Annotated in this window: 128 protein-coding genes and 2 pseudogenes (2 of these 130 cut by a window edge); 54 read left to right on the forward strand and 76 right to left on the reverse strand. The window is 58.6% G+C overall.

Translation table 11 applies throughout. The features are described from left to right. The 4 genes from F6A13_RS10950 to F6A13_RS10965 form a co-directional block, all read right to left on the reverse strand. On the reverse strand, positions 1–915 hold the 5' portion of the coding sequence (locus F6A13_RS10950) for a porin (protein WP_012537208.1). It extends 276 nt beyond the left edge of the window; the window shows 915 of its 1,191 coding nt (coding positions 1–915); it begins with the start codon at positions 913–915; its stop codon lies off the left edge, out of view. 79 nt (positions 916–994) lie between these two features. Further along, a complete protein-coding gene (gene proB, locus F6A13_RS10955; RefSeq protein ID WP_009566656.1) occupies positions 995–1,993 on the reverse strand; it encodes a glutamate 5-kinase in 999 nt (332 codons plus the stop codon). A 153-nt stretch (positions 1,994–2,146) separates the two neighbouring features. Next, entirely contained in the window at positions 2,147–3,703 is a 1,557-nt protein-coding gene (locus tag F6A13_RS10960) for a RimK family alpha-L-glutamate ligase (protein WP_012537209.1), read from the reverse strand. Between the two features lie 33 nt (positions 3,704–3,736). Then, a complete protein-coding gene (locus tag F6A13_RS10965; protein ID WP_012607436.1) occupies positions 3,737–4,066 on the reverse strand; it encodes a GNAT family N-acetyltransferase in 330 nt (109 codons plus the stop codon). Between the two features lie 50 nt (positions 4,067–4,116). Between F6A13_RS10965 and tnpA the strand changes: the two genes are divergently transcribed. From tnpA to F6A13_RS10980, 3 genes are read left to right on the forward strand one after another with little or no spacing between them, the layout of a single operon-like run. Further along, positions 4,117–4,449, forward strand: coding sequence for an IS66 family insertion sequence element accessory protein TnpA (gene tnpA, locus F6A13_RS10970; RefSeq protein WP_151528247.1), 333 nt, complete (start codon positions 4,117–4,119; stop codon positions 4,447–4,449). Continuing rightward, a complete protein-coding gene (tnpB, locus tag F6A13_RS10975; protein ID WP_012536650.1) occupies positions 4,440–4,787 on the forward strand; it encodes an IS66 family insertion sequence element accessory protein TnpB in 348 nt (115 codons plus the stop codon). The genes tnpA and tnpB overlap by 10 nt, the downstream gene beginning before the upstream one ends. 49 nt (positions 4,788–4,836) lie before the next feature. Continuing rightward, positions 4,837–6,474 carry an IS66-like element ISAfe4 family transposase gene (locus tag F6A13_RS10980; protein WP_012535935.1) on the forward strand — a complete coding sequence of 546 codons (1,638 nt, stop codon included), beginning with the start codon at positions 4,837–4,839 and terminating at the stop codon, positions 6,472–6,474. Positions 6,475–6,986: 512 nt separating this feature from the next. Here the strand turns inward: F6A13_RS10980 and F6A13_RS10985 are convergent. The 8 genes from F6A13_RS10985 to kdpA (F6A13_RS11020) form a co-directional block, all read right to left on the reverse strand. Continuing rightward, positions 6,987–7,268: an HU family DNA-binding protein gene (locus F6A13_RS10985; protein WP_012537211.1), complete on the reverse strand. Its 282-nt coding sequence runs from the start codon at positions 7,266–7,268 to the stop codon at positions 6,987–6,989. Further along, complete coding sequence (locus tag F6A13_RS10990; RefSeq protein ID WP_012537212.1) at positions 7,214–7,438, reverse strand: hypothetical protein; 225 nt, start codon at positions 7,436–7,438, stop codon at positions 7,214–7,216. The genes F6A13_RS10985 and F6A13_RS10990 overlap by 55 nt, the downstream gene beginning before the upstream one ends. Before the next feature lie 141 nt (positions 7,439–7,579). After that, positions 7,580–7,804 carry a hypothetical protein gene (locus F6A13_RS10995; RefSeq protein WP_009569773.1) on the reverse strand — a complete coding sequence of 75 codons (225 nt, stop codon included), beginning with the start codon at positions 7,802–7,804 and terminating at the stop codon, positions 7,580–7,582. A gap of 250 nt (positions 7,805–8,054) precedes the next feature. Beyond that, positions 8,055–8,678, reverse strand: a complete 624-nt coding sequence (gene kdpC / locus F6A13_RS11000; RefSeq protein ID WP_012537214.1) for a potassium-transporting ATPase subunit KdpC — start codon at positions 8,676–8,678, stop codon at positions 8,055–8,057. Between the two features lie 12 nt (positions 8,679–8,690). Then, complete coding sequence (gene kdpB, locus F6A13_RS11005) at positions 8,691–10,760, reverse strand: potassium-transporting ATPase subunit KdpB (RefSeq protein WP_012537215.1); 2,070 nt, start codon at positions 10,758–10,760, stop codon at positions 8,691–8,693. A 13-nt stretch (positions 10,761–10,773) separates the two neighbouring features. Further along, positions 10,774–12,525, reverse strand: a complete 1,752-nt coding sequence (gene kdpA / locus F6A13_RS11010) for a potassium-transporting ATPase subunit KdpA (protein ID WP_012537216.1) — start codon at positions 12,523–12,525, stop codon at positions 10,774–10,776. Beyond that, a complete protein-coding gene (gene kdpF / locus F6A13_RS15920) occupies positions 12,522–12,614 on the reverse strand; it encodes a K(+)-transporting ATPase subunit F (RefSeq protein WP_009569372.1) in 93 nt (30 codons plus the stop codon). The genes kdpA (F6A13_RS11010) and kdpF overlap by 4 nt, the downstream gene beginning before the upstream one ends. 296 nt (positions 12,615–12,910) lie before the next feature. After that, positions 12,911–14,662: a potassium-transporting ATPase subunit KdpA gene (gene kdpA, locus F6A13_RS11020; RefSeq protein WP_012537217.1), complete on the reverse strand. Its 1,752-nt coding sequence runs from the start codon at positions 14,660–14,662 to the stop codon at positions 12,911–12,913. A gap of 442 nt (positions 14,663–15,104) precedes the next feature. On the opposite strand from kdpA (F6A13_RS11020), the gene F6A13_RS11030 reads away from it, so the two are divergent. The 7 genes and pseudogenes from F6A13_RS11030 to F6A13_RS11070 all read left to right on the forward strand — a co-directional run bounded on the left by F6A13_RS11030 (position 15,105) and on the right by F6A13_RS11070 (position 20,766). Beyond that, complete coding sequence (locus F6A13_RS11030; protein ID WP_074874174.1) at positions 15,105–15,290, forward strand: hypothetical protein; 186 nt, start codon at positions 15,105–15,107, stop codon at positions 15,288–15,290. 96 nt (positions 15,291–15,386) lie between these two features. Further along, the gene (merC, locus tag F6A13_RS11035) at positions 15,387–15,821 is read left to right on the forward strand and encodes an organomercurial transporter MerC (RefSeq protein WP_009567170.1); all 435 of its coding nucleotides are present in this window, start codon (positions 15,387–15,389) and stop codon (positions 15,819–15,821) included. A 25-nt stretch (positions 15,822–15,846) separates the two neighbouring features. Next, the gene (merA, locus tag F6A13_RS11040) at positions 15,847–17,490 is read left to right on the forward strand and encodes a mercury(II) reductase (RefSeq protein ID WP_012607441.1); all 1,644 of its coding nucleotides are present in this window, start codon (positions 15,847–15,849) and stop codon (positions 17,488–17,490) included. A 56-nt stretch (positions 17,491–17,546) separates the two neighbouring features. After that, on the forward strand, positions 17,547–19,592 hold the full coding sequence (locus F6A13_RS11045; protein WP_012607442.1) for a glycoside hydrolase family 15 protein: 2,046 nt from the start codon (positions 17,547–17,549) through the stop codon (positions 19,590–19,592). Positions 19,593–19,594: 2 nt separating this feature from the next. After that, positions 19,595–19,956, forward strand: a pseudogene (gene merD, locus F6A13_RS11050) (mercury resistance co-regulator MerD). Further along, positions 19,953–20,037 (forward strand): annotated as a pseudogene (locus tag F6A13_RS11055) (mercury resistance protein); the annotation flags it as partial. The pseudogenes merD and F6A13_RS11055, both read left to right, overlap by 4 nt. Before the next feature lie 564 nt (positions 20,038–20,601). Then, positions 20,602–20,766 (forward strand): DUF3330 domain-containing protein, encoded by a 165-nt coding sequence (locus tag F6A13_RS11070; RefSeq protein ID WP_306670511.1) that lies wholly within the window; start codon positions 20,602–20,604, stop codon positions 20,764–20,766. 187 nt (positions 20,767–20,953) lie between these two features. Here F6A13_RS11070 and F6A13_RS11075 read toward each other — a convergent pair whose 3' ends face one another. From F6A13_RS11075 to F6A13_RS11085, 3 genes are read right to left on the reverse strand one after another with little or no spacing between them, the layout of a single operon-like run. Continuing rightward, entirely contained in the window at positions 20,954–21,385 is a 432-nt protein-coding gene (locus F6A13_RS11075; protein ID WP_009568517.1) for a hypothetical protein, read from the reverse strand. Position 21,386: 1 nt separating this feature from the next. Next, on the reverse strand, positions 21,387–21,713 hold the full coding sequence (locus tag F6A13_RS11080; protein WP_012537222.1) for a hypothetical protein: 327 nt from the start codon (positions 21,711–21,713) through the stop codon (positions 21,387–21,389). Continuing rightward, positions 21,713–21,901, reverse strand: a complete 189-nt coding sequence (locus F6A13_RS11085) for a hypothetical protein (RefSeq protein ID WP_012537223.1) — start codon at positions 21,899–21,901, stop codon at positions 21,713–21,715. The genes F6A13_RS11080 and F6A13_RS11085 overlap by 1 nt, the downstream gene beginning before the upstream one ends. Positions 21,902–22,231: 330 nt before the next feature. On the opposite strand from F6A13_RS11085, the gene F6A13_RS15850 reads away from it, so the two are divergent. The 3 genes from F6A13_RS15850 (at position 22,232) to F6A13_RS11095 (ending at position 24,136) form a co-directional block, all read left to right on the forward strand. Beyond that, entirely contained in the window at positions 22,232–22,354 is a 123-nt protein-coding gene (locus F6A13_RS15850; RefSeq protein WP_257246328.1) for a hypothetical protein, read from the forward strand. Between the two features lie 241 nt (positions 22,355–22,595). Next, positions 22,596–22,787, forward strand: coding sequence for a hypothetical protein (locus F6A13_RS11090; protein WP_009562702.1), 192 nt, complete (start codon positions 22,596–22,598; stop codon positions 22,785–22,787). Positions 22,788–23,293: 506 nt separating this feature from the next. Continuing rightward, positions 23,294–24,136 (forward strand): DUF2459 domain-containing protein, encoded by an 843-nt coding sequence (locus tag F6A13_RS11095; RefSeq protein ID WP_041647457.1) that lies wholly within the window; start codon positions 23,294–23,296, stop codon positions 24,134–24,136. A 420-nt stretch (positions 24,137–24,556) separates the two neighbouring features. Here F6A13_RS11095 and F6A13_RS11100 read toward each other — a convergent pair whose 3' ends face one another. The 8 genes from F6A13_RS11100 to F6A13_RS11135 form a co-directional block, all read right to left on the reverse strand. After that, complete coding sequence (locus F6A13_RS11100) at positions 24,557–24,859, reverse strand: hypothetical protein (RefSeq protein ID WP_009562706.1); 303 nt, start codon at positions 24,857–24,859, stop codon at positions 24,557–24,559. Further along, a complete protein-coding gene (locus tag F6A13_RS11105) occupies positions 24,852–25,061 on the reverse strand; it encodes a hypothetical protein (protein ID WP_009562708.1) in 210 nt (69 codons plus the stop codon). The genes F6A13_RS11100 and F6A13_RS11105 overlap by 8 nt, the downstream gene beginning before the upstream one ends. A gap of 61 nt (positions 25,062–25,122) precedes the next feature. Next, on the reverse strand, positions 25,123–25,482 hold the full coding sequence (locus tag F6A13_RS11110) for a DUF3579 domain-containing protein (RefSeq protein ID WP_009562710.1): 360 nt from the start codon (positions 25,480–25,482) through the stop codon (positions 25,123–25,125). Between the two features lie 71 nt (positions 25,483–25,553). Further along, positions 25,554–25,820 (reverse strand): hypothetical protein, encoded by a 267-nt coding sequence (locus F6A13_RS11115; RefSeq protein ID WP_009562712.1) that lies wholly within the window; start codon positions 25,818–25,820, stop codon positions 25,554–25,556. Between the two features lie 87 nt (positions 25,821–25,907). Further along, entirely contained in the window at positions 25,908–26,285 is a 378-nt protein-coding gene (locus F6A13_RS11120) for a hypothetical protein (protein WP_009562714.1), read from the reverse strand. 421 nt (positions 26,286–26,706) lie between these two features. Continuing rightward, positions 26,707–27,324 carry a hypothetical protein gene (locus tag F6A13_RS11130; RefSeq protein WP_009563470.1) on the reverse strand — a complete coding sequence of 206 codons (618 nt, stop codon included), beginning with the start codon at positions 27,322–27,324 and terminating at the stop codon, positions 26,707–26,709. 253 nt (positions 27,325–27,577) lie between these two features. Then, entirely contained in the window at positions 27,578–27,730 is a 153-nt protein-coding gene (locus F6A13_RS15440; protein WP_012607450.1) for a hypothetical protein, read from the reverse strand. Between the two features lie 287 nt (positions 27,731–28,017). Continuing rightward, entirely contained in the window at positions 28,018–28,269 is a 252-nt protein-coding gene (locus F6A13_RS11135; protein ID WP_009563471.1) for a hypothetical protein, read from the reverse strand. A 120-nt stretch (positions 28,270–28,389) separates the two neighbouring features. Between F6A13_RS11135 and F6A13_RS11140 the strand changes: the two genes are divergently transcribed. Beyond that, a complete protein-coding gene (locus F6A13_RS11140; protein WP_012537226.1) occupies positions 28,390–28,629 on the forward strand; it encodes a hypothetical protein in 240 nt (79 codons plus the stop codon). Positions 28,630–29,142: 513 nt separating this feature from the next. Here the strand turns inward: F6A13_RS11140 and F6A13_RS11145 are convergent. The 5 genes from F6A13_RS11145 to F6A13_RS11165 form a co-directional block, all read right to left on the reverse strand. Further along, positions 29,143–29,991: a hypothetical protein gene (locus tag F6A13_RS11145; protein WP_148208626.1), complete on the reverse strand. Its 849-nt coding sequence runs from the start codon at positions 29,989–29,991 to the stop codon at positions 29,143–29,145. 596 nt (positions 29,992–30,587) lie between these two features. Beyond that, positions 30,588–31,664 (reverse strand): TniQ family protein, encoded by a 1,077-nt coding sequence (locus F6A13_RS11150; protein WP_111122573.1) that lies wholly within the window; start codon positions 31,662–31,664, stop codon positions 30,588–30,590. A 14-nt stretch (positions 31,665–31,678) separates the two neighbouring features. After that, the gene (locus F6A13_RS11155) at positions 31,679–32,566 is read right to left on the reverse strand and encodes a TniB family NTP-binding protein (protein WP_041646474.1); all 888 of its coding nucleotides are present in this window, start codon (positions 32,564–32,566) and stop codon (positions 31,679–31,681) included. Then, complete coding sequence (locus F6A13_RS11160) at positions 32,563–34,443, reverse strand: Mu transposase C-terminal domain-containing protein (RefSeq protein WP_012607455.1); 1,881 nt, start codon at positions 34,441–34,443, stop codon at positions 32,563–32,565. Before F6A13_RS11160 ends, F6A13_RS11155 begins: the two co-directional genes overlap by 4 nt. Then, complete coding sequence (locus tag F6A13_RS11165) at positions 34,436–35,125, reverse strand: heteromeric transposase endonuclease subunit TnsA (RefSeq protein ID WP_012537231.1); 690 nt, start codon at positions 35,123–35,125, stop codon at positions 34,436–34,438. Before F6A13_RS11165 ends, F6A13_RS11160 begins: the two co-directional genes overlap by 8 nt. Before the next feature lie 77 nt (positions 35,126–35,202). Between F6A13_RS11165 and F6A13_RS11170 the strand changes: the two genes are divergently transcribed. After that, positions 35,203–35,904, forward strand: coding sequence for an ATP-binding protein (locus tag F6A13_RS11170; RefSeq protein ID WP_225981806.1), 702 nt, complete (start codon positions 35,203–35,205; stop codon positions 35,902–35,904). A 46-nt stretch (positions 35,905–35,950) separates the two neighbouring features. On the opposite strand, the gene F6A13_RS11175 is transcribed toward F6A13_RS11170, so the two are convergent. Genes F6A13_RS11175 through F6A13_RS11195 form a run of 5 tightly spaced genes read right to left on the reverse strand, consistent with a single transcriptional unit; the run spans position 35,951 to position 41,104 of the window. Further along, the gene (locus F6A13_RS11175) at positions 35,951–36,394 is read right to left on the reverse strand and encodes a tetratricopeptide repeat protein (protein ID WP_151528248.1); all 444 of its coding nucleotides are present in this window, start codon (positions 36,392–36,394) and stop codon (positions 35,951–35,953) included. 27 nt (positions 36,395–36,421) lie between these two features. Continuing rightward, positions 36,422–38,041 (reverse strand): peptide chain release factor 3, encoded by a 1,620-nt coding sequence (locus F6A13_RS11180; RefSeq protein WP_113526514.1) that lies wholly within the window; start codon positions 38,039–38,041, stop codon positions 36,422–36,424. Between the two features lie 6 nt (positions 38,042–38,047). Beyond that, positions 38,048–38,518, reverse strand: a complete 471-nt coding sequence (gene rimI / locus F6A13_RS11185) for a ribosomal protein S18-alanine N-acetyltransferase (RefSeq protein WP_126604306.1) — start codon at positions 38,516–38,518, stop codon at positions 38,048–38,050. Position 38,519: 1 nt separating this feature from the next. Beyond that, positions 38,520–39,188 (reverse strand): tRNA (adenosine(37)-N6)-threonylcarbamoyltransferase complex dimerization subunit type 1 TsaB, encoded by a 669-nt coding sequence (tsaB, locus tag F6A13_RS11190; RefSeq protein WP_113526512.1) that lies wholly within the window; start codon positions 39,186–39,188, stop codon positions 38,520–38,522. Continuing rightward, positions 39,188–41,104, reverse strand: a complete 1,917-nt coding sequence (locus F6A13_RS11195; protein ID WP_225981807.1) for an ATP-dependent DNA helicase — start codon at positions 41,102–41,104, stop codon at positions 39,188–39,190. Before F6A13_RS11195 ends, tsaB begins: the two co-directional genes overlap by 1 nt. Before the next feature lie 78 nt (positions 41,105–41,182). On the opposite strand from F6A13_RS11195, the gene F6A13_RS11200 reads away from it, so the two are divergent. Together F6A13_RS11200 and F6A13_RS11205 are read left to right on the forward strand one after the other, a co-directional pair. Further along, positions 41,183–41,518, forward strand: coding sequence for a hypothetical protein (locus F6A13_RS11200; RefSeq protein ID WP_113526510.1), 336 nt, complete (start codon positions 41,183–41,185; stop codon positions 41,516–41,518). A gap of 11 nt (positions 41,519–41,529) precedes the next feature. Beyond that, positions 41,530–41,751, forward strand: coding sequence for a hypothetical protein (locus tag F6A13_RS11205; RefSeq protein WP_126604307.1), 222 nt, complete (start codon positions 41,530–41,532; stop codon positions 41,749–41,751). Between the two features lie 101 nt (positions 41,752–41,852). Here the strand turns inward: F6A13_RS11205 and F6A13_RS11210 are convergent, their stop codons facing one another. Next, positions 41,853–42,914 carry a C40 family peptidase gene (locus tag F6A13_RS11210; protein WP_126604308.1) on the reverse strand — a complete coding sequence of 354 codons (1,062 nt, stop codon included), beginning with the start codon at positions 42,912–42,914 and terminating at the stop codon, positions 41,853–41,855. 510 nt (positions 42,915–43,424) lie between these two features. On the opposite strand from F6A13_RS11210, the gene F6A13_RS11215 reads away from it, so the two are divergent. From F6A13_RS11215 to F6A13_RS11240, 6 genes are all read left to right on the forward strand, one after another. Continuing rightward, positions 43,425–44,681, forward strand: a complete 1,257-nt coding sequence (locus F6A13_RS11215) for a carbohydrate porin (RefSeq protein WP_113526507.1) — start codon at positions 43,425–43,427, stop codon at positions 44,679–44,681. Between the two features lie 32 nt (positions 44,682–44,713). After that, positions 44,714–45,001, forward strand: coding sequence for a FeoA family protein (locus F6A13_RS11220; protein WP_113526616.1), 288 nt, complete (start codon positions 44,714–44,716; stop codon positions 44,999–45,001). Next, positions 44,998–47,346, forward strand: coding sequence for a Fe(2+) transporter permease subunit FeoB (gene feoB / locus F6A13_RS11225; RefSeq protein WP_126604309.1), 2,349 nt, complete (start codon positions 44,998–45,000; stop codon positions 47,344–47,346). Before F6A13_RS11220 ends, feoB begins: the two co-directional genes overlap by 4 nt. After that, on the forward strand, positions 47,343–47,657 hold the full coding sequence (locus F6A13_RS11230; protein WP_113526505.1) for a FeoC-like transcriptional regulator: 315 nt from the start codon (positions 47,343–47,345) through the stop codon (positions 47,655–47,657). Before feoB ends, F6A13_RS11230 begins: the two co-directional genes overlap by 4 nt. A 105-nt stretch (positions 47,658–47,762) precedes the next feature. Further along, entirely contained in the window at positions 47,763–48,635 is an 873-nt protein-coding gene (aguB, locus tag F6A13_RS11235; protein ID WP_126604310.1) for an N-carbamoylputrescine amidase, read from the forward strand. Next, on the forward strand, positions 48,628–49,383 hold the full coding sequence (locus tag F6A13_RS11240; RefSeq protein WP_126604311.1) for a gamma-glutamyl-gamma-aminobutyrate hydrolase family protein: 756 nt from the start codon (positions 48,628–48,630) through the stop codon (positions 49,381–49,383). The genes aguB and F6A13_RS11240 overlap by 8 nt, the downstream gene beginning before the upstream one ends. On the opposite strand, the gene F6A13_RS11245 is transcribed toward F6A13_RS11240, so the two are convergent. From F6A13_RS11245 to F6A13_RS11260, 4 genes are read right to left on the reverse strand one after another with little or no spacing between them, the layout of a single operon-like run. Further along, entirely contained in the window at positions 49,380–50,027 is a 648-nt protein-coding gene (locus F6A13_RS11245; RefSeq protein ID WP_113526502.1) for a VTT domain-containing protein, read from the reverse strand. The two genes, F6A13_RS11240 and F6A13_RS11245, sit on opposite strands and share 4 nt — an antisense overlap. A gap of 28 nt (positions 50,028–50,055) precedes the next feature. Next, positions 50,056–50,412 (reverse strand): hypothetical protein, encoded by a 357-nt coding sequence (locus F6A13_RS11250; RefSeq protein WP_126604312.1) that lies wholly within the window; start codon positions 50,410–50,412, stop codon positions 50,056–50,058. Further along, complete coding sequence (locus F6A13_RS11255; protein ID WP_113526500.1) at positions 50,409–51,161, reverse strand: type 1 glutamine amidotransferase; 753 nt, start codon at positions 51,159–51,161, stop codon at positions 50,409–50,411. The genes F6A13_RS11250 and F6A13_RS11255 overlap by 4 nt, the downstream gene beginning before the upstream one ends. 1 nt (position 51,162) lies before the next feature. Further along, positions 51,163–52,089 (reverse strand): LysR family transcriptional regulator, encoded by a 927-nt coding sequence (locus F6A13_RS11260; protein ID WP_113526499.1) that lies wholly within the window; start codon positions 52,087–52,089, stop codon positions 51,163–51,165. An 84-nt stretch (positions 52,090–52,173) separates the two neighbouring features. Between F6A13_RS11260 and F6A13_RS11265 the strand changes: the two genes are divergently transcribed. After that, positions 52,174–52,776 (forward strand): TM2 domain-containing protein, encoded by a 603-nt coding sequence (locus tag F6A13_RS11265; protein ID WP_113526498.1) that lies wholly within the window; start codon positions 52,174–52,176, stop codon positions 52,774–52,776. A gap of 20 nt (positions 52,777–52,796) precedes the next feature. Here the strand turns inward: F6A13_RS11265 and F6A13_RS11270 are convergent, their stop codons facing one another. The 5 genes from F6A13_RS11270 to F6A13_RS11290 are packed head-to-tail and all read right to left on the reverse strand — an operon-like array spanning position 52,797 to position 58,886. After that, positions 52,797–53,942, reverse strand: coding sequence for an aldo/keto reductase (locus F6A13_RS11270; RefSeq protein ID WP_126604313.1), 1,146 nt, complete (start codon positions 53,940–53,942; stop codon positions 52,797–52,799). After that, on the reverse strand, positions 53,939–55,105 hold the full coding sequence (locus F6A13_RS11275; protein WP_113526615.1) for an acetoin utilization protein AcuC: 1,167 nt from the start codon (positions 55,103–55,105) through the stop codon (positions 53,939–53,941). Before F6A13_RS11275 ends, F6A13_RS11270 begins: the two co-directional genes overlap by 4 nt. A 44-nt stretch (positions 55,106–55,149) precedes the next feature. Next, a complete protein-coding gene (locus F6A13_RS11280; RefSeq protein WP_113526496.1) occupies positions 55,150–57,645 on the reverse strand; it encodes a nitric oxide reductase activation protein NorD in 2,496 nt (831 codons plus the stop codon). 9 nt (positions 57,646–57,654) lie between these two features. Continuing rightward, positions 57,655–58,485: a CbbQ/NirQ/NorQ/GpvN family protein gene (locus tag F6A13_RS11285; RefSeq protein ID WP_126604314.1), complete on the reverse strand. Its 831-nt coding sequence runs from the start codon at positions 58,483–58,485 to the stop codon at positions 57,655–57,657. Next, positions 58,482–58,886, reverse strand: a complete 405-nt coding sequence (locus F6A13_RS11290) for a hypothetical protein (protein ID WP_225981810.1) — start codon at positions 58,884–58,886, stop codon at positions 58,482–58,484. Before F6A13_RS11290 ends, F6A13_RS11285 begins: the two co-directional genes overlap by 4 nt. Positions 58,887–59,009: 123 nt before the next feature. On the opposite strand from F6A13_RS11290, the gene F6A13_RS11295 reads away from it, so the two are divergent. Next, positions 59,010–59,333: a hypothetical protein gene (locus tag F6A13_RS11295; RefSeq protein WP_113526493.1), complete on the forward strand. Its 324-nt coding sequence runs from the start codon at positions 59,010–59,012 to the stop codon at positions 59,331–59,333. Between the two features lie 58 nt (positions 59,334–59,391). Here F6A13_RS11295 and F6A13_RS11300 read toward each other — a convergent pair whose 3' ends face one another. The 21 genes from F6A13_RS11300 to moaA form a co-directional block, all read right to left on the reverse strand. Beyond that, positions 59,392–59,769, reverse strand: a complete 378-nt coding sequence (locus F6A13_RS11300; protein ID WP_113526614.1) for a hypothetical protein — start codon at positions 59,767–59,769, stop codon at positions 59,392–59,394. Between the two features lie 52 nt (positions 59,770–59,821). Continuing rightward, positions 59,822–60,829 carry a biotin/lipoate A/B protein ligase family protein gene (locus F6A13_RS11305; protein ID WP_172959319.1) on the reverse strand — a complete coding sequence of 336 codons (1,008 nt, stop codon included), beginning with the start codon at positions 60,827–60,829 and terminating at the stop codon, positions 59,822–59,824. Positions 60,830–60,833: 4 nt separating this feature from the next. Further along, positions 60,834–61,247 carry a hypothetical protein gene (locus F6A13_RS11310; protein WP_113526492.1) on the reverse strand — a complete coding sequence of 138 codons (414 nt, stop codon included), beginning with the start codon at positions 61,245–61,247 and terminating at the stop codon, positions 60,834–60,836. Between the two features lie 127 nt (positions 61,248–61,374). Continuing rightward, the gene (locus F6A13_RS11315) at positions 61,375–62,664 is read right to left on the reverse strand and encodes an OmpP1/FadL family transporter (protein WP_113526491.1); all 1,290 of its coding nucleotides are present in this window, start codon (positions 62,662–62,664) and stop codon (positions 61,375–61,377) included. A 214-nt stretch (positions 62,665–62,878) separates the two neighbouring features. After that, on the reverse strand, positions 62,879–64,015 hold the full coding sequence (locus F6A13_RS11320; protein ID WP_113526490.1) for a radical SAM protein: 1,137 nt from the start codon (positions 64,013–64,015) through the stop codon (positions 62,879–62,881). A 24-nt stretch (positions 64,016–64,039) separates the two neighbouring features. After that, the gene (locus tag F6A13_RS11325; protein ID WP_113526489.1) at positions 64,040–65,101 is read right to left on the reverse strand and encodes an NAD(P)/FAD-dependent oxidoreductase; all 1,062 of its coding nucleotides are present in this window, start codon (positions 65,099–65,101) and stop codon (positions 64,040–64,042) included. Next, positions 65,098–66,168, reverse strand: a complete 1,071-nt coding sequence (locus F6A13_RS11330) for a biotin/lipoate A/B protein ligase family protein (RefSeq protein WP_113526488.1) — start codon at positions 66,166–66,168, stop codon at positions 65,098–65,100. Before F6A13_RS11330 ends, F6A13_RS11325 begins: the two co-directional genes overlap by 4 nt. 48 nt (positions 66,169–66,216) lie before the next feature. Further along, a complete protein-coding gene (locus tag F6A13_RS11335) occupies positions 66,217–67,338 on the reverse strand; it encodes a radical SAM protein (RefSeq protein WP_113526487.1) in 1,122 nt (373 codons plus the stop codon). An 84-nt stretch (positions 67,339–67,422) separates the two neighbouring features. Beyond that, positions 67,423–67,863, reverse strand: coding sequence for a glycine cleavage system protein H (locus F6A13_RS11340; RefSeq protein WP_225981811.1), 441 nt, complete (start codon positions 67,861–67,863; stop codon positions 67,423–67,425). A gap of 53 nt (positions 67,864–67,916) precedes the next feature. Beyond that, positions 67,917–68,315: a DsrE family protein gene (locus F6A13_RS11345; RefSeq protein WP_113526486.1), complete on the reverse strand. Its 399-nt coding sequence runs from the start codon at positions 68,313–68,315 to the stop codon at positions 67,917–67,919. Further along, positions 68,312–68,758 carry a glycine cleavage system protein H gene (locus tag F6A13_RS11350; RefSeq protein ID WP_113526485.1) on the reverse strand — a complete coding sequence of 149 codons (447 nt, stop codon included), beginning with the start codon at positions 68,756–68,758 and terminating at the stop codon, positions 68,312–68,314. Before F6A13_RS11350 ends, F6A13_RS11345 begins: the two co-directional genes overlap by 4 nt. A 68-nt stretch (positions 68,759–68,826) precedes the next feature. Then, positions 68,827–69,738: a CoB--CoM heterodisulfide reductase iron-sulfur subunit B family protein gene (locus tag F6A13_RS11355; protein WP_012537254.1), complete on the reverse strand. Its 912-nt coding sequence runs from the start codon at positions 69,736–69,738 to the stop codon at positions 68,827–68,829. After that, positions 69,731–70,450, reverse strand: a complete 720-nt coding sequence (locus tag F6A13_RS11360; protein ID WP_113526484.1) for a 4Fe-4S dicluster domain-containing protein — start codon at positions 70,448–70,450, stop codon at positions 69,731–69,733. Before F6A13_RS11360 ends, F6A13_RS11355 begins: the two co-directional genes overlap by 8 nt. 23 nt (positions 70,451–70,473) lie before the next feature. Then, positions 70,474–71,292, reverse strand: a complete 819-nt coding sequence (locus F6A13_RS11365) for a hypothetical protein (RefSeq protein WP_113526483.1) — start codon at positions 71,290–71,292, stop codon at positions 70,474–70,476. Further along, entirely contained in the window at positions 71,282–72,337 is a 1,056-nt protein-coding gene (locus F6A13_RS11370) for a CoB--CoM heterodisulfide reductase iron-sulfur subunit A family protein (RefSeq protein WP_113526482.1), read from the reverse strand. The genes F6A13_RS11365 and F6A13_RS11370 overlap by 11 nt, the downstream gene beginning before the upstream one ends. 12 nt (positions 72,338–72,349) lie before the next feature. After that, on the reverse strand, positions 72,350–73,693 hold the full coding sequence (locus F6A13_RS11375; protein WP_113526481.1) for a heterodisulfide reductase-related iron-sulfur binding cluster: 1,344 nt from the start codon (positions 73,691–73,693) through the stop codon (positions 72,350–72,352). Between the two features lie 10 nt (positions 73,694–73,703). Next, the gene (locus F6A13_RS11380; protein ID WP_197722472.1) at positions 73,704–74,390 is read right to left on the reverse strand and encodes a 4Fe-4S dicluster domain-containing protein; all 687 of its coding nucleotides are present in this window, start codon (positions 74,388–74,390) and stop codon (positions 73,704–73,706) included. Between the two features lie 65 nt (positions 74,391–74,455). After that, positions 74,456–74,926, reverse strand: coding sequence for a sulfur carrier protein DsrE2 (dsrE2, locus tag F6A13_RS11385; RefSeq protein WP_009562304.1), 471 nt, complete (start codon positions 74,924–74,926; stop codon positions 74,456–74,458). A 43-nt stretch (positions 74,927–74,969) separates the two neighbouring features. Beyond that, a complete protein-coding gene (locus tag F6A13_RS11390; protein WP_113526480.1) occupies positions 74,970–75,200 on the reverse strand; it encodes a sulfurtransferase TusA family protein in 231 nt (76 codons plus the stop codon). A 123-nt stretch (positions 75,201–75,323) separates the two neighbouring features. Further along, positions 75,324–75,653, reverse strand: a complete 330-nt coding sequence (locus F6A13_RS11395; protein WP_113526479.1) for a rhodanese-like domain-containing protein — start codon at positions 75,651–75,653, stop codon at positions 75,324–75,326. 60 nt (positions 75,654–75,713) lie between these two features. After that, positions 75,714–76,700: a GTP 3',8-cyclase MoaA gene (moaA, locus tag F6A13_RS11400; protein ID WP_225981812.1), complete on the reverse strand. Its 987-nt coding sequence runs from the start codon at positions 76,698–76,700 to the stop codon at positions 75,714–75,716. Positions 76,701–77,006: 306 nt separating this feature from the next. On the opposite strand from moaA, the gene F6A13_RS11405 reads away from it, so the two are divergent. Further along, positions 77,007–77,312, forward strand: coding sequence for a hypothetical protein (locus F6A13_RS11405; protein WP_113526477.1), 306 nt, complete (start codon positions 77,007–77,009; stop codon positions 77,310–77,312). Positions 77,313–77,315: 3 nt separating this feature from the next. On the opposite strand, the gene moaC is transcribed toward F6A13_RS11405, so the two are convergent. After that, entirely contained in the window at positions 77,316–77,825 is a 510-nt protein-coding gene (moaC, locus tag F6A13_RS11410) for a cyclic pyranopterin monophosphate synthase MoaC (RefSeq protein WP_126604316.1), read from the reverse strand. Positions 77,826–78,086: 261 nt separating this feature from the next. On the opposite strand from moaC, the gene F6A13_RS11415 reads away from it, so the two are divergent. From F6A13_RS11415 to F6A13_RS11460, 10 genes are all read left to right on the forward strand, one after another. Next, positions 78,087–79,127, forward strand: a complete 1,041-nt coding sequence (locus F6A13_RS11415) for a rod shape-determining protein (RefSeq protein WP_181710113.1) — start codon at positions 78,087–78,089, stop codon at positions 79,125–79,127. Between the two features lie 23 nt (positions 79,128–79,150). After that, on the forward strand, positions 79,151–79,990 hold the full coding sequence (mreC, locus tag F6A13_RS11420; RefSeq protein ID WP_126604317.1) for a rod shape-determining protein MreC: 840 nt from the start codon (positions 79,151–79,153) through the stop codon (positions 79,988–79,990). Further along, positions 79,987–80,463: a rod shape-determining protein MreD gene (mreD, locus tag F6A13_RS11425; RefSeq protein WP_113526473.1), complete on the forward strand. Its 477-nt coding sequence runs from the start codon at positions 79,987–79,989 to the stop codon at positions 80,461–80,463. The genes mreC and mreD overlap by 4 nt, the downstream gene beginning before the upstream one ends. Beyond that, positions 80,460–82,268, forward strand: a complete 1,809-nt coding sequence (gene mrdA, locus F6A13_RS11430; RefSeq protein WP_126604318.1) for a penicillin-binding protein 2 — start codon at positions 80,460–80,462, stop codon at positions 82,266–82,268. Before mreD ends, mrdA begins: the two co-directional genes overlap by 4 nt. Beyond that, entirely contained in the window at positions 82,265–83,359 is a 1,095-nt protein-coding gene (rodA, locus tag F6A13_RS11435) for a rod shape-determining protein RodA (RefSeq protein WP_113526471.1), read from the forward strand. The genes mrdA and rodA overlap by 4 nt, the downstream gene beginning before the upstream one ends. A gap of 142 nt (positions 83,360–83,501) precedes the next feature. Further along, a complete protein-coding gene (locus F6A13_RS11440; RefSeq protein ID WP_113526470.1) occupies positions 83,502–84,668 on the forward strand; it encodes a D-alanyl-D-alanine carboxypeptidase family protein in 1,167 nt (388 codons plus the stop codon). Positions 84,669–84,961: 293 nt separating this feature from the next. Then, positions 84,962–85,228: a YbeD family protein gene (locus F6A13_RS11445; protein WP_113526469.1), complete on the forward strand. Its 267-nt coding sequence runs from the start codon at positions 84,962–84,964 to the stop codon at positions 85,226–85,228. Further along, positions 85,225–85,863 (forward strand): lipoyl(octanoyl) transferase LipB, encoded by a 639-nt coding sequence (lipB, locus tag F6A13_RS11450; protein WP_113526468.1) that lies wholly within the window; start codon positions 85,225–85,227, stop codon positions 85,861–85,863. Before F6A13_RS11445 ends, lipB begins: the two co-directional genes overlap by 4 nt. A gap of 2 nt (positions 85,864–85,865) precedes the next feature. Further along, positions 85,866–86,819, forward strand: a complete 954-nt coding sequence (gene lipA / locus F6A13_RS11455; protein ID WP_113526611.1) for a lipoyl synthase — start codon at positions 85,866–85,868, stop codon at positions 86,817–86,819. 14 nt (positions 86,820–86,833) lie between these two features. After that, on the forward strand, positions 86,834–87,634 hold the full coding sequence (locus F6A13_RS11460) for a YdcF family protein (RefSeq protein WP_126604319.1): 801 nt from the start codon (positions 86,834–86,836) through the stop codon (positions 87,632–87,634). A gap of 30 nt (positions 87,635–87,664) precedes the next feature. On the opposite strand, the gene F6A13_RS11465 is transcribed toward F6A13_RS11460, so the two are convergent. Further along, positions 87,665–88,750, reverse strand: coding sequence for a L,D-transpeptidase family protein (locus F6A13_RS11465; RefSeq protein WP_113526466.1), 1,086 nt, complete (start codon positions 88,748–88,750; stop codon positions 87,665–87,667). 113 nt (positions 88,751–88,863) lie between these two features. On the opposite strand from F6A13_RS11465, the gene F6A13_RS11470 reads away from it, so the two are divergent. From F6A13_RS11470 to F6A13_RS11515, 10 genes are all read left to right on the forward strand, one after another. Then, a complete protein-coding gene (locus tag F6A13_RS11470; protein ID WP_113526465.1) occupies positions 88,864–89,295 on the forward strand; it encodes a hypothetical protein in 432 nt (143 codons plus the stop codon). Positions 89,296–89,377: 82 nt separating this feature from the next. Beyond that, entirely contained in the window at positions 89,378–90,850 is a 1,473-nt protein-coding gene (locus F6A13_RS11475) for a hypothetical protein (RefSeq protein WP_113526464.1), read from the forward strand. 9 nt (positions 90,851–90,859) lie between these two features. Further along, positions 90,860–92,029 (forward strand): response regulator, encoded by a 1,170-nt coding sequence (locus F6A13_RS11480; RefSeq protein WP_113526463.1) that lies wholly within the window; start codon positions 90,860–90,862, stop codon positions 92,027–92,029. Between the two features lie 56 nt (positions 92,030–92,085). Next, positions 92,086–92,649 carry a GTP-binding protein gene (locus F6A13_RS11485; protein WP_197722473.1) on the forward strand — a complete coding sequence of 188 codons (564 nt, stop codon included), beginning with the start codon at positions 92,086–92,088 and terminating at the stop codon, positions 92,647–92,649. Between the two features lie 2 nt (positions 92,650–92,651). Continuing rightward, positions 92,652–93,290 (forward strand): roadblock/LC7 domain-containing protein, encoded by a 639-nt coding sequence (locus F6A13_RS11490; protein ID WP_113526461.1) that lies wholly within the window; start codon positions 92,652–92,654, stop codon positions 93,288–93,290. A gap of 47 nt (positions 93,291–93,337) precedes the next feature. Next, the gene (locus F6A13_RS11495) at positions 93,338–93,700 is read left to right on the forward strand and encodes a roadblock/LC7 domain-containing protein (RefSeq protein WP_113526460.1); all 363 of its coding nucleotides are present in this window, start codon (positions 93,338–93,340) and stop codon (positions 93,698–93,700) included. Positions 93,701–93,789: 89 nt separating this feature from the next. Continuing rightward, positions 93,790–94,674: a glycine--tRNA ligase subunit alpha gene (glyQ, locus tag F6A13_RS11500; RefSeq protein WP_113526459.1), complete on the forward strand. Its 885-nt coding sequence runs from the start codon at positions 93,790–93,792 to the stop codon at positions 94,672–94,674. After that, positions 94,661–96,745 (forward strand): glycine--tRNA ligase subunit beta, encoded by a 2,085-nt coding sequence (gene glyS / locus F6A13_RS11505; RefSeq protein WP_126604320.1) that lies wholly within the window; start codon positions 94,661–94,663, stop codon positions 96,743–96,745. The genes glyQ and glyS overlap by 14 nt, the downstream gene beginning before the upstream one ends. Beyond that, positions 96,745–97,284 carry a D-glycero-beta-D-manno-heptose 1,7-bisphosphate 7-phosphatase gene (gene gmhB / locus F6A13_RS11510; RefSeq protein WP_113526457.1) on the forward strand — a complete coding sequence of 180 codons (540 nt, stop codon included), beginning with the start codon at positions 96,745–96,747 and terminating at the stop codon, positions 97,282–97,284. The genes glyS and gmhB overlap by 1 nt, the downstream gene beginning before the upstream one ends. After that, positions 97,281–98,009, forward strand: a complete 729-nt coding sequence (locus F6A13_RS11515) for a lysophospholipid acyltransferase family protein (protein ID WP_113526456.1) — start codon at positions 97,281–97,283, stop codon at positions 98,007–98,009. The genes gmhB and F6A13_RS11515 overlap by 4 nt, the downstream gene beginning before the upstream one ends. On the opposite strand, the gene F6A13_RS11520 is transcribed toward F6A13_RS11515, so the two are convergent. Together F6A13_RS11520 and F6A13_RS11525 are read right to left on the reverse strand one after the other, a co-directional pair. Continuing rightward, complete coding sequence (locus tag F6A13_RS11520) at positions 97,957–98,865, reverse strand: ATP-grasp domain-containing protein (protein WP_126604321.1); 909 nt, start codon at positions 98,863–98,865, stop codon at positions 97,957–97,959. The two genes, F6A13_RS11515 and F6A13_RS11520, sit on opposite strands and share 53 nt — an antisense overlap. 2 nt (positions 98,866–98,867) lie before the next feature. After that, positions 98,868–99,188, reverse strand: a complete 321-nt coding sequence (locus F6A13_RS11525) for a hypothetical protein (RefSeq protein WP_113526454.1) — start codon at positions 99,186–99,188, stop codon at positions 98,868–98,870. A gap of 174 nt (positions 99,189–99,362) precedes the next feature. Between F6A13_RS11525 and F6A13_RS11530 the strand changes: the two genes are divergently transcribed. The 3 genes from F6A13_RS11530 (at position 99,363) to F6A13_RS11540 (ending at position 102,143) form a co-directional block, all read left to right on the forward strand. Further along, positions 99,363–100,715 carry a heterodisulfide reductase-related iron-sulfur binding cluster gene (locus tag F6A13_RS11530; RefSeq protein WP_113526453.1) on the forward strand — a complete coding sequence of 451 codons (1,353 nt, stop codon included), beginning with the start codon at positions 99,363–99,365 and terminating at the stop codon, positions 100,713–100,715. 177 nt (positions 100,716–100,892) lie between these two features. Continuing rightward, a complete protein-coding gene (locus F6A13_RS11535; RefSeq protein ID WP_225981813.1) occupies positions 100,893–101,195 on the forward strand; it encodes a hypothetical protein in 303 nt (100 codons plus the stop codon). 246 nt (positions 101,196–101,441) lie between these two features. Beyond that, positions 101,442–102,143: an epoxyqueuosine reductase QueH gene (locus tag F6A13_RS11540; RefSeq protein ID WP_126604322.1), complete on the forward strand. Its 702-nt coding sequence runs from the start codon at positions 101,442–101,444 to the stop codon at positions 102,141–102,143. Here F6A13_RS11540 and F6A13_RS11545 read toward each other — a convergent pair. The 6 genes from F6A13_RS11545 to gstA form a co-directional block, all read right to left on the reverse strand. After that, the gene (locus F6A13_RS11545; RefSeq protein ID WP_113526450.1) at positions 102,077–102,667 is read right to left on the reverse strand and encodes a hypothetical protein; all 591 of its coding nucleotides are present in this window, start codon (positions 102,665–102,667) and stop codon (positions 102,077–102,079) included. The two genes, F6A13_RS11540 and F6A13_RS11545, sit on opposite strands and share 67 nt — an antisense overlap. Next, positions 102,657–103,211 carry a 1,6-anhydro-N-acetylmuramyl-L-alanine amidase AmpD gene (gene ampD, locus F6A13_RS11550; RefSeq protein ID WP_126604323.1) on the reverse strand — a complete coding sequence of 185 codons (555 nt, stop codon included), beginning with the start codon at positions 103,209–103,211 and terminating at the stop codon, positions 102,657–102,659. The genes F6A13_RS11545 and ampD overlap by 11 nt, the downstream gene beginning before the upstream one ends. Next, positions 103,208–103,543 carry a thioredoxin domain-containing protein gene (locus tag F6A13_RS11555; protein WP_012537279.1) on the reverse strand — a complete coding sequence of 112 codons (336 nt, stop codon included), beginning with the start codon at positions 103,541–103,543 and terminating at the stop codon, positions 103,208–103,210. Before F6A13_RS11555 ends, ampD begins: the two co-directional genes overlap by 4 nt. A 270-nt stretch (positions 103,544–103,813) precedes the next feature. Further along, complete coding sequence (locus F6A13_RS11560; protein WP_113526610.1) at positions 103,814–104,038, reverse strand: hypothetical protein; 225 nt, start codon at positions 104,036–104,038, stop codon at positions 103,814–103,816. 86 nt (positions 104,039–104,124) lie between these two features. Continuing rightward, the gene (locus tag F6A13_RS11565) at positions 104,125–104,373 is read right to left on the reverse strand and encodes a hypothetical protein (protein WP_225981814.1); all 249 of its coding nucleotides are present in this window, start codon (positions 104,371–104,373) and stop codon (positions 104,125–104,127) included. A gap of 61 nt (positions 104,374–104,434) precedes the next feature. After that, complete coding sequence (gstA, locus tag F6A13_RS11570) at positions 104,435–105,049, reverse strand: glutathione transferase GstA (protein ID WP_126604324.1); 615 nt, start codon at positions 105,047–105,049, stop codon at positions 104,435–104,437. Between the two features lie 228 nt (positions 105,050–105,277). Between gstA and F6A13_RS11575 the strand changes: the two genes are divergently transcribed. Beyond that, positions 105,278–105,652: a winged helix-turn-helix transcriptional regulator gene (locus F6A13_RS11575; protein ID WP_126604325.1), complete on the forward strand. Its 375-nt coding sequence runs from the start codon at positions 105,278–105,280 to the stop codon at positions 105,650–105,652. An 84-nt stretch (positions 105,653–105,736) separates the two neighbouring features. On the opposite strand, the gene F6A13_RS11580 is transcribed toward F6A13_RS11575, so the two are convergent. Next, positions 105,737–107,278 carry a 2-isopropylmalate synthase gene (locus F6A13_RS11580; protein ID WP_126604326.1) on the reverse strand — a complete coding sequence of 514 codons (1,542 nt, stop codon included), beginning with the start codon at positions 107,276–107,278 and terminating at the stop codon, positions 105,737–105,739. Positions 107,279–107,353: 75 nt separating this feature from the next. Beyond that, entirely contained in the window at positions 107,354–108,673 is a 1,320-nt protein-coding gene (locus F6A13_RS11585) for a sigma-54 interaction domain-containing protein (RefSeq protein WP_126604327.1), read from the reverse strand. A 398-nt stretch (positions 108,674–109,071) separates the two neighbouring features. On the opposite strand from F6A13_RS11585, the gene F6A13_RS11590 reads away from it, so the two are divergent. The 4 genes in view from F6A13_RS11590 to F6A13_RS11605 are tightly spaced (at most 42 nt apart) and all read left to right on the forward strand, a layout consistent with a single transcriptional unit that may run on beyond the window. Further along, entirely contained in the window at positions 109,072–109,458 is a 387-nt protein-coding gene (locus F6A13_RS11590; RefSeq protein WP_126604328.1) for a DsrE/DsrF/DrsH-like family protein, read from the forward strand. A gap of 13 nt (positions 109,459–109,471) precedes the next feature. After that, complete coding sequence (locus F6A13_RS11595; protein WP_113526101.1) at positions 109,472–109,702, forward strand: sulfurtransferase TusA family protein; 231 nt, start codon at positions 109,472–109,474, stop codon at positions 109,700–109,702. A 42-nt stretch (positions 109,703–109,744) separates the two neighbouring features. Beyond that, positions 109,745–110,884, forward strand: coding sequence for an NAD(P)/FAD-dependent oxidoreductase (locus F6A13_RS11600; protein ID WP_126604329.1), 1,140 nt, complete (start codon positions 109,745–109,747; stop codon positions 110,882–110,884). A 12-nt stretch (positions 110,885–110,896) separates the two neighbouring features. Next, a protein-coding gene (locus F6A13_RS11605) for a hypothetical protein (RefSeq protein ID WP_126604330.1) crosses the window boundary here: on the forward strand, positions 110,897–111,189 show its beginning. 334 nt of this gene lie beyond the right edge of the window; 293 of the gene's 627 nt are visible here — the first part of the coding sequence; its start codon is at positions 110,897–110,899; its stop codon lies off the right edge, out of view.

The following is a 111,189-nucleotide window of genomic DNA, read 5'->3' on the forward strand; positions in this document are numbered from 1 at the left end:
ACTCGCCAGAATGGCCGCGCCTCTGGTCCCCGTGCCGCGTTCCACGCCGATAGCGGGATTGGCCGACACCTGGGTGTACTGGAGGTAGGGCTGAATCATCCATGGGCCCGAGCTATAGGTATAGATCAGGTTGTAGATGTCGCTGTTGTTTTGATAAACCGGGGTGGCGAGTGTGGAATAACCCGTCTGTCCCGCATTGCCCATGCCCACGAAACTCACGGTGTTGGCGGAGTTAATGGTGTAGGACAGGTCGCCGGAAAGCCAGTTGAAGCGATTGGAGTAGAAACCGTCACTCCATGCGAGAGAGGCGCTCAATGGCCCCGCGCTGTAGTTGACTTGCACCCCGCGATTGACGGCGTTTTCCTGGTTCCACAACAAGCCGCGCTCGATGTTCATATTCTCGAAAGTGAAGGTGTATTCCGCGCCGATCAGGGTGGGGAGTTTGCCGATCAGCACCGAGAAGTTTTTGGTGGGAGCGATCTTCAGATAGGCCTGTGGCAAGGCACCATAATAGTCGGCGGTGGTGGCTCCCGTGGAAAGGAAAGGCGTGCCCAGGGCAGGCATATTGTAGGCACCGGCCTGGAGGAAGAACTGGATCAGCCCGTGTGTCTTCTGGATGAAGATCTGGCCATTGCTGATATCGGCGTGGGTGAGCCGATCACCGGGGACTCGGTTGTCCTGCCAGACGCCCATGCCGCTCATCACGCCGGTAATGTCCAGTTTTCCTAGCGGGCCGGCATTAAACTGAAAAGGAGATGGTGACTGCAGCGGTCCGGTCATCGCTGGCATCGGCAGGGGCGCGGCTTGAACAGTGTCCGATACCAGAGCCAGTGTGGATAACACTGCGACAGCAAGGATTGTTAAACTCCTCTTGCTGCTGGTGCGAGGGGCTTTTTTCGTGGTGAAGCGGTTCATCATGTTTCTCCAATTGCGTAAAAGAGGCCTGTACACCAGGTATGACTGGCGCGATCGCGTAGCCAATAAATGTGAAAATTTATTGGCCGTTGAATATTGGTATTGCGGTAAAAGGTGGCGTTTCCGAATAAAAAGCCACCACCTCATCTTTTACCCGGCGCACGGGATGGATCACCCACTGTTGGCCGTGGTGGATCTGAAGACGTGTCCAGGCATCCCGACGCAATTTCCGGTCGAATTTTCCAGAACGCAGAAATGTCCCCAAAAGTGCCCCCTTGTGCAAGCGCAGGAGCACATCCGGAATTCGTCCATCGGCAATGAGCGTGGTCGCACCAGAGCGCGCCGCATGGGTGGCGGCGTGTATTTTGGTGAGCATCCCGCCGGTACCCACGGTGCCACCGCTTCCACCCGCCATATGCTCATACCGTGGGTCACCCGCCATACCTTCCGTGATCATTTCGGCATCAGGCCGTGCGCGCGGGTCCGCTGTAAATAGCCCTGATTGATCAGTCAGCAATACCATCAGGTCGGCATGCCAGACGTTGCTGACCAGGGCGGCCAAATGGTCGTTGTTGCCCAGAGCATTATCCAGATCGACGATCGCATCGTTCTCATTGATAATGGGCAACATCTGCATTCTCAAGAGCATTTCGATGGCGGACCGAGTCTTCTTGAGGCGCTTCCGATCTCTGAAGTTATCGCGCGTCAGCAGTATTTGCCCGCAATGCGTCCCTCCCTCGGCCAGGAGATTCTCATAAGCATGAATCAGGGCGGATTGCTCCACGCTGGCCGCCGCCTGACGCTCTTCGGCGGTGGTCATCTTCTGGGCCCATCCCAGGTGACATTTGCCGGCACTGACGGAACCGGAGGAAACTAATACGACCTCAATATCTTCGGCGCGAAGTCGCAGTATTTGCTGCACAAGTTTCTGCATGGCCGACAAATCCAGTCGTTGGCCGTCTTGAGTCAGCAGACTGCTCCCGATCTTGATAACCCAGCGGCGTGCGCGCTGCTGTAGCGCTGCCCGGTCGGGCACTACGGAATGCATAGTTGCTTTACCGACAATATTCATGGTCATTATAAAGACTCCATTGGTTTAAAAACCCGTTTGGTTATGTCCTCAACGAAGATTGTAGATGGTCCTCATCTATAAATTCCATATAAATGGTATATAATTTGTGTATATTTTTAGGGGCTGTAATCAACCTGGAAGGCTGCAGATCAGGGGTGCTTATAAGATGGTTGTCCGCAGGCATGGCCTTTTTATTTCCATAGCCCCACCATTCGCAGGCCACCCGGTCCCGGGCCGCCCATGCGACGTCTCCATGCGCCGGATCAAGGAGCGCAGCACCGTCTCGTAGAGGACATCCCCCATCACGCCGTCCTCAATGCCGCGATCGATATTCGGATTGTCGTTGACCTCCACGACGAAAACGCCTTCGGACGTTTCCTTGAGATCCACACCATAGAGTCCGTCCCCAATCAGGTTGGCGGCGCGGACGGCAGTCTGCAGAACGAGCGCGGGTGCTTCGTGGAGGGGGATCGTGCGAAACCCGCCCTGCAGGGCGCGCCCGTTGTCCAGGTGACGCACGATCTGCCAATGGTTGGACGACATGAAGTATTGGCAGGCGAACAGGGGTTGCCGGTCCAGCATGCCGATGCGCCAGTCGAACGGCGTATAGCAATAAGGTTGAGCCAGCAGCAGGTCAGAGTCAGCGAACAGTTCGGCGGCCACCTTTCTCAAGGTCTCCGGATCGGTGACTTTCCGGACTCCGCGGGAGAAGGACCCGTCCGGCACCTTGAGCACGAAAGGATAGGACAGCCGTTTCTCCAGGCGTCGAAGATCGGTCTTGCGGATAATGACGGTTTCGAGGATCGGCACCTGATGCGCCCGCAGTATCTCCGTCAGATACACCTTGTTCGTGCAGCGCAGAATGGAATCCGGGTCGTCGATCACCACCAGCCCTTCCTGTTCGGCCTTCCGGGCGAACTCGTAGGTGTGGTGGTCAATACGCGTGGTCTCCCGGATGAACAAAGCGTCGAACTCGGCCAGTCGCCCATAGTCCCGGCGCTGAATCAGTTCGACGTGAATTCCCAGACGCTTTCCTATGCGGACAAAATGCTTCAGCGTTCGAGAACTGGATGGCGGCAATACTTCCCGGGGATCGTGGAGGATGGCCAGATCGTAGCGCATGCGCTCGGCGGGCTTGCAGCCTGCAGGCTTCGACTTGCGCCGGCGGCGAGCGAGATAGTGCTGAAGGGCGGCACGGAGCTCCGCTTTTTCCACGGCGTCCAGGTCTCCGATGGGTAACGCGCAAACCCTTTGGATGCGCCAGACGCCATTGGCCCGAAGCTGCACCTCCAGCGCCGGCATGGGCAGGTGCTCGAAGAGTTCCCGTGCGAGTCCCTGCATGGGGCCATCCGCCGTCCAGCCGAAGAAAATCCGCAACACATAAGTGGATCCCACCTCCTTCTGCAGGTTTTCCGTCGCTTTTTCCAGCAGAGGTTGCAAATCGGCGAGTCCCGGGCGGTACAGGGATTGCCTGCGCACTTCCAGCAGGGTGCGCACTTCCGGCAGAACGTGGTGACCGCGGGCCTCACCCAGCAGCGAGCAATAGTAACCCACACCCCCATACTCCAGGTTCCGGCACAGGTTGATGACCCGGGTGCGTCGATCTTCCGGCTGGTATTTGCGGCGCAGGTAATCTATCGCGGTGATGACGGGGATATCGAAATCATCGGCCGGCCAGTCGCGGCGGGAATCGACAACGATCAGGTTTTTAGGCATGGGAAATTCCGGGATTTGGGTGAACGATACGCATCAGAGCGGTTTTTCCATGCGAATCGCGGCGGTGCGGTCCACCTGTGGCGGTGCGGCCTCGTAGTATGACGCGATGCGGTCGAAAGGCCGGTAACCGACGCTGGTGTACAGGCGAAGAGCCGCAGTATTGTCCTCGCGCACTTCCAATCGTATCCGATTCCGCCCGGACGCCATGGCGACAGACTCGGTACATGCCAGAAGTGTCCGGGCCATGCCTATCTGGCGGTGTTCCGGCGCCACGGCCAGTGAATAGATACGTGCGATGCGTGAATTTCGCCGCATCAGGAGAAGCGCATAGCCGGTAACCGTCCAAGCAACCCACCTTCCCAAATTTTCTGACCTGACCGATCCTGATCTGCATTCAGCGCGGAGGGATGGTGATGAAGAAAGAAGAGAAAGTCGCTTATTGGCGGCAGCAGGTAGAGGGATTTCAGGCGAGCGGACAGTCGGTCAAGAATTATTGTGCGCAGGCGGGGATCGCCGTAGCCACGCTGCATTACTGGCGCAAGCGCTTTGCCGATTCTGTACAAACGCCGTTGCTGTCCGCCGTGCCCGAAGGGTTTTTGCCGGTAACTCTGGCCGCGCCGGTCAGGACGCCTGTTTCACCGGTAGAAATTCACCTGTTATCCGGTCGTAGCCTGAAGCTTGCGGCGGCGGTAGATACCAGCTGGCTCCAGACCTTGGTGCAGATTCTGGAAAGACCATGTGGCTAAATTCGAGCAGCCGGATCTGGCTCGCGGCAGCGCCCGTGGATATGCGCTTGGGCTTTGATGGCCTGGCGGCCAAGGTACAGGGGGTATTGGCTGCCGATCCTTTTTGCGGTCATGCTTTTGTCTTTCGCAACCGCCGAGGGGATCGTCTGAAATTGTTACTGTGGGATGGACTGGGCTTCTGGCTGGTGTATCGCCGTCTGGATCAGGGACGACTCCATTGGCCCCGCGCCGATGCCGGTGCCATAGAACTCTCCGCTGCGCAGTGGGCGATGCTGGTAGAGGGGCGCCCGTGGACGCCGTTACCGAGCCTGGAAAAATGCACACCAACACTGCTGTAACTAGCGGGAATTGCTTGTATAAATAGCCCAGTTCCGATACTATTTTCTGATGATTTCAGCGCCGCAAACGCCTCTTCCCACCAGCCCGGACGCCCTGCGCGATCTGGTGCTGAGCCTGCTGCAACAGCAGGAGGAACAGGAAGCGGAACGCACCCGGATCATCGCCCAACAGCAAGCGGCCATTGCCCTGCGCGATGAAACCATCGCCCGCCTGGAAAGCACCATCGCCAAACTGCAGCGCTGGCGATTCGGACGCCGTTCGGAAAAGCTCTCTCCCGACCAGATCAGTCTTTGGGAAGAATCGCTGGATACCGAAATCGCGGCGATGGAAAGCCTCCTCGAAACCGTTCTGGAAGACAGTGCGGCCGTGACCGCTGGCCGTGCAGAGGGAGCAGCCGCCGACGCGCAGACCGTAACGGTCCCCGCCCGTCCCGTACGCCGGCACCCCGGCCGCATGGCGATCCCCGCCCATCTGCCCCGGGTAGAAGTACGTCACGATCCCAAGACTTGCACTTGCGCGCAATGTGGGGGTCCACTCGAAACTGTCGGGGAAGAGATCAGCGAAAAACTGGATTATATCCCCGGACGCTTCCAGGTGATTCGCCATATCCGCCCCAAACTGGCCTGCCGCCCCTGTGGTACCATCGAAAGTCCGGCATTACCGGCACAGGTGATTGACAAGGGCTTGCCCACGGCGCGCCTGGTGGCCCATGTGATGACGGCGAAACACGTGGATCACCTGCCTTTGTACCGGCAGGGAACCCAGTACCAGCGAGCGGGCGTACCGATCTCTCGCGCCACCCTCTGCAGCTGGCTGGGTCAGGGCGAATACTGGATCAGTCTGCTCGCCGAAGCTTGCAAAATGGCCTTACTGGAAGGAAAGATTCTGCACGCCGACGAGACGCCCTTGCCCGTCCTCAACCCCGGCAGCGGCAAGACGGACAAAGCCTATCTCTGGGTGTATCGCAGCCAGGCGGATGCCCCGCATCCCGTCGTGGTCTTTGATTATGCCCCGGACCGTAAGGGGATCCACGCGCAACACTTCCTGGGCGACTGGCAAGGCATCCTCCAGACCGATGACTATGGGGGGTATGATGCCCTCTACCGCAAGGAACAGATCATCGAAGCCGGATGCTGGGCGCATGTACGCCGCCACTTCTATGACGTGGAACAGCGCGGTCCCAGTCCGGTAGCCCAGAAAGCCCTGGCCTGGATCGTCAAACTCTACGCCATCGAAGCGGAGATCAAGGAATCTCTACCAGATCAGAAAGTCGCCGCCCGGCAGCAGCGTGCCGGTCCCCTGCTGGAAGCCTTCCATGCCTGGCTCACGGAAACCCAGATGCAGGTGGCGCCGAAAAGTGGTATTGCCAAAGCGATGGCCTATGCCCTCAACCGTTGGAAAGCACTGACGCTCTACCTCGAAGAAGGACAACTCAGCATCGATAATAATCCGGTGGAGCGGGCGCTGCGGGGCGTGGCCATTGGTCGCAAGAATTTTTTATTTGTTGGAAATGATGCGGGTGGTGAACGTGCCGCGTCCTTCTACAGCATTATCGAAACGTGCAAACTCAACGGCGTCGAGCCCTTCGCTTACCTCTGCGATGTGCTGGAAAAGCTCCCGACCTGGCCCAACAAGCGGCTCCACGAACTTTTGCCGTGGAACTGGAAAAAAACCGCATTACCCTGATCGGCGCTAACCCGCAAGGGTGGGTTGGCTGAACGTTTACCATAGCCGCAAATGCGAGTGCCATTTTCGACCACGAGAATCCTGGCGCGCGCTTGCAGAGTGCAACCCCCTGCCGGGGTGCAACTCCCATGTGCCAGAAAACGGCGTAGCCCGGAGCGTGAAATACGATCCATGGAAAAGCATTGGTTCTCAATGGCGGTAAGCGCATCCAGATCCCTAAGGCCAGCCTCGCGGATGGTGCCAGCATGGGGCGCTGGTCGCGCCTTCGTTAGGGCTGTGGTGTTCAATCTGGTGCGAAGTCTTTCTGTGAATGGACGAGGGTCGCGGCACCCCCCGCCGGGTTCAGCAGGTCCGCCAGCAGATAATTCCTTTTTTCGATTAAGTACGCGAAGATTCTGTCACTCCTCAATAAAATTCTGCCGCCACACGAGTTTTCCCGAAGGATAACCGGACAGCCATGTACCTCGCGAGTCATCTAAATCTTCCGAAGGCTCTGGGCGTCCGTCGCAACGCTAGGAGTTTACCCTGTCCTGAAACGTCTTCGTGGCCTTGAAGGTCACGACGCGTCGTGCTGGGATCTGGATTTTCTCACCCGTCGCAAGATTCCGGCCTTTCCTCGCTGATCTGTTGGTGAAATGGAGCGTATCGACTTCCGGGATGAGTATCTTTTCCGCCGAGTGCATTTCGGCGCGAATGGTCCTGGCAAAGGCTTCCAGGAACCGCGCCGCATATGACCATATTACGTCTTCGGGGCATAAAGTAGATACCATTTGCGTAACGCCAGCAGGCACCATACAAACTCGACCACACCGAAAGGCCAAGTGCCGGCCAGAAATCCATAAATGGACGTTCCGAGGCACGATACGGAAAATGCCAGAGTCCACCAAAGGGAGCGCGCCTCCAGGGCATAAAAAATCATCATCAATGTAACAGTGATTACGCCGAAGAGCGTTAATGGTGACATGGGTGGTTCCTTGCGGGGTGAGAACTGATGCCTGTTTAAGAGCCTGCGCAGGAGGTAAAAAAGAGCGTCCATCTGTCCTTTCAAAAAACCAGCAAAACACTTTTCCTGGCAGACAGACTCGGCACACCGACCATGATCAGATCACGGCAGCGAGGGATCATCGGAATGGATGGACTGCGGTGTCTTTCCCTCGTGCGCCATTGCCCATCCGCGCTCAAATGCATAAGCCAGCACGCCAGACATATGTTCGGGAAAATAGGCTTCGCAGGCATCCTCGACCTGGTCGGCAGTAGCGTCCAAGTGTTGCAGCGCCCAATGGTAGCCCGCCCACTCGGCCGCGAGGATGCTTTCTTTCAGTGTTTCCATGTGTTTTTCTACCTCCGTAGATACCCTGCCGTTAGTAGAGTAGAGAGAAACGCCCTCCGCCAACGGTAGGGTTTTGTGGTGTCGCATTACCCCTGGGTGCAGGGTGAGCCTACCGAGCGGATCGCTCCGCCCTGAAACGCACTGATTTTGCGGCGAAGGAGTGCCACTTTCCGCATCTCGCAGCGATATATGCCAAGCGTGACTGTGACTGTGAGCAGGATGACCAAAGTCGCACCCGCCCAGGAAGCCATCATGATTTCGCTCCTTTCGTGAGCGGAGATCTTGTTGCTCCATGCGCGGCGGCGTATCGGTCATGCAGCGCGAGGTCGAGTTTCACCACATTGACCACGGGTTCGCCGAGGAAACCCAGCAGGGGTTCTGTGGTGTTCTCCTTGACCAAGTGGCGCAATGTCACGATATCAATACCACCAGCCTGCGCAATGCGCGGGATCTGATAGAGTGCTGCCGCAATACTGATGTCGGGATCCAGACCACTCGCGGAAGAAGTCACGAGGTCCACCGGAACCGGGCCTTTCTCAGCGGGATCCGCGGCCTTGATGGCCTTGATCCGCGCCGCCACGTGCTGTGCCAGAACAGGATTGTTCGGACCCAGATTGGAGGCGCCGGACCCGGCGCCATTGTAAGGCACCGGTGAAGTCGCCGAAGGACGGCTCCAGAAGTACTGCGGTTCACGGAAATACTGGCCGATGAGGCTGGAACCCACGATCCGCCCATGCTGGCGAATGAGAGAGCCGTTGGCCTGATGGGGAAACACGACCTGGCCGATACCCGTCATCGCCAGGGGATAGATCAGACCGGTCATTACGGCCAGAACCAGGAACAGCAACAGCGCGGTTTTGATGTCTTTGATCATGGTGTCATCCTCCTACAGTACAACCAGCAGCATGTCGATCAGCTTGATGAAGATAAATGGCGCAATAATGCCGCCCAATCCGTAGATCCACACGTTGCGGCGCAGGATGTGCTGCGCCGAGTCCGCGCGGAACTTGATCCCCTTGAGGGCCAGTGGAATCAGAAAGGGGATGATGAGCGCGTTAAAGATGACTGCGGCCATGATGGCATGGGTAGGCGAGCTCAAATCCATGATGTTCAGCTCGCCCAATTGGGGATAAGTCGATACAAACGCCGCCGGGATGATGGCGAAGTATTTGGCCACATCGTTCGCCACACTGAAGGTGGTGAGGGCGCCGCGGGTCATCAGCAGTTGCTTGCCGATCTGGACGATCTCCAGCAGTTTGGTGGGATTGGAGTCCAAGTCGACCATGTTGGAGGCTTCGCGCGCCGCCTGGGTACCACTGGCCATGCAGAGACCGACATCCGCCTGGGCCAGGGCTGGGGAATCGTTGGTGCCGTCCCCGGTCATCGCGACCATGTAACCCTCATTCTGGTATTCTCGAATGCGCGCGAGCTTGGTTTCCGGTTTGGCTTCCGCGAGATAATCATCGACCCCCGCTTCAGCGGCAATGGCGGCGGCAGTCAACGGATTGTCGCCGGTCACCATGACGGTGCGGATACCCATCGCCCGCAATTCGGCAAAGCGCGATTTGATGTCGGCTTTGACGATGTCCCGCAACTCGATGGCACCCAATACCGCTGCGCCAGAGCAGACCACCAGGGGTGTTGCGCCACCCCCCGCGATTTCCTGCACTATGCCGTCCAGCTCGTTAGGCCAGGTGCCCCCCAGCGACTGGACCCACGCCTTCATGGCGTCGGGAGATCCCTTACGCAATTGCTGCCCATTCCAGTCCACCCCACTCATGCGGGTTTCGGCAGTAAAAGGGATCAATTGGGCTTCCAGTGGCAAGGCTTCCCGGCTTTGCGGGTAATGTTTGTCGGCAAGGGTCACGATACTTTTGCCCTCCGGCGTCTCATCGGCCAAAGAGGCGCGGCGGGCCGCCTGCGCGAGGATTTCCTGGGTAACCGCTAAAACGGGGTAAAACGCCGCTGCGGATCGGTTGCCGTAGGTAATGGTGCCGGTTTTATCGAGAAGCAGCACATCCACGTCACCCGCCGCCTCGATGGCACGCCCGGAAGTCGCCACCACATTGCTCTGCAGCAAGCGCACGATGCCGGCAATACCGATAGCGGGTAATAGCGCTCCGATGGTGGTGGGAATCAGGCAGACCAGCAAGGCTACCAGCACCGTCAGGCTGATCACCGATCCGGAGTGGCTGGCGTAATGGACGCTATACCAGGAAAACGGATAAATGGTGACGGTGACCACCAGAAAAACGAGCGTCAAAACGACCAACAGTATGCTTAGAGCGATTTCGTTAGGGGTTTTGCGTCGCGATGCCCCCTCCACCATGGCGATCATTTTGTCGAGGAAGGTGTGTCCGGCCTCCTGCGTCACCCGGATGATGAGCCAGTCCGAGATCACCCGGGTACCGCCGGTGACCGCGCTACGATCACCCCCGCTTTCGCGGATGACGGGCGCGCTCTCGCCCGTGATGGCGCTTTCATCGACGGCGGCGACTCCCGCCACCGCCTCGCCGTCGGTGGGGACGAGGTCTCCCGCTTCTATCAGGACAAAGTCGCCGCTGCGCAGGCTGGCGCCGGGAACCTCCTTATAGCTCGCCTCGCGCACCGGTTTCGGCAGTTTTTTGGCCGTAACTTCCTGCCGGCTCTGCCGCAAACTGTTGGCCTGGGCCTCGCCCTGACGCTCGGCCAGCGCTTCGGCAAAATTGGCAAAAATCAGTGTGAGCCAGAGCCAGAGGTCGATCACAGCGGTAAAAGGCGCTTCACTGTTATGCACGATTAGATCGTGAAAAAAGAGGGCCAGCAGCAGCCAGGAGCCGACGTAGACGACGAACATCACCGGATTGCGCAACTGGCGACGCGGGGAGAGCATGCTGAAGCTGTCCCACAGGGCGCCCCGGCCCTGATCTTTCCAGTTGATCGGAGATGCCGCATGTTTATGATGGGTAGATTCCATGAATATGATTCCTCTAATGAGTCAGGGTGCTGATGGGCGCCAGTTGATCTGCAATCGGACCCAGCGCCAGTGCCGGAAAGAAGTTGAGCGCGCCGACCAGAAGAATGACCCCCACCAGTAGGCCGATGAAGATCGGCGTATGCGTCGTCAGGGTACCCGCCCCGGCGGGGATCTTCTTTTTACCCGCAAGTGCGCCCGCCAAGGCCAGCAGCGGCAGATAGGGCCAATAGCGACCGAAGAGTATGGCCATTCCGGTGATGAGGTTGTAAAAGGTCGTGTCACTGCTCAGCCCATCAAAGGCGCTGCCATTATTGTTGGCAGGACTGGTAATGGCATAGAGGATCTCGCTGAAACCATGCGCCCCGGGGTTAAGGGCCCCGGCACGTCCGGCGGTCGTACTCACGGCGACCGCCGTACCGATCAAAACCAGTAATGGCATGATGAGGATGGCCAGTGAGGCCATTTTGATCTCGAACGACTCGATTTTTTTACCGAGAAACTCCGGCGTGCGCCCTACCATGAGACCACCGAGAAAAACGGCAAAGATCATGAAAGCGAGCACCGTCGCCAAACCCGTCCCGACGCCGCCAAACACCGTTTCCCCCATTTGCATGAAGAACAGGTTGATTCCGCCGGACAGGGGCATGAACGAGTCATAGGTGCTGTTAGCCGCACCGGTGGAGGTTGCGGTCGCGATACTGCCGAACAGCGCCGACGCGCCAGCACCGATGCGATCTTCTATCCCTTCCAGATTGCCACCACCGGCGAGGCTGGCCATATTGGCTTGCGTGGCCCCCAGATGGGTCAGCAGCGGGTTACCCAATAGCTCAAAATGTTCACTGACCACGGTTAAAGGAACAAAAAGTACGAGCGTGGCGATCATGATGGCCCAGGCTGTGCGTTTGGCCTTCACCATGTGCCCGAACATGAACACCAGGGCAGAGGGAATCAGGATCATGGCCACCATTTCCAGGAAATTGGTGAAGCCCGTGGGATTTTCGAAAGGGTGCGCATCGTTCATGTCGAAGAACCCGCCCCCATTGTTACCCAGCATCATGATGGCCTCTTGAGAGGCTACCGGTCCCACATGAATCATCTGATGAAGAATAGTCTTGCCGCCGGACACAAATGGAGCGATGAGGTCAGCGCGCACTACCCCTGTCAACGTTTGTACCACGCCCTGTTCCATAAGAATCAGCGCAAAGAGCGCGGACAGGGGGAGCAGTACGTAGAGAACGGTGCGCGTCATGTCGACCCAGAAATTTCCGAGATTCTTGGTTTTATGACGGGCGAGAGCGCGAATGATGGGCAGGACGATAGTGATGCCCGTCGCCGCCGAGAGGAAATTCTGCACGGTCAGGCCCAGCATCTGCGAGAGATAACTCATGGTCGAGCCGCCGGAGTAATCCTGCCAATTGGTATTGGTGATAAAACTGACTGCGGTATTGAATGCGGAAGCACTTGGGACGCCGCCGAAGTGTAAAGGATTCAGGGGCAGCGCGCCTTGCGCCAACAACAAGGCATAGAGAAAAACGCCACCGATCAGGTTAAAGATCAACAGGGCGATGGCGTAGCGCTTCCAATCCATTTCCTCGCTCGCCGAAACGCCGATGACGCGGTACAGTCCCCGCTCCACGGGACTCATCAGGCGTGTCGCCCAAAACCTCTCGCCGGCATAAACGCGATGCATGTAGCGACCCAGAGGCAAGGCCAGCAGAATGGTCAACAACAGAACCGCGGCGGTCAGCATGATGGTGAATATCATAGGAATCGTTCCGGATTAATCAGAAATACCAAAAGATAGATGAAGAGCATTGCCCCCAAACCGAGGCCTATCCATGCAAAAGCGTTCATCTTATGTTCCTCAGACGATCCAACATCTCAACAACCCCTAGGGATGCCAAGAAAAAAACAACTATAATCAATAAGTAAACAAATTCCATGCCAACCTCCTTCGCGAGCGCAGGCCCACACCCCGCACACCATCATAATGTAGCCGTGTGCAACACTAGCAAGCATCCATCTATAAATTCCATATAAAACCTATATAAAACGTATATAAATTCGTGATTGTTCAGCCCAATGCTGGATTCACCGCACCGACGCTCCCCGCTGCGGAGCACACAGCGGGGGTGGATCCATATGATTCCTCAATGAGCCAGCGTGTTGAGGGGTGCCAGTTGTTCTGCAATCGGTCCCAGCGCCAGTGCCGGAAAGAAATTGAGCGCGCCGAGCAGAATGACAACACCTACCAGCAGACCGATGAAGATTGGGGTATGGGTCGTCAAGGTGCCGGCGCCAACGGGGATCGTCTTTTTGCCCGCCAGCGAACCCGCCAGTGCCAGCAGCGCCAGATAGGGCCAATAGCGGCCGAAGAGCATGACGATCCCGGTGATGATGTTGTAAAAGGTCGTATCACTGCTCAATCCACCAAAGGCGCTGCCATTATTGTTGGCGGGACTGGTAATGGCATAGAGGATCTCGCTGAAACCATGCGTCCCCGGATTAAAGGCCCCGGCCCGTCCGGCGCTCGTACTCACGGCGATCGCCGTACCAATCAAAACCAGTAATGGCATGATGAGGATGGCCAGTGAGGCCATTTTAATCTCAAAGGACTCAATCTTTTTACCGAGAAACTCTGGCGTACGTCCCACCAGGAGGCCACCCAGAAATACCGTGAAGATCGCAAAAGCGAGCATGGTTGCTAATCCCGTACCCACACCGCCGATCACGCACTCTCCCAGATCCATAAAGAAGAGATTGACACCACCGGACAGGGGCATAAGCGAATCATAAGCGCAATCCGCAAGACCGGATGACGTGGTGGTGGCGAGGCTTGAAAACAGGTCTGAAGCCGCCACACCAAAGCGATCCTCAACCCCTTCCATATTGCCGCCACCGGCCAGCACAGCGGTATGCGCCTGCGTGACATGGAGTGTATTGAATAGTGGGTTGCCCGCGAGGTCGACATGTTCGCTCAAAAGAGCCAAGGGCACAAAAATCACCAACATGGCGATTAATAGCGCCCAAGCAGTGCCTTTAGCCTTGGCCATGTGACCAAACATAAACACGATAGCAATCGGGATCAGTATCATACCAATCATATACAAAAAATTAGTCAGCGCGGTTGGGTTTTCAAACGGATGGGCGAAACTCGCATCGAAAAACCCTTCACCGTTATTACACAGCACTGCGATGGATGCTTGCGAGGCCACCGGTCCCATCGCGATCATCTGTTGAGTGATTTGTTTCCCCCCGCTTTGGAAGGGTGCAATCAAATGGACCTGCACATAAGGCCCAAAGGTCTGGATAACGCCCTGCTGAATGAAAATTAGCGCCAGTATGATTGACATGGGGATCAGAACGTAGAGGATAATGCGCGTAATATCGACCCAGAAATTACCCAAAAGGTGCGTGTTTTTTCGCACTACGCCACGAATAATGGCCAGAACGATAGCAATACCGCTTGCTCCACCGATAAAATTCAGATCTGTATAGGGCAGCATCTGCGACAGATAACTCAGCGTCGTTTCACCACCATAATCTTGCCAGTTGGTGGTGGTTATCGCAGCAATGGCGGAATTGAAAGCCGTGCCAATGGACGTTCCAGGTAGATGCTGTGGATTCAGCGGCAAGGCGCCTTGTGCTTGAAAAATAAAATACATAAACAAAACGCCGAGAATATTGAAAAGCAATAGGGACAGGGAATAGCGTTTCCATCCCATTTCATCGTCGACAGGTACTCCGGTCAGACGATATATTCTTTTTTCCAGCGGTCCCAGGAAACGGGTGGCCCAGAATCGATGACCTTCAACAACACGATACATATAGTGGCCCAACGGCAATGCCAGAAAAACTGACAATGCCAGAACTGCAACAAGGAGAATGATTGCAGAAGTCATAAGGATTGCTCCGCTTTGGGTGGGAACGACAAGAACGACAGCAAGTAAAAGAACAGGATGACGCGCAATCTCAGACCAACCCAGCCGAAGGCGGTCATTTGTGCCTCCTCATTCGTCCCAGCATCTCGGCGCCTCCATAAAACCAAAAACTACCACAAAAATAAGCTGATAGATCACTGCGTGCTTAAAGGCACTATAACTAATATATCGGATACCATAACTACCCACCACATCTAGTCTGGTATGGTTGGGCGCTAACCGGATAAGCACGGATCACTGTTCATCAGTAAGGATTCTATCTTCCGGTGAATCGTTGCCCGCCACATACACGAAGACTAGCAAGGTTCCATCTATAAATTCCATATAAAATACATATAATTTGTCTATAAATTTGGATCGACAGAGTGCCTGTCCCGCATGAAACGGCCCCGAGCGCCAGTCCATCACCGCCTACCTGTGGGGCGAACTGGCTGTGCTGACCTGCCCCTGCCACCTCTTCATTGCCGTCGTGCTGGCAGGTACGACGCCGGCACGTTCCTCGGTGAGCATTTGGGTTATCGCGGCGCTCGGTTTGACCGACTTGTTCCTTCTGTCGCTGTCGCTGGCGTTGCGGGCATCAGGCCCTTGACTCCGTACCCTGGTACGGCAGTAAGTTGGGCCTACCCAACCCCTATAATAAGCTTATATCGTGATGACATAGCGTGATGACCAGGAGGATCTGTCCATGTCAGCCATAACCCGCATCATCGACAAAATTGGCATAGTCGGTACCATCGTCGGTAGTTTCAGTTGCGCCATGTGTTTCCCCGCAGCAGCGAGCCTCGGCGCTGCAATCGGATTGGGCTTTCTCAGCCAGTGGGAAGGCCTGTTCGTGCAGTGGCTGATTCCGATTTTCGCCAGCGTGGCATTATTGGCGACCTTGGCGGGCTGGTTCTCGCACCGCCAATGGCAACGCACGCTGCTGGGCTCGATCGGTCCGGTGCTAGCGCTTGTCGGGGTGTTTGGGTTAACGCATCACTTTCTGGACAAGGACCTGGCGCGCGTAATTTTTTATACCGGATTGGTGGTGATGTTCCTTGTCTCCATCTGGGACATGGTCAATCCGGCGAACCGCCGCTGCGCGACCGACGGCTGCGAAACGCCCGCCCCGCGTAGCTGAGCACATAGACACTTTGGAGGATATTATGACCGAGAACGCGCCCACCGAACTCGCTATCACTGGCATGACCTGCGACGGTTGCGCCGCGCATGTGCGCAAAGCACTCGAAGGCGTGCCCGGCGTACGCGAGGCGCAGGTGTCCTACCCGGATGCCACGGCCCGGGTCGTGCTGGAGGGCGAGGTGCCGATGCAGCGGCTAATCAAGGCGGTGGTTGCAAGTGGCTATGGTGTGCATCCACGGAGCGACGGTGCCTCCTCCACAAACGATGGACAGGAGCTACACATCGCTGTGATCGGCAGCGGCGGAGCGGCGATGGCGTGCGCATTGAAGGCTGTCGAGCGGGGCGCGCGCGTGACGCTGATCGAACGCAGCACCATCGGCGGCACCTGCGTGAACATCGGTTGCGTGCCGTCCAAGATCATGATCCGCGCCGCCCATATCGCCCACCTGCGCCGGGAAAGCCCATTCGATGGCGGCATCCAGGCGGTCGCGCCGACCATCCAGCGCACAGCGCTGCTGGTCCAACAGCAGGCCCGTGTCGATGAACTGCGTCACGCCAAGTACGAAGGCATCCTGGACGGCAACCCGGCCATCACCGTTCTGCGCGGTGAAGCGCGTTTCAAGGACAGCCGGAGTGTTGTCGTCCATTTGAACGATGGTGGCGAGCGCGTCGTAATGTTCGACCGCTGCCTGGTTGCCACGGGCGCCAGTCCGGCCGTGCCGCCGATTCCCGGCTTGAAAGACACTCCTTATTGGACCTCCACCGAAGCGCTGGTCAGCGAATCGATCCCCGAGCGTCTGGCCGTGATCGGCTCGTCGGTGGTGGCGCTGGAACTGGCGCAAGCCTTCGCCCGGCTCGGCAGCCATGTGACGATCCTGGCGCGCGGCACCTTGTTCCTCCGGGAAGACCCGGCCATCGGTGAGGCCATCACGGCGGCGTTTCGCGCCGAAGGCATCGAGGTGCTGGAGCACACCCAGGCCAGCCAGGTCGCTTATGCGGATGGCGAATTTGTGCTAGCCACCGGGCACGGCGAACTGCGCGCCGATAAGCTGCTGGTCGCCACTGGTCGCGCACCGAACACACGCCGCCTGAATCTGGAAGCGGCGGGCGTGGCCATCAATGCGCAAGGGGCCATCGTCATCGACCAGGGTATGCGCACGAACAGCCCGAACATTTACGCCGCTGGCGACTGCACCGACCAGCCGCAATTCGTCTACGTGGCGGCAGCGGCCGGCACCCGTGCGGCCATCAACATGATGGGCGGTAGTGCAGCCCTGGACTTGACGGCGATGCCAGCCGTGGTGTTCACCGATCCGCAAGTGGCGACTGTGGGTTACAGCGGCGCGGAAGCGCATCGCGACGGCATCGAAACCGACAGCCGCACGCTGACGCTCGACAACGTGCCGCGGGCGCTCGCCAATTTCAATACACGCGGCTTCATCAAGCTGGTAGCCGAAGTGGGCAGTGGTCGCCTAATCGGCGTGCAGGTGGTCGCCCCGGAAGCGGGCGAGCTGATCCAGACTGCCGCGCTGGCGATTCGTAACCGGATGACGGTACAGGAACTGGCTGACCAGTTGTTTCCCTACCTGACGATGGTCGAAGGGCTGAAGCTTGCTGCCCAGACCTTCACCAGGGATGTGAAGCAGTTGTCCTGCTGTGCGGGTTGAGACGGATTGATAAAGGAGTCCCGTTGCGGCATGAACGTCGCAAGACCAAGGAGACCATGAGCGAACTTCCGTTCGGGCAGCCAGGCCTGCCCAGCACTTGGGCCAGTGCCCACAAGCAGGCTGTGGGCACTGCCTTGAGTGAACGTTCCCGCGTCTGGTTCACCGTCGCCGACGGTGTGTTAACCGAGGTTTATCATCCGACGATCGACTGTCCGAATCAACGCGATCTTCAGTTCCTGATCACCGATGGTGGTGAGCTATTTCACGAAGAGCGACGCGATCTGGAACATAGCGTCGAGTGGATCGAAGACGGCATTCCGGCCTTCCAGATTGTCAGCCGAGATCCGCAAGGCCGCTACCGACTGATCAAGACGGTCTGCACGGATCCCGATGCCGACTGCGTGCTTGAGCGAGTCCACTTCGAGCCTTTGGTGGAAGCAGCCCGACATTACCGCCTGTATCTGCTGTGGGCGCCCCATCTCGACAACCAGGGGTCGGATAACCACGGTCGCGTTGAATATGGCGCCAACGAATGCGACTGGCTCATCGCCTGGCGCGGGTCTCGATACGCTGCGGTAACCGCCACGGTACCCTTCTCACGCATGTCAGCCGGCTATGTGGGTCATTCCGACGGCTGGCAGGATATAAACAGACACCGGCACCTAGAATGGAACTTCACGACAGCGGGACCGGGCAATATTGCGCTGACGGCAGAACTGGAGTTGCCGCCAGACGGTCATTTCATGCTTTGTGTCGGGTTCGGCAACAGCGAGCGGACGGCCATCAAGGCTGCAAGCGGCTGCCTGGACCGCAACGGATTCGCGTCGGTTCTCAATCGCTACATGGAAGGGTGGCGCGCTTATCAGCGCGGATTGCTCGATCTGTCGGCCCAGAGCGGCGACGGCGGGCAGCTTTACCGGCGTAGCATCGCGGTGTTGCGTACGCATATCGACAAGATTCATCGCGGCGCGGGCGTGGCCTCGTTGTCCATTCCCTGGGGCGAATCGGCATCGGCGGACCAGCCGATTGGCGGCTATCACTTGGTCTGGCCGCGCGATCTCTACCACCAGGCCATGGGCTTGCTCGCCGCCGGCGACCGGGAGAGGCCAGCGCAGATTCTGCATTATTTGTTCTCTCGACAGCGCGAGGATGGAAGCTTCTTTCAGAATTTCTGGGTGGATGGCAGGCCCTACTGGCAAGGCCTGCAGCTCGACGAAGTCGGCTATTCGGTGCTGTTGGCCAACCACCTGCACCACGAAGGGCTCTTGGACTTCGACCCGTATCCCGTGGTACAGCGTGCCGCCGATTTCCTGGTGAACCATGGGCCGGTCACCCCCCAGGACCGCTGGGAGGAGAACAGAGGTTACAGTCCCCATACCCTGGCGGTAGTGGTTGCCGCGCTGCGCGCTGCGGCAGCGGTGGCCGATGCGACCGGAAAAGGGGCGCAGGCCGTCACTTACCGACAGGTGGCGCAAGACTGGGAACAACGCATCGAGGATTGGACCTTCACCGATTGCGGTCGATTGCTCTTCGGCCATCCCGAGCACTACGAGCGTATCGCCCTGATCCCGTCGGTCGACACCGGTGAGCATCTGCCAGAGTGTCGAGTATTTCTGCCAATTCGCAATCTACCAGCGGAAGCAATGTACAACCAGTCCCAATGTTGCGTGGTAGACGGCGGTTTCCTGGAGTTGGTACGCCTGGGTCTGCGCACCGCCGCCGACCTGCACGTTCTCAAGACCCTGCCGGTATGGGATGCACTGTGCCGACGCGAGACGCCTTGCGGACCGGCGTGGTATCGCTACAACGGGGATGGTTACGGTGAGCACGAGGACGGTTCACCATTCGATGGTACCGGGCGCGGACGCTTGTGGCCGTTGCTCACCGGCGAGCGCGGACACTATGAAGTTGCCGCCGGACGCGACTCCCGGCCCTACATCAAGGCGCTGGAGTGCTTTGCCAACGAAAACGGCATGCTGCCCGAGCAAGTGTGGGATACAGAACCGCGTCTGGGCCATGGCACGGGTTCGGCCACACCTCTGGTGTGGGCTCACGCGGAGTATATCCGGCTGCTGGGCGCTTCGAGTCGTAAAGGAACATGAACATGAATCGGTACACAATTTCCAAGCTGGCTGAGGGCGCGGGTGTCAGCGTGCATATCGTGCGCGACTACTTGCTGCGCGGACTGCTGCGGCCGGTGGCGCGTACCCAAGGCGGCTACGGTCTGTTCGACGAGGCGGCCTTGCAACGGCTGTGCTTGGTGCGGGCTGCCTTCGAAGCGGGCATCGGCCTCGATGCGCTGGCGCGGTTGTGCCGGGCACTCGATACGTCGGACGGCGACCAGGCCGCCGCGCAGCTTACCGCGCTGCGCCAGATCGTCAAACGCCGACGCGAAGCGTTGGCCGATCTGGAAGCGCAGTTGGCCACCCTGCCGAGCGAGCACAGCACGCGGAGAGTTTGCCATGAATAGCCCCGAACGCTGGGCCGACCGAAACACGCAAGCCGTTCACCGGCTATCTGTGGGGCGGGCGGGTCGTGCTCACCTGTCTCTCCTGTTCCTGCCTGTGGCCGAGTCGTCCGAACTGATGCCTGCGGCAATCCGGCACTGTTCGCCACGTTCGATGCCTTGCGTGCCCTCGCCGTGCGCTTTTCTGCCGACGACTTCGACATGGGATACCCCTTACTAATATAACGAGAGACGTAACAGAAGCGCTCCGCTAAATTCAGACGTTATATATCAGAGAATTAATGGAGGTGTGAACATGACAACACTGATTTGCCCCACATGCGGTTGCTCCTTAGTAAGGTTGGGCATTACTAAAGAGAATGCTGTTATACAGGAATATCGAGGAAAGGAATATTCATTCTGTTGCGACGGGTGTGCCGTTACGTTCCAAGAAAATGCCGAAACCCTGCTGGAAGAAACAAATAGTCTCGTTGTGTGCCCAAGTTGTTTGGCTGAAAAACCAATCAATCAAACTGTGGCAATTAGTTTTCGAGATAAGGAACTGTATTTTTGTAGATGCCCGCATTGCATTACTGTTTTTCGGGAAGATCCCGAATATTATCTGAAGCGCTTGTCCGGAGAAATGGAATTTGCTGGCATATTTTCTGGAGGTCGAGGATGCTGTAGTTAATGTACAAATTACGTTATTCACCCCGGAAGGCGCGGAGTACGTCGAGCACTTCTGCGGGCTGGAGTGCTACCTGCGCTTCCATGCGCGGATCAGCATTGCGACCGAACCGAGCGCTTGCGATTCGCCGCCGTCAGGTTGAGGCATACCTCAAGCGGACAGGGGCGTCGTCAGTTGCAGTTAATCTGAGCACACCGTTTTCGATTGCAAGCCGTTACACTTAGGCCATCAAAAACCGATTCTGGGCCATTTCTCGATGCCTTTTCGCGGTTGACAGACGCCGCCCCCACAACAGGCGAGTCCGCACAACAAATGGGGGTGCGTGATGGTCAGTCATCGAGTTTTGGTCGGGTAGACGGGTCATTGCGCAGCCAGCGGCTCCAAAACGCCTCATTGATGCGGGATGATGAAAGGGTATTGGTTGGATTCTCAGGCTGTTGCGATGACTTGGGAGGCTTTTTACGACGTGTTTCCCAGGCGTTTAGCGCGGTCGTGTACGCCTTTCCTTTGGTGCGTTCCCAGGTCATCACGCGCTTGTCGAAAGGCGGCACCTTGCTGACCAACCCGTAATTGCTCGCCAATCTTAAAGCGTTGCCAACCGCTGCAGGCGGAAATCCCGTAGCGGTGGCGAGTTCCCGTGAATCCATGGCTCCTGCTAAGGCAGCAACGACAATCGGGACCAGTTCTTCGGTGGTTTTCTGAGGTTCTTTTGATGGTTTGTGCAGGGTGCTTTTTTCGGTGAAGCCTTGGAAATGGTCCACCTCATGCGGTCCCTGCGAGTAATGGGGGTGTTTCCGAGGATGGTAACGCCCAAACATTGATGGGTGACCCCGATGCATTGATGGTGCAGTGGTGTGCGTGGACCAGCCCCTGTTTTGCCAGGTCCACTATAAGGTGATTGGTGCGCAGGCAGGATAGCTTGAGGGCGTCTGCGACTTCCTTGCAGGTCCTGGGGCCGTTGCGGAGGCAGCGCAGGATACGTTCTTTGTCTTTGTGGTGGGTCTCGTGCATGGCGATGATGCTACTCACGGAGATCGGCGGGTGCAACTGCATCACCTGCTTTTTATTGGCATGTTTTATGCTGCGCATCACCTGAAAAAGGCATCCATATCCTCCATCTCGACACGATGCCGCGCCTTCCGGCTTTGAATGGCCGGGTCAGCGTCACGCTCGGCCTTCCGCTCCTGATAAATCGCCTTGAACTCCTCCCAAGTCAGGTTCAACCCCGTGCGCCTGTTCAACGACTCCACAAAACCCCTGTCTATGTTCGCCATCATCACACACCCCCTTTTTCGTTTCCGCATCCATCGCCTGTAAAAAACCAGGTGAGCGCATGAACGCCCTCCTGGCAACGTGGAGCGGGCTATCACGATCGGAAAACGATCCAGGCTCGGTAGGGCCGAGGGATAGTAGTCCCCATGCGGCCTGAACCGTCCTCCGCTGAATAGCTTAGCGCAATAAACAAGACAAATCTATGCCTGTATACTATTATTCAATCTACAGATCGGCCGCCCCGCAGCCTGGGGCGTTCGTTTGGTGCCATCGGCACTGAACGGGTCTGTGAGAAAGGTGATTTTACAGGCAATCAGCGATGGATGGAGGTTGACATGACATTCGGAGTTGAAGTGGCAAGAATGCTCACCCTTGCAATGGTTGGCGCTGCTGGCGCCGTCACGGTTTCTGTTCTGGTTGGTGCAGTTATTTTGTGGTTCGTCAATTCCATTCCATGAACTGCAGGATAAGGCGATAGGGTGCCCATTCTTACACCGCGATACCGATCATCGGTCAAACAAGCCGTTGATCCGTTTTGGACAACAGTGTGGGAGTATGATCGGCAACGGCAGCAGCCTACGCGCCGCCACAAGGGTTTGGCCGATGAGGTAGCCACGTCCAAACTGGTTAACACGCAAAGAATAGATCCCTACCTGACGACAGGTGAACGAGTACCGCGGGCAATGGAAAGGGGCTGTGATGCGCCGTAACAGCGACGAAAGGCGGATGTATGCCATACGGAGATTGAGCCGGGCGGTGGACCGGCAGATCACCAGTGCCGGGGAAGCAAAGCAGCGGGCGGCGTTCTGGGCAAAAGTCTGGGGCGTTCGTGCCGGGTTCAGTGGCGCATCGTCAAACATCTGCACTGGGAAGAAGGGGCACGGTCATTGAATACGGGTTGATCGCGGTCGCCATCCGGAACGTCTCATCGGTGATGCGCTGCATGGGGTCGATAGAGAAAACGGAAAATATAGCACGGTAGGACGGCTGGAAGCCCTGCCACGCTTCATTTTCTCATTGCTGCATCCGATTGAAGTATACCTCAAGCGGACAGGGGTGCCGTCAGTTGCAATTAATGTGAGCACACCATTTTCGATTGCGAGCACAGGCGGATGATTGCGACCATAGGCGCAAATAATGTGAGCACGAGGACCCGTCAGTCGCAGTTAATGTGAGCTGAAAATGCCCGTTGATTGCGAGCACGCCGTTTTCGATTGCAAGCCGCTACACCTACGGCTGCGGGCGGGTCGGCAGCACTCAGCCATCGCCATAATCCAGTCCTTTTGGCTTGTTCGTGTTAGTGATCTCAGTGAATATAACTTCAGCTGCGTGACATGATTACCCGGTATACTGCGGTGTTATGGAGTATGGAGTACACCATTTCAGAGAGGTGCACCATGTACGGACGTTATGTCATCCACCACAGAACGCTCGAACGCTTGGTGCTATTGCTGGGCGTACGTTCTCCCCATCTGTCGCGGCAGCACAGCGTCGCCCCGAGGGAGCCTGTGCCCCAGCGATGCAGGGGCATACACGGCCCAGGCACATTGCCCAGGCTGTTGTTGGCGGCGCGGGTTGCCATCGCGACCTTGGCAACCGCTATGCTGGCCAGCTGCGCGCCCGGCCTGCCGCCTTCGGTCGCTACTAAGCCGGTCTTGCCGCCGCCGCCGCACTTTCTTACAAACAGCACGGAAGTAACCATCGGGGTGCTGGACGAAGGCTGGCACACCGGTCTGGTCCTGCCTGTCGGAGCTCTCGGTCCGTCCTTGGACCACTTGCGCCATTGGTTCCCGGAAGCGAAGTATCTCGCATACGGATGGGGCAACCGGAACTTTTACATAGCAACCCATCCGGGACCGGGAATGGCGATCGACGCCTTGTTTCCCTCTTCGAGCGTTGTTTTCGTCGAAGGCCTATCAAAGCACCCGAAAAATGCGCTTCCGCCTGATGCTCATCTGCGCTGGATATGCGTGTCCCGCACCGCCGTCTGGAGGCTCGACGCCTATCTTGGAGACTACCTGCGAATGGGGCCAAGCGAGGATCCGGTCAGTCTGGCCCCCGGCCCATTTCCGGGAAGCCGTTTCTTTGCCTCTACAGGCACCTACGATGCTTTCCATACTTGCAATACTTGGACGGCAGCAGCCCTGAAGTTCGCCGACCTGCCTGTTAGCGACGAGGGAGTCTTGTTTGCCGGACAGGTCATGTCGGAGATCCGGCCTCTGCGTTCCTGCCCAGAATGAACGGCAAAATGCATCACGTCATCTGGTGTGATGCCGATCCGGGGACTACCCAAGAATTTCATAATTTTTAGCGGGTACACAGCCATGCTGTCTCCTTCATCATTGGGGAGCGAATTCTTTCGCGACAAAGCCAAGGCTTTAACCGGGGTTTCATGCTCTGTTGCTATGGCCTGCGCGTGTTGCCAAAGCGTGGGTCGCCTCCATTGTCTGGGGTGCAGGTATATCGCGCTGAGCAAGGCGGTGGTGGCTGATTGGGAGTACAGACCTCGCCGGGCAACCCTCGGGATGATTGGCCGGGAGGGCTAATATCCAGGTTGCTCCATGAAATCGCCCTTACACCACAAGCAGTGCCAATGATGGCGCGCACCGCCCTACAGAAAAGTCTTCCGTGCATGACCCTGGCGACACGGGACGATGACTCTATTTGCCCTGCAGCTTGGTGAGATGTGCCTGGAGTTTCCTAATCTGCGATTTTACACGTGCCGCCTTGGCCAGTCGCAGCGTTTCGCTCTTGGACGTCAAAATCGTATCCAGACGTTTCAGCCGCATAATGCGAGCCTGGATATGGGCAATCCGTTTCTGCTTGACGATTTGAGCATGGGTTGCGATTGCCGTTTTAGCGGAAGTTACCGCTGAAGTGGAGGGAATGGTTGTGGACGCGACCGCCAACGGTGTGCCAAGCAAAATACCAATAACAGAAACAACGAACAAGCGATTATTCATCTTGAAAACTCCTTCTTGATTTAGCATATCCCAGGTGCTCGACCGTCTCGGTCTGTAGTGCCCGCTCCACCAGCTGCTTGGTCAGCCCGCCTTTACCTATCCAATCTTCCGGGGTCTTGTAGGAGGAATCTTCGCCCAGATCCATCCCGCCTGCCGCCACGGCCTGGACCAGCCTGTTTTTAGGAATTTCAGCAACCATCATTCATTTTTCCGATTCTCTGCCAGTATCTGGTCTTTCCACGGCGTCCATGCCTGGACCATCTTCATGCCCGGCATTTCTCTTTCGCAGGCAGATGCGGATCGCAGGGTGCGCGTCCTTCGCGGGACGCGCACCCGTCCTGATGCTGAATGGTCCCTTCTTTCATGAAAATATTCAGGTTGTTCTTGGTGGCAAAGTGCAGCAACTCCGCGTAAGCTTCCGGCTGTGACTGTTCCAGGGCTTCGTCGAAAATAATGGACGCATAGCCATCGATGGTTGCCGGTTCCACGTCATCCTCATAGTGAATTTTATGGTTCGGACCAAAGTGTGCCAGGCCTGCTCCCTCAATCAGCATTTCCGCCCAGTCCGATGGCCGGAATTTACGACGATCCGGCAGCACAACGCCTTCAATAACAATGAGCATGTTTTATTCCTGTGCGTGAATGGTCAGGATTCGATCTTGCCGGGCGCAACCCTTGCAGGGTGCGCCCCTTGCTAGATGTGCCCTTCCCGACGGGTGATGCCCACAGCGACGATGCTCGTCAGGCTGACTACTTGCAAAGGGTGATGAACAGCCGTTTGGGCGATCCCTTTAGCCATGGGGTAACTGGTGGTGATGACGCAAATCAGCCCATCCTGGCGATGAATGTCCAGGACGGCATATTTCATGCCGAGATCCAACGCATGCTGTGCCAAGGCAAGAATGCGATCACTGATCCGATGCTGTAATGCTTGCAGCAGGCTGATTTCCGTTTCAACCATGGCATATCCCCTTTTTGTGCCGTATTTCTGAGTGCGTGTGTTTGAGTCTGTTTACGTCGTGAAGTTCATCAAGATGGTATCAGCATGTCATACTCCAAACTGTCGCTGCAGCACGGTATCCACCACTTCGCACATCGGGCCTTTTTCTTCCGCGCACAGGTGCCGGATCACATGAAAGGGGATCCCCGCGTCCCACAGGGAGAACCCACAGGCCATGATGCAGGCACCGGTCCGGCTGCCGACCAGGCCCCATTCCGTGATTCCCGTAAACCCCCGCAAGGCATCCATCGCCGCCTGGTCCAGCCCGTAGCCCGTTTTCTCCAGGACGATTTCATGACCCACGTCAATCACCGCTCCGCCATCCTGGCCGTCGTTCAGGCGGGTTCTGAACAGATTGCCGGGCAGGTTGACGAATCGGGTGCCCACGATGGCGGAATCACTGCCCACGATCGCCGGAATGCGCAATTGAGGTATGGATACCGGAGAACGCCATGAAAAGCTTCACCCGCCACGCCCAGACCGAAGGAATTTCTCCGGGGACCTTGGCAGGGAGACTGTTGGCCGAAGCCGTTCTCGCCCTCCCTCCGCGCCAAGGGCTATCCTCAGGGGAGATCATCACCCTGCACGCCGCAATCGGGCTGGACAAGGGAGACCGCCCCCGCTTCACCGTTACTTTGCTCCGTGCTTATCGGGTTAGCTCCCATAGATACTTATATATGGTGTATCACTGCTTTCATGAGCACTGTTCATGGTATGCGGCATGCCGTTTTAGGCGACAACCCGATAAGCACGCTTTGCTCCACTAAAGATGTCCCCAGACACTTCATCCTTTTGGGTGAAATCCGGCCGTACTCAAGGAATTCAGATCCCTGGATGGGACATCTCCTCATCGCTCGCGCCGTGCGATCACCCGCCGCCGCAACGGATGGGGATGCGCGACGATAATCCGGCGGACCGGACGACGACGCGCCCGGTAAGCGATACGGATGCGGCCGCCGACGGGACGGATAACCGGATGCATACGCCATCGGTAAAAAGGCCGATTCCTGTACACGGGAACCACCCGCGCGCGCCAGATCCGGTAACGCGCCAAATCCACATGATGTCGCAGCCACCAGCCAGGATGATAGACGCGATACCACGGCGCCACCCGCGCCCTCCACCAGATGAAATAGGGCCGAAAGGCGGATACCGGAGGCGGCGGACCGTACAAGAGTGGTGACGGCACGACCATGGTCATGGGCAGCGGCAGCCAGGGGCCGTAGTAATCGCCGCTGTACAGCCAGCCACCCGCCGACCATTCGTAATAGAGCCCATCATCAGAGTAGACAAAATCCGCCATAGCCGGCAGGTAGTAGGCATTGACTCCGTCCCCCACGGAGAAAGCAAACTCTACACCGGCTGTCGCGCGCGGGATAGAAAATACCCACACCCCGCACAACAGGAGGAACGAGATCAACCCAAGGACCGCCCATTTGCCCCAGAAACGACCGTTTTCCCGCATGTTCACCTCCGCCCCGCGTCAGCTTGGGTTTTCCTGAGCGCGAAGACTTACCGTCGCCAACCGCAGTGCCAGCAGGGATGGATGTAATATCCCCCACGCGGAACGACCACACAACCGGACAGCAACGCCAATCCCAGCAGCATGACCAGGATCTTCCAACCGCTTTGATACGATGGCCCACCATGAGAAAACATGATTTTCACCTCCAACGCCCAGCCTAGTCAGCGGCCTGGGCTTGCCGTGAATTTTCCTATTACTCAAATACTTTGGGTACCTGGGGATGTTCCTCCCGTGCGGCCGCCCGCTTCACTGCGGACTGGACGGCGAGAAGCGTCGCCAGTGCTTGCGCACCCTTGATAAAAGTCAAAATAATGGCCGCCAGGAGAGCCAGCAGCGTATCCCACAAACGCGGGGTGATCGGGGGCCATTAGTGCCACCGCCCGTGTGCCAAAACCTGCGTCCCGTCCTCCGCCAGCCATGGCCAGGAACCTGGCGGGCACCCGGGCAGGGCCGATACACCCGGCATTCCGGGCACCGTATCCAACGTTTCCGCGAGCACCGATCTCCGCCGACTGGCGAGGGAGGAACCGTTACGCCCCATGGCGGCCCCGCAGCCAGAAGTCATCGCGCAACCTGCCAGAGCGATCACCATCCCTATCCACACGCCAACCATTTTGCGTTCGCCCACCGCTTTTACTGGCCCTGCAGTTTGCCGAACCGCGTCTGGAGTTTCGCGATCCGCGCATCCACCTTGGCGAGGCGTCGCGTTTTGCCTTTGGACCGCAAAAGGGTTTCCCGATGCTCGAGATGACCGAGGCGGGATTGGATGCGGGCAACCCGTTGCGCCGACGTGAGTGACGCGGCGCTTGCCGCCACCGAAGAGAGCGAAAGGCACCAAACCAGAAGAAGGATGCCGATAGGGACCGATTTGCCGAAAAGGATCATTCATGGAAACCTCCCAATCTGTGGTTTGCCTGAGAACAACCTCGCCCCCCATCCGGATGTCCAATCCCATTGGAAACCTTCGGGAATATTTCATGGAAGAATACGGAGGCAGTATAAATCGTGCCTTTTCACAATACCACGACGAATTTGTTACAGAATGTGAATCCAGAATCGTACCGTCCGCCTTACTGGCAACCTGCGGCATGGGTGGCTGTCACTGACGGGCATAATAACGCCACCGATGAGCAGCGGATGAGGACTGGCCTAGACGGTACCAGTTTCTTTGCCGCGCAAACGGAGTTGAACCTAGTGCCTGACCAGCGGGAGAAGAAACCCTTTCAGATGCACGTGGCCCGTTGAACAGGCTGAACATACGGTGCAGCAAATCGTACGTTTAGGCTTGGTTGGCCGCTTCCTGTGGTGCATGATTCGACAAGAGCAAGCAGTCAAGCTTGGTCGCACTGACATCGAAATCGTCGACGACAGAACCGAGCCGCCCGGGACTATCTACCATCATGCATTGCTTGAGCTCAAGATACTGCGCAGCTTTGGATCCACTGGGACTCCTGTGACTCAGGAGGTCTTGGAGCGACACATCCTTGACGGAGTGAACCAGGCGCATTCATACGGCGACACCCACAACAGTCTGCTCCGAATGCTCTGTTGCTTCGACATGCGAAAAGCCGATATCGGTGATAGTGTGACGTTCGCCCATGTGAGCAATCTGGCCAAGGACCTCAACGTCAGCCTCCGCCGATGGTACCTATATCACTCTTCCAAAGCCCTTCGGGAGGCGAACGCCGACGCAAAAGTTTCGACGGTAGGTGGAGCCCCCTAGCATCCTTACGTCTTCGTACTGATAACGTTGGCACATTATTCAGACAACCCCATCTGACTTATTGAGGGTAACCAGTACGACTTACCTTCAACATTTATAGCCATGCCCTCACCGTCCGTTCTCAACACATCCGCTCCTATCCCCACCTTCCTCGGCAACCCATGAAAATACGCCAACCCCACCGACACCCATCGGCGCAAAAACTCGTCGCCTTCCCCACCCTCACGCATCATCGCCAGCATTTCCTGCTCTAACTTACGCTGACGGACTTTTTGGGCGGCACCCTCTTTGGCTTTAGGCATCGCGACACCCACAGAATGCGCCTCACGCAAATATCGCACAAACCCCGTCAGAGCGGCACGTTGGCCGGGCACCTTAGCCAAATATACATCCACAGCCTTCTGATCTGGCTTCTTTAGGCCCATTTTCTGGGCTTCCAACATCAACGCTTTCGCAGGTGCCATGGCAAGGCGCACGGATCGCAAACTCAGTTTTCCAGCTTTCACCTTCGCCATAAGTGTATCGTGATAGCCTTTCAGTACCCGCAGACCTGGCGGATCGCCTTCCAGCGCCTTCAGCATACCAGCAATTTGCCGCTTCTCGGAATCTCCTGCCTGCACAGCAACATCTTTGACCACTAGCCCAGTTTCCTGCATCCACCGCATGGGAAGCCTCACCCTGCGTAGCCCCTCGGCGCCGAAATGAGCAATCAATCGGTTATAGTCCGGGATAGCCTTCCAAACTTTCTCGATCTCCATAAAGAAGGAAAGATAGCGGTTCACGGTAATGGCGGCCTTGTTATCCCCGACAGTAACGGCCAACCATGCACCAAATCGCTCAAAATGACCAGCCATAACCGGCATAGCAAACGCTGCCAAGTTCATGGCTATCCGCTTGGTCAGGAGGCTTCGCCAATAGCACGGCTCACACTGGGCACCCCTGCCAGCCGGCATAGATTGCCCACATTCCTGGCAGAGGATCATTCCGCCATCGAGGCAGACTTTGCACAAGCGCCGCCCATCGTCGGTCACCACCAAGAGTCTAGGGTGGTGGCATGCCTGGCAGTTTCCGTGATCTGCATGGGCGCATTTTGAGCAAAGCCGTAGATTATGATTAAACCGAGATACCCGCGTTAGCCTTCTCGACAACTCGCCACAAAGCTCACAGGCCTCAGCCTCCCTAAAATATTTCGCACAGGAATTACATACAGGGCCAGAGCGCGTCACCCGTCCCACTCGGAAGTCTGTCTTTCCACACCGGATGCAGGGCTGGTCCAGCGCACAGTGACGACACACAGCAGTTATATCCCTGCGCGGCAACCGTGCGTAATTCCCACACTTCGGACAAAGTCGGCGCTTGAATTCTCGTGCGTAGCATGTGGGACAATACTTATAGCCGTGGTAAACCCGCGTTATTTTTCTGCCTCGCTTGCCACATTCGTCGCAAATCACCTCAGCCGACAGCGTCGCCACCGTATCCATCATCGCTGCGACATCTCCAGCTTGCGCTGTAATCGCCGCCACATGCGCATTACTTCGTGACGCGGCCGGGGCTGACCAGGATCGCGTACTGCCTGCTTTCTGGGTCCTCTGGCGTTATCAGGCAGTTGCGCGAAAGTCTCAGCGAACAAGTCTGGCATCCGTTCTCCCTTGCTCACAAAACCTTGGCGGGTAATACCGGATTCCTGGAGATACTTAGACACGTCGGCCAAGTCGGTTCGCATCAGCTTCCACAGCGCGCCCAGCAACAGGTGACGTTCCGCTGTACCGAGCAGTTCCACCCCCGTGCCGGGATTCAGCGGTAGCTCAGGGACTGCAACCCCCATCCGCTCCAGAAATACGTGCAACGCCTCCGCATCGCTACGATTAGCTCTTCGCAATAATGCGGACAAAAAAGACGCACCGGCAAACCATGCATCGGTCTCCGTCGGGTGCGCCATAAACTGACCACTGCCATGACGAATCGCCTCGTCGCCTGCATCCTGGAACGCCATAGCATCGTCCGAACATGGCGTAATAGCGCCCACATCCCGCAAATCGCCTCTGCAGGTCGCGCAGACCGCCATATGACCATCCTCCGCATGCAGACGGTGCGGCTCCAAGGGCGCCCTACAATGTGGGCAGCGGTCTAGCAGCGAACAATGATGATGCTCGCAACCCACATGCCACGCGAGACGCCATTGCAGGCGATAATAAGGAATACGGTCATCGCGCAAACAATCAGGACAATACTGCAGACCGCTTCGCCGCTTGGTATTCCGCGCTCCCAGCGCCAATATCCATGGCCACACGGCCCTGTCGGGCAGAGGTCCTTTACTGACACGCTCAGCGACACTTTTGAGCGTCGCGGCACGAAAGGAAGACAGCGGAATCCCCGCCGGGGCGGTCAGCTTATTCAACGGTGCGTCATCCAGAAAACGGTCTGCGTCTCTCGTCCATATGCGCCACTTAGGCCACACTTCGCCGGTAAGCACCATGGGATCGCAGCCTTGGGCAAGCGCCGCCCGCACTAGCCACGACGAGATAATCTCATCGGGCAGCAAAGGTACAGAACGCACCTAACGCGGGCGCTCTACACCAGTTCCCGAATGCCATGCGTAGGCCGCAGCCATTGCTTCCCCTCTATGATCGATTTGTCGATTTTCTCCGTACCCGTTTTAATGGCTTCCACCGCACACTCCACCAAAAGCCGATGGAGATTCCCAAGATTTCCTTCGGAAATGGCGAAAAGCAGACTTACCGTCTCGCTTTGATGTAACAAAGAGGGCTTTTTGAGTGGTAATACTCGTTCAAAACTCGCTACCAGTTGCTGAAACTCTGGATTCAATTCCCAAGGCGGCAACGTGACCACATCAAAGCGGCTGGCGTGCTGTGGGTCCGTGTGCAAAACCCGGACGGCCTCTCTGATGCCCACGCCAACGATGGGGATCGCCAATTCGTTGCATAGCAGCTTGATGGCGTTCATGACCTCGCGTTGTTTAGTCACCGTCCCCGTCAGGAGAGAGTGAAATTCGTCGATAACCAGGATACGCACATGGCAGTCTCGCATCAGATGAACCACCTGGTAGCGCAGCTTAGAAGCAGAATCCGTCGCTCGGTACGGTGTCCAGAAACGCTCCAGGATCGCTATATACAACCCCTTTTCGTCCGCGCTGGGCGGCGCTTCGCTTACAATAACCGGTTTGACGGGTTCCGCATCCTCATTAACGTAGCCCTCTCCATGCAACTTCTGAAAACGCCGAATAACCGTTGTCTTGCCATTGTTGGAATCACCAACGATCAACAGATTAGGCATACGTGGGCGCACGGGCTTTTCCATTAAACTGCGCAAGTTATCCAAAAGGCGATTAGCCTGGGCGTAACCTATCCAGCGCGGCTCGTCGAGAAATGCCATGCGGTCCTTATCCGACATGCCCAAAATATGGCGGAATTCCGGATGAATATGAGTAAGGTCCATCATGCAATATCATCCAATGGCTTAACAACGCCTTTCAGCAACATCGAGGCAGGGGCCGCTTTCTCCAATACGCTTCTATTTGAAGTCAGCGGCTGTGATGGAGATACCTTTTTCGCGTGTTCCTTGCGCTTTTGCTGTTGGCGACGCGCCTTTTTCGTCCTTTCCGACGAGCCATCGACCTGTTGCCGCAGATCATTCAAGGCTTGGAGCACCATGGCCTCATCCACAGATTTCATACCCTGCTGACGAGCGCGGCTTACCGCCTGCTGGTACTCCCAGATACTCATGCTCGGTATCGTCTGATCCGCGTATGGGATGCGAAAATACATTTTTAACTCAGGATCATGGAACCAGATCACGCTGATATCACGGGGATCACGGCGGAAAATGAATTGCCGCTTTTTACCGGGGGTGTCCGGGTCATCCGCATTGATCCACTGCCGGATAACGTCCGCATAATAGGTCAGTCCATCTACGGAAACACCATCCGCCTGAATAGTCCGCTTGAACATTGGCAAAAAGTCCAATAACAATACCTCACGATTCGCAGGTAACGCGGGCATTCCACGGCCCGGGGTGTTTTTATCCCCGAAGATACCCAGTTCCCATTTTTTCTCGGGCGTCATACCGATGGAAGAATGAAGTCGCTTGTGGTACACCTTGCAAATAAGGGTAACCAGCCATGTTTCAAATTCCGACTTGGTCATCGTAGCGTGCTTCTCGGAGTCGTATTCGTCCCGTTCCTTTATCGACGAGAACGTAGTTCCGGGTAGATCATGGATCTCTTTCAGCATGGTGCCCAATAAACGTTCGATGTGACCGCCATAGCGGGGCTGCTTTACCGGTCGGTATTCCAGACGAATATTGTACATCATGCAGGAATTGCGGAAGCTTTCCGAGCGGAAATCCGATCCATTATCCACATGAATGGTCGTCATTAGACCAGACACTGGCCATTTTGCATCGACCTTATGCAAGACCAACCAATCATCTTTGGGAAGAATAGCTTGCGCCACGCACATCCCCACAGAGGTTACCGAAGGTGCGTCAAAGGACAGATAGTAGCCAACGACCATGCGACTAAACACATCTATTGCCATAGTAATATAGGGGCGGCCAATGGGTTTGCGATAAATATCGTCAACCAAAATAATATCTGCGGGTGTGTGGTCTATCTGCACAACAGCCAGTGGATAATCCGCGTTGGGGAACTGACCGGGGACAGGAATGAACTTGTTCTTGGCCTTCTCACGATATCCCCGCTTGCGTAGCGTCTCACGTTCACTAATCTCCGCGACCCTGGCACGTACCGTGTTCGGGTGCGGTACCTCAGTGAGTTGCGCTTCAATACACCGTCGGCGCGCCTCCAAAACTACCTTCTGAACGGAGGGCCGCTGCACAGTCAGATACAGCACACTGATAACGTCCTGAATGATCTGTTCCGCATGGACCGATATTTTCTTGGCACCCCTCCTGACACCTCTTTTCTCCGGCATGAGCCCGTCAAGAGTTCCCGCATCCCGATATAGCTTCAGCCAACGGTAAAGCGTGGTGAAATTGATTCCCACTTCTTGAGCTCGAGCCTCTACCTCACGCCGCCCCACGTCAAATCGGTCCAGAAGCGGTTGTATCGCTGCATATCGGGATTGCGCCGTCTTCCAATCTTCGTCGGCAATGGTATCCAGATCACGAACCATTACGGTGCCATCCGCCGCAGGTGCCAAGTCAGCGATACGCAGGGTGCAACTCCGGGCAGACTCCACATCCAACCCAATGACGGTTTCCAAATCCAGCACTTCAGTGATGCGATAAATCTTTCCGGAGGTCATCACCATCTTTCCTGGCGCTGGCAGAAACGTTTGTCGGGCTGGCTTAGCCATGATCCGGCACCCAAAGTTCGCTGGTCTGGGACAATGGCTGTGACCAGTCGCACTCCATCCGTGCAGTCGCCAGCAGGTGCCACAGGTGGCTAATGCCTATGGCGCGGTCCACTTCTCCAAAAAAGTGGCGGGCCAACAGGTGGTCAAACGTCGCTGTCCCCATTTGACGCAGATTCCCGATAATCCATTCAGACTCTTCCGGCACGAACTGCATTTGCCGATATCTCTGCAGAAACATGGCATTCTTCCAGCGTTGGTCGCGGATACGCGGTTCATGCCTCAAATGAAATATGTAGCCCCGCTCCTTGCAATGAGTCATGGCCGCACGGAATTTTGCTTTCCATTCGGGCAAATGCTTATCCAGTTCGCTGGCGGGCTTCACCTCAACAAGAATAGGGGCATGGTAAGGCCCAGGATATGCCCGGTAGGTCACCAGATAGTCCGGTGTATAGGGATAGACTTGCCCGCGAAGGCCAACAAATTCAATAGTCGTGGGTTGCGAAACGACATCTAGTACCCGCCTATCCGTTTCCAGGCGGATCAGAAAGTCGCGTTCCAACGTAGACTCGAAGTCTACTGGACCCACGCCGCGAAACGGATAAAGCCCGGAAACACTACGCCGAGTCGTACCGATCTTGCGCCTGGAGGGGTTATCAACTTTGTTGCAGCTATTGATATTCATATTGAACCTTGTAGCGGCTATTGGTGGTATTGTGTAGCAGCAATTGGTGTAAATCAAGCGGCGTAAGCAGTTGTTTCATGGTTCATAGTGTAGCATTAATTGGTAGAAGTCACAGTGGTTCGCACCCTCGCCCCGGTGAAATCAGTCTGGCACATCACGGCATTCTTTTCCTGGACGAAATGCCCGAGTTCCCTCGCGCGGTGCTGGAAGTCCTACGCGAGCCGTTGGAATCCGGAGAAATCCATATCGCCAGGGCGGCGCGGCGGGCCACTTTTCCGGCCAGGTTTCAATTGGTCGCCGCGATGAATCCCTGTCCTTGCGGCCATCTCGGTGATCCGCAGCAGATTTGCCGCTGTACCCCGGCACAGGTCAGCCAATACCGTAGTCGGCTCTCCGGCCCGCTGCTGGACCGTATCGACATCCAGATGGAAGTGCCCGCCCTGCCGGTAAGCGCCTTACAAGAGGCGGCACAGGGCGAAAGCTCTGCCTACTGGCGCGAACGCATAGCTCAGGCCGTTGATCGCCAGTGGCAGCGCCAGCAGGTGCGCAATGCACAACTTCAGGGCGAACTGCTGGATCAGTTTTGCGCTCTGGATACGGTGGGCACCCGCCTGCTCAGCCGCGCCACCGAGACCCTGCATCTCTCCGCACGCGGTTACCATCGGGTGCTGCGCGTCGCCCGCAGTATCGCGGATCTGGAAGGGAGTGATCCGATCGGTACCCAGCATCTGGCAGAAGCCATCCAGTATCGGCGCCTGGCGCAAACATTGGCCCAATGATCAGTTAAAGAAAATACCGCTGATTTTTATATCGTCGGCCCTTACCCTAGTCCTTATGGATACCCGTGTGGTGCCCAATCGCAAAACTCGCCGAAGGAGGCAATGCCGTCTCTATACGGGCTACGGCCGCCATTCTGGAGAAGTACGCTGCCGCGCGTTGCGGATTTTCCGGAACACCCAGACCCTTCTCATACGCCAGCCCCATATCGAAGTCCGCCCGGGCGCTGCCGAGCCAGGCCGCCCGGCGATACCAGCGCAGGGCCTCTGGCCAGCCTTTGACGACGGTGCTTTCCTGACGGATAATCAGCGGAGAGTAGAGGGTGCCAAGATAAAAGGCCGCATCGGCATTCTGCGATACCGCTGCCTGCCGCAAACGCGCCAGCGCGGCTGGGTTTTGTTCGGCCTGATTACGCAGGGATTCCAGGTCATGCGCCATGGCTGCAAGAGGCAACAGACCAGCTATCAACGAGAGTATCGCACGTAGAAGCACTTCTTCTCCTCCGGCTCATCAAAGGCATTATGATCCCGCATGCTCCCGGGTGGCATGAAACACGATTTGCGGCCAGCGCTCCATGGTGAGGTCCAGGTTCACACGGGAAGGTGCCAGGTAGGCGAGGCGATTCCCCGCATCTTCCGCAAGCTGCTCTTCATGCTTTCGGGTAAATTCGGCGAGCATTTTTGGATCAGCGCACTGAATCCAGCGCGCCGTCTGCACCGTCACCGCCTCAAAAATCGCGTCCACCGCATATTCGGTTTTCAGCCGTTCCGCCACCACATCAAATTGCAGTACCCCCACCGCACCCAGGATCATATCCCCGCCGTGCAGCGGTTTGAAGACCTGGGTTGCGCCTTCTTCCGCCAGTTGCTGCAAGCCTTTTTGCAGTTGCTTGGCCTTGAGCGGGTTCCGCAGGCGCACCCGGCGGAACAGTTCCGGTGCGAAGTAGGGAATCCCGGTGAACTGCAAGGCCTCACCCTGACTGAAACTATCGCCGATCTGAATACTGCCGTGATTATGCAGGCCGATGATGTCACCGGCGAAGGCCTCCTCTACCAGTTCACGCTCCTGAGCCAGGAAAGTAATAGGATTATGCACCTGGATATCCCGACCCAGACGCAACTGTCTGATTTTCATACCCCGTTTGAAATGTCCGGAACAGATCCGGAGAAAGGCCACCCGATCGCGATGCTGAGGATCCATATTCGCCTGAATCTTGAATACAAAACCACTGAAAGCCTCTTCTTCGGGCATCACGGTCCGACCGGTAGTAGGACGGGGGCGCGGCGAAGGTGCCCAGTCGATAAGGGCACCCAGCAATTCCCGCACCCCGAAGTTGTTGATGGCGGAGCCGAAAAATACCGGTGTCTGCTGTCCCTGCAAAAATTCCTCCAGCGAGAAGGGGTGGGAGGCGGCACGCAGCAATTCCACCTGTTCCCGCAACTCGGGCATTTCTTCGGAAAAGCGGCGGTCCAGCTCCGGATTATTGATCCCGGCAATCCGCTCCACCGCCTGCTCCCGGGTCTCCTCCCCCGCAGCGAAGACCAGCACTTCATCGCGTAGCAGGTGATATACCCCGCGGAAACGCTTGCCCATGCCAATGGGCCAGGTGACGGGGGCACACCGAATGCCCAGCACCGATTCCACCTCATCCAGCAATTCCGTCGGGTCACGGCTTTCGCGGTCGAACTTGTTCATAAAGGTGATGATGGGGGTATCGCGCAGACGGCAGACCTCCAGCAACTTGATGGTCTGCGCCTCGACGCCATTGCCGCCGTCGATCACCATCAATGCCGAATCTACGGCTGTCAGCACCCGGTAGGTATCTTCGGAAAAGTCCTGATGACCCGGTGTGTCCAGCAAATTGATGACGTGCTCATCATACTCGAACTGCATGACCGAACTGGCCACCGAAATGCCGCGGCTCTTTTCAATGGCCATCCAGTCGCTGGTGGCGTGACGACTGCTTTTACGCGCTTTGACCGTCCCTGCGAGCTGAATGGCACCCCCGAAGAGCAGGAGCTTTTCGGTAAGCGTCGTCTTACCGGCATCGGGGTGGGAGATGATGGCGAAGGTACGGCGACGCCGAATGGCGTCGGTAAAAGCATTGGCCGGAGCCGCAGCAACAGGGGATAACGACATAAACGATCAACCTTCCTTGAGTTGGTTTGCGGACGGCAGGAGCGACAGGGACAAGACCAGCGCATCCTCCCGACCCTCTCCATTGCGATAATAATTCAGACGCACTCCGATTTCATGAAATCCTTGGGAGCGGTACAGATCCTGCGCACCCGCATTGGACACGCGCACTTCCAGAAAAACCCTTTGCGCACCCAGTTGCCCGGCGCGGCAGAGGAGATGTTGCAGCATCCGCCGCCCGAAACCGCGCCGACGCAGGGCGGTCGCCACGCCGAGATTCAGGATATGTGCCTCGGCCGCGCCCGTGGACAGGACACCAAAGGCTCCCAGCACACCGTCATCGTTTTCCATAATCCAGGCATCATAACCCGCTTGCAGGCATTCGCGGAAAACACCCCGCGTCCATGGCCCCGGGGAGATTTGCGACTCCAGCGCCGCTACCGCGTCCAGATCATCCACCAGCATGGGGCGCAGATTCATTTTACGTTTCCTCTGGCAGGGAGGGGCGGATATAGTGCGGTTCCAACAGCGCCGGGAGAATACCCCGGTCTCCCGACTGACAGCGCGCCTGGGCAAGGCGCAATACGGCTCCGGCCCGGGGAAAACTATCGTCGCTCCAGCCCAGTATCCCCGGACCCTGCCAGCGGGCATGATAAACGTGCCAACCCGTACCGAGCCCCCACCACTGACCCTCCTCTGGCCAATCCACGGCCTCAGGTGCACAGACTTTTTCGGCGCCCCTTAACCGGGGAATCCCTTGCGCGTCCTGAGCGAACACCCCGCTATAGACTTCTCCTTTGCGTGCATCCAGCGCCGCGAGTACCAGTGGTTGGGGTACCGTCGCCGCCAGTGCCTGCAGACTGGAAACGGGATAAACCGGCAGCCCGCGTGCCATTGCCAGTGCCTGGGTCGTACTGACACCGATGCGCACCCCGGTGAAGCCTCCTGGCCCCACCCCGCAAGCGATGGCCCCTATATCGGCGAGGGTCATGCCGACCCGATCCAGCACCCGCTGAATCATGGGGAGCAGCAACTGGCTGTGGGCATTCACCGCCACGACAAACTCTTCGACCACCCCGGACGAGGTGCTGACGGCCACTGAGCAGGCCTCAGTAGCGGTGTCCATGGCCAGAAAACGCGGCAGTCCCATCAGGCTTCTCCCCGCCAGAACGCATGGATCGCGTCGAGGCTGGAAACACGCCGCATAGGCGGCAGACTGTCGAGGAAAATGCGCCCGTACCCCTTGCTGCGCAGGCGCGGATCGCAGAGCATCAGCACACCGCGATCCATCTCCGAGCGAATCAGCCGCCCTACACCCTGGCGCAGGGCAATCACCGCCTGAGGAATCTGTAACTCGCGGAAGGGTTCACCGCCCGCCGCCTGACACTGCTCCGTGCGGGCACGCAGAATCGGATCAGAGGGATTGGCAAAGGGCAATTTGTCGATGATGACACAGGAGAGGGCCTCGCCCTGCACGTCCACCCCCTCCCAAAAGCTGGCCGCACCCAGCAGCACCGCATTACCCAAACTGCGAAAACGGTCCAGGAGACGGGGGCGCGGCATGCTCCCCTGCACCAGAATGGGGAAGGACAAGCGCTGCGGCAGGGATGCTGCCGCCTCCTGCAAAGCGCGGTGACTGGTGAAGAGGAAAAAGGTCCGTCCGCCACTGGCCTCGATGACTGGCGCCGCCGCGTCCAAGCAGGCCCGTGTATAGGAAGGATGACCGGGTTCCGGCATCAGAGGCGGCAGATAGAGCAGGGATTGCCGCGCATAATCAAAGGGCGAGACTGCTGTAAGGGTGCTCACCGCCGTCAGACCCAGAGCACGTTCAGTACTGGCGAAACTGTCACCTACGCGCAAGGTCGCACTGGTGAGAATGACACTTTCCACCGGTTCCAGCAGGTGCCGCTGCAAGGGCGCCGCCACGTCCAGGGGAGTGGCATGGAGCTGCACCGTGCGCGCTTTCTTCTCCTGCCAGAACACCATGTTCGGGGCGTTGTGCGCGGCAAAGAAATCTACCGTCGCCAGCAGCACCACCCCACGCGCCGCACATTGTTCCAGGCCCTTGCCGCGCGCTGCTGCGGCACTCAGTGCCTGGCCCAGTTCCGCCACCGCCTGACGCAAACGGGCGAAGGCAGAGCCTTCCGCACTATCGGGATTCAAAGCCCAGGAGCCACGCTCGTCACCCGGACCGAGAACCGTCCGCCACGCCGTCGTTTGCGTTTCCACCTGTGCGGCTGCTGCAAGCAAACACTCATCATCCCCCGCTTCGGCCAGAGTTTCGGCGCGGCTATCTCGCCCCCAGTCCCAGAGCTGATGGCTACTCAGGTGCTGACCGAAATAACGCCCGGCCAGATCCAGCACTTGATGGGCCTCATCCAACACCATGGCATCGACTCGCGGCAACAGGTCCCCCATACCGTTGGCCTTCAACGCCAAGTCAGAAAAAAGCAGATGATGATTCACCACCAGAATCTCCGCCTCCTGAGCCTGGCGCCGCGCCTCGACGACATGGCAGCGCCCATATTCTGGGCATTCACTGCCAGGACAGTTGTCTCGGGTCGACGTTACCAGAGGCCAGACCGGCGAATCTTCGGGCACCGAGGTCAACTCACTGACGTCGCCCTCCCGCGTTCGCCCCGCCCAGTCGGCCACCCGCGCCAAAGGTGCCACCAAGGCTGGCGCCACGCCCTCGGCACTGAAGCGTTGCAGACGATACCGGCAGAGATAGTTGGATCGCCCCTTGAGGCGACTCACGCGCAAGGGCTTTCCCATCGCCCGCAGCAGAAGCGGAATGTCCTTCTCCAGGATCTGATCCTGCAGCGCCTTGCTACCGGTAGAAACCAGCACCTTGCGCCCGGAAAGCATGGCGGGCAGGAGATAAGCGAAGGTTTTACCGGTGCCCGTCCCCGCCTCGATCAGCGCCACCCCGCCGTCGCGCAGGGTATGGGCCACCTGCGCGGCCATAGCCTGTTGCTGCTCCCGTGCCCTGAATTGCGGCAACGCCCGCGCCAACGCGCCAGCCTCGCCCAACAGCACAGACCAGTCCTGGCCTCCCCCAGTCACGCCCGACACCTCATCGCTGCTCCCGTTTTATCGTCAGTCCTGCTATTTTTACACAAATCATGGGGAAAGAGGGCATTCATGTATAAACGGCGTGTACGTATCCTGTTCTGGCATCCGACCGATCCGGCAAAGGCCCACTATGCCACGACGCTGGCGGAATCCCTGGGCGCCGACTGGCTGGAGGCGAGGTCGGGGGAAACCGACCACGACTGGCCCGATCTACTCATCGCCCTCGACTGCCACGTCGCACCTCCCATTTTCCGCGCCGCGCATACCCAGTGCAAATGCTGGCCCCTGGTGGCCCAGGACATCTGGGAGGACGCCGTGCATAAACGCATCCTCGGTATGATCGGCGGCCTGCATTTGCTCGCCCGTATGGATCGGAGCGGGCCACCACCCCATGTCTTTGACTAAAGGAAGCCGCCATGCAAGTTCGCGAAGAGAAAGAGCAGAGCGTAGAAGTCATTTTGACCGCCCGTGAGGCGGTACAAATCGCCAGCGATATCCTAGCGAACCCAAAAACGGCCGGGCCAGGAGCCGTTGCCTTGGCTGAACTGCTGCAGAAGGAGGGATTCACGGCTGCCCAGACTCAGGCGCCCGACCGTTATGAGTGGAAGACGCCGGATGATATGGAGCAGGACGTCTAGCGCCCAATTGCGTCGCGGCCCGCCTTACAGCATATAGCACCCGCAGGCTGAATCAGGACGCGGGGTTTTGTTGGATGATAAAGCGAATGGTTACTTCGTCGTCAGGAAGCGCTGGACACCGGCAGACGGCGCGCCCCGTCAAAACGTGCGGCCCAATAAGGGTCATTCAAACTCGCTACGCGAACCCCTGTACTCGGGGTCTGGGCGCTGACAAAGTGCTCGTCACCGATATATATCCCGACATGGGAAAAAGGCCGGTGCAGAGTGTCAAAAAACACCAGATCGCCCGGCTTTAGATCATCCCGGGAAACCCTCCGCAACTGGGCGGCCTGGGCATAAGACGTACGCGGTACATGAATATCAAACTTCGCCAGGATGTATTTGACAAAACCGCTGCAGTCGAACCCTGAGACTGGGCTCATCCCGCCCCAGCGATAGGGAGCACCGATGAATTTGAGCGCAGAAACCACCATCCGGCGAGGGGACAGCCAGGAACCTGTGTCAGGATGGCCATCCGAATCCGCATATCTCCCTTCCTGCGCAATAACATCCGCCAGTTGGGCGGCCGCCTGCGGCCCGACAGCGACATTTCCACTGCTTTCTAGAGCCTGCAAAGGGTGGCGGGTCCAGTGATAAGCCTGACTCGCCAGCATCTCCAACGCCAGCCGCAGATGCGATTGCTGCGGCAGCGGGGCCCCAGGCATCGGATCAACTGGAGCAGCCACCGGCCGTTTCGGAAGAACCACTGGCACGTCATCCGTCGCCATCCCGGTCTTGACCAGGCCCAGCGACTGGTCGACAAAAACGGGGCTGGTTACGTTATCGCTATCCACTACCGGGAAGGACTGCATGGGGAAGCCGTAGGTCGGAACGGTCTGCGGAGCCGCACCAACCCCAGCAAATTCAACGGGGGCAAGATGCAGCAACCGTAACGCCGTCGGCGTCAGCGAGGTGTAGTCACCTTTTGCGGCACGTGTCGCCTTGTGGTGGGAGCGCAGGTAAGCATGGTGAACGACCCTATGCAAGGGTGTGTGGGTATGGTGGTGACTGACCCTATGCAAAGGCTTGTGAGCCACCCCGTGCGGGGCCGCCTGACACACACTGATCCCGCCTAAAAACGTCATTACCGCCATGGCAACCCGCCAGCGATGTTTTTTTTGCATTCGTTCGTCTCCCGAATTACCTGGGAATCGCCGCTGCGTAATCTGCCCGTTGGCCGATTATGCAGAGACATTGCCATTTCTCAAAACAAGACAGAGAAACTTCGAGGCTCTCCCTACCTACAATAAAAAAGCCGAACAAGTTCGGCTCGATATACATACTGCACTCCAGATGCGGACACATGGCGACAACCCAGAGCGCCGGCCGGACTACCGGTTACGCGGTCACTCTCTCCCAAACCAAGTCTAATATTAGTCATTAGTAAAATCAATGGTCCATAGCTGTTCTTTGGGACTATAGGTCGTATTCATCCCCAAGGCAAGACCCCATCGCTAGTCATGAAGCGCTATGGCGCACCTCCGGGGCAAGCCCGGACAAGTGCCATCGATACCATGACGGCAACAGGATTCTGAGGCCACGCCTGCTCTGGTCAGGGATGATTGACATGCAGCCTTCTCTATATTTACCATAATAGGAATGAGTCTTATTACATAAATAAAGGAGCGTACCCCATGCCCTGCCTTTTTCGTCTGGCCACTGCCGTGCTCATCCTCTGCGCTGGCACTTTCGGGCCATTTTCTGGTGTCTGGGCGGCGGAGGATCCAGCGGCCTGGAGAAACGGCCCTGTCCCCGATGCAACAGGCCTTTCTCCCAAATATCTGCCCGCTTACCGTCATCTGACAGACGGCATCTCCTGGGCTGGGCATGCCGACAGTGAGCTATTTTCCAACCTCACCGGCGGCATTCGCCGGGGCAGCGAGGGCAACCTTGCCGGCCAGATTGGTGGCGAGTACGACACCGAGAAGGCCGGTCTCTGGAAGGGCGGAAAATTTAGCCTTTCCCTCATGGGCATTTATAGCAGCGGGGTCCAGCAAAATTATAGCGGCGACATCCAGACGGCCAGTAATATCTGGGCACCCGACGCGGTCCGTTTTTATGATGCCGCCTTTCGCCAACGCTGGACGGACTGGATCAACACCCGTGTCGGTTACATGGATGTGAATTATTACTTCGACGTCACTGCCAATGCCTTGCAGCTCATCAACAGCTCCTTTGGCATAACGCCGACCATGACCGTCAACGTCCCGGGTACCGCCACCTATCCTTATTCAGGCCTAGGTTTCCTGGTGGGTATCCATAACGAGCATCTGAGCAGCAAGGTTGCAGTATTTCAGGGCGATCCACAGCACCAGACCTCCGCCTTCGATCGCGGCTACATGGCGTTGTGGGAAGGCGGCCTGCACTGGGGCAAAAAAGAGGACGAGGATCTGGAGAACAATGCCGACGATTACGGCGAGTATGTGCTCAAGATGGGTGCCTGGCATTATCAACAATCCAACCCAGACCGCTACGGGCTTTCCCCGACCACCTCCGGCATCTATGCCGTGGCCGAGGGCAATTGGGATCTATCCGGAGAACGGGAACTGGGCGCCTTTATCCAGATGGGCGGTGCGCCGCAGAACCTCAATCCCGTACCTTGGTATCTGGGCCTCGGCTTGCGCCTGGGTCATCCCTTCCCCAGTCGGCCCGATGACAGCCTGTCCGTGGGCATGGCTATGGCATGGTTACGCTCCGGACCCGTGGCGGAGGCCCTGGGTGTGGAGCCAGCAGATATTCGCGGCGCGGAAACGTCCTATGAATTGACCTACGTGGCGAAACTCACGGAGCATGTCAGTCTGCAGCCGGACCTTCAGTATATTCAGCATCCCAATGGCTATTATCCGGATAGCACCGTTGGCATTCTGCGCGTACATGTTGAATTTTTCTGAAGTCCGACGGATCTGCCATGGACGCTTTCATCATGAATTCATCTATCACTTCCCCATCCGAGTCACTTTTCATCGGTGATCTCCGCCTTGGCGACCATGCCCGGGTGCTGGAAATCACCGGAGGCAAAGTCATGCAGCAGCGCCTGGGCATGCTGGGTATCCGCCGCGACACTCCTGTCCGCGTGGTGCACGGACCCGGCAAACGCGGCGCGGTCTTACAGGTAGGCGGCGCACGCATCGCCCTGGGCTGGGGAGTCATCCAGCGTATCCGCGTAGCCGTCATCCCCACTGAAAGCACCCATACCGGAGAAAAAACATGAGCGACTGTCATGACACACCACAGCGCAGCCCGGTGTCGGCCAGGTTGCCGGTCATCGCCCTGACCGGCAATCCGAACTGCGGTAAAACTACCCTGTTCAACCTACTGACCGGCGCCCACCAGCATGTAGGCAACTGGCCCGGCGTCACTGTGGAACGGCGCAGCGGCACTATGACCATGGGCCGCCGCAAAATCTCCGTGGTAGACCTTCCCGGTGTCTACAGTCTGATGGGGGGTGGCGGAGAAGATCAGCGGGTGGCGCGCGACTTCCTGCTCGATGGCCAGGTCGATCTGATCGTCAACATCGTCGACGCCTCCAATCTGGAGCGGCACATGGCCCTGACCGCCGAGCTTCTGGAAACAGGGCGGCCGATGGTTCTGGTTCTGAACATGGTCGATGAGGCGGAAGCCCACGGTCTGCAGGTACGCAGCCATGAACTCTCAGCAGCCTTGGGTGTTCCGGTCATCCCCATGGTAGCCCGGAAAGCCAGGAACCGCACCAGGCTGATGGAGACCCTGACCCAGGCACTGGATCACCCCGCCCTGGGTAATGTGCTCGATTATGGCCAGCTTATCGATGCGGCACTCACCGCCCTCGGCATCCTGCTGCACGGTGACCCACCGGCACACCGGCGCTTTACCGCCCTGCGCCTGCTGGAAGGGAACACCGACCCGACCGACCCAAAAACGCAGCATGCTCTGCAACAGATCAGCAGCGAACTCGCAGTAACAAGCGATGAAACCCCTGCCGACCTGATCATGGACCGCCGCTTCGCCTGGGCGCAGGAAATGGCCGCCATTGCGGTGCACCGCCAGGGTCCGGCCGGGCTCCGTCAAAAAATCACCGACCGACTGGATCGGGTGGTATTGAACGACTGGCTGGGCGTGCCGGTTTTTCTGGCGGTACTGTATCTGGTTTTCGTCGTCAGCTTCAGTGGCGGCAATATCTTCCTGGACTTTTTCGATCAGGCCTCGGCAGCACTGCTGATCCATGGCGTCGGTCATCTACTGCTGAGCGCCGGGCTGCCCACCTGGCTGATCTCCATCATCGCCGGTGGTATCGGCGGCGGGCTGAATCTGGTGATTTCCTTCATCCCACCCATCGGCCTCACTTTTCTCTTTCTCGCCTTTCTGGATGACTCGGGCTACATGGCCCGCGCCGCCTACGCCATGGACCGCCTGATGCGCCGTATGAGCTTACCCGGCAATGCCCTGGTGCCCATGGTCATCGGCTTCGGCTGCAATGTACCCGCCATCATGGGCTCGCGCATCATCGAAGACCCGCGAGGGCGTATTCTGACCGTGCTGATGCAGCCCTTCATGTCCTGCTCCGCACGCCTGACCATTTACATGGCCTTTGCCGTCGTGTTTTTCCGCAGCAACGGCGGACAGGTGGTCTTTGCCCTCTATGTGCTGGGGATCATCGTTGCCCTACTGACGGCGTGGCTACTTGGCAAAACCGCCCTGCGCGGCGAGGTACTGCCCTTCGTCATGGAACTGCCACCCTATCGCCTGCCCAGTTTCCGCAGCGTGTTTCTCCAGGCCTGGCAGCGCCTGAAGGTGTTTATCTTCCGGGTGGGTCGGGTGATTGCGGTCATCGGCGTCGTGCTCTTTATTCTCCCCGGCATCGGCTGGACGGATCGCGGTCTGCGCAGCACCGACATCGACCATTCCCTGCTCGCCCAGGGCAGCCGCGCGCTGGTCCCGATTTTTGAACCCATGGGCGTTCATCAAGACAACTGGCCCGCCATTTCCGGCCTGATTGCCGGGGCGGCCGCCAAGGAGATCGTGATCGGCACCCTCAACGGCATTTATCAGCGGCAGAATGCAGCCGACCTGATGGCGGACTACCGCGATCCCGATATTGCCGGGCAACTCCTGGGCGCGATCAAAACCATCCCCGCCAACACGGTTACTTTTTTTACCACGCTGGATGATCCGCTCGGCCTCTCGGCCATGGACTCCACGGGTACCGCCGAACAGGCCTCCGGTGCCGAAAGTGCGACCCTGCAAGCCATTGCGGCCGGATTCATCCCCCTTTCCGCCTTTGCTTATCTGGTCTTTGTGCTGCTCTATGTGCCCTGCGCCAGCACCATGGGGGCACTGCGCCGGGAAGTCGGATGGGGATGGATGAGCTTCTCCCTGCTTTATGGCACCGGCCTGGCCTGGAACGCCAGCACGATGATTTACCAGACGGGCACCTTCGCCGAACATCCGGGATCCTCTACGGCATGGATCGCCGGAGTGCTGGCAGCTTTTGCCTTGCTGGTCATCGGGCTGCGGCTTTATGGACAACGCAGCGACGCCCTATCCAAGCCATCTCAGAACCGAAGGGCGTCGGCATGAAACCGTTATTCGCAGTTCGGGAGGTGCTACAGAAACAAGGCATGGCCAGCGCCAGTCAGATAGCTGCGGAATTAAAGCTCTCGGTCGGACTGGTCGAGGACATGCTGATGTACTGGCGGCGGCGCGGCGTGGTAGAGCAAGTATCCGTGGGCACCTGGGGAAGTTGTGGCCGGAGTTGCCATTCCGGCGGCTGCGGCACTTGCAGCAATGCCTCCGCGTCTCCTGTTCATGTCTACCGCTGGTGCGGCGGTGGGGAGAAGGCAGTGACGACAGCCCAGCCCGCCGTTCCACCGACTTGGCATCAACCATGAACTGGCGGGTGGTCACTTCACCTATTGTCTCCATGATGGGGTTCTCTATACTTATCCAACAGGCCGGAAATGATGTTTGATTGGCCATGACGGACGAGGTGACAGGTGCGGGTAACAGTGGCAGCCATTCAGATGGCCGTTGGCGAAGACGAGGCCGAGAATATTGCAAAGGCGCTACAGCAGGTCAGTGTAGCGGCCGATGCCGGAGCGAGGATCATCCTCCTCCAGGAACTCTTCAGCACGCCGTACTTCTGCAAGGATCAGAATCCCGATTTCCTGACCCTGGCGCAGCCCCGCGACAGCCACCCGGCCTTGCTCGCCATGCAAAAGCTGGCGCGGCAACGCGAAATCGTGATCCCGGTCAGTTTTTTTGAGCGCGCCAATAACGCCTTCTTCAACAGTCTGGTGGTTTTTGACGCCGACGGCAGCGATCTCGGGCTCTATCGCAAGGCCCATATCCCGGACGGCCCCGGCTATCAGGAAAAGTTTTATTTCAGCCCCGGCGACACCGGGTTCCGCGTGTTTGACAGCCGCTACGGACGCCTCGGCGTCGCCATCTGCTGGGACCAATGGTTCCCGGAAGCGGCGCGGGTGATGGCCCTGCGGGGTGCCGAAATACTGCTCTACCCCACTGCCATCGGTTCCGAGCCTCAGGCGCCGGAAATCCACAGTCGCGGACACTGGACCCGGGTCATGCAGGGCCATGCCGCCGCCAACCTGATCCCCGTCGTGGCTGCCAACCGGGTGGGACGGGAAATCGGCCGGGAAAGCGAGATCACCTTCTATGGCGGTTCCTTCATCAGCGACGCGACCGGCGCACTCATCGCCCATGCCGGTCAGGAAGAAACCATCCTCTACGCCGATCTGGACCTGCAAGCCCTCGCTGCCCAGCGGCTGGAGTGGGGACTCTTCCGGGATCGCCGCCCGGAACTCTATGCGCCCATCCTGACTTTGGACGGAAATCCGCACCGTGGATGATTCCCATCCCTCCGCACCACCCGTTATCGCCCTGAGTGCCTATGAGCGCAACGGGGAGGCCTTTTCCCTCGCCCCTCAATATGCCGCCGCCGTTTGTCAGGCGGGTGGGTTGCCCGTCCTCTTTCCGCCTCAGTGCCCCGAAGCCCGGGTCATTCTGTCGCGCTGTGATGCGCTCGTGCTTACCGGCGGCGGCGACATCTCTCCCGATTTTTATGGCGCGCCGTGCGGCAACAGCGTCCACGCCGTACACCCGGATCGCGATGCCGCCGAGATCGCTCTGGCGCGGGAAGCCATCGCCCAGGGTATCCCGGTACTCGGCATCTGCCGCGGACTGCAGATCATCAACGTGGCGCTGGGCGGCGACCTGCTCCAGGACCTGCCCACCAGCATCGGCACTCGCATCTGCCATCGCAATGCCGAACATGACCCCGTCCTGCATGAGGTCATCGTCCTGCCGGACACGTTGCTGAGAGGCATCGTCGGGCAGGATACCCTGGAGATATCCTCCTGGCACCACCAGGCCATCGCAAATATGGCCCCCGCGCTACGCATCAACGCCATCGCCGAAGATGGCGTCATTGAAGCCGTGGACATGCCCGACAATCCGGACGTCTTCGCCGTCCAGTGGCACCCGGAGCATACCGCCGCCGGTGACCCGCACCAACAGGCCCTGTTTGCCTGGCTGGTACAGCGCGCCGCTCGGCGCCTGGCGCGCGGGGTGGGGGAATACGGCGCCACGAAAAACTAGCGGGAGGGGGTCCCAGCAGGCTGCAAACGCTGCTGCAGCCATGCCAGCACGGCGGGAATCAGCGAAACCACGATGATGGCGACAATCACCAAACTCAGGTGGCTTTTGACCCAAGGAAAGCGTCCGAGAAAATATCCCGCACCCAGCAAGCCTCCCACCCACAGGATCGCTCCTGTCAGATTGAAGCCCAGGAAGCGGCGATAGGGCATGGCCGCAATACCGGCCACAAAGGGCGCGAAGGTTCGGATAACCGGCAAAAAGCGGGCAATGATCACGGTCTTGCCGCCGTGTCGCGCATAGAAGCGCCGGGTCGTATCCAGGTGCCGGACATTGAGCAGGCGCCCGCCAAAGAGGTGGACACCCCAACGGCGGCCCACCGCGTAATTCACCGCATCACCCAGCACCGCGGCCGTCACCAGCAGACCCAGCAGCCCGGGTGCGCTCATGACGCCCACCCCGGCAAGTGTGCCACAGATAAAAAGCATGGAGTCACCCGGCAAAACCGGCATGATCACCAGCCCCGTTTCCGCAAAGAGGATCAGGAACAACAGGGCATAGACCCACGCCCCGTATTCCTGAAGAAGGATGGTCAGATATTGGTCGAAATGCAGCAGGATCCGCAGGAGGTGATGAATATCCGGCATTGGCGCGATCACCCTCTGTGACGCGGACTCACGCGTCTTCCGGTGCGCCGCAGTAGCGCTGATAGTGACGTTCGAACATCTTCTCCAGTTCCATAATCACAGACTCCGCCGCTTCCCCGCCCACCACATGCCTGGACATCAGATTGGAGGTGTCGTTGAGCATTGCCTTGGCATCCAGCATGGCATAGCTCTCGCGCAGGCGTTTGATGGCGCCGACGACGGTCTCTCCGTCTCTGGCGGGCAGCATCTTCGGTTCCTGGGGTGCCACCGCCGGCTCCGGCTGTTGTCGGCTTTTCAAGAAATCAGCGAAGGCCAGTACCTGCTCCTGCTCCGCACTCCCGAGTTTGCGCAGGACGCGGAGAAAATGACGCTCCCGGCTATTCATACATCCGCTCCGGTATCCACCTTGAGAGAAAACACCCGCGGCTTGCGCTTCTCGGTCATGAGGGACAACTCGCGGACCATGGCGATGATGACCCGGTCCGTGGTTTTCTGCATCTCCGGCCACAACGTCCGCGCCTGTTCCAGAAGTTCCCCGATATTCTCGGGGGTTTCGCGGCCTTCTTCCATGAGGATATCTTCAATCAACCCCGGCTTCATCTCCGGCCGGAACAGCAGTCCCACAACACCGTCCTCCGCGCGGAAGGCAATCCAGCGGCCGTCATCATCCACCACCAGCGGCTTGATGTCTTCCGGCAAGGTCGCCGTCCCCGGAGACCAGACCATGACTCGGGCGCCGTCCACCGCCTGCGCCAACGGGTCGTCCCGGCCTGCCTCCGTAGCATGTGCCGTGGTGAAATAGGCGTTATGGTAAGGCTCCGGGTGCAGTTCCGCCCCTTCGTACTGTGCCAGCAACAACGCGCCCAGACCGAAGCCCACCACCGGTCGCTTCGCCTTGCGAAAAATGGCGATGGTATTGAGCTCCTGGGTCAGCCACGTGTAGCGGTCCGACTCCAGGGGGGACATTGGTCCACCCAACAGGAACAATGCATCAAAGGTCAGGGCATTGCCCGGCAGTTCGCCACTGAGAAAAACCCGGAAGTAACTGAAACCGATGTCGCGTTTCTCCAGTTGACTCTCCACGATGCCCAGGAATTCCGAGTAACTGTGCTGCACGACAGCGAAATGCTTCATGTCAAACCTCCCGACGCACCGGCACCGACAGCATGTCCCTGCTACAGCGATCCTTGGCGAACTCCAGAAATTCATCCATCACCAGACTGCGGAATTTCTGCTTCTGATAGACGAAGGAATAAGGACGGGCCAGCGGCGGATCCAGCGGGCGGGCCAGCAAAGTTCCCAACGCCAACTCCTTGAGGACAGTCGCCTCAGAAACGACCGCCACCCCCAGCCCGCCTTCCACGGCGCCCTTGACGGCTTCGGGGCTGCCCAGCTCCATGGTAATATTGAGATCGTTGGCATCCACGCCGACCTGATTCAGGTACTCCATGGTCACCTCACGGGTGCCCGATCCTTCTTCACGGGACACGAAGGGATAATCCAGCAATTCCTGCGGCGTCACACTTTCGTGAGTGCCCAGGACATGGTCGGGGTGGGCAATCACAATCATGGAGTCCATGCAACACTTGAGGGTGGCGAGGCTCTTGTTGGTTACCAGACCTTCCACCAGCCCCAGATCGATACTGTTATCCTCGATCATGTGGACGATTTTATCCGTATTACCCACATACATACGTACCTGCACATCGGGATACTTCATTTTGAAGTCACCCAGCACCCGGGGCAGCATGTATTCGGCAATGGTCGTGCTGGCACCGATGAACAGATGCCCGCGCAGATCGCCCGTCATTTCCCCCACCCGGTTGGACATTTCGCCATAAAGCGAGATGATGCGCTCAGCGTAATCATAAACCACCATACCGGCCTCGGTGAGGCTGATGCGATTATGGGTGCGATCAAACAAGCGCGTGTTGAACTGTTCTTCCAGCTGCTTGACCTGGAAGGTCACCGCCGGCTGGGTCATATGCAGCGTATCCGCGGCCTTGGTAAAGCTGAGCAGCCTTGCCACCGTATGAAAAACCTGTAAACGCCTGTCTGCCATGGAAATCCTCAAGTCGCCCGCGACTTTTCGCCAGTTTAGGGGTAATATCTGAGCGCTTCAATACAGTATTACGGAGGATACCCCATGCCCAAGGCTTGGGAAAAGCTCGATCTGCAAGGCGCTGGGGTACAGAGTCTACAAATTCGTCTGCAAAAACTCCAGAAAAAATCTCTATGGGGTTATCTGTACTGGTGTTGTTTCCCGGTCGGCGCCCATCGCTTCTACCTGGAACAGCCGTGGGCATGGGCCTTTCCGCTGGTCAGCGTGGCGATTGTCGTACTGGCTTTTTTGGGTCTGACCTGGGAGGCAGTCGGTTTCGCCGTCGCACTCTGCGTCGCTGCGCTTTGGGATCTCCGCCGTATTGGTCTGTGGATCAGCGCTTACAACAAGGATCTGCGCAAGGCGAGCTGGTTTGCCAAACAAACGCCGGCCGCTCCCGCCGATTACCAAGGGCGCGCGGACGCCGGGGAACACCTTATGCAGTGGCAGCGCGAGCTACAGGACTATACCCAAACTAAGGAGAGCGAGCGCGCCGGCCATCCTGCCGCCAATGCGCCCGGCAGGAAAGGCTTTGCACCGGGCCAGCGCCGACTTTCTTTCGCGGAACAGGAGCGACTGCTTGCGGAGATGGCGAAATCCGCCAAAAGCACAGCGGCGAAAAATCCACCCGATTCCGCCGAAAAGTAAGCGGAAGCCGTTCCCCCGGCCTATTGCTCCTTTTCAAACATGGCCAGATAACGTTCTTTGGAAAGCGGAAGCTGTCTGGCTACCGCCAGGACATCAGGGAGATGCAGCGGGGTGCTGAGCCCCACCAGAGTGACGCCTATGCCGGGCGTGGAGCGCACAAACTGAATGGCGCGCTGCGCGGCATCGGCCAATTCCGGCATGGCTTCCTGCAGGGACGGCACCTCTTCCCGCGCCAGCAGACCCTTGCCAAGGGGATGGCTGGCCATGATGGTCAGCTTGAGCTGAAAAGCCGCCTGGATGGTGGAGCCGATGTTGCCCTGCCCCGTGACCTGACTGAAACGGGTGTAGGCCTCCGGCATCAGCGCGTTGAAAGGCAACTGCACTACTCGTAGATGATGGCGATTCCCCTGCCCCGCCGCCTTCTCCGCCAGGCCGATAAGGCTGGTCAGGGACTGGAACAGGGTATTATCCGTCTCCACCCGGCAGGCATTGAAGGTGGAAATGCCGTAGTAGCGAATCTTGTTGGCCTGCACCGCCGCTTCGAGCATGGTGAACACATCCACCAGTTTGCGATACATCTGTTCTTTGTCAATCAAAGGGATATGCACCTCCGGCTGATCCACCAGAAACACATCCAGGGTTCCCAGACCAGTTTGCGCGCGCAACATATCCAGTTGCCAGGCAATATATTCGGGGCTCAGGCAGTGAACCCCCTGAACCAGGTCCTCCTCTTTGCCCAGCCCCTTGGCCGCCACCTCCTCACGGAAGAATGTCAGCGGATCTTCTGGCCGTCCGCCAGGGAAGGTCAGAAAGCCCCCCTTGCCAACCACGAAAAACTCCTCACGCTGAATACCTGCCGCCATCGCCTTCGCGATACCTACACCTACCGCTCGCCCGGCCCGGCCGAGGCGGTAGTTGGCACCCGTGTCGACGACGTTGATGCCCGCCTGCAAGGCCCGCGCCACAATGGCCGCCACCGCGACATCCGTCACATCGTCCACGCCACCGGGGAAGGTACCGACACCCAGGGAGGATAGCTTGATGCGGGTGTTCAAAAAGTCACTGAAGTGTTCGTCAGCGAGGGTCCCGGCGAAGCGCGCCACATAGGCCTTGGTACCCGCACTGTTGGCGGCCCCCGGAATCAGTCCATTTTCCGCAGCATTCACGCAGCGTTACTCCTGTTGGCAAAGAGGGGATGGTGGTGCAGCAAAAAGTCCAGGCGTTCACGCAGCTCGGCACGCACCGGGCCGGGCCGGGCCGCATCTTCCAGACTCAGGAACTGTTGACGATAGTCTGGCGCATCCTCATCGTCCAGTTCCCATTCGACCGCCTGGAGCAACGCTTGCCCGGATGCGGGCAATTCCGCGGCTAACGAGCGACCGCTGAGAATCGCCCAGAGACCGGTCCAACAGCGCGCCAAAGCAACGGGATGATAACCACCCCCGCCCAGGATCAGCAGACGCGGACTTTCCGCCACGATCTGGCGCACGACTTGCCAGAATAAGCCGTTGGACACCCGAAACCTACTCAAAGGATCCGGTGCGAGGATATCGGTGCCCGCCTGCAGAACGACGACGTCCGGGCTAAAGCGCTGCAAGACGCGAGGCCATAACTCGGCAAAAGCCAGTGTATATTCGCTGTCATTCACTTCTTTGGGCAAAGGCAGATTAACCGCCAGCCCCGGCCAGTCGGTAAGCTTGCCGCCCAGAAAGGGATAGGCGTAGTCCGTATCCATGTGCAGCGACGCCGTCAGCGTGTCCGGATCCTCCACAAAGGCCGCCTCCACCCCATCACCATGGTGGGCGTCCATATCCCAATACAGCACCCGCAGACCGGCGCGGCGCAGGCGCTGAATGGCAAGCACCGGGTCGTTGAGGTAGCAGAAGCCGCGCGCCTGACCCGGTGCGGCATGGTGCATCCCGCCCGCGGGGCTGAAGGCGGTTACGCCTTCCAGCACGGCTTCCGCCGCGAGCACGCTGGAACCGGTAGCCAGGGAGGGCGTATCGAAAAAACCGGGGAAATAAGGATTCTCCAGCGTACCCAACTGATAACGCTGACGATCGCTGTCCTGCACACCGCCGCGAAACTGCGCCCGCTCAAAGGCCTGTATGTACTCTTTCGTATGAAAGCCGAAGAGTTCCCGATGGCTCGCCGGGCGGCCCTGCCGGTATTCTTCCGGCGCCATGGCCCCGTAACTGTTGATGAGGTCCAAAGTCAGAGAGACCCGCGGAATCGCCAGGGGATGGTTACTCCCATAACTCGCCCGCCGGTAACGCGCCGCTCCGACGAAAACCGCTGGGCGGGTCGCGGCGATCTGCGGGCGCAGCATTCCCTGCTCGTTCACGCTGCCGGCAACCGTCTGCGCCTCGCCCGTCACACGCTGTGGCCGCGCAGGCGCAGATAAATCTCGGGCAGACGTACCGGCAGACTGTCGAGATGGGGCAGCACGAGATAGTGCCCCGGCCCGAAGACCAGCGGCAGATATTCGCCACCACGCGGGTCCAGACTGATACAAAAGGCGTGAATACCCAAGTCTTGCGCCTCCTTCACCGCCATGCGCGTATCCTCCTGCAAATAGCGGGGGTCACCACCGTCATCATAATCGGCGGGACGCCCATCCGACAGAATCAGGAGCAGACGCCGCCGTGCAGGACTCCGCAGCATCAGCCGCGAGCTGTGGCGGATAGCCGCCCCCATGCGTGTCGCCAGCCGCCCGGACAGTCCGCCGAGCAGGGCCCGTGCCCGCATATCAAACCTGTCCGCAAAGCGCTTGATGGGATAGAGCAAGACTTCGTCATGATATTTGCTGGCGAAACCATAGAGTGCAAAGGGATCGCCTACCTCCACCAGCGCCTCACCAAAGAGGAGCATGGCTGCGCGCAGACGGTCCACCACCCGCACTCCGGAATCTCCCGCCTCTGCCATGATGGAGGTGGAGAGATCGGCAAGGAGCAGGACTGCGGTATCCCGTTGCTGCGGGCGTCTTTGCTGGTAGATGCTGGCTTTCGGCGAGCGTCCGGCACGCCGCTCCACCATAAATTGGACCGCAGCCTCCAGATCCGGCTCGTCGCCCTCGTACTGACGGCGGCGCGGTGCCATCCGGGTCGGTTTCTGTGCCTGCAAGGCCTGCTTCAGACGGCGCAGGGTACCATCATATGCGGTGGTGATTTCCATTGCCTTGGCTTCGTCATACTCGCGCAGACTACGCTCATGGACCCGCGCCCAGTCTTCCTTATAGCTTTGATGACGGTAATCCCATTCGCGATAGGCCCAACCGCCCCTGGGCCCTTTGACTCCCCGGCCATGGCCCGTCACCTTCGCGGGCATGGGAATACCCACCCCGACCCGCCCGCCGGTACCCTGAATATCCTCTGGGGGAATATCCATATCCGGGTCATTCCCTTCGGCCTGCTGCGGAGACTCCCGGGGTTTTTCTTCGTGACCTGCGGCACCCAGCCCACCGCCGCCGTCCATTTCCGGCGCATCACTGTCGTGTTTCCGGCGCGGATACACCGGCCGTGCGGCGTTGGGCGAATGGCCGGGCAGATAGGCGCTGGCGCGCTCCGCCAAGGTCAGCGGCGGCAGATCCGTGTTCGCATACCACGTCAATGCCGCACGAAAGGCATCCACTATGCTGGCCTGAGGCGTGGTCAGAGCAGCGAGTCCGGCAGACAAACGACCAGCGCGCGCGTCTTCCAGCAGTCGCAGCGCCTCCTCAAAGTAATATCTGGCGGGTCCTTCCGGCAGATGGTGGCCACGCGCCGCCCGTACCACCCGCGCCAGATAACCGGGCATTTCCCGCTCCAGCGCCGCATCCACCCGCAAATCTTCGCAGAGGTCGAAAATGAGCTGGAAGCGGATCATATCCTCCCCAAAGCGCGCGAAGAGCGGCCGCCAGGTTATGCGCTGGTCGGGATCCAGGGGTGGATGCGCCATACCGATTTCCGCAAAGAGGGCGCGGATGGCATCCTGCTCGTAACTGTCGAAGGCCAGATGCGCGCCAGTGTGGTAGAAGGCCAGCAAGGCCTCTTCCCGGTCGGGCATCACTGCCGGTACAAAAAGGCTGCGCCCGTCGGTCTCGAGAAAGCTGCGCCCGCCCTCCAGGCTCCAGCTCCCCTCCTCCAGGGGCAGATGCAGCCCGGTCCAGGCCTGGAGCAACCATCCGAAGAGCCGCTTATGGGCCCCCATATGAAAGCCGGGCAGGACTTCCAGCAGAAAGCCGCGCGCCTCATCGCTCTCCAGTCGGAACCATGCCTCACCACGCACCCGCCCCGCCGCCAGCACATCCGCGCCACGCTGCGCCCACTCCGCCACGCCATCCAGACCACAGATGCCGCGCACCTGGATGGCGCCCTCCAGATACGTCCCCAAACCCAGACGGCCCCTGGCCAGGGTGTCGGCGGGTGCCAACAGCGCCCGCAGCCCCTCCGTACCCGCGTTGCCAAAGAGAATGGCTGCAGGCACCCGGAAATAGGACGCCGCGCTGTCCACATGCCGGTCGATCCACGTCGCGCCCAAATCGAACCAGAGCGCCTCGCCATCTGCACCCCAGCTCCGGCGCACTACTCCGGCCTGTTCAAAGAAACCCACCGCCGCCCGAAAAGTGCCACGCTGGCTCAGAAAGTGGCGGGCCTGATCCAGCCAAGGGTCCAGCCCGCCAAAGGCCTGCGTCAGATCAGCCGTCGCATGGAAAAACGCCTTGCCTGCCTCCCGGTCATAAAAAAACAGGTCACGGCCGGTCTCCAGATAGCGCAAGGCGGCCGTCTCACCTAGCGATGTGACGGCGGGCAAGGCCGCCCGCGCATCCCGACCGGCCACGAAACTGATGGCCGCCAGATGATCGAGGATATCCTCCGTCGCCGCCGACATGGCCGTTCCTTAGCCCTGTTCCGGGAAGAAGGTCCGGAAAATCTCCAGCAGCGCCTCGGCCAATTCCGGATCGTCCGTCTGCGGATGGATGATCGCCACGACACAGGCCTCCAGCGCGTCCAGACCCGCCACCATCAATGCCCCCGCATAGATCAGCGCCCGGGTCGAGGTGACTTCCTGCAACCCCTGCTCCTTCAGATTCCGTGCCTTGCCCGCCGCCGCCACCAGTGCCTTCGCCCTGCCCTCATCCACGCCCGCCTCTTTCATCACGATACGGGTTTCCACATCGGCCGGCGGATAATGGAAGTTCATGCCGACGAATCGCTGTTTGGTCGACGGCTTGAGGTCCTTCAACACCGTCTGATAGCCGGGATTATAAGAAATCACCAGCATGAAATCGCGGTGCGCCGTGATCTCGATGCCGAGCTTCTCGATGGGCAGATGACGGCGATGGTCGGTCAGCGGATGGATGACGACCGTCGTATCGGTACGTGCTTCGACGATCTCGTCCAGGTAGCAGATGGCCCCCTCCCGCACCGCCCTGGTCAGCGGACCGTCCTGCCAGACCGTTTCGTTGCCTTCGATCAGAAAGCGGCCGATCAGGTCCGAACTGGTCAGATCCTCATGGCAGGCCACGGTCACCAGCGGCCGCTTCAGGCGCCACGCCATGTGCTCCAGAAAGCGGGTCTTGCCACAACCCGTCGGCCCCTTGAGCATGACCGGCAGGCGCCGGTCCCACGCCGCCAGGAACACCCTAACCTCATTTGCCACCGGCTGATAAAAAGGCTCATCGAGGAGCAGGCGCAAGCCGTTACTCTCTGCCATTTTTGCCTCACTCATATATCGTCCCCGTTGTTTTGCTCGACATGACTGCGCAGATAAAGGCAGATATGGCGCAGGGTATGGATCACCATGCGCTCCGGTTGTGCGGGCAGCGCGTCGGCACGCCCTGCCTTCAGGCAATTCTGGTAAAAAACCAATTCACGACAATTATCGCGGATGGTATTCCAGTGAGGGGCGCCCTTCACCAGCGCCTTCCACAATTCCAGCAAATCCGCATCATGGGCATAAGGCTTGTGCTCCGCAGCCAGCATGATGCGCAACATGGCGGATGCCTCCGCCACCCCCGCCGCCACCAGTTCCGGCAAGGACATCCCCGCAGCCTGCTGCCTCGCCAGGGCGTCAATGCGCCCCTGCGCCCCGTCTAATGCGCTTATCAACCCGTTTGGCTCTGTCATCATCACTCCTGCAGGATTTTTCGGTCGCGCCCCGCTACCACTCCGGGCGGTTTTCGTCTAGGATAAAAGAGTTTTAACTGCATGCATGTACAATTCATTTTATAGCGTGATTAAGAAGGGGCTATCATGAGCACGAATCTGATCAAAATGGTCAAACTCAACAACCTGCAATACAATGCCAACCGCGATCCGCAGGTTTATCGCCGTGTCGCCGGTCATCCTTTCCGGATTCAGGCCATGCTCGAAGGCAAGGGGACGGCAAAGGTCAGCGTCATCTGCGAAGGCAAGACCATGAAGGAAACCAGCATCGAACTGCCCGGTATTTTCTCCTACGAAATCACCTTCAAGGACGCCGGCATCCGTATCGCCACCCTGAGCGTCAGCGTTGACGGTCAGAGTGAAAGCCGCGACCTGATGCTCGGCACCGAAGCCCACGCCAAAGTAGGCTGACACTACACAGCAGACCATCCCCATCGGCGCTTCGGCCGATGGGCCGTCTACCTACCCATCACCAGCCAAACTGGGCAAAAAATTCCGGCAGACGCTGCAAACCCGTATCCCGGTCAAAAAAGCGGTCCGCCCGTGCCGAACGCGCCGCATCCCGCCGCTCCTGACTTCCACCCAGACAGAATATCGCAATATTCAACTGGTATTCCCGCCGCAAGGTATCGATCAATTCAATGGGGTCCTCGATCCTGGAATCATCCAGACTGAGCAGCATGAAACGATGCAGCAGCACTTCCTGCCAATCGCCGAGGCCATCCAGATCCGTAGCTTCCGTCATTCCCCAGCCTTCGGGCGTCGCCGCCACCACGGCCGCGCGTAATTCGGGATCACCCGCCATAAGAATAAAGCGCTTGCGCATCCGGTCACTGATACTCGGCACCAGGCCACCTCCCTTGCATGAATTCAGGATATCCGTAGCAGGCACGACGGACTCAATCCGTCCAGACCGCCGTCTCTGATAGTCTTTCGCCCCAGAGTGCGGCCCCGGCGCCGGCCATTTCCCGCAAGCGTTCGTCAAACCCCGCCGAACCGGGCTGCAGGCCAGTCAGCATACCCCCCTGCCCCGCCGACCAGGCAGAACCAGCGACGCGCCGAAAGGCGCCATTTTCCGTCCACACTCGCAGCCAGTGGCCATCAGGCCAGTGTCGTTCCGTCAGGAAAGCACCCGCCTTGAGCTTGATCCCGGCACGCACCCGACGACCGACCGCCTGCTCCCAGTCCACATCCTCCAGCTCCACCTGCGTCATGGCACATCTTTCAGCCTCTGTAGGGCTTGATACGACGACGTCCCAGCCTGCCGCACGGAGCAGCGCCGGGCAGGCATCCAGCACCACTTCCGGGCCCACCACGCGGCCCAGCAACCGCGACCAGCTACCCAAGCCCTCCTCCAGCGCCACCTTCAGCCATGTGCGAAAACCCGCCGAAGGGGCGGCCACGCAATCCGCAAAAGATGTCCACTGGGCGTCCAGGATAAAGCTGCCGCCCAGCACCAGATCATGCCCGATGGAAGCCGCCCCGGTGCCCCCGATCTTGCGTCCCCGGCACCAGAAGTCCTGCCCGCTCCGCGCCTCCACCTCCAGGCCAAAATGAGCGTGTACGGCAAGCACCCAGGGGGCAACCCGCGCAAACAACTCCGGCGCGCGGCGCACCCCCGCCGCGGCGGGGAAAATGAAGAAGTAGTTCAACTGGCCGGGGTCTACCCACACCACGCCACCCCCCAGGGGCCGCCGCAACACCGGGATGTCCAGCCGCTCGCAAGCCTGCCGGTCCAGTTCCGCGCCCGGCCCCTGGGCGGCGCCCAGACTCAGATGGGCGTCGGACTGTGCCAGCAGCAGAATGGGCATATCTTGCTCCCCCTGCGCCTCCGCCAGTCCGGCATAGGCACGATGCAGCGCCTCCGGACTGAGCTTTCCCAGATGGAGCAGACGAATGGACGCCACTTACTTATCCGTTCTGTGAAATTTCGCCCGGCGCTTCCTGATCTTTCGGCCGATAAAAGGATGAGAAATAGAAGTCGCGCTCATTGAGGGCCTGGTGCCAGCGCGCCCGCTCTTCCACGCCCGCCTGCATGATCCCAGCCATGGCCATGGACTGCTCGCTGTCGAGAATCAGGATGCCGTCCTGCAGGTCTTCATCCAGATCAATAAAATGTGCCGCCAATCCCTGGGGCTCCTGGATATGTACCAGGAAAGACTTGCAGGAGGCGTCTTCCGGGTCCAGCGGTGTCATCACCAGCCGCCCCAGATAAGCCATCCGCGCCAGTTGATTGAAACGGGGAATCTCCAGCTTCTTCCCCATCTTGTACTTCTTCAGCTCGTTTTTCAGGCTGCTCACATCGGTAATCGGTATCGGCTTCATGGCAATCCATAGCAATATAGTCAACTATATATTGACCCAAAAACCCCTCCCCATGCAAGGCGCCCACAAAAAAGGGAGACGGTTGCCCGTCTCCCTCATAACCCGAGGAGGGATGTATTCAGATATATCAGAAGTCGTAACCGACCTGAAGGCCGTAGGAGTTCTCGTACATAGTGGCACTGGCAGGCATAGGACCACCGAAGGGGGAAGAACCAGCCGGCCCCGTATTGGTGTTGGAGAACTCGTGCATGTAGGCCTCCGTCAGCTTCCAGCCCATGCCCAGCTTTTGCGTGGCGCCGAAGGTGATGGCATTCTGCACGATGGCCGGGAAGATCAGATTGGAGGCGATGGTGTTGTTGCTGATGGGATTGGAGCCCCAGGTATAACCGGCGCGCACCTGCAACCAGTTGTTCACGTCATACTGGGTGCCGAAGTTGGCCACCCACTGATTGCTCCAGTGCATGGGGAGCTGCACATAAGACGGGCCATTCCAGGGACCATAGATGGTAAAATCATTCATGGTCGCCCGCCAGTTGATCCATTGCCCTTCCACACTGATCAACCATTGAGGGATAGGCCGAATGGCCAAGCCCAAAGCAACCTGCTGTGGGTAATTTAAATGCCCACTATATTGACCAGCAGTGCCGGTAGCCCCTCCAGGGCCATTTTGTGTACCCGCCTGCCAGGTGAGAGGAGTGAACATGATGGGGGACTTGTAGGTCGCACCCAGGGTCACCATGTCATTTACTTTATATAATACGCCCAAGGTCGCGCCTACGCCGTAAGCCCAAGAAGGACTGGCCAGATTAAGCCCGCCTGTCACAGGAACAGCTGACGGATAAGGGGATGGAAGGCCAGTAGGGAAATATTCCGTAAAAGTCTGCTGAAAGGACGCCTGCTCCGCAGCAATATTCAGCGATGCGCCGACGGCGAGATGACTATTCACCTTCCACGCGACGGACGGCGCCATCTGCATGAAGGTAATGCTGCTAGAGGCCTGCGCATAACCTGCGGAACCTAAATTCTGCAGATAATTGACACCCAGACCAGAGGTGCCATAAACGCCGCCACCGAATACCCAGTTCTTGGCAAAGGCCGGGGCCACCCAGCCGATGGCCGGAACACCGTAGACATTGCTATGGCTGCCGATCTCGCCAAAACCCAGATTCGTCTTGCGGACCGGGTTGAAAATCTCCGCCGAGAACGCGGCCTGCGGCGTCATCAATGCCAACCCGGCCGGGTTGCTCATGGCTGCCGACAAGGGATCATCAGGAGCCGCCACCACGGCACCCGCCATGCCCACGGCGTACTGACCGATACCGATCAACTGATAACCATCCGTTGCCAACGCACTGGCCGACAGGCCCATCGCCAACGTCGCGCCAACTGCAATTCCTAAAATCCGTGATTTTTTCATGTAATTTCTCCGCCCCTGTTTGTATCGCTGATGACACGTTGATTGTGTCGGAACGGGAACAGTGTTGCAAGATATTGTATCCGTAAATTTTTTAATCGGTTTATCAAGCCGTAAAATATTGGTTTATTAGCAACAATAAATATTATGGGAATTTACTGTTGCGCGACTGTTGAAAAAAAAGGGGCCGAAGCCCCTTTTCCGCGCCTCGCCCGTCTTATCCGGGAAACTGCAAGTCCTGCAACCGCATCTGGCGACGCACGATTTCCACATCTTCCCTGTTCAGCGCAAAGGGGAAGGAGCGGATGTCCGAAGGAGAGGAATCCCCATAAGGCCGATTACAGGCGCTGACTTCTTCATCATCCTTTCCTGGGCAGCCGGAGGTCTGGAAGGGCTTGCCCGAGTCGATGATGTCTTCCAGCTCCGCCTGGGGATAACCGAAACCCAGTACGCGACCATACTGATCAAACTCCATATCCTCATAACGGCCACCCGCATAGTCAATCAGGAAGCGGCCCAACTGCACCCGGCGCCAATGGTCCTGGGGCACGGCGTCCCAATCTTCCATCATGGAGCCTTTCTCCGGGAAGAAGGCAAACATGTGGTTATGGCCACCCAGGTCTTTCATCTTCTGACAGACGGCGAGGATTTCCTGCTCGGTCTCGCCCATGCCGCAGATCAGATGCGCACCGAATTTTTCGGGGCCGTAAATTTCCGCCGCCCATTCGATGGTCTGCCAGTACTTGTCCCAGGAATGGGGGCTCTGCACCGTCTTGCCACGGGTACGCTCAAAGATTTCCGGCGTCACGGCATCCAGGGCGACAGTAAAGATATCCGCGCCCATCGCCTTGAGGTCGATGAGATCCTGCTTGTCCATAGTGGTCGGGTTGGAGAGAATGGAGGCGGGGATATGGGGCGCCACCTCCATCCAGCGCTTCAGCATGACTTGGGTATCATGGTCAGAATCCGGGTGGGTGATCATACTGATGCACATACGCTGAAACTGGCCCTTGTCGCCGTTCTTGGCGATACGTTCGAGCATTTCATCCACGCGCACCGTCGGCCAGTCCACCCGGATGAAGTTGCGGTCGGCGTAATCGCGGCTCTCTTCACGATGCCGGGCCAGACCGCAGTAGGTGCAGTTGGCACGACAGCCTTCCGGGTAGGTCATCAGCAGATTCAGACAATTCGTACAGGAGGTGCGATGCATCACCCCGGGGATCAGGCCCAGCGTAATCGCCGCTGCGGTGCTGAGCTGCACATATTCGGGCGACCGCATCGTCGGCGTTTTGACGAAATAATCCGGGCGATAAAAGTTCAAGGGCTGAGAATTTTCTTGCGCTACCGCACTCATAGGAGTTCCTCCTGTCATTCCGCCTCAGGCGGCGTAGTATTCATCAAAGGCGATCCAACCGGATCGCATCACCCTGTCTTCCTGGGCCGCAGGCTGTCGCCACACGGCTTCCAAAGATTTTCTCCGCTGCACGGCCCGCGCCAGGGCCGGACCAAACTGATCCTGCATATCCTCTGCGTAACTCTCTAACGCGTCCCCGCCGCCCGCCAGATAATCCGCAGCGGCCAATCCCGCGCCCTCCCCGCTGATCACCGCAGCGGGGATGCCCGCCCCGGTAATGGGATGGGTCAGCCCCGCCGCATCCCCGGCAAGCACCACGTTGCCATGCACCATCCGTCGAATGCCACCCACGGGAATCGCGCCACCAGTACGCCCGAGGACGGCTTCGCCGATGATGCCACGCGCTACCATCTGCCGATGCAACTGCTCCAGCGGCAATTTAAGATTATCCTCAAAACGCCGATCCGCACCCAATCCGAGATTCGCCACCGGCCCGCGGGGAAACAACCAGCCATAGCCTCCCGGAAAAGTATCCGAAAGAAAAATATCCGTATCCGCATAGGGACGCAACAACGGCACCGTATATTGACGGGTATAAACGACCTCTTGATGCGGCAAGCCCACGGCCTCCGCCACCAGGCTGTGTGGTCCGTCGGCGCCGATCAGCAGGCGGGGGCGCACGGTGAATGCTTCTCCGGTGCCGCGCCGCAGACGGGCCACTGCGCCATCCCAGGCGAGGAATTGGCAACGCATTTCCACCTGCGCGCCCGCCGCCTGCGCCAACTCCGCCAACCCCTGATCAAAACGTGCCCGGTCAATCATCATGCCGGGGAAGACACTGTGGTGCTGTAGCCCGGATGGCAGTACCGTCAACATCCCTTCTATGTCCTGCACCCGCGAACCCGTTTCATGTACGGTACGCAAGAGCGGCATGGGGACAAACTCGGCACATTGCACCGGAACACCGACCTCCGCACGGCGATCCACGCAGATCACCGCAAGGCCTTTGCCCGCAGCGGCACGCGCTGCCGCCGCGCCGGCCGGACCAGCACCAATCACCAGTACATCTATGGCTAAGGGATTCACGCGTCTTTTGCCGCCATCCGCACCACCGTCGCGAAATGCTCCGGCTGTAAGCCGAAACCATCGACGGACTGTTTCTCGAATAATCCCGCGATAATGCCGTCCACGTCATTCAGATGGACATTACGCAACGCCGCCTCCAGATCGACGATAGCGCGCCGCGGCTGCACAAAATAATCACCGCTGAAGTGAACCTGCCGCACTCGATTGCCATAGCTGTCCCAGAGCATTTCCGCTTGCAGCGTGCCACCGGGGGCGCGTAACGTCGCTTTACGCAACGGCAGTTCGTCGCGCGAACGGCGGTTGATGCCGAGCCACTCCGCGTCACGCACCTCCGCCAACGCCTCCGGCAACAGCGCGGCTACGGCATCCGGCAAGTCGCCCTGGACGAAAGACAGCCCCAAATGCGCGCGGAAACCATCCAGCAAGACCTTCTGTACCGCCGTCAACTCCGGCGCTTTACCCAACAAGGCTTTCAAGCTGGTCACCCGTTCCGCCACCGAAGAAATGGCATGGGCATCCAGCTTCTCCAGCGGCACGCGCAGTACGCGCAACATCCGCGGAATGTCCAGATCGACCAGCACCGTCCCCTGAAAGAGCAGTACATTGCCATCCATAATCCCGCCGGTACCCGAAATTTTCCGCCCTTCCACCTCGATGTCGTTGCGCGGGCGAAACCGTGCGCTCACCCCAAGAAGCGATAAGCCAGCCGCCGCCGCCTCACAGATTCTCCGCGACAGCGCGGCCATATCGCCCGGCGGCAACGCCTCCCGCCGACACACCAACTCCCAGCCTATCTGGGTGGGATCAAAAATCAGTGCACCGCCGCCGGTAAGGCGACGCTGCACGGCGATCCCCTGCTCACGACAGAACTCCAGGTTGAGTTCCTGCTCCGGTGATTGGTGATAACCGACCAGCGCGGATTCCTCAAAGCGCAGGAAACGGAAAATGCCGGGAATCTGTCCTTCGGACATTGCCAGGAGCAATGTCTTGTCCAAGGCCATATTTTCGTCGGCCGGGCGCAAGCCAGTATCGACCACGAGCCAGTCCTTGGCGTTATACATTGTCATAACGCATGCAACCGGACGAACGTGAGGCCCAGAAGAAACAATGCAGTCTCAGGCCGTAAACACAATCGGGATATCCCGCAGTTGTGTGCGACGTTTCGGCGCGGCGGGGACATAGTCCAAGGGCATAGTGGTCGTCTCGTCACCCAGTGCCAAGACTTCTTCACCGACAATCATGGAACAGCAGGAAGGTGTCACAAAGACATCCCGTTCCAGGTGCTTGGCGAGGGCCAGCATGCCATCAGAGGGGAAGGCCACCCCGTTCAGTCCCGCCATGACCGCATAGGTATCGGTGATGGAACGATGCACGCCGGAAGGCCGTGCGCAGCCCAGCAATACCGGTGTTTCCGGCAGCGCGGCCCGCGCATCCATAAAGAATTTACCAATTTCATCCGCCGCTGGCGTCACGAAAGGCCGACTCGAAGCGGCATATTGCGGCATGATCACCACCAGCACCAGGGCACTGGGCAGATGCCGCTGGATAATTTCGAGAGAGTTCCATTCGCCAAGCAATTCCCCGTAATGCAGCCCGATGACGATATGCGGCACCACTTTCATCTTGGTGGCCACCAAAGCTTCCAGCGCCGCCTCAAAATCATCCACCGAACGGCGCAAATGGTAAACCTGGTTGATGGTGTCCTGGGCACCGATCACATCCATCATGGCCACATCGACGCCCGCATCCTCCATCCCGCGCGCGAACTCGGGGGTGGCGATACCCGTATGCATAGCGATCTGTAAATTGGGATAGCGATCCTTGATCTTGCGCACCGTCGGAAAATAGGGTTCATAGTGGACCACGTTCTGATGGTCCGAACCTCCTGAAAGCAGCAGCCCACGGCCCCCATCCAGGACGATCCGGTCCACCAGACGATCCAGTTCTTCCGGCGCGCGAACCGGAATCATCGGCTCCAGAATCTTCGCCTTACAGTGGTCACACTGCAACTTGCAATCACCACCGGTGATGGAAATGGCCGGGAAGGCATTCTTCCCGCAGGCGGAAACTTCGGACGTTTCATGGTGCTTAAAAGAAGGCGTATAGAAATTGATACGACCCACCTGACTACCGGACAGGCCGGACCACCGTTCGCGCATAGAGTCCACCAGATCCACATTGAGGACCAGATCCTCCAAAGCCTCTACTTGCGCAACAGCGTTCAACCATGGGTTCATATGAATTTCCATCCTTTATACAGAGAGAAAGCCGGACGGCCGCGAAATGCGGCCGTCTTCCTGAATCATGACGGATTGCAGCAATCAGCAGCCGCCAAAACCATCAGCCGTCATCTTTGCTTCGAATGCCGCCAAAGCATCGGCACCCGTCTTCAGTTCACCGGCATCACCTGCAAAATCAGCGGGCGTCAGCTTGGCAATCCAGCCGCTTCCATAGGGATCCTTGTTGATGAGGCCCGGCTCTTTGGCCACATCGTCATTGCTCGACACCACCGTACCGCTGACGGGGCTCTTCAACGGGCCAACCCACTTGCCGGACTCCACCGTTGCTGCGGACTTGTCCTTCTTGATCTCCTTGCCAGCGCCCTTGGGTGTATAAGAAACGATCTGTCCAGCCAACGCACAGGCATAGGAGGTCATGCCGATGGTCACAGTGCCATCGTCTTCCTTGCGCAGCCACACGTTATTCTCGACGTTGTACAGCAGATCTTCGGGGATTTCACAGCCACGTACAGTTCCCATCATTTTCTCCTTTGGTTTGCATTTCCAGTAAACAGACCCCGCTGCCAAGCAGGATTTTAAAAAAACAGCAGTCGGTCAACCGACAGAATCAGATCGGCTAGATCACCGGCGGACGCCACCGCGTCCACTTCATCGATCAGGTTGTCGGCCTCGATCTCATAGCCGGGAAGCGCCGGTCGACAGACCTGGATTTCCACTCCGGCATTTTTTGCGTCACGAATGAAGTCGATAATCCGCTTGCCGCCAGCCATCGCCGAAAGATTTTCCGCGACGCCCGTCTGCATCAGCCGGACCGCTTCCATCGTGCAAAAAATCTTAACCTCCGCATCCATGGAAGACAACAGGGCACCCAGATAAAACGGCGTCGCACAGCGATGCGCAGTGCTCGGCCCGCTGGTCATGACGATGACTACCGACTTTTCGCCCTGATCTTCCAGATAATGGTCGTCGCTCATCGCATTCCTCGCTCACAATGAATGTCATCACGCAGACAGCGCTGCCGGTACAACTCAAAGGCGGCGTCCCCAGTAGACAGCTTTTTGAGCGCAGCGTCCACCGAAGCCACCGGGCGTACCCGGGCGATCCAGGCTTCGTAGGGTTCGATATTGAGCAGATTGGGATCTTCCAGGACATCTTCGTTGGCCGATTCGATCACGCAATCGAAGACATTCGGAACCGGACCTGCCCATTTTCCGCTCTCGATAGTGGCAACCGGCTTACCCAGCGGACGACGTGTCCCTGGTCGGCGTACCCGGACATGCAGAATTTTTCCGGCAATCGACTGAGATATGTCGGTCATACCCACCGTAAGCGTGCCATCGCCTTCGCGTCGCACCCAGATCTGGCATTCCCGATCGTAATATAATTCGGCGCGGAATTCGCAACCGTTACATTCCATGGCCTTCCCCTGGTGTCAGCGACAGGTAAAAAAAAGCGCCCCGCAAAGGGGCGCTTCCCCATACCATTTCAGATAATGCCCTTGGCGGCAAGAAGATCCATCGAGTCGCTGACATTGTCGGGAATGCCGACCTTGCGCGCAGACAGACCCATGGCCAAACCGAGCAACTGGGTGAAATAAATCACCTTGACACTCGACTTGATGCCGAACTCCGTCTCCGCACGGATCTGATGCATTTCCAGACCGGAATGGCAGGTAGGACATTCGGTGGCGATCACTTCCGCACCGGCATCTTCCGCCGCCTGGAGGATATTCAGCACCAACTGGGTGGAAGTATCCGAATCCGACAACGTATGCGCCCCACCACAACATGCCGTCTTCAAGGGGAAATCCACGCTCACGGCACCGGCCGCTGCGAGCAGGTCATCCATGAAATGCGGCGCATAGCTCGATTCCGAACCGGGACCCTGATCTTTTTCCGGAAAAATCTGCCGGGGACGGGTGTACATGCAACCGTAGTAGTTGGCGATCTTCAGACCGTTGAGACTCTTTTTGACCTTGCTTTTGATACCATCGACGCCCACTTCCTCCATGAACCATTCCAGCGCGTGCAGGCTGCGCACGTCGCCTTCATAAACAGGGTCACCCGACTTGTTGGCAAGTTCCTGCACCGTCTTCATGGTTTCTTCTGAAGTAGCACATTCATATTCGGTCTGCTTCAGATTACGATAGCAGCCGTTACAAGGCGCCATCACCGTATCACAGCCCTGCAGCTTACTGGCGATGGCCAGATTCCGCGCCGACATATAGGTCTGCAACATGGGATGAATGTTCTTTACCTCCATCGCACCACAGCAGTTGTAGTCCTCGAGGTTTTCCATCTCCAGACCGAGTTCCTTCACCAGAACGCGGGTGGACTTGTCATAGGGTCCGCCGGAACCTTCCAGCGCACAGCCCGGATAATATGCAACCTTAGCCATGATGAGCGGCCTCCTTCTGTGCCTTCACGTATTCAGCGAGGACTTCACCGGTTTTACCCCAGGATTTGGTCTTGGGACGAAACACCACATTCATACCCATTTTGCTCAACTGACCCAAGGGCATGTGCTTGGTCAGGCGTTTGCCAAACTCCACGATCCAGGCCTGGACCAAGGGTTGCCCGCTGCGCTTGAAGAATCCCACCATGACTTCGGTATCTTCGATACGCCCGAATTCGATGCACTCATGGGTGAATTCCTCATCAAAATGCGTCGAAGGCGTTTTCGGGGTCAGGCCGTTCTCTTCCAGCCAATGCGCCGTCGCCTTCATCACCCCCTCAGGACGGACATCCTTGGGACAGATATTGGTGCACTTGTTACACGAAACACACTGCCAGATGATGTCTTTATCCTTCATCAACTCGGCCTTCAGGCCCAAACGAATCAGATAAATCCAGTAACGCGGGTTAAAATCCACATTCTGCGCATACATGGTGCAGGAATTCGTGCAGGAGCCGCACTGCCAGCAACGGTGCACGTTCTCGCCACCGTTGTAACTCTGGATGATCTCTTCAAAATGCTCTTCGTAGTCCGTCAGCGTGCGGGGGGTAATCATGGTGTTCCAGGAACCTGAAACGTCCACCCCGTCTATTACCAGGTGATCGTGCTGCAAAATCCGATCGGGATCGATCAGTGTTTTTTCATGAATAGCCATAGCCGCTCCTATACCCTAATTCATCAATGAATGGCGTCTCTCTTGATGCGAGATCCACCCATCCGCCGGTGTACTTCTACGCCCAGCAATTTACGGATTTGTTCCGTAAAGTCTGTTTGGCCACCAAAATCCGAACGCAAAAAGCCTTCTGCCATAGCGCGCACATATTGTGAATACTGGTAGGCCAGGATGATATCGACCATATATGGCACATCACGATACACCCCCAGTTCCAGCAGCGCTTCCCGCATCCACTGGCGCAGACCCTCGAACATTTCGGGACTTTCTCCGAAAGGGAAAGCCGTCAGGTAGTCACCCCCGCGGATGAATTCCCGCACCGCGCCTGAGGTGGTACCCTGATCCCAGACCCAGCGCGTCATCAGCGGATAGCGTTCGGGATCACTGAAGTGCAGAACCTCAGCCCCCATGTCCCTGATAACGCGTTTTGCCTTTCCTGTAGCAGGCAAAGCCTCTTCAAAACGCGTCATACGCTGCGTCAGATCACCATGGCCCTCCAGCAAATCGCGCATCATTTCACCTACCCGCGCAACACCCTGCTCCTCTATGACGGGCCAGATCTTGCGTCTCGCAGTAAACATCTGCTCCACGAGATGCGCCATCTGTGCTTCCGTCAATGGTCGTTTGTCCTCCAGCAGGAGGCGACGAAAACTCGCCGTCTTCTCTGTCAGGCTACCGACCAGGTTTGCAAGACCCTGCTGTCCCTCGAACGCCTCTTCAAGCTCATAAAAGGATCTGTTGAGCAGCGCCTTATCGAGATCAATCGGCAGCGCGGCGGGAACGATATGTTCGCCGTTCCCGCTGTGGTAGATATCAGCTGGCAATTTTCTGCTGTCCGTAGAGATCGGCCACCGCACGCGCACCAGCAGACTGCCCTTGCGCTATGGAAGAATCGATATCATCCGGGCCGGTCGCCGCACCACACACGTAAATCCCCTTACGGGTCGTACCCTGGCTGTTGGTGTATTGTTCCGCGCGATCGATAAATCCGTGTTTTTCCAGACCAATACCAAAAGTCCTGGCAATTTCCGGGTTCAATGCATTGGGGTCCATACCGATGGCGTGAACGACGATATCCATGGGAATCACAATAGGACGCTTGACCAGGGTATCCTCACCCTTGACCAGCAAACGACCGTCAGGCGACTTGGTGACCTCGGCGATACGCGCCTTGACGAACTTGGTTTTAAACTCTTCCTGACTCTTCCAGTAGAATTTGTCTTCGTAAAGGCCAAAGGTACGGATGTCCATGTAATAAATGAACACATCGGTACTCGGAGAAATTTCCTTGATCTCCATGGCAAGGTTGGTGGAAACGGTGCAGCAGATCTTGGAGCACCATTCACGACCAATCTGACGGTCACGTGAACCGACGCAAAGCAGGATGGCCACGCGCTCTGGAACCCTGCCGTCCGAAGGACAACGAATCTGCCCCGCCGCCACCATCTGCTCCATCTGCGTGGTGGTCAGGACGTCCTCGTAGGTACCGAAGCCCCATTCCGGCTTGTTGATGGAGTCGAAATGGGTGAATCCGGTACCCAGTATGATGGCACCCGCTTCCACCTTGTCGCCGTTGCTCAGGGTGGCCGTAAAGTTACCGGCCTCACCCGCTACCTGGGTGACCTTGGCTGACTTGTGGATGCTGATGTTGCCGTCGCCTTCCACACGGCTGACCATGCGGCCAATGGCATCTTTGGCCCATTCGCCAGAAGGTACCAGCTTGGCGTAACCGGAGATGATGGGCGCCCCACCGAGAATATCTTCCTTCTCGACGATGACGGCCTTCTTCCCCATGGAGGCTATGGTGGCGGCTGCCGACAAGCCTGCTGGACCTGCACCTACGACTAACACTGTATCTTGTGCACTCACTGAACTTTCTCCTTAAGCGCCCGCTTTCATATTGATGTTTTGATTGGTGGCCAGTTCGGGGTTGTAGAGGTATTCCACGTTACCCTGTTCCACCTGCTTGAGATAATCCTGGAAGTCGGCCTTGGCCTTGTCCCAACTGATGCCCATCTTCTCCACCAGGTCTTCACAGGGCGAAGCATGCCACTGCAACTGCACGATCTTGAAGGGATCGGCGCCGCAGGCCAGGGCCGCGAGCTGCACGTCGGCGACAATGGGAATGCTGTAGTTCATGTCGTGGGCCTTGCCGATCCACTGGTTCTTGTCCATGGTGGTGATACAACCAGTATCGATGCCGACCATGACATCGGCGTTGGCTTCTTCCCGGGCGACCTTGATCTTGCGATTCATCGTAAAACTGCGGGTGAACTCGCGTTCGGAAATGATGTGCCGAAAACCGAAGCCGCAGCAGTCGTACCAGGTGGAGTAGTCGATGACCTGGGCGCCCAGGGCCTGGGCGACGGAGGTGCCGACGGCGGTACGATTACCGCCGAGCACCGTGTTGTCGTACACGGCGTCTTCCGCCACCATCTTGTAATAGTGGCAGGCGGCATGGTTGGTGACCCGGATGTTGCTCATGTCGATGGTCTGCAACTCGCTGGCGATACGGTGGCGCATGACGTGCAGCCATTCGCTGTAGTGGACCACCTCCTCGGGGATGACGATCTTGCCGTCCACCAGGCGTCCCAGCTTGCCGAGGATCTTCTTGACCTTCTCCCGCAGTTCGGCGGACTCGATGAGGTATTTGCGGATCTCCTTGTAGTTGCCGAAGGAGGTGCCGCAGTGCACCAGAGGGTAGAAGTGGCCATTCTCGAAGCCATGCTGCTTGCCGGAGACGTAGGCCTGATGGAAGTTGCGCAGGAAGACGGCGGCCAGGGACTCCACGTTGCCGATGCCGGAGCCATGGTAGTTCCAGGCGGTGCAGGAAGTCTGGTCGGTCTCGTCCAGATAGTCCATGCCGAACTTGTTCATAAACCAGAGGATACTGGTGGGATAGCCGGGTATGTTGCCGCACTGCCCGCAACTCTTGTGATGCCAGAATTGATTCGTAGGAATCCGCTTTTTCCAGCCATACAGAGTATCCACTTCAACGGGCTTGTGCTGGTCGGTAAGGCGGTGGACGATGATTTCGCCTTCCTTCTCCAACTGCCACATGTGATCACGGACGTCATCCATCCGCTCGCCCAGATCCATCGTACGCCGGTCGACATGGCTGCGCACCCAGGCCGTTGCCGCTTCGGCTTCGTTCGCCGAAAGATTCGTGTCCTGAAAGAAGGCGCCGTGACCCGCCACGCCTTGCTGTGTGCTGTTGTCGCTCATGATGGTCTCCTCAGTCCTTGTCGTTCTGGCTCTCGAGCCAGTCTTCATAGTCTTCACGTTTCTCGTCAATGAAGTCCTCAATGACGTCGAAAAGGTTTTCATCCATGGTTTCCAATGACTTCAGCACGCCCGTCATTTCCCAGATGGTGTACATCTCGACGGAGGTTTTTAGCGACACTTCCCACGCCGTTTCCACGGTTTGCAAGGTGCGCACCGGAATGGCTTTACGCAGTATGCGCAAGTCGCCTTCCACCTTCTGAATATTGGGACCCCAGTCGGGGAAGTGATCGGGCTGGATCATGTCGGGGGACAACTGATTGCCCGTGGTGATCAGCTTGAGCATGACGCGCCCGAAAGGTCGCAACACATCTTTGGCCGACTGCATGCCATGGCGGATGGACACTTCGCGCATGATCATGACCAGCCCACCGGGAGAATTCTTGAAAGGACAGCGTGCGGCACAGGTCATACACTGCGCACAGGCCCAGATTTTCTCCTGCATCGCGTCGTAGATCTGCTCGACATTTTCGGTCCACAACAACTGTACAATCTCGCGCGGGCTATAGTCATAGAACTGCGCAGACGGGCAGGTGGCCGTGCAGATGCCACAATTCAAACATCCATTGAGTTCGTGGTCATAACGAAAATCCGCACGGATTTCGTCGAACATCTCCCTCATTTCAGCGTAAGTCGCCATTTACTCGCTCCTCGCTAGCAATAAATACGTCGTACCTGTTGACACCCGCAGTGCAGCCCGACAGTTCACATGAAGAGCGTGATATCAGACTCTCCGGCGAACTCAAAGAACGAGGCAGCACCACCGAGTTCAATGCCGTCAATGAAATCCGCGGTGTCAAACTCGAAAAGATCAACGGTCATCTGGCAGGCGATCATCCGTACTTCTGCTTCAACACAGAGCTCACGAAGTTCTTCCAGACTGGCTACACCCTTTGCCTTCATTTTGCTCTTCATCATGGAGGTAGCCATCCCTTCCATGCCGGGGAGCACCATCATCAGTGTCGGCATTGGTATCGGCATGGGCATTGCGGGATTCCCGAGCGGACTCACGCGCAGATGGCTCAAATCCTTCTTCAACAACTGCAGGCCGTAGAAGGTGAAAAATATTTCAACCCCATAGCCGAGCGCCGCTGCGGTAGATGCCAGGATGAAGGGCGGATAACCCCAATCCAGCGTGCCTTTCGTAGCGATAATCGCCAATTTTTTCTCGTCCATTATTTATTACTCCCGGTCGGGCTCGCAGCCCGGCTGTGATAAATTAAGCCTTCTGGATGAAGAAGATGAACTCCCCAGCAGCTTCCGCCTGTTCCAACAGGGGATTCTTGGTCTGCTTGGCGAACGCTTCAAAATCCTTCACCGCGCCAGGGTCGGTGGCGACGACCTTCAGGACCTGGCCAGCGGTCAATTCCCCAAGCGCCTTCTTGGTGCGGAGAATCGGCAGCGGGCAATTCAGTCCGCGCGCGTCGAGTACTTTGTCTTCTTGTACCATGGGTTAACCTCCTCGGTTATGATGTCTGAAAAACTACCTGCAAGACTCTATCAGGAAAAGTATGAACAGCAAGGCAAATATTTTGATTTGATGATTAAGCACCCCTATTTTAGAGTATCCTTATCAACTGGACAACTGGACCAAGGGGAATCCCCGGTTGACCCAGGCGGAGATTCCGCCACGCAAATTAAGCACTTGGCCGAAGCCTTGGGACGCCGCGAAAGCCGCCGCCTGCGCCGAACGCCCGCCGCTCAGGCAGTAAAAAACGAGCGGTTGCGATTTATCCATCTGCTGCACGGACATGGGAAGCAGGTGCAGCGGCAGGTGCCTGGCACCATCGATGACGCCCCGCGCCACTTCGCCGGGCGAGCGCACGTCAATCAGCGTAAACGCCTCCCCCCGTTCTCGTAAGGCATTGAGCTGATCCGCAGTGATTTCCTGAAATCCGTACATGTGCCACTCGCTTGCATGAAAGAAAATTGACCGGGGATTTTACACGAAACGCCCGGCAGGCTAACCCCCAAGCCGCATCATGAACACTCTGGCGGAACGGTTGGGGTCATTTACAAAGTGATGGTGCTCCGGCTTGTCGCGCCAGATCCCTTGGATAATAGCCTCCGCGATCTGTCCATCACTGGCTGCTCCACGTAGGAGGGGTAAAAGTTCCAGCCCCCCGTCCTGCCCCAGACAATACACCAGACGCCCCGTTGCAGTGAGGCGTACACGGTTGCAGGTTGCGCAGAAATCGCTGCTGATGGGCGTAATGAAGCCCACCTGGGAGCGCACCGCGGGGAGCTGATAGAGGCGCGCCGGACCATTATCTGCCGGTCGGACCACGGGTTGCAACGGACCGAAGTGCCGCTCGATAACCTGCTGCGCCTCGGCAGCGCTCAAGAATTGCGTCTCCCGGGCATCCGCCCCCGCTTCACCGAGCGGCATGGCCTCGATGAAGCGGATATCGACACCACGCTGTATCGCATACTCCAGCAGCGCTGGCAGGCTATCCCCATTATCCTGGCGCAGCAGAACGACGTTGAGTTTTATCCGCGGAATCTTTGCCCGTATCGCCGCATCGATGCCTTCCAGTACACGGCGCACGTCACCACCACGGGTCACCCGTGCGAAAACCTCGGGGTCCAGACTGTCGAGACTGACATTCAGGTTGTTGACGCCCATCTGTTTCAGAGCGTCGGCGCGCCGCCCCAGCAGCACTCCATTAGTGCTGATGCTGATCTTGCCTACACCGTGACGCCGTGCGAAGCCGACGAAAGACAGAATCTGTGGATGAAGAAGTGGCTCGCCACCCGTAAAACGTATATGGCGGACGCCGAGTCCGCTGAAAATGCGGATCAGGCGGTCATATTCTTCCGCCTGTAGATGGTCTTTCCGCACGAAGAAGGGTGTCCCCTCCTCGGGAGAACAGTAGCTACACCGGAAATTGCAGTGCTCCGTCACCGAGATGCGCAGATAGGATACGCGCCGACCGAACTGGTCCGTCAACGCAGCCTCCTGCGCCGGTTCTGCAACTAAAACTAATCCCTGCGGCATGCCGTCTGCTCCCTGGGAACCTTACCCTAAGGGGGCTATACTAGACCTCTTTTAAGACTGTGTTCAACTCTGCCGGCACCCATGACAGAGATGTGCTGCACCAACCCCTGGGTCGCCGGTTACAGAACAACCGGGAGGTTAGCCCGGATTTGTGACAACGCAAGTCAACGTTTTTAATTTTACAATAAGTAGTGTTTATTTGCTTTGTATCCGGCGCGGTGATTAGTTTAGGGGCGCACAAGCCAAGGAGATCCATACATGATTCGCAATGATTTCAAAGAACATTCGCGCATTACCGTCACCTGGAGGGATAAGGACGGCAAGCTGCGGCCTGGCAACTTTTATGTCTACGCCCTTCTCAAGGACGCCATGATCGTACGCGCCACCGACAAGGACGGCCTGCTGCGCAAACTCCCTTTCAGCGATGTACTGCGCGTGGTGAAGTTTCAGGACGTGGCACCACAGGACCGGTACATGATCCCCGAAGACATCCTGAAGGAAGCGAGTTGGAAGGACCGGGATGTGATGATGCGCTACAGCTCCTCGCCACACCGCGGCAAGTAGCTATCAGCGGACTGGCGGGCAGGACGCGGGGATTCTCTCCCAAACGCCCGTCTTGCCGCCCTCTTTCCGCAAGAGGCCGATATTTTGCAGCAGCATCCCGCGATCAATAGCCTTGCACATATCGTAAATAGTGAGCAATCCCACGGAAACAGCCGTGAGCGCCTCCATTTCGATGCCCGTCTGGCCGACACAGCGCACTTCTGCGCGGCAGACAATCCGCGCAGGATCGTAAGCAGGGGTTAATTCGACCTCGACACCGGTGAGGAGCAAGGGGTGTGCCAGAGGAATCAACTCCCAGGTCCTTTTGGTGGCTTGTATGGCCGCGATGCGCGCGACTCCCAGGACGTCGCCCTTTCCCATTCGCCCAGAGACAATGCGTTCCAGGGTGGAATCCGCCATCAGAATTTCGCCTGCCGCCAACGCAACCCTGGTCGTCACCGCCTTGGTACCGACATCGACCATGTGCGCATCTCCTTGTTCATTGAAATGATTGACGGTATCTGGATTTGACATGAATCGGGGACTCCTTTTCGTAAGGGACCGAAAAAACACGCACCACGCAGGACCACCGTCCATGAGCATTCCAGAATGGCCGTAAACGATTCTCCGTTCTTTTGCTATCCCCGCGCAAGCCGGACGTTTGGCATCATGGCGTTGGTCTCGGCCGTTCCTCATGATAGACTGCCCGATGCACATGGCTTGTTGCGGATGCAGTAATTTTTCTGCTCCCTCGAAGCGCCTCCATCCATTTCCAGCAAGGCTTCTAACTTGATGATATTTAAACGAATTCTTGGCCTTTTCTCCACCGACCTGGCCGTAGACCTGGGTACCGCCAACACCCTGATTTACGTGCGCGGTAAGGGTATTGTGCTCTCCGAGCCCTCCGTGGTAGCCATCCACACCGGACGGAATGGGGCTATCAGCCGACAGATGCACGTCGGAGAGGAAGCCAAACGTATGCTGGGCCGCACACCGTCCAATATTACGGCTGTCCGGCCGCTGAAAGACGGTGTGATTGCCGATTTCCAGATTACCGAGGCCATGCTCAAGCACTTCATCAAACGGGTGCATCATCAACGTTTCCTCAGTCCCAGCCCGCGGATTATCGTCTGTGTGCCCTATGGTGCAACACAAGTGGAACGACGCGCCATCCGTGAATCGGCGATGAGTGCGGGTGCGCGCGAAGTGCATCTGATCGAGGAGCCGATGGCTGCCGCCATCGGCGCCGGAATGCCGGTTGCGGAGCCCACCGGCTCCATGGTGGTGGACATTGGCGGCGGCACAACCGAAGTCGGCGTCATCGCACTGGGCGGGGTGGTCTACTCCCAGAGTGTGCGGGTAGGCGGCGACAAAATGGACGAGGCGATCGTCAACTATATCCGGCGCAATTACGGTATGCTGATTGGCGAGACGACTGCCGAAGAGATCAAGAAGAAGGTTGGCTGCGCTTATCCCGGTCAGGAAGTGCTCAGTATGGAAGTGCGCGGCCGCAATCTCGCCGAAGGCGTTCCCCGAACATTCACGATTACCAGCAATGAAATCCTCGAAGCCCTTCAGGAACCATTAGGCGCCATTGTCGGTGCCATCAGACTGGCCCTGGAGCAAACCCCCCCCGAACTCGCAGGCGATATCGCTGAACGGGGCATGGTATTGACGGGTGGCGGCGCCCTCCTTCGCGATCTGGATCGACTGATCATGGAGGAAACCGCGCTACCGGTCATCGTTGCGGAGGATCCATTGACCTGCGTGGCGCGGGGCAGCGGCCGGGCGCTTGAAGAACTGGAGTTGCTGGGTGAGGTATTTGCGGACGATTAAGCCTTCGGCTGCCACGAACTACTATGCCTGCATTGTTTTTCCCCCGCCGCTACCCGCCGCTCCTTCGCGTAGCGGTGCTGGTTTTGTTGACGGTATTCGTCTCGGTATCCAGCGAAAAACACCCCAACATAGGAAACGTTTCTTTGACCATAGCTTATCCTGTGCAGTGGATCAGCGTGCAGGGGGCACGTCTCTGGCGGCAGACCGACCATTACCTGCAAAGCCGTGCCGCGCTAAAATCCGAAAACGTCCGGCTACGCGCCGAACTCGTCCGTGCGCAGCCCAAGTTATTGGAAGCAGGTATTCTGCGTGACGAAAACCGTCAACTTCTCGCATTGCTCGACAGCATCCCCCACCCGCCCGGGAAGGTGGCCGTAGCGCAGGTTATCGCCCAAAACTTTGCACCAGGCAGCCAGTTGTTGGTCGCCAACCTCGGTTCGCGTGCGGGGGTCTTTGTCGGACAACCGGTCCTCGCTGCCGGCGGAGTGGCGGGTCAGGTGGTCCGCGTCTCCCCCGAGAGCAGCCAGGTGGCGCTGCTATCCGACCTGGACAGCAGCATCCCCGTAAAGCCCGCAGGCTCGGACACCCCATTGTTGGTGGATGGCACGGGGAACCTGGACAGTCTTACGGTACCCTTTCAACCGCGCAACACCCCCCTGAAGGTCGGCGACAAGCTCGTCACCTCGGGTCTGGGTGGGCGTTACCCGGCGGGGCTGAATGTCGGTACGATTTCCGCAGTCATCCACAATGGTGACCAACCCTTTGCACGGATCGCGGTACGACCGGCCGTTCACCTGGGGCGATTGGGCACTGTGCTCATGCTCTGGGATAGCCCAGCCTCGCAGCCCGCAGCAGCGCCATGATCGCCGTCGTAATCGTTCTCGGTTTTTTCTTCGCGCTCACGGCGGAAGCCGTTCCCTGCGGCCCGTTTTACGCACTGCTCCACCCGGATTTTGTTGCCCTGCTACTGCTCTACTGGGCCATCAGCAGTGCTTCTGAACTGAGCTTTACCGTAGTCTGGCTGATCGGGCTGCTTCAGGATATGGTACTTGGCGATGTGCTGGGAGCCCAGGCGATCGCCGGGGTCGTCATGATTTATCTGCTCTACACCGGTATTGCCAGGGTTCGCAGTCTGGCGTCCTGGGAGCAGCTCTTCTTCATATTCGTGTTACTGCTGGCCCACCGGTTGCTGGTCTGGTTGTGGCAGGCCTGGGCAGGCACCGTCACATGGCATTTTTCGCTGCTTTTAGGGCCGCTGATCGGCGCCCTGCTGTGGCCGCTTTTTGCGTTGACACTCGATTATCTGCGTCACGCATTGCGCCTGAACCACACATGAACGCAGTACAGCCCGCCCGGGAACATCGGCAATTCACCCGCCGACTGCTGGGCGCGGCGGGATTGATCACGGTGCTTACGGCGCTGCTGGCCATACAGATATTCCGGCTGCAGGTCTGGGATCACGATCTCTATGCCACCCAATCCACCCATAACACCATTGTGCTGCTGCCCATCGCCCCCCAGCGGGGGCTGATTCTTGACCGGCATGGGCAGATACTCGCCGATGATCAGACCGGCTTCGCCCTAACGATCACGCCGAACAAAACCATGCACCCGGAGGAAACCATCCAGCGCCTGCGGCGGATATTGCCCGTCAGCGCAGAGGACCAGCAACGCTTCAACCGCGATCTATTACATGCGCGTCCCTATCAGCCCATTCTTCTGCGTGGCAATCTGAGTCCCGGGGAGTTGGCCGCATTTGCCGTGCAGCGCCATCAATTTCCGGGGGTGGACATACAAACCCGGATCAAACGCCACTATCCATATGGTTCACTTTTCGCCCATGCAGTGGGCTATATGGGCCGCCTGACCCCAGCAGAAATCCGCGAGGAGCAGATGGCGGACTACGCGGGGCTGGACAGCATCGGCAAAAGCGGCCTTGAGGCGCAGTATGAAACCCTGCTGAAAGGGCAGCCGGGCGACCAGGAGGTAGAGGTCGACGCACGCGGACATACATTACGCACACGCTTGCGCAACCCGCCCCGGCGGGGCGTAACCATCCGAACGACTCTGGATCTTGCGGTGCAGCAGGCCGCCGCCAAGGCCATGATGGGCCAGCAGGGCGCCGTAGTGGCGCTGGATCCGCGGAATGGTGACGTACTCGCCGCTTATTCGGCCCCCGCGTTCGATCCAAATGCTTTCGTAGATGGCCTGAGCACCGCCGTATGGAGCAGCCTGCGGGACGATCCCGGCATGCCCATGGCCAACCGCTTTCTGCGGGGCAGTTATCCTCCGGGCTCCACCATCAAACCTTTTGTGGCACTCAGCGCCCTGCATGACAAGGCCGTCGCCGCTGATCAGCGGCTCGCTGGCGGCGCTTACTACCAGATTCCCGGCACCAAACACAAATATTACGACTGGAAACCCGGTGGTCATGGTGCGCAAAATCTGCGCGAAGCCATTCGCGATTCCAATGATGTGTATTTTTACCAGATTGCCATGCGTCTTGGCGCAATCCAGCTCGGCAACGGTCTCGCGCATTTTGGCTTTGGTCAGCGCAGTGGAGTGGATTTACCTGGGGAATCCGCGGGTGTGATCCCCTCTCCGCTCTGGCTACGTCGGCGCTACGGCCAGACCTGGTATCAGGGACAGACCGTGATAATGGGAATAGGACAGGGTTATCTGCTGAGCACCCCACTCCAGTTGGCACGTGCCACAGCGAGCATCGCCAATGGTGGCAGACTGGTTATTCCGCATATGAAACAATCATCCGGCAGTGCCACGCAACCCCTGGATTTTTCACCAGAGGACATTGCCGTCATTCAGGGTGCGATGCGTGACGCGGTGACTTCGGGGACCGGCAAATCACTGGCCAACGACCTCCATGCCATTGCCGGCAAAACCGGCACTGCCCAGGTGCACCATGCGCAGCGTAATGATTCCGGTCGGGTGTTGCACGATACGATTCGACTTTGGCAGGATCACGCACTCTTCATCGCCTATGCGCCGGCTGACCATCCGCGCATCGCCGTGGCGGTAGTGGTCGAACATGGCGGCCATGGAGGCAGCACTGCCGGGCCTGTCGCGAGAGCGGTTATCGACGCCTACCTCAATACATTGACGACACCGGAGGTCAATTCATGAGCTGGCACCTACGCTTGCCGAAGCCCCTGCAGAAACTGGATCCGGCAATCATGACGGGGGTGGTAATGCTCATGCTCATCAGCCTCGCGGTGATCTACAGTGGCAGCCAGGAAAGTATCCGCGTAGTGCTTGCCCAGCTTTTGCGATTCGCGATCGGCATCATCGTCCTCGTTCTCGTTGCCAATACACCGCCGGAGCGTATTCGCGCCTGGGCACCCGTCTTGTACGCTACGGGCATCTTCTTACTGGTCATCACACTCGTGGCCGGCAAAGCCAATCTCGGCGCACGCCGCTGGCTGGGCGTCGGCCCGCTGACCTTTCAGCCCTCGGAGCTCATGAAGCTTGCCCTGCCTCTGTTCCTCGCCTATTACTATTCGCAACGGGAAAATGTTCGCCACTGGCTTTCTGCCGTCACCGGATTTGTGCTGATTGCTATCCCCTTTCTGCTCATCGCCAAGGAACCAGATCTGGGTACGGCGGCGCAAATTGGCGCTGCCGGGGTCTTCATGATGTGGCTGGCGGGTGTGCGCCGGCGATGGTTTATCGCGCTGATCATTCTAGCCGCCATCAGTGGGCCGGTACTCTGGCATTTTCTGCATGGATACCAAAAAGAACGCATACTGACCTTTCTCGATCCTCAGCGCGACCCCCTGGGCGCCGGTTATCACATCATCCAGAGCATGATCGCCGTGGGTTCGGGAGGATTCTGGGGGAAGGGCTGGTTCAACGGTACCCAGGTCAACCTCGATTTCCTGCCGGAAGCCCAGACCGACTTCGTTTTTGCGGGGTTTGCCGAGGAGTTTGGTCTGGTCGGCGTCCTGCTCCTCATCTCTACTTACCTGCTCATCGTCCTGCGCGGGCTGGTCATTGCCTACGAAAGCCGTGACGCCTTCGGCCGTCTCATTGCCGGCACCCTGAGTCTGACGTTTTTTCTTTATATTTTCATAAATATGGGTATGACCACCGGCATTCTTCCGGTAGTCGGAGTGCCGCTGCCGCTGGTAAGCTATGGTGGGACCGCCATGCTGACTTTCATGGTCGGACTGGGCATATTGATGTCGGTCCACGCCCATCCACGCATCCACGAATGATAGGATTTCTCCGTCCAATGGCATGGGGTACCAAGTATTGCCCGCCGTTCCCAAGCATGATTTTCTCCGCAGGCGTCGCTATAATCCCGGACTTGCCCAATCCCCCTGAACTCCAACCAGCGTTTACCACTGAGGTCTCTTCATGATTGCCCGTACTTCCCTGATCACCCGGATACTCTTCCTGTTGGCCGGCTTCTGTTTCACCCCCTGGGCATCCGCTGCCACCCCCACACCCATGTTGCCCACACCGCCAGCCCCGGCACTGCCTGCCATCGTCAGCTATACGCTGATGGACTACGATACCGGTCAGATCATCGCCGCCAAAAGTGAAAACCTGCACCGCGCGCCGGCCAGTCTCACCAAACTCATGACAGCCTATCTGACCTATCAGGCCATTCAGGGCGGCACCCTGACCGCACAGGAAAACATCCACATCTCCAAGACCGCCTGGAAAACGGGGGGTTCCAGCATGTTCGTCCAGCCCAATGTCCCGGCGAATGTCGACCAATTACTGCATGGGCTACTGATCGATTCCGGGAACGATGCGGCGGTCGCACTTGCCGAGGCGGTGGGCGGCAGCCAGTCTGGTTTCGTCACGCTGATGAACGATTCGGCTCTGCGCCTCCATCTGCACAACACCCATTACAGCAATGTCGACGGTCTGCCGGACAGCAATCTCTATACTACCGCACTGGATGTCGCCAAGCTGTCGCGCGCTCTCATCCGGCAGTTCCCGCAAGTGATCCAGATCACCAAGGAAAAGTCGTATACCTACAACGGCATTACCCAGCGGAGCTGGAACCCCGTGCTTTTCCGTGACCCAACGGTGGATGGACTGAAAACCGGCCTGACCGATGCTTCGGGTTATTGTATCGATGCCACCGCCATACGAAATGGCCGCCGCCTCATCGCCGTCGTTCTTGGCGGGCCGAGTTGGGCTGGCAGCACCAACGCCGTTGAAGCCCTGCTGGATTACGGATACCGCTTTTTCGTCAACCATCCGGTGTATACCGCCGGAGAAAAGGTCAGCGAAATCAGCCGCAGCGATTTATCGCCGATGCCTATCCCCGTGGGGGTCGAACAGAACGTAGACATTACAGTTCCGAAAGGACGGTTTTCCAGTCTACAGCGCGTGGTCGAGATTGCACCCCATCTTCAGGTACCGATGAAGAAAGGTACGGTCGTCGGGCGACTGGTCTTCCTGCTGAATGGCAAACCGCTGAAATCTGTACCTGTAGTGACGCAGACTGCGATAGAGAAGGCGGGCTGGATAACGCAAATGTTCCATAAGATCAGAAGCGTGCTGTAAGCGGGCCGCCGAAGCTGCGGCCACCATGCTGATGGCTTCCTGCAGGCTGTACGCAGCTCCGGTCGGGGCTTCACCTCCGGCGGAGGAAGACTTACCATGGCCAACAGGCCCCGCAAAGGCCTGTCACCATTTTAATGGCATTTGTAGGCAGTCCCGGCTGGTCTTCCGGCCCGCGCTTCGGCAGTGCGGTCCCAGAAACAACGGCCCAAGTTTGGGGGAGCCTGTCATGCTCACGGCAAGCCGGCATGGATTGAGTCCTGTCCGACGATGACACGAGGGGGTTACGAGACGCTATGGAAACCGACACCAATCCGGCAAAAGACTTTCCGCACCTGCATCATGTCAAAGCCATCGGTCAGCACGACGATCTGCTCGCCGCGGTGCGTGCAGCGATTGCGCCTCATGCACCGGATTTGCCGGACACGGCGTTCTCCTGCCGGCCCAGCAGCCAGGGAAACTATCAGGCCGTCACGGTGTCCATCGAAGCCAGAAGCCGTGAACACCTGCTCGATATTTATACGTCCGTCAGAGCGATTGACGGCGTGATTCTCTGCTTATGAATGCGCCCATACTCGTTCGTTTCTGGCCGGGGCTGCTGCCTTACTTCACGGTACTGGACGCCATGCGCGAATTCACCCGCCAGAGGGACGCCGACACTCCCGACCAAATGTGGATTCTCCAGCATCCTCCTGTCGTCACCCTCGGTCGCAACGCCGACGCGGCTGATGTCCTGGACCCTGGTCCCATTCCGGTGATTCGCAGTGATCGGGGTGGCAAAGTCACCTATCATGGACCGGGACAATGGGTGGTCTATCTGCTTATCGACCTGCCGCGCATGGGTATCAACGTCCGTACTTTGACCACCGCCATGGAACAGTCCGTCATTCGTCTGCTCCAGCGGCGCGGCATCGAAGCCCATGCGCGGCGCGATGCCCCGGGCGTATACGTGGGTAATGCCAAAATTGCTTCCCTGGGCCTGCGTATTCAGCGCGGTCGCAGTTACCACGGCCTCAGCCTCAACACGGAGATGGATCTGAGTCCGTTCCAGCGTATTCATCCCTGTGGCATGGCGAATCTCGCGGTCACCCAAGTGCACGATCTCTGTCCGGACTGGCCAAGTCACGATGTTGCCGAAGCCCTGATGGCAGAGCTGTCCGTCAGCCTGGACCGCCCCTTAAAAAAAGGAGGGGCATGAACATGGACCCCCAACTCCAGGCAAAAAAAGCGGCTCGTGGTGCCGACAAAACCGCACGCAACCCCATACCCATCATTCCGGCACATGCAGAACGCCTCCCCAAGCCACAGTGGTTGCGGGTACGATCGCCCTTATCCCCCGAGGTAGACCGACTCAAAAAGATCCTGCGTGACGCGGCTCTTCATACGGTCTGTGAAGAAGCCTCGTGCCCGAATCTGGGAGAGTGCTTCGGCGGTGGAACGGCAACCTTCATGATCCTGGGGGACATCTGCACCCGCCGCTGCCCCTTCTGTGATGTGGCGCATGGCCGCCCCGAAGCACCCGATCCCCTGGAGGCCGTCCATCTTGCCCGGACCGTGGCTAGCATGAAACTACGTTTTGTCGTCATCACCTCCGTCGATCGTGATGATCTGCGTGACGGAGGTGCCCGTCATTTTGCAGAGGTCATTTCGGCACTGCGCGAACATTGTCCGGAACTGCACGTGGAAATTCTCGTACCGGATTTTCGCGGTCGGGTGGACAATGCCCTGGCCGCATTTCGGGAGACTCCTCCCGATGTATTCAATCACAACCTGGAGACCGTGCCGCGCCTGTACTTACAGGCCAGGCCGGGTGCAGATTACCATCACTCGCTGCAACTGCTCGCCGCCTTCAAGGCACAGCATCCGCAGGTCCCCACCAAGTCCGGGCTGATGCTTGGTCTGGGCGAGGAACTCGATGAAATCCGCGGGGTGATGCGTGATCTGCGGCAGGCGGGATGTGAATTGCTGACCATCGGGCAGTATCTGGCACCATCTCGCCATCATCTGCCGGTGGCGCGTTTTGTACCACCAGAAGAATTCCAGCAGTTGCAGCGGGATGGCATGGCCATGGGATTCCGCCACGTCGCCAGCGGCCCGCTGGTGCGATCTTCCTACCATGCCGAGCGTAGTTTTCATGAAATAGGTGGCGACTGAACGGGGTCGGAGGGATGCTGTTACGCTACACCACCTTGTTGACCCTGGTTTCAGCGCTTCTGCAACCGCCGGGTGTCCTGTTCGTTCTCGCCGCCCTGGGCTGGCTGGCAGAAATCGTGGGCTGGCGCTATCTGGGCCGGGTGCTCATACTCCTCGCGCTGGGCACCCTCTATTTTTTCTCGACTGCGTTAGGCGCACGGCTTCTCCTGCTGCCTCTGGAAGACCGCTACCCACCCCTGACCAAGCCCCTGCACGGAGCCGACACTCCCCAGGCGATTATCGTGCTAGGGGGCGGAGAGGTCATGCAATCGCCGGGGTCCAATCAGGAAACGGCGAATGCACGCACCCTTGTGCGCCTGCTGGCGGCAGCTCAACTCGCCCGACAAACCGGGCTTCCCATCATTCCCAGTGGCGGCGCCCCGCGTCTCGGCGCCCCAGCCGAGGCGCTCACCATGGAGTTCATCCTGCGCCAGGATCTGGGCGTACAAAGCCCCATCTGGCCGGAAACCCAGTCCTACAATACGGCAGCCAACGCAACAGACAGCGCGGCAATATTGGCCGAACACCATGGCCACCCGGCCTACTTGGTAACCTCCGCGCTCCATATGCCGCGGGCCGTCGCATGGTTTCGCCGCGCTGGCGTGAAAGTGATCCCCGTGCCCACCGACTACCGTCTGGACCGGGTGAACGGACTCCGCCTGGAGAGTTGGCTGCCGCGCGCGATTTATCTCGAAATCAGCAGCGAGGCGAGTCATGAATACCTCGGACTTCTTTGGCTCTGGATTCAGGAGCAGGGAATCGGGGGTGGCCACTAGTTCCAAAGCCCCCGAGGAGGGAACGAGATGCTACGGCTTCTGATCGGGGAAAGTCACCTGAACATGCAGATGTTCCTGATCTGCGGCGCTAGCCAGAGGTAAAGGCGGCGGTACCGCGGCGCCATTCGCCGATGGCCCGTAAGGAGCGTACGCGTAGGGTGTTGCGGGAAGTGCGGCAGACAGCGTTGCATAGCTCGGTGCGTCGACCCCGATGGGAAGTGCCACGGTGTTATGCTCAGCCACAATATGCCTGACCATACCCCAGTCGATATGCTCATCGATCCGGTTCCGCACCATGAAAGACTTGATCGCCATCACGGCCCGCTGCAACTCCGGAATACCCTTTTTGTGGTAGGCATACATCGGTTTGTATGACTGCAGATAGACCTGCCCGTCGCGCACACCCACCAGGTTGGGCTGATCGATGATCCGTACTGGGGTGCCCACCGGAACCATCGGGAAGAGTTGTGCGACATTCTCCGGGAACATCTGAAAACACCCCTGGCTGGCCCGCATGCCAACTCCCCAAGGGTGGTAGGTACCGTGGATGAAAATACCGGAGAGTCCGGTCTCCATCGCCAGTTCACCCATGGGGTTTTCAGCGCCGGGTGGCCAATACCAGGGGATATCCATGTGAAATTTCTTCTCGAACCACGCGTGGATATTTTTGGGTACATTCCACGCAGGCATTTTATATTTGGCGATAATCCGCGTATCCGTCAACGCCTCCTTCCAGCCCGGCAGAAAGACACCGACGGGATAGGTGTATACCACTCGGTCATTCACCGGAAAATAGTAGATCCGTCGCGCCGGAATATCCACGATGATCCCGGTCCAGGGCTTTGGCGGTAAAATATACTCGGCAGGAATGACCACCTTGCTGGCCTCGCCAGGAAGCCAGGGATTGACACCAGGGTTGGCCGCCGTTACCTGATTGTAACCGAGGTCGTAGAAACGCCCGATGTCGAGAAGGGTATCGTCTCTGTGGGTGGTTACCGCCTCGAGCGCCCCGACAACATTACCCTGGGCGGGCAAGGCATAGACACTGGCATTGGCTACCGTCACACCACATCCCATGAAGGCTGCCAGAAACCAGGCACCTAACTGTTTTTGCATGACTTATTTTCCTGTTCGCGGCTCGCTGAAAAAGCAAGAACGCCATCCGCCGCGCACGCGCGTTGGCAGCGTCCTCTATTATCGCCATAATCATAAAGTAAAAGGAGGTCTGTATGGAATCGCCACACCTGGTTTTTCTGAGAAACGCAGTGCGCGGCCAGACCGTTCCGGTCGTGCCATTACGCGATGCACTGCACCGTCTCGATCATATGCTGACCGGTTTGGCTGGCGATCTGCATATCCCCTATGCAGGCCCTTATGTCGGTCTGGGACAAATGACCCGGCAACACCAGTTGTGTATTGCCGAGCATCAGTGGTCGGCGCAGGAGCGCGGCTGGGGCGTCGCCATCTGCATTAGCCACCCCGTTCACGGCTGGCGCGCAGAATGGCGGCTGGCCACAGTAAGCCGCGAACGTCTCCCGCTCATCGTACAGGCTTTGCCTGCGCTGTTCGCCGGCTACGCGGCGGCTGCGGACACCTCCTTGGCGGCGCAGCGCCCCAGCACGAAGCGCATCCATGAAATTGCCGGGATCTTCGCGCATTGACAGTGCCGTTAAAACGCCTAACTACCAGTCAGAATAGCGGCAAAGAAGCAACACTACGTTTACCCTGAAGCGAGATTCCTGCATGGAATTGCCCACCGGCAGCCTGATTATTATAGCCTTTCTTGTATCCCTGGTGGTGCTGACCGGGGTATGGAAGGCGTCGCGCGGACGGAAACCTCTCAGAGTTCCAGGTTTGCAGCGCGAGGGCAGCGGAAGTCCGGCGCCGACCGCATCCCCCGTCAAAAGCAACCTGGCCAGCACCGTAACAGCGGCATCCCCCGTGCAGGTCGATGAAATCAGCATTCTGGACGAGGTGGATATTTATCTTTCCTATGGCCACCTGGAACAGGCTGCCACATCCCTCAGCTGGTACGTGGATCACAACCCAGACAATGCCCAGCAGATGCGCAGGCTCCTCGCGATCTATCGTGAAATACCGGATATCGATCATTTTGTTGAACGGTTGGAACAACTCACCGAGTCACACACCATTCCCGATGCGGAAGCCAGGGATCTCGTTTTGCAAGGGCTGAAACTGGATCCACAGAACCTACAACTACGGGTAACTGCAGAGAATTTGGGGATGAGCGGCGCGCAAATTGCGGCTGTCCTCGCGCACGCCACCCTTGCGCCACCACCGACGGAGTCTTCCGCGCTCGCCGGTGCGCAGAGGGAGTTGCAGCAATCCATCGTCAACCCGGAATCACTAGATCTGTCCGGATTTATGCCTAGACCAGAGATGCTATCGTCCGGGGTATCCCAAAACGGTCCTACCGGGGAGGGCCTCATACTGCTCACCGGGCCCGATGATATTCTGCCGCTGGACGAGGAGGAATATGGGGTAGTAGCTAGCCTGGTTTCGCCGCTCCTTGCCGCACACCATCTGCTGGCGTGTCACCAATATCCTGAGGCCGAGCGACTGTTACGTCGCCAACTCATTCTCGATCCCCGCAAGCTCATTCTCCATGTCACCCTGCTGGAACTGCTGTACGACCAGCAGCGCTGTGCCGCCTATGCCGAATCCCTCCTGCAGCTCTATATCGCCCTGTGGGGCGCTGGTAGCGATCTGCGAACGCGATTGCTGCAACAAGGCCTGCGCCTGGGTGAACACAACCTCTGGGTAGCCCTTGCCGGAAGTGACGGAAAGGAGCAGGTTCTCGCAGGGCTGGCCGAGAAATACGGGCTGTATCTGCCGATCACCGCCATACCACTGAGCAGCCCCCCACTGGTGACGGAAGAAATTCACCGTGATCAGCTGGTTACCGAAAAGGACAGTGAAGATAGCATTATCGAGGAGTTCAACATGCTTCTGGACTACGGGCAGGTGAACGAGGCGGTGGACCTTCTGGAGAAGGCCATAATGGCGCAACCTCGGCATGAGGTTTACTACGGACCGCTTCTCGAAATGTACGAACGGATGGATGCCCGCGAGCGATTTTCCCGTTTCGTCAAATCCATTCTCACGACGGACATGCAGCCCAGTGAAGATATCATGCGCCAGATGTTCAGCCTGACTGAACGCCTCCAGCGTTACCCGCAACGACAGATCATTTAGGATTTGATCATGACGACAAACCCCTCCAACAGCGGTAGTATCCTCGTCCGCAGCATCGGGATGGATGCACGCAAAGAAGCCGTCTTCCGCATGGCTTTCAAGATGTTTACCCGGCGGCATTATCAGTTGCTGGACGCCGGTGACGCGCAAACACCCGCAGTGATCATTATCGATGTGGATGGTATGGACGGTATGGCCATCGCGCGTCGGTTGCATGGAGAACAACCGGAACAACGTATCCTGCTGACCAGCGTTTCCGCACACCCTGACAGTATTTTCCCGGTACTACGGAAACCCATACGGATGGAAACCCTGTTCCCCGCACTGGAGCTTCTGCTGATCGGTGGCCCCGCTCCGGCAAAGCCGGCAGAAAGGAACAGCGCGACAGTCATGCCCATCCGGCCCGACGTCGCGATCTCTTCGCCATTCGCGTCCGTCGCGGCACCACCTGCGGCCAAGCCAGCGTCGGCACCTGCTCCCAAACCGGCCGCAGCGCCAGCCGTCGCACCTCGCCCGACACCCCTGCTACGCGCTGAAGACGTACGTCATTTCAACCCTCAGGCTGGGCTGCTGGGACTTTTGCAGATCGTCCGCCGCGACCAGTCGCCAGCCATCATCGTGGATGATCGGCAGCAGGTTATTCTGCGCTTGGACCCGGTGACAGATCAGGCTATTCTGCTGACGGACGACGCAACCCTCAAGTCCCTGGCCCAGGAGGAGCACCCACGGCTGCAAATACGCGCCCCCGCTGACACGGATATCCCTGCCCATGCGTCTGTACGGCATCTCACCCTTCCATCCCTGCTCTGGCAAGTGGGTGCGTGGGCTGCTGACGGGCGCCTCATTCAGCAACTGCAGATCAACGCCCCAGTCCAACTGAAGCAGTGGCCCAACCTCACGCGCCTGACCATGTTGCCTGACGCCTTGCGCCTGGCGGCGTTTCTGGCCCGTTCTCCGGCGTCTCCGGCATTGACGGTGAAGATGTTGCGCGTCGTGCCCGCCGACCTCTTCAACTTTCTGGCGGCCGCGGATAGCCTGGGGTTGTTGCGCTATAACACGGCGGAAAACCCTGACAACCGCATCCGCCCTGCATCCGCGAATGCGCCGGAGGCTGCTGAAATACCTGCAGCAAAACGGAGCTTTCTGGGCCGTCTCCTTGCCCGCATTGCAGGGCTGTAAGACGCGACCGGGATTTTTCTCCGGTAAAGATTAAAAGATCCTATGTAAGGAGCCGTATGGTGAGAGAAGACAATAAAATTATTTTTACCGGTCCTGTTGGCGTAGGCAAAACAACGGCCATTGCGGCATTGTCGGATATTCCGATCATCTCCACCGATGCCCAGGCCTCGGATATGACGCTGAATCGCAAGGGTCATACCACCGTCGCGATGGATTACGGTGTGTTGAAGCTGGATGAGGGTACCAAAATTCACCTGTATGGCACTCCGGGTCAGGAACGTTTTGACTTCATGTGGGATATCCTCACCACCGGCGGCCTGGGCCTCATTCTGATGCTCGACAACACCCGCCCCAACCCCAAAAAAGACCTGCATTTTTTTCTTCATGCCTTCAAGGACTTCATTGTCGATGTCCCGGTCGTCATCGGGGTTTCGAAGACGGATATCCAGACGCAGCCCCAGATAGCCGACTACGTCGACATGCTCCCGGAGGCGACGGCGGACCTGCGGATGCTCAATCCCATTCCTCCAATTTTTGAAGTGGATGGCCGCAACAAGGACGACGTAAAGAATTTGGTCATGGCACTGCTGTACTCCATTGATCCGGGCATCGGAGGTTAGTGATGAGTATCGAACTGGTCGCCACGAATGCGGACATTTACGGTGAGGTGACGCCCGCCGGGGCTTTTTATGCCACCTCCAGTCCGCATCAGGACGAAAACCGGACCACCCTCCTCCACGTTTTACGGCAAGGACACCGGGCTCCCTTCAGCGCCAGCACCGCACAGCACTGGACGCAGGCGGCGAGCGAAGAGGAAGCCCTGCGCAGCATCTTCCGCCTGCAGCGACTGGGCATGTTGCGGGGCACGGCACGTCCGCGCCAACGGGAGGATCAGCGGCTGGAAGACGCCTTACCGCCGCTCCTCGCGCAACTTTCGGATATACAGAAAACCCTCCTCGCCGATGAAAACGGCTTTTATCTCGCGGCATCGGGCTACACCCATGAAGCCGCAGAAGAACTCGCCGGGCTTTCGGCCGATCTGCTGTCCCTGCAGTCCAGACACGACCGTCTGCTGAAAAACAACCTCCGCGTCAACACCGAAACCTGGGGTTTGATCGATCCGGCGGGGCGCTCCGAACTGGGATTCTGGCCGTTATTTATCGGTCAGCAACATTTCATGCTCGTCATCAGCGGTACCCCTCGCCTGCAGGATCAATCCTTCGTTACACTGGTGCAGGACCTGGATACACGTTACCGCTAACACAACCTCTTTTTCACAGACCCCGATTTTAATTCAGGAGAATAAAAATGCGTGAAGAAATGCTCAAATCCATCCTCAGTGACCTGAACGGGTCTTCTGCGGACATCGAGGCCTCGGCCGTGATTTCCACCGACGGCCTCACCATCGCCTCACTGCTTTCTTCGACCATGGACGAAGACCGGGTAGGGGCCATGGCGGCGGCGATGCTTTCCCTGGGCGACCGCACCGCCGTAGAGCTGGCGCGGGGTGAACTGGAGCAGGTCATGATCAAAGGCGATAATGGCTACGTTCTGCTCATTCATGCCGGCCCGGATGCGGTCCTCACGGTCATAGCCCGAAAAGAGGCGAAGCTTGGGTTGGTCTTTCTCGACGCCAAGCGGGGAGCTGCGGGGATCGCCGAACTGCTTTGAAGCCGTCGGGGTTACGCAGACTTGCGGACACCCTTCACAGGGCTGGCCGCGTTGGGCCATAATGCGCAAAATATCTGCCCGAGACCCCTATGACTTTTCAGGAAATCATCCAGCGGCTGCAAGGCTTCTGGGCCGATCAAGGCTGTGTTCTGCTCCAGCCCATGGATATGCCGGTAGGTGCCGGAACCTTCCACCCCGCCACCTTTTTGCGGGCCATCGGCCCAGAACCATGGCGGGCTGCTTACGTACAGCCCTCCAGGCGCCCCACGGACGGCCGTTATGGGGACAATCCCAATCGTCTCCAGCACTACTACCAGTTTCAGGCGGTGCTCAAACCGAACCCGGTAAACCTGCAGGAACTCTACCTCGAATCGCTGGCGGCCCTCGGTATCGATTCCGGGGTCCAGGATATCCGGTTCGTCGAAGACGACTGGGAGTCACCAACCCTGGGGGCCTGGGGGCTGGGCTGGGAGGTCTGGCTGAATGGCATGGAAGTCACCCAGTTCACCTATTTCCAGCAGGTGGGCGGTCTGGATTGCCATCCCGTGATGGGCGAGGTCACCTATGGTCTGGAACGACTGGCCATGTACCTGCAGGGCGTCGAAAGCGTCTATGACCTTGTGTGGACCCCGAACGTACTCTACGGGGACGTATTCCATCAGAACGAAGTGGAGCAATCGCGCTATAATTTTGAACTGGCGCCCGTAGAAGACCTCTTCCAGCGCTTCGACCAGGCGGAAAAAGACTGTCACGCCTTGCTGGCAGCCGAACTCCCTCTACCCGCCTACGAACGGGTGCTGGACTGCTCCCATACCTTTAACCTGCTGGATGCACGCCATGCCATCGGCGTCAACGAGCGCGCTCGATTCATCGGCCGCGTCCGGACGCTGGCGCGAGGTGTGGCCGAGCACTATGCCGAGGCCCGTGCCGCCCTCGGTCACCCCCTGCTGAGGAGCCGAGATGTCAGCGCCTGAAGATCTCCTGCTGGAACTGGGTTGTGAAGAGTTGCCGGCGCGGGAACAAATGCCCCTGCAGGACGCCGCGACCAGGATCATAGGCCAACTGCTCGATGCGGCCGGATTGCAGTTTGGGGGCATTCACGGCTATGTCACACCGCGACGGCTCGCTCTCTGGATCAAAGACGTCTCCCGACAGAGCCCGCCGCAGGAGACCCTGCGCCGCGGTCCCCTCGTGGCGCGCGCCCGTGATGCGCAGGGCAGGCCCACGGCGGCGGCGGAGGGCTTTGCCCGCTCCTGTGGGGTCAGCCTGGACGACCTGCTCATCCTGGAGACCGAAAAAGGCCCCGTCCTGGCTTGGCGGGAGGTCGGCGCAGCGCAGGATAGCCATGCTCTGTTACCCGAGATCGCCAGCAAACTGGTCACCAGCCTGCCCCTGCGCAAACGCATGCACTGGGGGGATCGTTCTGACAGTTTCCTGCGTCCGGTACGCTGGCTTTTGCTGCGTCAGGGCAGCCAGGTGCTGGACTGGAATATGTTTGGTCTGGATGCCGGCGGCGAGAGCTTCGGGCATCGCGTCCACCATCCCCAGACGGTGCAGATCAACGCCCCTGCCGGTTACGCCGGATCCTTGCTGCAGGCAAAGGTGATGGTGGATTTCGCCGGACGCCGCGCGCACATTTCCGGTAAAATGGCCGCCCTGGCAGGCGAGATGGCCGTCACTCCGATCCTGCCGGAGGCATTGCTGGACGAGATCACCGGACTCAACGAATGGCCAGTCATTCTCGCTGGCAGCTTCGCCGCGGACTATCTGCGGGTGCCCGAAGAAGCGCTGATTACGGTCATGATGCAGCACCAGCGATATGTCCCCCTGCGCGGTCAGAATGGGCGCCTGGTGCCCCATTATCTGTTTGCGGCCAACCTCCACAGCCGGGATACGCAGGTCGTCATCGATGGAAATAACCGGGTACTGCGTGCCCGCCTCGCGGATGCTGCCTTCTTTTGGGATCAGGATCGCCAGATCTCCCTGCAGACACGACGGGCCGCACTTGACGGGGTGCTGTTTCAGGATGGCCTCGGCAGCATTTTCGATAAGACGATGCGTCTGCAAGAGCTTGCCGCAACCCTCTCACCACAGTTCGCGGTGGATGCGGGTGACATGTACCGCGCCGCGGAACTCTGCAAAAGTGATCTGCTCAGCGGTTTGGTGGGCGAGTTTCCGGAATTGCAAGGCATCATGGGCGGCCACTACGCCCGGCATGACGGGGAAAACAACCACGTTGCCACAGCCATCGCCCAGCATTACCTGCCCAGTGGGCGCGACGATGAAATCCCGGCGGATGCGCACGGCCAGTGCCTGGCTATCGCCGACAAGCTGGATACCCTCTGCGGTTTTTTTGCCATCGGCAAAGTACCTACCGGGGACCGCGATCCCTTTGCCCTGCGCCGCGCGGCGCTGGGGGTGCTGCGAATCGTGCTGGATGCCGGAGTGCCCCTGAACCTGGATGAAGCGGTAACCCACACGCTGGCCGCTTACGGTGGCGCCTTCGCCAGGAACCGGACGGAGATACGGAGCGCGGTGCTCGACTTCTTTCAGGATCGGATGCGGGTCTATTTCCGGGAGGAGGGCTTCCGCGCCGACCAGATCGCCGCCGTGCTCAGCCGCCAGCCCCACGAGCCATTGGACGCACGCCAGCGTCTCGAAGCCCTCGCCCTTTTCCAGGCTGAGCATGCGGCGGCAGATGCCCTCGCCGTACTGATCAAACGGATCAACAATCTGTTACGCAAAGAAGTGATCTCCGGCGACCGGCCCATAGATCCCCAATACTTTATGGACCCGGTAGAGAACACACTCTGGGACTACTGGCAGGCCCTGGAGCAGCCCCTCCATGCGCAGCTTGCGGAACGTCGCTATGCCGCGGCCCTCGGGCTGCTCGCAGGCCTGCGTCCCGCTGTCGACCAATTTTTTGATGGGGTCATGGTCCTGGCCGAAGATCCGGTGCTGCGCCAGAATCGCCTGGCACTGCTGGCCCGGCTTCAGGAAGCGTTCCTGCGCATTGCCGACTTCTCGCAGTTGCAGGGGGCCTGATGGGGCAGATCGTCATTCTGGATCGTGACGGTGTGATTAACGAGGACAGTAACGCTTATATCAAATCGCCCGCAGAGTGGCGCCCCATCCCGGGCAGTCTGGAGGCCATCGCGCGACTGAACCGTGCCGGTTACCAGGTAGTGGTGGCCACCAACCAGTCTGGTGTGGGACGGGGGCTTTTTGATATCCGCACCCTGATCGCTATCCACCAGCGCATGCGTCAGGAACTGGCCGCCGCAGGCGGTCGGATCGATGCCATTTTTTTCTGCCCCCATGCTCCGGAGGCAGCATGCGCCTGCCGCAAACCGGCGCCGGGTCTGTTTCAGGAAATACAGGAGCGGCTGCAAATCTCGCTGGAACAGGTTCCCACCATTGGTGACAGTATGCGCGATCTGCTCCCGGCACAGGAGGCGGGCGCACGACCCATGCTGGTACTGACGGGGAAAGGTCAAGACGCGCGCCTCGAAGCGCGGGCCGCAGGCTTTCCCATCTTCGCTGACCTTACCGCGGCGGTACACGCCATTCTCGGCACACCATGATACGCACCATCCGCAGCGCATTGTTCTATGGGGGCTTTGCGATCTGGACGCTGATCTGGGCTATTTTCAGTCTAGCCGTAGCACCATTGCCGCTGCCGGCGCGGGTCTGGGCCAGTCGTTTATGGGCGCGCGCCGGCGTCGGCTGGCTCCATTGGAGTTGCAGCCTGCGTTATCGGGTTTCCGGTCTCGCCAATATTCCCGCCACACCTTGCGTCATCGTCGCCAATCATCAGTCGGCGCTGGAGACCCTGCTCTTTTGGTGCATCTTCCCGCAACTCTCCTTTGTACTGAAAAAGGAACTCTTCCGCATCCCGGTGATCGGCTGGGGCCTGCGTTTGGCCTGGCCCATCGGGATCGACCGCAACGGGGGCAGGGAAGCCCTGCTGCAGGTGATTGAACAGGGGAAACTCCGGCTGGCTGCGGGCTTTCATGTGGTCATTTTTCCGGAAGGCACCCGCCACCCCTGCGGCACAGTCGGCCCCTTCAGCAGCACCGCTGCCGGGCTGGCCATCCGGGCTCAGGTCCCCCTTCTGCCGATCGCTGTGAATAGCGGGTGTTTCTGGCCGCGTACAGACTGGCGAAAATGGCCGGGGATCGTCGAAGTGCATATCGGCCCCGCGCTACCCCCCGCAGGCAAGGCTGGGTCCCTCAACCAGCAGGCGCACGACTGGATTACGGCTGCAATTGCGGAGATGGGGACGAGGCCTGCCGCAAAAGCGCTTTGACCAGCGTACCAGCGATATCCTGCCCCGTAACAGCTTCGATGCCTTCCAGACTGGGGACAGGGTTCACCTCCAGCACCAGAGGCCGCTGATCTTCAGCCAGCATAATATCTACTCCGGCAAAGCTCAGGCCCAGAGCAGCCGCCGACCGGCGGGCAATGACGGCAAAATCTTCGGGCAGATCGGGCAATGCCGACGCCCGCCCCCCGCAATGCAAATTGCTGCGAAAATCCTCGGCAGATGCCTCCCTGCGCATGGCCGCAATGACCTTACCGAACAGTACGATCACGCGGATATCCTGGCGCCCGCTGAGAAAGCGCTGCGCCATCGCCTCGTGCTGCAGATGGAGGACGGTATCCAGCATGCCCCGAGCAGCGGCAGGTGTATCTGCCAGACTGACACCCACCCCCTGCGAGCCGCTGAGTAATTTTTGCACCAGCGGCATTCCCAAGGAGGAGACCGCCAGATCGCGCTGTCCCGCCTGGGTGAAGTAGGCGGTCTGCGGTACGGCAACGCCCGCCGCCACCAGGGCCTGAAGGGAGGCGAATTTATCCCGGGAAAGCTCCAACGCCCCCGCACTATTGAGGCAGCAACTCCCCTCCCCCGCAAAATAACGCAGCAGACGCGCTCCCAGGTTCGTGATTGGAGTACCCACCCGTGGAATCACCGCCGCACAGGGTGCCAGGGGAGAGGATCCATAATAAAGCGCGGCCTGCGTGTCGTGTAGCATCAGCAAACACTGTTCAGGCTGAAGCAGGACCGGATCGGCGCCCGCAGCGACAACCGCATCCAGCAAGCGGCGGGTCGAATAGAGCTCCACATGGCGCGAAAGAATGGCTACGCGGGGCACCGCAACCATGCCTAGGCTACATCCTCATGGAAACTGAGCAGGGGCAACTCGCCGTGCCCGATGGATCGCTCGATGAAACCTGCCCGCCCCGGCGACCGCTGCTCCAGCGCTGTCCTTGCCAGGGCGGGCGCAGCGCTGATCGCGGCAAAGAGTACCTCCAGTTCCCAGGGATCGACCCGCAGCGTGCCAAAGGGATTATCCCGCGTTGCCGGACGCCAGAAGAGATTCGGCAACCATCCTTTGTTGCGCACTGCGGGGGCCAGATAAAACGCGCGACAACGTGCGGCTACCTCCGCCGACGCGGGAATCGAAATCACATCCTGGTTTTCCATAATACCCCTTTCAAGTCGTTGCTGATGCGGGCCGCCACCCACGGCGACGATCATAAAGCCATTTACTTGGCAACGGAATCATTGTGGAGCATAATAGTCAACTATTCGCATGGATGTACAATGTGTTCCACAGTGTATTCCGGTTAAGCGGCTTGATGCCCAAGGAGTCAATCTATGAAAGACGACAACAACAGCACGCAACAGGGCGTGGCAGGTCACGGCGCCTTTTTTCAGGACACGAATCTTTCGGCAAATGAGGCGGAAACGGCTACGGCCTGGGTGCGCAGCCATGTGGATCGCCGCACCGTCGATCTGGGCGAGCGCATGGACGACATCCGCGACCACATGTGGGAACTGGAGAAGGAAGGTGAGATCATCGTCCACCGCATCAACCCCGAACATCGTGCGGAAGCGGTGCAGACCCTTTACGGCTGGGATAAAAAGATCCCCACCAATAACCTCTGGCACCACAAGAGCTGCGGGCAGTGCGGCAACATCCCCGGCTATCCCACCAGCCTCATGTGGTTCATGAACAAGCTGGGCATCGACTACCTCGACGAGACCGACCAGACCTCCTGCACCGCCTGGAACTACCACGGCTCCGGCATCGGCAACGTGGAGTCCCTGGCCGCCGTTTTCCTGCGCAACTTCCATCAGGCCTACGTCTCCGGCAAGCAGCACGGCTTCGAGAATGGCCATTTCTTTCCCCTGGTGCACTGCGGCACCTCCTTCGGCAACTACAAGGAGATCCGCAAATACCTCATCGAGTCCGCCGAACTGCGGGAGAAAGTCAAGAAGATCCTCGGCAAGCTGGGACGTCTGGTGGACGGCAAGATCGTCATCCCCGAGGAGGTGGTCCACTATAGCGAATGGCTGCACGTCATGCGCCACCGTATCGCCAGCGAGTTGCAGACCATCGACATGAGCAACATCCGGGTCACCGTCCATGCCGCCTGCCACTATTACAAGATGGTGCAGGAAGACGCCGTCTACGACAACACCGTGCTCGGTGGTAATCGTACCGCCGTCGGCACCTCCGTCGCCCAGGCCCTGGGCGCCCAGGTCATCGACTACTCCACCTGGTACGACTGCTGCGGCTTCGGTTTTCGGCACATCATTTCCGAACGCGAGTTCACCCGCAGTTTCTCCATGAACCGCAAGATCAAGGTGGCGCGGGAGGAGGCCAAGGCCGACGTCATGATCGGCATCGACACCGGCTGCATCACCACCCTGGATAAAAACCAGTGGATCGGCAAGGCCCACGACATGAATTACTCCATGCCCATCATCGCCGACGTGCAGCTCGCGGCCCTGGCCTGCGGCGCCGATCCCTTCAAGATCGTGCAGTTGCAGTGGCATGCTTCGCCCTGTGAAGACCTGGTGGAGAAGATGGGCATCAGTTGGGACAAGGCCAAAGCCGACTTCCAGGATTATCTCAAGCAGGTGGAACAGGGTAACGTGGAATACCTCTACAACCCCGAACTGGCCACCAATCAAAACATCAATATGAAGATGGCGTCCGCCTGATTCAGTTTGATGCGCAAAATGACCCCGCCTTTGCGCGGGGTTTTTTGTTTTTGCACGGAATCTATCCGGGCATGGAATACTTCAATCGACAAAAGCCTCCCCTCCGGACATGTTTTTCGGGTATGCTTAGGCACGCCCGCCACGACAGGCGATGGCTTTGCCCGTTTAAACAGGAGGATGACAGTGGACCCGAAGGCCCTCAATGCCCGTTGTGTAGAACTTTTTCAGAGCCCGGATGTGCGCCTGCGGATGTGGAATGCGCGGATGTTCTGGCAGGTTGGCGATCAGATGAATGTCGCGCCGACCGCACTCACCGATCCCAAGGTGGATACCTGCGAACTGGAAGTCATGCTCAGCGCCGCCGCACTGACCGATTCCCAGTGTGCCGCTGAACTGGACAAACGCGAGCCCGGCCGCGCCGCCTTCATTCAGCGCCAGGTCCGGGAAGGCATGCGACCGCTTCTGCGTCCTGCGCAATAGTCAAGGTCGCAGGCATTGCGTAGTAGTTGCAGGCCCCCGCAACATGGGTGGTCGCCAGCGTAGCGGCCCCCTGTGCGGCGACGTTGACCGGCAACGTACAGCCGGCAAAAAAATGTCTCGGACCGGACCGAGGGGCATGCCGCACCCAGCGCAAATCACCTCCCATTGTTATCCGCCCTTTGGCAAGGCTGGTACGAGGCGCTATTCTCGCGTCATCAATGCCGCCATTCGTCAGGGAACTGTTCCATGTCCAAAAAACCCACCACGCCTCTGCAAACCCCCGATGGCAGCAAACACATCCTGCTGCACTCCTGCTGCGCCCCCTGCGCCGGACCCATCATGGACGATATCCGCGCCGCCAGCATCGACTTCACCGTCCTGTTCTACAATCCCAACATCCACCCCACGGCGGAATACGAGCTGCGCAAGGAAGAGAATATCCGTTACGCGGAAAAGCTCGGCGTACCCTTCGTGGATCTGGACTACGACAAGGACCGCTGGTTTGAACGGGTCAAGGGCCTGGAATGGGAACCGGAACGGGGCGCGCGTTGCACCGCCTGTTTCGACATGCGTTTCGAGCACTCCGCCCTCTATGCCAGAGAACACGGCTTCACGGTCTTTACCAGCACCCTGGGCATCTCCCGCTGGAAGGACATGGTCCAGATCAACGCCTGCGGCGAACGGGCCGCTGCCCGCCATGGGGATCTGCAGTACTGGACCTACAACTGGCGCAAGGGTGGCGGCAGCCAGCGCATGATCGAGATTGCCAAGGAAGAAAGCTTCTACCAGCAGGAATATTGCGGCTGCGTCTATTCCCTGCGCGATTCCAACCGCCACCGCACCGCCCAGGGCCGCCCCAAGATCGTCCGCGGCGTCAAGTTTTACGGACGGGACGAAACGGCCGGCGCGGTACCCCCAGAGGCCGCCACCGGCATCAGCAAGCGGTAACGGTCCCTGGGGCCGATGATCTCCAGCAAGGGATAGTGCGCCGGCAGCCCCCGCGCCTTCAGCCACGCCTTGAGGGCGGAGTACGCCTTGAGGGAGGCCACCGCATGGTAGGCATTCACCTCGACACTCACCGCCATCTGCCGCGGCCAAACCCCTTGCTGCAAGCCCGCAGGCACCGGGCTGCCGGGGTTCACCAGCACCCCCACCCGCGCCGTCACGGCGGCGGATTGGCCCCCTTGCTCATGCTCGATGAGGGTCATGACCGAAACCGGCGTCAGCCCCGCTGACAGCAAGCGCTTTTTCAGCGCCTCCCGGGCCTTCACCATATCCGGATAACGGCCAGCAAATGGCTCATAAACATAGAGATAGGGGCCCATTGTCGCCCTATCCACCGTCGCCTGGCGGAAGACCCCCAGCCACAGCAGGGTAAACAGGAGCATGGCCAGGAAGGCCACGAAGGGCCATAACCAGCCCTTGCGCCAGTCGCGCCGGGGTACCTTTCGCGCTACCGGTTCATCGGTCATCCGCCCACTCCTCCCAAAGGGTTTTCCAGGAAAAACAAGGGCCCGGGTCCCATTTTCGCCCAGGGGCGATATCCGCGTGCCCCACCACACGCTCCCGCGACAGAGCCGGAAAGAGCGTTTGCAAATCCCGCCCCAAGTGCCCCAAGGTCCGGTATTGCTCCGCTGTAAAAGGCCGCGTCGCCGCCCCTTCCAATTCTACCCCGATACTATAATCATTGCAGGCCGGACGCCCCGCCCATTGGGATTGACCGGCGTGCCAGGCGCGCTGGAAAACGCCGACATGCTGCCATAATGCGCCGTCGCGGGGGATGAAAAAATGGGCCGAGACCCGCAGGTGGCGGATCCCGTCATAATAGGGGTGGCGGTCGAAATCCAGCTCGCCCAGGAAAAAGCGCTGCACGTCCCCGCTGCCGAAGGTGTCCGGCGGCAGGCTGATGGCATGAACGACCAGCAGATCCACGGCGGTGGGCGGGCGTTCGTCAAAAAACGGCGATGGCGCGCGCCGGGCCGCCCCATGCCAGCCCTGAGCGTCGAAAACGCTCACGGCTGCTCCTCACCGGGCAGATCTTTCACCGACTCCACCAAGCGATGCAGGGCCTGGGGCCGCGCCTCCACCTGCAAGGGCCGCAGATAGCGGCCATCCTTGAAAAGAAAGAGCGCCGGCAGGTGATAAACCTCGAACTCCTGGGTCAGCCCCATGTCGATACCGGCATCCACCTCCCAGACACGCAGATCCTCGCGGGTCATCTCATACTCCCGCAGCAAACCTCGCCAGATGCGGCAGGAATGGCAACCCGCCGAGCTAAAGAAGAGGATAATCAAGCCCCGCTCCGCCGCCATCCGCTGCCAGAAACCCAATTCGGATATTTTTTCCATTGCCGTCTCCCCTCCCTCGGCTCCCTCGTCCCATCACGCCAGATCATGGCCGATGATCGCCAAGGCCCATCGCCAATAGGTATGGCGCAAACGCCATGCCCTGAAGCGTTACCTACATCCAAGCATCTCGATCCGGTTTGGATGCGGTCTACTTCTTGCGTGCGTGAATATGCAGATCTCCCTCATCCTACCATAATGTCCTGGCGGAATTCGGATCTGCGCCAGCCTGGAGGGAAAGCTTGCCGCGCCGCCTGCGCCTACCGTCACGGCCTATCCATTGGCTCCGCCGCTGCGCGGGTTTTCCAGGTCCACCAGGCTGCAGCTTGTTTTCCTGCTGGCCAGACAGTCGGCGTCGCCCGGGACATAATCAAAAGAACAGGATTTCTTTTGCAGATCCAGCCAGTCCTCCCGAGGGTATTTCCCCTCCGGGAGATTCGGCGGGAAATATACGCACATGCCGCACAACATTTGTGCTTTGCTTGACTCGTCGCTCATGAAGGGTCGCTCCTCGCCGTATCGGGCAAAAAAATAGATTTCCATTGTTCCCATCGTTGCACCCGCCCGAAGCGGCATCATGCCGGTCAGCTCAGGCGCGGATCCGTTCCGGGCACCGGAATAGCGTCGGCATGGGGGGCGATGGGAAAGCGCACGCGCTTACGGATCAGGCAACTAAAAAGCAACTCCAGTTCCACGAGCAGCGGCGTGGGATGCACTGCCAAGGCGCGCTCCGCACCGGCTGTCAGCCGCACCTGAATGGGGTGGCGCCGGGCCCCGTGCCCTCCCCTGGACTGATTTGCCGCGCCTTTCACGTCCTCAAGGGCTGAGATCATGTTGTTTCCTCCGGGCGTTGGGAAGCTTTGGGAAAAGCATATAGATAGATACCATCCGATCTCAGGTATCCTGGAGAAGCCCTTCCGCCTTCAGGGCCGATTGCACCGCCGGCCGCATGGATACCCGCCCCTGATACGCCTGGAGCACCGGCCATTGCTCCAATTCAATGCCCACATGCCGGCCCCAGCCCAATACCGTAAAGAGATAGGCGTCGGCCACTGTGAATCCCTCGCCCAGCAACCAGTCCTTGCCCTCCAGTTGCCGGCTGACCGTGCCCAGGCGCCGCCCGAGTTGGGCAGCGGCCACCGCCTTCCATTCCTCGGGCGCCTGCGGATTGAATAAGGGAGAAAAACCCTTATGCAGTTCCGTGGAGATGAAATTGAGCCACTGCATGAGTCGGTAGCGCTCCAGTGTGCCTAGGGGCGGGGCGAGCTTCTTTTCGGGCACGCGATCGGCAAGGTACTGAATGATGGCCGGCCCCTCGGTGAGCACCTGCCCGTCGTCGAGCAGGAGGGCGGGCACGTAACCGTCGGGGTTGATGGCGGCATAGTCGGCACCGGTTTCCGTTTTTTTGCTGGCGAGGTCCACCCTTTCCTTGTCGAAGCGGAATCCGCCTTCGTTGAGGACGATATGGGGAGACAGGGAACACGCACCGGGGCTGTAATACAATTTCATGGCAATCTACCTCCTGACCGAGCGATTGACGGCAAAAGTGCCGGACTTGTTGTGCATGGCTTCAGACCAGCGCGGCTGGCCGTTCGATGAGATATTAGTACCCCATACAGCTGGTCTTGTGAAGTATGCACTTTCTTGTTATATACATTCATATATAATAGTAAGTATATTTTTAGTAAGTATGAATAAAAGGGGGGATTCCCAACCTTGCTCACGGAGGGAAGATAGATGGCAGAAGAGGAGCCCTGCGCGGTGGATGTCACCCTCCGCGTCATTGGTGGAAGATGGAAGGTACTGATTCTTCAGGATTTGTTCACGGGAACCCGGAGATTCTCAGAAATCCACAGAGCCGTTCACGGCATCACCCAGAAGATGCTCGCCCAGCAATTGCGGGAGATGGAGCGGCACGGCATCGTGAACCGGCTGGTATATGCCGAGGTACCACCCAAGGTCGAATATTCCCTTACCCCCCTGGGGAAGAGCCTTTGGCCCGTCCTCATGGCGATGCACAAGTGGGGGCTGGAGCAATTGGCGGCGACAGGCAACCCGGCGCCAAGCCCCCGGGAAAGCGGGCCGCAGGCGGCGGATCTTCCCGGGCATTGAGGAAGGCGGGAGCCCGCTTCCGCAAAAAGGGGATCCCCTGAAGGAAAACGCCCTCAAGGGATCGGTGACGAAGGGCATGACCTCCTAGATCTGCGGATGCCGCCGCCCTTGGGGCTGTTGCAGGCGGTTCAAGGCCGAGAGATAGGCCTTGGCGCTGGCGAGGACGATATCCGTATCCGCCCCCTGACCATTGACGATGCGGCCATCCTGCTGCAAGCGCACCGTGACCTCGCCTTGGGCGTCGGTGCCGGTCGTGATGGCATTGACCGAATACAGCAATAATTGCGCACCGCTTGCCACCACCGCTTCGATGGCCTTGAAGGCGGCATCCACCGGCCCTCCGCCCACGGCCGCGGCGGTCTTGGCCACGCCTTCCACCAGGACTTCCACCCGGGCTTCGGGATGGGTGCCCATCTCCGAGCAGACGCGCAGGTAACCCAGGCGATAGCGTTCCGCCTGCTCCTCCTGCAGATCCTCGTTGACGAGGGTCTGCAAGTCCTCATCGAAGATTTCCGCCTTGCGGTCGGCCAACTCCTTGAAGCGCGTGAAGACCATGTCGAGGGCATCCTTGTCCAGATGGATGCCCAAGGCCTCCAGGCGCGCCCGCACCGCCGCCCGGCCCGAGAGCTTGCCCAGGGTCATGCGGTTGGCCGCCCAGCCCACGTCCTCGGCGCGCATGATTTCGTAGGTCTCCCGGTGCTTGAGGACACCGTCCTGATGGATGCCCGACTCATGGGCAAAGGCGTTGGCCCCGACGATGGCCTTGTTGGGCTGGATCGGGAAACCGGTGATGGTGGACACCAGCTTGCTGGTGGGCACGATCTGGGTGGCGTCGATGCGGGTGTCGCAGGAGAAGACGTCGGCGCGGGTGCGCACCGCCATGACGATCTCCTCCAGGGCGGCATTGCCCGCCCGCTCGCCCAGACCGTTGATGGTGCATTCCACCTGGCGGGCGCCGTGGAGGACGGCCGACAAGGAGTTGGCCACGGCCAGGCCTAGGTCGTTATGACAATGCACCGAAAAGATCGCCCGGTCGGCATTGGGCACGCGCCCGCGCAAATTGCTGACGAGCTGCCCGAAGCGGTCCGGAAGGTTGTAACCCACCGTGTCCGGGATATTGATGGTGCGCGCCCCGGCGTCGATCACCGCCTCGATGACCCGGCAGAGGAAATCCTCCTCCGAGCGCCCGGCATCCTCCGGCGAAAACTCCACGTCGTCGCAATAGTGCCGCGCCAGACGCACCGCCGCCACCGCCCGCTCCAGGACCTCGTCGGGGGCCATGCGCAATTTGGCCTGCATGTGTACCGGGCTGGTGGCGATGAAGGTATGGATGCGCCCCGCCGCCGCCCGGGCGATGGCCTCCCCGGCGCGGCGGATGTCCTCGTCCCGGGCCCGTGCCAGGGCACAGATGCGGCTGTCCTTCACCGCTGCGGCGATGGCCTGCACGGCTGCGAAATCGCCGTTGCTGGCGGCGGGGAAGCCCGCCTCGATGACATCCACGCGCAAGCGCTCCAGGGCCTTGGCGATACGCAGTTTCTCCTCGCGCGTCATGGCCGCACCCGGCGACTGCTCGCCATCGCGCAAGGTGGTGTCGAAAATGATCAAGTGTTCTTTAGTTGGACGCATGAATCACCCTTTCCGGATTGTCGGATGGATTATACCGCGTCGGCGGGTTTTTCACGAAGGGTACGCCGGCGTCCCTTACCCCACAGTCTGGCGCTGTAACCAGCGGTACACCGTGCGCTCACAAACTCCCAGCACATCTGCCACTTGGCGTCTGTTACCATGATAAAGACGCAACAATTCGTCGAGGTTGTCAGGGTGCAGTCCAGTCTTCCCCGGCTCGGGGAGCGACGATCGCTTTGCTGTCGGCAGGGTTGCTTTGCGCGATACTGCCCAATCCAGATGCCGGGGCTGAATGATCGGACCATCCGCCAGCGCCGCCGCCTTTTGCAGAATGTTGCGCAACTCCCTCACGTTGCCCGGAAAATCGTAGGCACACAGACGAATCTCCGCCTCCTTGGACAAGCTCCAACCCCCGCCCCAGTTCCTGCCAATGCGATCCAGCAAAACTTTGGCGATACCCGCGATATCTTCGCGACGCTCACGCAACGGCGGCAAATCAATGGTAATGGCCGCCAAACGGTAATAGAGATCTTCACGAAAGGCCCGCTGCGTAGCCATCTCCAGCAGATTGCGATTGGTGGCGGCCACTATGCGCACGTCTGCATGCAGGGTTTCCGCTCCGCCCAGTCGCCGAAAGCTACCCGTTTCCAGTACCCGCAGCAGCTTGGCCTGCATAGCAAGCGGTAGTTCACCGACCTCGTCCAGAAACAGAGTGCCGCCATGGGCCATTTCATACAGCCCGCATTTGCGCCCGAGACAACCGGTGAAAGCACCCCGCTCGTGGCCCAGTATCTCGCTTTCAAAAAGGGTCTCCGGCAAGGAAGCGCAATCGACGGTGATGAAAGGACCACTCGCCCGCGCCGAGAACTGATGCAGAGCATTGGCAGCCAGCTCCTTGCCTACCCCGCTCTCACCGGACAGCAGGATGCTGGCATCCGTCCGCCCTGCCATTTCTAAATGATGCAGACAGCGCATAAAGGCGGGTGAGTGTCCTACCATATGCAACTCACCGCAGGTGATTTCCTCCACCTGACGCGGGAGACGGATGATTTCCTCCCCCAGATAAGCATTACCGTCCTGATCCTTGATGGCATGGCCGCGAATCCGCACATGCTCGGCATGATTCTGGTGGTCATAATGAATGTGACGCACCTCATGCGCTTCCCCGGTATTGAACACCGCCTGGTGAGGACAATCTTCTCCACACATGTGACAAGGTACTGGGGAGTGATGGGAGATTTCATGGCAACACTTCCCGATCACCTCATCCGCACGCACGCCATAGGCATTCTGATAGGCGCGGTTGGCGGCTATAATCCGATAGTCCCGATTGATCAGCACCATGGGATTCTGCTGAATATTGAGCACACTGCCGACATCCAGCCCAATGGACAAGTCATTCCGCCTGGCCGTGCCCTCCGATTTTCCAGATCGGGTTCTTTTCCTGTGGTTTATCATATCCAAACCCTTCGATATTTCAGCTACGACCATTCTATAGTACGTATTCTCCAGGCCACCGGATGCAAGAATATTCTTATCACCTCCGAATAATTACTTTTGTTGATAAATTATAATGTTATGTTTGGCTTATGTGTCATGACCGGCTGGTCATGACCTGCCATGACACATCATGGCATAGCAGCCGTCAAAACCGCGCAAAACTGCAGTACCATAATATTCAAGAAGCATTATTTACCAGAAATAACAGTGTGGTTAAATAACTTACCATACAATATCCTGATCTGGCATGCATTCTGCTTACTGAGATTATCCAGTCACAGAGCGAGGTTTTCATGTCGGGATTATATATCATCTGTTTAAGTGGGGTGAGAGAGCGGTTGCAGTTTGCGGCGATGGCGGCGTCGGTTGCGGCGGTTTCGGGGTCGGAGGTGCATGTTTTTCTGTCCATGAATGCCTTTCCCTATTTTGTGAAAGGACACGGCAAGGAGGCCCCGGCGGAAGGCGAGATGGGGCATTCGATGGCCGGGCGCAATGTGCCGCCGTTCTACCAGATTTTTGAGCAGGCCGTGGAATTGGGCGATGCCAAAATCTGGGCCTGCTCCATGGCCATGGACGTGATGGGGATCCAGGCGGAGGCGATGGAAGACATCGTCGCCGGGCCTTTGGGTCTGACCAAGTTCCTCAGCGACGCCGAAGGCGCGCAGATCCTGACCTTTTAAAAAGGAGTGGTAGATGAGTGAAAGAGTCGTAGATGCCCGCGGCAGTTTTTGCCCCGGGCCGCTGATGGAGCTGATTTCCAGCATGAAGATGATGAGTGTCGGCGATACCCTGGAATTGTTGTCCACCGATGCCGGTTCCGCTGCGGATGTACCGGAGTGGATCCAAAAGGTCGGTCACGAAATGCTCGATACCCGACAGGATGATGCGGGTACCTGGCATATCCGGGTGCGCAAGGCCAAGTAGCACGACGTCCAACCAGTACACAGACCTACAAGGAGTGACATCATGAGAATTCTCGTCGTCGGTGGGGGTATGGGGGGCACCATTTTCGCCAATCATCTGGCCCGCCGTATCCACCATGAAATGAAAACCGGCAAGGCCCGCATTACCATGCTCTCGGCCAGCCACGAACACGTCTATCAGCCCGGTTGGCTTTATGTGGCCATGGGTCGGACGACCCCGGATGAACTGGTCCGCGAACAGCAGAGCCTGCTGGAACCCGGTATCGAGTTTCATGTCGATCCCGTGGAGGAGTTTCATCTCGCCGACAATCACGTCCAATGCAAGAGCGGCAAGATTCATGAGTATGATGTTATGGTCATTTCCACCGGCTCCCGTCCCATGCCAGAAAACATCCCCGGCCTCCAGGAGAACTCCATCAACTGTTACACCGCGGAGAATGCGGTGGAGTTCTTCCGGCAACTCTCGGACTTCAAGGGGGGGCGCATCGTCGTCACCGTCGGTCTGCCGCACAAGTGTCCGATGATTCCGCTGGAAATCACCTTCGCCATGCACGATTTCATTCAGGATCGTGGCCTGCGGGACAAGACCGAGTTCTACTACACGTATCCCATCGGTCGGGTGCATAGCCTGGAGAATGTGGCGAAGTGGGCGGCACCGGAATTCGACCGGATGGGCATCCAGTACGAGACGCTGTTCAATATGAAGGAAGTCGATGGCAAAAATGCCCAGGTCCTCAGTGAGGAGGGGGGTGCCGTCAAGTATGACCTGCTGGTGGCGGTGCCGCCGCACAAGGGTCAGGAAGTCATTGAGCAGAATGGCCTCGGGCAGAATGGCTGGATTCCTACCAACCGCACGTCTTTGCACATGGAGGGGGAATACGGCAAGAATGTCATCGTCCTGGGGGACACCACCAACCTGCCGATCAGCAAGGCCGGCTCCACCACGCATTTCGAGGCTGAGGTCGCCGCCGAGAATGTCGCGGCGGTGATCAAGATCGGGCGATCGGTGCGCAGTTACGATGGCAAGGTCTTCTGCTTCATAGAGGCGGGCAAGGATCGCGCCACGTATGCCATGTTTGATTACCAGCATCCTCCGCAGCCCAAGGCCCCGACCGGTGCGGTCCATGCCTTCAAGATGGCCTACAACCAGCTCTATTGGGCCAGTGCCCGCGGCTTACTCTAAGGGAGGTGATCTATGACGGCTGTTATGGCGGAAACCTCCCACGAGGAGGAGTTGGCCGAGGCCCGGGAAGCCCTGGCGCATCTGGTGGAGAATGGGGATCTGGAGCGTATCGTGCATCTGGCGCGGCTGGCCGGTGCCGCGCAGGATTCCATGAGCGATGAATTGGTCGGGCGGATGGCGGGTCTGGCCAGCGATGGTCTCGACTTGCTGGACCGGGTCCATCGCAGTCAGGTCGTCCATGCCCTGCCCGCCATCTCCGCGCTGGTGGAGAATGGGGATCTGGAGCGTATCGTGCATCTGGCGCG

It is taken from the genome of Acidithiobacillus sp. 'AMD consortium', assembly GCF_008926505.1.
GTDB lineage: Bacteria > Pseudomonadota > Gammaproteobacteria > Acidithiobacillales > Acidithiobacillaceae > Acidithiobacillus > Acidithiobacillus ferridurans.

Bases quoted from the DNA above. Each gene is read 5' to 3' on its own strand.
- F6A13_RS11260 (WP_113526499.1), bottom strand. From the start codon at position 52,089: ATGGCAGACAGGCGTTTACAGGTTTTTCATACGGTGGCAAGGCTGCTC.
- F6A13_RS11340 (WP_225981811.1), bottom strand. From the start codon at position 67,863: ATGATGGGAACTGTACGTGGCTGTGAAATCCCCGAAGATCTGCTGTAC.
- F6A13_RS11200 (WP_113526510.1), top strand. From the start codon at position 41,183: ATGTATAAACGGCGTGTACGTATCCTGTTCTGGCATCCGACCGATCCG.
- F6A13_RS11330 (WP_113526488.1), bottom strand. From the start codon at position 66,168: ATGACAATGTATAACGCCAAGGACTGGCTCGTGGTCGATACTGGCTTG.
- F6A13_RS11555 (WP_012537279.1), bottom strand. From the start codon at position 103,543: ATGGAAAAAATATCCGAATTGGGTTTCTGGCAGCGGATGGCGGCGGAG.
- kdpA (WP_012537216.1), bottom strand. From the start codon at position 12,525: ATGATATTCACCATCATGCTGACCGCCGCGGTTCTGTTGTTGACCATT.
- F6A13_RS11590 (WP_126604328.1), top strand. From the start codon at position 109,072: ATGTCGGGATTATATATCATCTGTTTAAGTGGGGTGAGAGAGCGGTTG.
- mreD (WP_113526473.1), top strand. From the start codon at position 79,987: ATGATCGCCGTCGTAATCGTTCTCGGTTTTTTCTTCGCGCTCACGGCG.
- lipA (WP_113526611.1), top strand. From the start codon at position 85,866: ATGGACCCCCAACTCCAGGCAAAAAAAGCGGCTCGTGGTGCCGACAAA.
- F6A13_RS10980 (WP_012535935.1), top strand. From the start codon at position 4,837: ATGATTTCAGCGCCGCAAACGCCTCTTCCCACCAGCCCGGACGCCCTG.
- kdpB (WP_012537215.1), bottom strand. From the start codon at position 10,760: ATGGAATCTACCCATCATAAACATGCGGCATCTCCGATCAACTGGAAA.
- F6A13_RS11520 (WP_126604321.1), bottom strand. From the start codon at position 98,865: ATGGTTGCGGTGCCCCGCGTAGCCATTCTTTCGCGCCATGTGGAGCTC.
- mrdA (WP_126604318.1), top strand. From the start codon at position 80,460: ATGAACGCAGTACAGCCCGCCCGGGAACATCGGCAATTCACCCGCCGA.
- F6A13_RS11130 (WP_009563470.1), bottom strand. From the start codon at position 27,324: ATGCGGGAAAACGGTCGTTTCTGGGGCAAATGGGCGGTCCTTGGGTTG.
- F6A13_RS11475 (WP_113526464.1), top strand. From the start codon at position 89,378: ATGGAATTGCCCACCGGCAGCCTGATTATTATAGCCTTTCTTGTATCC.
- F6A13_RS11375 (WP_113526481.1), bottom strand. From the start codon at position 73,693: ATGAGCGACAACAGCACACAGCAAGGCGTGGCGGGTCACGGCGCCTTC.
- F6A13_RS11445 (WP_113526469.1), top strand. From the start codon at position 84,962: ATGGAAACCGACACCAATCCGGCAAAAGACTTTCCGCACCTGCATCAT.
- F6A13_RS15850 (WP_257246328.1), top strand. From the start codon at position 22,232: ATGACATTCGGAGTTGAAGTGGCAAGAATGCTCACCCTTGCAATGGTT.
- F6A13_RS11320 (WP_113526490.1), bottom strand. From the start codon at position 64,015: ATGAGTGCGGTAGCGCAAGAAAATTCTCAGCCCTTGAACTTTTATCGC.
- F6A13_RS11380 (WP_197722472.1), bottom strand. From the start codon at position 74,390: ATGGCGACTTACGCTGAAATGAGGGAGATGTTCGACGAAATCCGTGCG.
- F6A13_RS11205 (WP_126604307.1), top strand. From the start codon at position 41,530: ATGCAAGTTCGCGAAGAGAAAGAGCAGAGCGTAGAAGTCATTTTGACC.
- F6A13_RS11465 (WP_113526466.1), bottom strand. From the start codon at position 88,750: ATGCAAAAACAGTTAGGTGCCTGGTTTCTGGCAGCCTTCATGGGATGT.
- merA (WP_012607441.1), top strand. From the start codon at position 15,847: ATGACCGAGAACGCGCCCACCGAACTCGCTATCACTGGCATGACCTGC.
- F6A13_RS11145 (WP_148208626.1), bottom strand. From the start codon at position 29,991: ATGAACTTGGCAGCGTTTGCTATGCCGGTTATGGCTGGTCATTTTGAG.
- dsrE2 (WP_009562304.1), bottom strand. From the start codon at position 74,926: ATGGACGAGAAAAAATTGGCGATTATCGCTACGAAAGGCACGCTGGAT.
- F6A13_RS11335 (WP_113526487.1), bottom strand. From the start codon at position 67,338: ATGAACCCATGGTTGAACGCTGTTGCGCAAGTAGAGGCTTTGGAGGAT.
- tnpB (WP_012536650.1), top strand. From the start codon at position 4,440: ATGTGGCTAAATTCGAGCAGCCGGATCTGGCTCGCGGCAGCGCCCGTG.
- tsaB (WP_113526512.1), bottom strand. From the start codon at position 39,188: ATGGGACTGCCGCGTTTTCTGGCCATGGACACCGCTACTGAGGCCTGC.
- F6A13_RS11180 (WP_113526514.1), bottom strand. From the start codon at position 38,041: ATGTCGTTATCCCCTGTTGCTGCGGCTCCGGCCAATGCTTTTACCGAC.
- F6A13_RS11565 (WP_225981814.1), bottom strand. From the start codon at position 104,373: ATGATCTCAGCCCTTGAGGACGTGAAAGGCGCGGCAAATCAGTCCAGG.
- gmhB (WP_113526457.1), top strand. From the start codon at position 96,745: ATGGGGCAGATCGTCATTCTGGATCGTGACGGTGTGATTAACGAGGAC.
- tnpA (WP_151528247.1), top strand. From the start codon at position 4,117: ATGAAGAAAGAAGAGAAAGTCGCTTATTGGCGGCAGCAGGTAGAGGGA.
- F6A13_RS11105 (WP_009562708.1), bottom strand. From the start codon at position 25,061: ATGATGGTTGCTGAAATTCCTAAAAACAGGCTGGTCCAGGCCGTGGCG.
- F6A13_RS11560 (WP_113526610.1), bottom strand. From the start codon at position 104,038: ATGAGCGACGAGTCAAGCAAAGCACAAATGTTGTGCGGCATGTGCGTA.
- F6A13_RS11480 (WP_113526463.1), top strand. From the start codon at position 90,860: ATGACGACAAACCCCTCCAACAGCGGTAGTATCCTCGTCCGCAGCATC.
- F6A13_RS11245 (WP_113526502.1), bottom strand. From the start codon at position 50,027: ATGCCGGATATTCATCACCTCCTGCGGATCCTGCTGCATTTCGACCAA.
- F6A13_RS11575 (WP_126604325.1), top strand. From the start codon at position 105,278: ATGGCAGAAGAGGAGCCCTGCGCGGTGGATGTCACCCTCCGCGTCATT.
- F6A13_RS11165 (WP_012537231.1), bottom strand. From the start codon at position 35,125: ATGAATATCAATAGCTGCAACAAAGTTGATAACCCCTCCAGGCGCAAG.
- F6A13_RS11530 (WP_113526453.1), top strand. From the start codon at position 99,363: ATGAAAGACGACAACAACAGCACGCAACAGGGCGTGGCAGGTCACGGC.
- mreC (WP_126604317.1), top strand. From the start codon at position 79,151: ATGCCTGCATTGTTTTTCCCCCGCCGCTACCCGCCGCTCCTTCGCGTA.
- F6A13_RS11345 (WP_113526486.1), bottom strand. From the start codon at position 68,315: ATGAGCGACGACCATTATCTGGAAGATCAGGGCGAAAAGTCGGTAGTC.
- proB (WP_009566656.1), bottom strand. From the start codon at position 1,993: ATGACCATGAATATTGTCGGTAAAGCAACTATGCATTCCGTAGTGCCC.
- F6A13_RS11460 (WP_126604319.1), top strand. From the start codon at position 86,834: ATGCTGTTACGCTACACCACCTTGTTGACCCTGGTTTCAGCGCTTCTG.
- F6A13_RS11170 (WP_225981806.1), top strand. From the start codon at position 35,203: ATGGTTCATAGTGTAGCATTAATTGGTAGAAGTCACAGTGGTTCGCAC.
- F6A13_RS10995 (WP_009569773.1), bottom strand. From the start codon at position 7,804: ATGGAAACACTGAAAGAAAGCATCCTCGCGGCCGAGTGGGCGGGCTAC.
- F6A13_RS11535 (WP_225981813.1), top strand. From the start codon at position 100,893: ATGACAGTGGACCCGAAGGCCCTCAATGCCCGTTGTGTAGAACTTTTT.
- F6A13_RS11160 (WP_012607455.1), bottom strand. From the start codon at position 34,443: ATGGCTAAGCCAGCCCGACAAACGTTTCTGCCAGCGCCAGGAAAGATG.
- F6A13_RS11515 (WP_113526456.1), top strand. From the start codon at position 97,281: ATGATACGCACCATCCGCAGCGCATTGTTCTATGGGGGCTTTGCGATC.
- F6A13_RS11115 (WP_009562712.1), bottom strand. From the start codon at position 25,820: ATGGTTGAAACGGAAATCAGCCTGCTGCAAGCATTACAGCATCGGATC.
- kdpC (WP_012537214.1), bottom strand. From the start codon at position 8,678: ATGATCAAAGACATCAAAACCGCGCTGTTGCTGTTCCTGGTTCTGGCC.
- F6A13_RS11490 (WP_113526461.1), top strand. From the start codon at position 92,652: ATGAGTATCGAACTGGTCGCCACGAATGCGGACATTTACGGTGAGGTG.
- F6A13_RS11295 (WP_113526493.1), top strand. From the start codon at position 59,010: ATGAGCACGAATCTGATCAAAATGGTCAAACTCAACAACCTGCAATAC.
- F6A13_RS11315 (WP_113526491.1), bottom strand. From the start codon at position 62,664: ATGAAAAAATCACGGATTTTAGGAATTGCAGTTGGCGCGACGTTGGCG.
- F6A13_RS11525 (WP_113526454.1), bottom strand. From the start codon at position 99,188: ATGGAAAACCAGGATGTGATTTCGATTCCCGCGTCGGCGGAGGTAGCC.
- merC (WP_009567170.1), top strand. From the start codon at position 15,387: ATGTCAGCCATAACCCGCATCATCGACAAAATTGGCATAGTCGGTACC.
- F6A13_RS11135 (WP_009563471.1), bottom strand. From the start codon at position 28,269: ATGATCCTTTTCGGCAAATCGGTCCCTATCGGCATCCTTCTTCTGGTT.
- rimI (WP_126604306.1), bottom strand. From the start codon at position 38,518: ATGAATCTGCGCCCCATGCTGGTGGATGATCTGGACGCGGTAGCGGCG.
- rodA (WP_113526471.1), top strand. From the start codon at position 82,265: ATGAGCTGGCACCTACGCTTGCCGAAGCCCCTGCAGAAACTGGATCCG.
- F6A13_RS11045 (WP_012607442.1), top strand. From the start codon at position 17,547: ATGAGCGAACTTCCGTTCGGGCAGCCAGGCCTGCCCAGCACTTGGGCC.
- F6A13_RS10990 (WP_012537212.1), bottom strand. From the start codon at position 7,438: ATGTCACCATTAACGCTCTTCGGCGTAATCACTGTTACATTGATGATG.
- F6A13_RS11090 (WP_009562702.1), top strand. From the start codon at position 22,596: ATGCGCCGTAACAGCGACGAAAGGCGGATGTATGCCATACGGAGATTG.
- F6A13_RS11405 (WP_113526477.1), top strand. From the start codon at position 77,007: ATGATTCGCAATGATTTCAAAGAACATTCGCGCATTACCGTCACCTGG.
- F6A13_RS11580 (WP_126604326.1), bottom strand. From the start codon at position 107,278: ATGCGTCCAACTAAAGAACACTTGATCATTTTCGACACCACCTTGCGC.
- F6A13_RS11220 (WP_113526616.1), top strand. From the start codon at position 44,714: ATGAATTCATCTATCACTTCCCCATCCGAGTCACTTTTCATCGGTGAT.
- F6A13_RS11085 (WP_012537223.1), bottom strand. From the start codon at position 21,901: ATGATGGCGAACATAGACAGGGGTTTTGTGGAGTCGTTGAACAGGCGC.
- feoB (WP_126604309.1), top strand. From the start codon at position 44,998: ATGAGCGACTGTCATGACACACCACAGCGCAGCCCGGTGTCGGCCAGG.
- F6A13_RS11265 (WP_113526498.1), top strand. From the start codon at position 52,174: ATGCCCAAGGCTTGGGAAAAGCTCGATCTGCAAGGCGCTGGGGTACAG.
- F6A13_RS11280 (WP_113526496.1), bottom strand. From the start codon at position 57,645: ATGTCGGCGGCGACGGAGGATATCCTCGATCATCTGGCGGCCATCAGT.
- lipB (WP_113526468.1), top strand. From the start codon at position 85,225: ATGAATGCGCCCATACTCGTTCGTTTCTGGCCGGGGCTGCTGCCTTAC.
- F6A13_RS11080 (WP_012537222.1), bottom strand. From the start codon at position 21,713: ATGCGCAGCATAAAACATGCCAATAAAAAGCAGGTGATGCAGTTGCAC.
- gstA (WP_126604324.1), bottom strand. From the start codon at position 105,049: ATGAAATTGTATTACAGCCCCGGTGCGTGTTCCCTGTCTCCCCATATC.
- F6A13_RS11390 (WP_113526480.1), bottom strand. From the start codon at position 75,200: ATGGTACAAGAAGACAAAGTACTCGACGCGCGCGGACTGAATTGCCCG.
- glyS (WP_126604320.1), top strand. From the start codon at position 94,661: ATGTCAGCGCCTGAAGATCTCCTGCTGGAACTGGGTTGTGAAGAGTTG.
- F6A13_RS11600 (WP_126604329.1), top strand. From the start codon at position 109,745: ATGAGAATTCTCGTCGTCGGTGGGGGTATGGGGGGCACCATTTTCGCC.
- kdpF (WP_009569372.1), bottom strand. From the start codon at position 12,614: ATGAACGCTTTTGCATGGATAGGCCTCGGTTTGGGGGCAATGCTCTTC.
- F6A13_RS11210 (WP_126604308.1), bottom strand. From the start codon at position 42,914: ATGCAAAAAAAACATCGCTGGCGGGTTGCCATGGCGGTAATGACGTTT.
- F6A13_RS11250 (WP_126604312.1), bottom strand. From the start codon at position 50,412: ATGAATAGCCGGGAGCGTCATTTTCTCCGCGTCCTGCGCAAACTCGGG.
- moaC (WP_126604316.1), bottom strand. From the start codon at position 77,825: ATGTCAAATCCAGATACCGTCAATCATTTCAATGAACAAGGAGATGCG.
- F6A13_RS11230 (WP_113526505.1), top strand. From the start codon at position 47,343: ATGAAACCGTTATTCGCAGTTCGGGAGGTGCTACAGAAACAAGGCATG.
- F6A13_RS11100 (WP_009562706.1), bottom strand. From the start codon at position 24,859: ATGAATAATCGCTTGTTCGTTGTTTCTGTTATTGGTATTTTGCTTGGC.
- F6A13_RS11310 (WP_113526492.1), bottom strand. From the start codon at position 61,247: ATGAAGCCGATACCGATTACCGATGTGAGCAGCCTGAAAAACGAGCTG.
- F6A13_RS11275 (WP_113526615.1), bottom strand. From the start codon at position 55,105: ATGCTGCGCCCGCAGATCGCCGCGACCCGCCCAGCGGTTTTCGTCGGA.
- F6A13_RS11595 (WP_113526101.1), top strand. From the start codon at position 109,472: ATGAGTGAAAGAGTCGTAGATGCCCGCGGCAGTTTTTGCCCCGGGCCG.
- F6A13_RS11355 (WP_012537254.1), bottom strand. From the start codon at position 69,738: ATGGCTAAGGTTGCATATTATCCGGGCTGTGCGCTGGAAGGTTCCGGC.
- F6A13_RS11545 (WP_113526450.1), bottom strand. From the start codon at position 102,667: ATGACCGATGAACCGGTAGCGCGAAAGGTACCCCGGCGCGACTGGCGC.
- F6A13_RS10985 (WP_012537211.1), bottom strand. From the start codon at position 7,268: ATGGTGCCTGCTGGCGTTACGCAAATGGTATCTACTTTATGCCCCGAA.
- F6A13_RS11470 (WP_113526465.1), top strand. From the start codon at position 88,864: ATGGAATCGCCACACCTGGTTTTTCTGAGAAACGCAGTGCGCGGCCAG.
- F6A13_RS11350 (WP_113526485.1), bottom strand. From the start codon at position 68,758: ATGGAATGTAACGGTTGCGAATTCCGCGCCGAATTATATTACGATCGG.
- F6A13_RS11485 (WP_197722473.1), top strand. From the start codon at position 92,086: ATGGTGAGAGAAGACAATAAAATTATTTTTACCGGTCCTGTTGGCGTA.
- F6A13_RS11285 (WP_126604314.1), bottom strand. From the start codon at position 58,485: ATGAGTGAGGCAAAAATGGCAGAGAGTAACGGCTTGCGCCTGCTCCTC.
- F6A13_RS11360 (WP_113526484.1), bottom strand. From the start codon at position 70,450: ATGGCTATTCATGAAAAAACACTGATCGATCCCGATCGGATTTTGCAG.
- F6A13_RS11440 (WP_113526470.1), top strand. From the start codon at position 83,502: ATGATTGCCCGTACTTCCCTGATCACCCGGATACTCTTCCTGTTGGCC.
- F6A13_RS11255 (WP_113526500.1), bottom strand. From the start codon at position 51,161: ATGAAGCATTTCGCTGTCGTGCAGCACAGTTACTCGGAATTCCTGGGC.
- F6A13_RS11155 (WP_041646474.1), bottom strand. From the start codon at position 32,566: ATGATGGACCTTACTCATATTCATCCGGAATTCCGCCATATTTTGGGC.
- glyQ (WP_113526459.1), top strand. From the start codon at position 93,790: ATGACTTTTCAGGAAATCATCCAGCGGCTGCAAGGCTTCTGGGCCGAT.
- F6A13_RS10960 (WP_012537209.1), bottom strand. From the start codon at position 3,703: ATGCCTAAAAACCTGATCGTTGTCGATTCCCGCCGCGACTGGCCGGCC.
- F6A13_RS11110 (WP_009562710.1), bottom strand. From the start codon at position 25,482: ATGCTCATTGTTATTGAAGGCGTTGTGCTGCCGGATCGTCGTAAATTC.
- F6A13_RS11395 (WP_113526479.1), bottom strand. From the start codon at position 75,653: ATGTACGGATTTCAGGAAATCACTGCGGATCAGCTCAATGCCTTACGA.
- F6A13_RS11540 (WP_126604322.1), top strand. From the start codon at position 101,442: ATGTCCAAAAAACCCACCACGCCTCTGCAAACCCCCGATGGCAGCAAA.
- kdpA (WP_012537217.1), bottom strand. From the start codon at position 14,662: ATGACTTCTGCAATCATTCTCCTTGTTGCAGTTCTGGCATTGTCAGTT.
- F6A13_RS11095 (WP_041647457.1), top strand. From the start codon at position 23,294: ATGTACGGACGTTATGTCATCCACCACAGAACGCTCGAACGCTTGGTG.
- F6A13_RS11215 (WP_113526507.1), top strand. From the start codon at position 43,425: ATGCCCTGCCTTTTTCGTCTGGCCACTGCCGTGCTCATCCTCTGCGCT.
- F6A13_RS11290 (WP_225981810.1), bottom strand. From the start codon at position 58,886: ATGATGACAGAGCCAAACGGGTTGATAAGCGCATTAGACGGGGCGCAG.
- F6A13_RS11495 (WP_113526460.1), top strand. From the start codon at position 93,338: ATGCGTGAAGAAATGCTCAAATCCATCCTCAGTGACCTGAACGGGTCT.